At 52.9% G+C, this 109801-nt stretch carries 98 protein-coding genes and 2 riboswitches; of the genes, 40 read left to right on the top strand and 58 right to left on the bottom strand.

Annotated elements, in window-relative coordinates; translation table 11 throughout:
* The coding region (locus tag J7I43_RS24560; protein WP_209148686.1) for a Calx-beta domain-containing protein at positions 1-4324 on the bottom strand (4324 nt) is incomplete at its 3' end.
* A gap of 461 nt (positions 4325-4785) precedes the next feature.
* Here J7I43_RS24560 and ahcY point away from each other — a divergent pair.
* From ahcY to J7I43_RS24540, 4 genes are all read left to right on the top strand, one after another.
* Entirely contained in the window at positions 4786-6114 is a 1329-nt protein-coding gene (gene ahcY, locus J7I43_RS24555) for an adenosylhomocysteinase (protein WP_209148685.1), read from the top strand.
* A 208-nt stretch (positions 6115-6322) separates the two neighbouring features.
* The gene (locus J7I43_RS24550) at positions 6323-6952 is read left to right on the top strand and encodes a SatD family protein (protein ID WP_209148684.1); all 630 of its coding nucleotides are present in this window, start codon (positions 6323-6325) and stop codon (positions 6950-6952) included.
* 11 nt (positions 6953-6963) lie between these two features.
* Complete coding sequence (locus tag J7I43_RS24545) at positions 6964-7689, top strand: DUF3307 domain-containing protein (protein WP_209148683.1); 726 nt, start codon at positions 6964-6966, stop codon at positions 7687-7689.
* A 15-nt stretch (positions 7690-7704) separates the two neighbouring features.
* Positions 7705-8436 carry a pyridoxine 5'-phosphate synthase gene (locus J7I43_RS24540; RefSeq protein WP_209148682.1) on the top strand — a complete coding sequence of 244 codons (732 nt, stop codon included), beginning with the start codon at positions 7705-7707 and terminating at the stop codon, positions 8434-8436.
* A gap of 62 nt (positions 8437-8498) precedes the next feature.
* Here the strand turns inward: J7I43_RS24540 and J7I43_RS24535 are convergent, their stop codons facing one another.
* The 7 genes from J7I43_RS24535 to J7I43_RS24505 all read right to left on the bottom strand — a co-directional run bounded on the left by J7I43_RS24535 (position 8499) and on the right by J7I43_RS24505 (position 17961).
* Positions 8499-10214, bottom strand: a complete 1716-nt coding sequence (locus J7I43_RS24535) for a hypothetical protein (protein WP_209148681.1) — start codon at positions 10212-10214, stop codon at positions 8499-8501.
* Positions 10215-10226: 12 nt separating this feature from the next.
* Positions 10227-10997, bottom strand: coding sequence for an ABC transporter ATP-binding protein (locus J7I43_RS24530; RefSeq protein WP_209148680.1), 771 nt, complete (start codon positions 10995-10997; stop codon positions 10227-10229).
* Between the two features lie 13 nt (positions 10998-11010).
* A complete protein-coding gene (porQ, locus tag J7I43_RS24525; RefSeq protein ID WP_209148679.1) occupies positions 11011-12102 on the bottom strand; it encodes a type IX secretion system protein PorQ in 1092 nt (363 codons plus the stop codon).
* A 257-nt stretch (positions 12103-12359) separates the two neighbouring features.
* On the bottom strand, positions 12360-14762 hold the full coding sequence (gene lon / locus J7I43_RS24520; RefSeq protein ID WP_209148678.1) for an endopeptidase La: 2403 nt from the start codon (positions 14760-14762) through the stop codon (positions 12360-12362).
* A gap of 157 nt (positions 14763-14919) precedes the next feature.
* Positions 14920-15528, bottom strand: coding sequence for a porin family protein (locus J7I43_RS24515; RefSeq protein WP_209148677.1), 609 nt, complete (start codon positions 15526-15528; stop codon positions 14920-14922).
* Positions 15529-15723: 195 nt separating this feature from the next.
* A complete protein-coding gene (locus tag J7I43_RS24510) occupies positions 15724-16680 on the bottom strand; it encodes a hypothetical protein (RefSeq protein ID WP_209148675.1) in 957 nt (318 codons plus the stop codon).
* A gap of 21 nt (positions 16681-16701) precedes the next feature.
* Positions 16702-17961, bottom strand: a complete 1260-nt coding sequence (locus J7I43_RS24505; protein ID WP_209148674.1) for a metallophosphoesterase — start codon at positions 17959-17961, stop codon at positions 16702-16704.
* Between the two features lie 263 nt (positions 17962-18224).
* Between J7I43_RS24505 and J7I43_RS24500 the strand changes: the two genes are divergently transcribed.
* From J7I43_RS24500 to J7I43_RS24460, 9 genes are all read left to right on the top strand, one after another.
* On the top strand, positions 18225-18905 hold the full coding sequence (locus J7I43_RS24500; RefSeq protein ID WP_209148672.1) for a metal-dependent hydrolase: 681 nt from the start codon (positions 18225-18227) through the stop codon (positions 18903-18905).
* Positions 18906-18949: 44 nt separating this feature from the next.
* Positions 18950-19771 carry a ParA family protein gene (locus J7I43_RS24495; protein WP_209148670.1) on the top strand — a complete coding sequence of 274 codons (822 nt, stop codon included), beginning with the start codon at positions 18950-18952 and terminating at the stop codon, positions 19769-19771.
* Positions 19755-20672, top strand: a complete 918-nt coding sequence (locus tag J7I43_RS24490; protein WP_209148669.1) for a ParB/RepB/Spo0J family partition protein — start codon at positions 19755-19757, stop codon at positions 20670-20672. Before J7I43_RS24495 ends, J7I43_RS24490 begins: the two co-directional genes overlap by 17 nt.
* On the top strand, positions 20662-21351 hold the full coding sequence (locus J7I43_RS24485; RefSeq protein WP_209148668.1) for a DUF5683 domain-containing protein: 690 nt from the start codon (positions 20662-20664) through the stop codon (positions 21349-21351). Before J7I43_RS24490 ends, J7I43_RS24485 begins: the two co-directional genes overlap by 11 nt.
* Positions 21352-21369: 18 nt before the next feature.
* Positions 21370-22086 carry a 4-hydroxy-tetrahydrodipicolinate reductase gene (gene dapB, locus J7I43_RS24480; protein WP_209148665.1) on the top strand — a complete coding sequence of 239 codons (717 nt, stop codon included), beginning with the start codon at positions 21370-21372 and terminating at the stop codon, positions 22084-22086.
* 75 nt (positions 22087-22161) lie between these two features.
* Positions 22162-22578, top strand: a complete 417-nt coding sequence (locus tag J7I43_RS24475) for an RrF2 family transcriptional regulator (RefSeq protein ID WP_209148663.1) — start codon at positions 22162-22164, stop codon at positions 22576-22578.
* A 486-nt stretch (positions 22579-23064) separates the two neighbouring features.
* Positions 23065-23754, top strand: coding sequence for a phosphoadenylyl-sulfate reductase (locus J7I43_RS24470; protein WP_209148661.1), 690 nt, complete (start codon positions 23065-23067; stop codon positions 23752-23754).
* A 20-nt stretch (positions 23755-23774) separates the two neighbouring features.
* Positions 23775-24680 carry a sulfate adenylyltransferase subunit CysD gene (gene cysD, locus J7I43_RS24465; protein ID WP_209148659.1) on the top strand — a complete coding sequence of 302 codons (906 nt, stop codon included), beginning with the start codon at positions 23775-23777 and terminating at the stop codon, positions 24678-24680.
* A 23-nt stretch (positions 24681-24703) separates the two neighbouring features.
* Entirely contained in the window at positions 24704-25948 is a 1245-nt protein-coding gene (locus J7I43_RS24460) for a sulfate adenylyltransferase subunit 1 (RefSeq protein WP_209148658.1), read from the top strand.
* Positions 25949-26026: 78 nt separating this feature from the next.
* Here the strand turns inward: J7I43_RS24460 and J7I43_RS24455 are convergent, their stop codons facing one another.
* Together J7I43_RS24455 and J7I43_RS24450 are read right to left on the bottom strand one after the other, a co-directional pair.
* Positions 26027-27634 carry a hypothetical protein gene (locus J7I43_RS24455; protein ID WP_209148656.1) on the bottom strand — a complete coding sequence of 536 codons (1608 nt, stop codon included), beginning with the start codon at positions 27632-27634 and terminating at the stop codon, positions 26027-26029.
* 105 nt (positions 27635-27739) lie between these two features.
* The gene (locus J7I43_RS24450; protein WP_209148654.1) at positions 27740-28696 is read right to left on the bottom strand and encodes an NAD-dependent epimerase/dehydratase family protein; all 957 of its coding nucleotides are present in this window, start codon (positions 28694-28696) and stop codon (positions 27740-27742) included.
* Between the two features lie 250 nt (positions 28697-28946).
* On the opposite strand from J7I43_RS24450, the gene kdsA reads away from it, so the two are divergent.
* Positions 28947-29771 carry a 3-deoxy-8-phosphooctulonate synthase gene (gene kdsA / locus J7I43_RS24445; protein ID WP_209148653.1) on the top strand — a complete coding sequence of 275 codons (825 nt, stop codon included), beginning with the start codon at positions 28947-28949 and terminating at the stop codon, positions 29769-29771.
* A gap of 106 nt (positions 29772-29877) precedes the next feature.
* Positions 29878-30279, top strand: a complete 402-nt coding sequence (locus tag J7I43_RS24440; RefSeq protein WP_209148651.1) for a hypothetical protein — start codon at positions 29878-29880, stop codon at positions 30277-30279.
* Positions 30280-30339: 60 nt separating this feature from the next.
* Here J7I43_RS24440 and J7I43_RS24435 read toward each other — a convergent pair whose 3' ends face one another.
* A complete protein-coding gene (locus J7I43_RS24435) occupies positions 30340-31146 on the bottom strand; it encodes a DUF4382 domain-containing protein (protein ID WP_209148649.1) in 807 nt (268 codons plus the stop codon).
* A gap of 105 nt (positions 31147-31251) precedes the next feature.
* The gene (locus J7I43_RS24430) at positions 31252-31473 is read right to left on the bottom strand and encodes a PspC domain-containing protein (RefSeq protein WP_209148647.1); all 222 of its coding nucleotides are present in this window, start codon (positions 31471-31473) and stop codon (positions 31252-31254) included.
* A gap of 188 nt (positions 31474-31661) precedes the next feature.
* Between J7I43_RS24430 and J7I43_RS24425 the strand changes: the two genes are divergently transcribed.
* The gene (locus tag J7I43_RS24425; RefSeq protein WP_209148645.1) at positions 31662-33938 is read left to right on the top strand and encodes an aconitate hydratase; all 2277 of its coding nucleotides are present in this window, start codon (positions 31662-31664) and stop codon (positions 33936-33938) included.
* A 79-nt stretch (positions 33939-34017) separates the two neighbouring features.
* On the opposite strand, the gene J7I43_RS24420 is transcribed toward J7I43_RS24425, so the two are convergent.
* The gene (locus J7I43_RS24420; RefSeq protein ID WP_209148643.1) at positions 34018-35232 is read right to left on the bottom strand and encodes a thioredoxin family protein; all 1215 of its coding nucleotides are present in this window, start codon (positions 35230-35232) and stop codon (positions 34018-34020) included.
* Positions 35233-35486: 254 nt separating this feature from the next.
* Between J7I43_RS24420 and J7I43_RS24415 the strand changes: the two genes are divergently transcribed.
* Entirely contained in the window at positions 35487-36116 is a 630-nt protein-coding gene (locus J7I43_RS24415; RefSeq protein ID WP_209148642.1) for an HD domain-containing protein, read from the top strand.
* A gap of 2 nt (positions 36117-36118) precedes the next feature.
* Here J7I43_RS24415 and J7I43_RS24410 read toward each other — a convergent pair whose 3' ends face one another.
* From J7I43_RS24410 to J7I43_RS24375, 8 genes are all read right to left on the bottom strand, one after another.
* Positions 36119-37174: a DUF4421 domain-containing protein gene (locus J7I43_RS24410; RefSeq protein WP_209148640.1), complete on the bottom strand. Its 1056-nt coding sequence runs from the start codon at positions 37172-37174 to the stop codon at positions 36119-36121.
* A 30-nt stretch (positions 37175-37204) separates the two neighbouring features.
* The gene (locus tag J7I43_RS24405) at positions 37205-37693 is read right to left on the bottom strand and encodes a metallophosphoesterase family protein (RefSeq protein ID WP_209148638.1); all 489 of its coding nucleotides are present in this window, start codon (positions 37691-37693) and stop codon (positions 37205-37207) included.
* A gap of 17 nt (positions 37694-37710) precedes the next feature.
* Complete coding sequence (gene hutG / locus J7I43_RS24400; protein ID WP_209148637.1) at positions 37711-38703, bottom strand: formimidoylglutamase; 993 nt, start codon at positions 38701-38703, stop codon at positions 37711-37713.
* A 35-nt stretch (positions 38704-38738) separates the two neighbouring features.
* Positions 38739-39941 carry an imidazolonepropionase gene (gene hutI / locus J7I43_RS24395; protein WP_209148635.1) on the bottom strand — a complete coding sequence of 401 codons (1203 nt, stop codon included), beginning with the start codon at positions 39939-39941 and terminating at the stop codon, positions 38739-38741.
* A gap of 25 nt (positions 39942-39966) precedes the next feature.
* Positions 39967-41640: a urocanate hydratase gene (gene hutU, locus J7I43_RS24390; RefSeq protein ID WP_209148633.1), complete on the bottom strand. Its 1674-nt coding sequence runs from the start codon at positions 41638-41640 to the stop codon at positions 39967-39969.
* A complete protein-coding gene (gene hutH / locus J7I43_RS24385; protein ID WP_209148631.1) occupies positions 41615-43183 on the bottom strand; it encodes a histidine ammonia-lyase in 1569 nt (522 codons plus the stop codon). The genes hutU and hutH overlap by 26 nt, the downstream gene beginning before the upstream one ends.
* Positions 43180-43683 (bottom strand): MarR family winged helix-turn-helix transcriptional regulator, encoded by a 504-nt coding sequence (locus J7I43_RS24380; RefSeq protein WP_209148629.1) that lies wholly within the window; start codon positions 43681-43683, stop codon positions 43180-43182. The genes hutH and J7I43_RS24380 overlap by 4 nt, the downstream gene beginning before the upstream one ends.
* Before the next feature lie 73 nt (positions 43684-43756).
* Positions 43757-44146, bottom strand: coding sequence for an SET domain-containing protein (locus tag J7I43_RS24375; RefSeq protein WP_209148627.1), 390 nt, complete (start codon positions 44144-44146; stop codon positions 43757-43759).
* An 86-nt stretch (positions 44147-44232) separates the two neighbouring features.
* Here J7I43_RS24375 and J7I43_RS24370 point away from each other — a divergent pair, with 86 nt between their 5' ends.
* Together J7I43_RS24370 and mgtE are read left to right on the top strand one after the other, a co-directional pair.
* Positions 44233-45108 (top strand): bestrophin family protein, encoded by an 876-nt coding sequence (locus J7I43_RS24370; RefSeq protein ID WP_209148624.1) that lies wholly within the window; start codon positions 44233-44235, stop codon positions 45106-45108.
* 28 nt (positions 45109-45136) lie between these two features.
* Positions 45137-46513 carry a magnesium transporter gene (gene mgtE / locus J7I43_RS24365; protein ID WP_209148622.1) on the top strand — a complete coding sequence of 459 codons (1377 nt, stop codon included), beginning with the start codon at positions 45137-45139 and terminating at the stop codon, positions 46511-46513.
* On the opposite strand, the gene J7I43_RS24360 is transcribed toward mgtE, so the two are convergent.
* A complete protein-coding gene (locus tag J7I43_RS24360; RefSeq protein WP_209148620.1) occupies positions 46510-47082 on the bottom strand; it encodes a histidine phosphatase family protein in 573 nt (190 codons plus the stop codon). The two genes, mgtE and J7I43_RS24360, sit on opposite strands and share 4 nt — an antisense overlap.
* A 33-nt stretch (positions 47083-47115) precedes the next feature.
* Here J7I43_RS24360 and J7I43_RS24355 point away from each other — a divergent pair, with 33 nt between their 5' ends.
* The 5 genes from J7I43_RS24355 (at position 47116) to J7I43_RS24335 (ending at position 57906) form a co-directional block, all read left to right on the top strand.
* A complete protein-coding gene (locus J7I43_RS24355; RefSeq protein WP_209148619.1) occupies positions 47116-49467 on the top strand; it encodes a S9 family peptidase in 2352 nt (783 codons plus the stop codon).
* A 102-nt stretch (positions 49468-49569) separates the two neighbouring features.
* Entirely contained in the window at positions 49570-53190 is a 3621-nt protein-coding gene (locus J7I43_RS24350) for a TraB/GumN family protein (RefSeq protein WP_209148617.1), read from the top strand.
* 102 nt (positions 53191-53292) lie between these two features.
* Positions 53293-55131, top strand: a complete 1839-nt coding sequence (glmS, locus tag J7I43_RS24345; RefSeq protein WP_209148615.1) for a glutamine--fructose-6-phosphate transaminase (isomerizing) — start codon at positions 53293-53295, stop codon at positions 55129-55131.
* A gap of 7 nt (positions 55132-55138) precedes the next feature.
* Complete coding sequence (locus tag J7I43_RS24340; RefSeq protein ID WP_209148613.1) at positions 55139-57346, top strand: DUF4954 family protein; 2208 nt, start codon at positions 55139-55141, stop codon at positions 57344-57346.
* Complete coding sequence (locus tag J7I43_RS24335; RefSeq protein WP_209148611.1) at positions 57346-57906, top strand: DNA-3-methyladenine glycosylase I; 561 nt, start codon at positions 57346-57348, stop codon at positions 57904-57906. Before J7I43_RS24340 ends, J7I43_RS24335 begins: the two co-directional genes overlap by 1 nt.
* 57 nt (positions 57907-57963) lie before the next feature.
* On the opposite strand, the gene J7I43_RS24330 is transcribed toward J7I43_RS24335, so the two are convergent.
* The 10 genes from J7I43_RS24330 to J7I43_RS24285 all read right to left on the bottom strand — a co-directional run bounded on the left by J7I43_RS24330 (position 57964) and on the right by J7I43_RS24285 (position 66055).
* On the bottom strand, positions 57964-58386 hold the full coding sequence (locus J7I43_RS24330; protein ID WP_209148609.1) for a septal ring lytic transglycosylase RlpA family protein: 423 nt from the start codon (positions 58384-58386) through the stop codon (positions 57964-57966).
* A gap of 111 nt (positions 58387-58497) precedes the next feature.
* Positions 58498-59541 (bottom strand): cytochrome-c peroxidase, encoded by a 1044-nt coding sequence (locus tag J7I43_RS24325; RefSeq protein ID WP_209148608.1) that lies wholly within the window; start codon positions 59539-59541, stop codon positions 58498-58500.
* A complete protein-coding gene (locus tag J7I43_RS24320) occupies positions 59538-60281 on the bottom strand; it encodes an MbnP family protein (protein ID WP_209148606.1) in 744 nt (247 codons plus the stop codon). The genes J7I43_RS24325 and J7I43_RS24320 overlap by 4 nt, the downstream gene beginning before the upstream one ends.
* 83 nt (positions 60282-60364) lie before the next feature.
* Positions 60365-61612 (bottom strand): L-fucose:H+ symporter permease, encoded by a 1248-nt coding sequence (gene fucP / locus J7I43_RS24315; protein WP_209148604.1) that lies wholly within the window; start codon positions 61610-61612, stop codon positions 60365-60367.
* A gap of 48 nt (positions 61613-61660) precedes the next feature.
* Complete coding sequence (locus J7I43_RS24310) at positions 61661-62446, bottom strand: L-fucose dehydrogenase (protein ID WP_209148602.1); 786 nt, start codon at positions 62444-62446, stop codon at positions 61661-61663.
* 14 nt (positions 62447-62460) lie between these two features.
* Positions 62461-63291 (bottom strand): amidohydrolase family protein, encoded by an 831-nt coding sequence (locus J7I43_RS24305; protein ID WP_209148601.1) that lies wholly within the window; start codon positions 63289-63291, stop codon positions 62461-62463.
* 21 nt (positions 63292-63312) lie between these two features.
* Positions 63313-63648: an L-rhamnose mutarotase gene (locus J7I43_RS24300; protein ID WP_209148600.1), complete on the bottom strand. Its 336-nt coding sequence runs from the start codon at positions 63646-63648 to the stop codon at positions 63313-63315.
* Positions 63649-63655: 7 nt separating this feature from the next.
* Complete coding sequence (locus J7I43_RS24295) at positions 63656-64510, bottom strand: fumarylacetoacetate hydrolase family protein (protein ID WP_209148599.1); 855 nt, start codon at positions 64508-64510, stop codon at positions 63656-63658.
* Between the two features lie 4 nt (positions 64511-64514).
* Positions 64515-65273, bottom strand: coding sequence for a hypothetical protein (locus tag J7I43_RS24290; RefSeq protein WP_209148598.1), 759 nt, complete (start codon positions 65271-65273; stop codon positions 64515-64517).
* Positions 65273-66055, bottom strand: coding sequence for an SDR family NAD(P)-dependent oxidoreductase (locus tag J7I43_RS24285; protein ID WP_209148597.1), 783 nt, complete (start codon positions 66053-66055; stop codon positions 65273-65275). Before J7I43_RS24285 ends, J7I43_RS24290 begins: the two co-directional genes overlap by 1 nt.
* 115 nt (positions 66056-66170) lie before the next feature.
* On the opposite strand from J7I43_RS24285, the gene J7I43_RS24280 reads away from it, so the two are divergent.
* Complete coding sequence (locus J7I43_RS24280) at positions 66171-66845, top strand: M15 family metallopeptidase (RefSeq protein WP_209148596.1); 675 nt, start codon at positions 66171-66173, stop codon at positions 66843-66845.
* 36 nt (positions 66846-66881) lie between these two features.
* Positions 66882-67715 carry a 3-keto-disaccharide hydrolase gene (locus J7I43_RS24275; RefSeq protein ID WP_209148595.1) on the top strand — a complete coding sequence of 278 codons (834 nt, stop codon included), beginning with the start codon at positions 66882-66884 and terminating at the stop codon, positions 67713-67715.
* A 64-nt stretch (positions 67716-67779) separates the two neighbouring features.
* Here the strand turns inward: J7I43_RS24275 and J7I43_RS24270 are convergent, their stop codons facing one another.
* Together J7I43_RS24270 and J7I43_RS24265 are read right to left on the bottom strand one after the other, a co-directional pair.
* The gene (locus J7I43_RS24270; RefSeq protein ID WP_209148594.1) at positions 67780-68247 is read right to left on the bottom strand and encodes a hypothetical protein; all 468 of its coding nucleotides are present in this window, start codon (positions 68245-68247) and stop codon (positions 67780-67782) included.
* 12 nt (positions 68248-68259) lie between these two features.
* A complete protein-coding gene (locus J7I43_RS24265; RefSeq protein ID WP_209148593.1) occupies positions 68260-68937 on the bottom strand; it encodes a cupin domain-containing protein in 678 nt (225 codons plus the stop codon).
* Between the two features lie 263 nt (positions 68938-69200).
* Between J7I43_RS24265 and J7I43_RS24260 the strand changes: the two genes are divergently transcribed.
* The 4 genes from J7I43_RS24260 (at position 69201) to J7I43_RS24245 (ending at position 73271) form a co-directional block, all read left to right on the top strand.
* Positions 69201-70484, top strand: coding sequence for an OmpA family protein (locus J7I43_RS24260; protein ID WP_209148592.1), 1284 nt, complete (start codon positions 69201-69203; stop codon positions 70482-70484).
* A gap of 136 nt (positions 70485-70620) precedes the next feature.
* Entirely contained in the window at positions 70621-71358 is a 738-nt protein-coding gene (locus J7I43_RS24255; protein WP_209148591.1) for a hypothetical protein, read from the top strand.
* 106 nt (positions 71359-71464) lie between these two features.
* Complete coding sequence (locus tag J7I43_RS24250; RefSeq protein ID WP_209148590.1) at positions 71465-72502, top strand: sensor histidine kinase; 1038 nt, start codon at positions 71465-71467, stop codon at positions 72500-72502.
* Between the two features lie 4 nt (positions 72503-72506).
* A complete protein-coding gene (locus tag J7I43_RS24245) occupies positions 72507-73271 on the top strand; it encodes a LytR/AlgR family response regulator transcription factor (RefSeq protein WP_209148589.1) in 765 nt (254 codons plus the stop codon).
* 11 nt (positions 73272-73282) lie between these two features.
* Here the strand turns inward: J7I43_RS24245 and J7I43_RS24240 are convergent, their stop codons facing one another.
* From J7I43_RS24240 to J7I43_RS24195, 10 genes are all read right to left on the bottom strand, one after another.
* Positions 73283-74224 (bottom strand): 2-dehydro-3-deoxygalactonokinase, encoded by a 942-nt coding sequence (locus tag J7I43_RS24240; RefSeq protein ID WP_209148588.1) that lies wholly within the window; start codon positions 74222-74224, stop codon positions 73283-73285.
* A gap of 4 nt (positions 74225-74228) precedes the next feature.
* Positions 74229-75548, bottom strand: coding sequence for an MFS transporter (locus tag J7I43_RS24235; protein ID WP_209148587.1), 1320 nt, complete (start codon positions 75546-75548; stop codon positions 74229-74231).
* 11 nt (positions 75549-75559) lie between these two features.
* Positions 75560-76708, bottom strand: a complete 1149-nt coding sequence (gene dgoD, locus J7I43_RS24230; RefSeq protein ID WP_209148586.1) for a galactonate dehydratase — start codon at positions 76706-76708, stop codon at positions 75560-75562.
* A 12-nt stretch (positions 76709-76720) separates the two neighbouring features.
* Complete coding sequence (locus tag J7I43_RS24225; protein WP_209148585.1) at positions 76721-77344, bottom strand: bifunctional 4-hydroxy-2-oxoglutarate aldolase/2-dehydro-3-deoxy-phosphogluconate aldolase; 624 nt, start codon at positions 77342-77344, stop codon at positions 76721-76723.
* 6 nt (positions 77345-77350) lie between these two features.
* Positions 77351-78343: an SMP-30/gluconolactonase/LRE family protein gene (locus tag J7I43_RS24220; RefSeq protein WP_209148584.1), complete on the bottom strand. Its 993-nt coding sequence runs from the start codon at positions 78341-78343 to the stop codon at positions 77351-77353.
* Between the two features lie 127 nt (positions 78344-78470).
* Positions 78471-80177 (bottom strand): HAD hydrolase family protein, encoded by a 1707-nt coding sequence (locus tag J7I43_RS24215; RefSeq protein WP_209148583.1) that lies wholly within the window; start codon positions 80175-80177, stop codon positions 78471-78473.
* A gap of 116 nt (positions 80178-80293) precedes the next feature.
* The gene (locus tag J7I43_RS24210) at positions 80294-80620 is read right to left on the bottom strand and encodes a barstar family protein (RefSeq protein WP_209148582.1); all 327 of its coding nucleotides are present in this window, start codon (positions 80618-80620) and stop codon (positions 80294-80296) included.
* 56 nt (positions 80621-80676) lie between these two features.
* Positions 80677-82107 carry a hypothetical protein gene (locus J7I43_RS24205; RefSeq protein ID WP_209148581.1) on the bottom strand — a complete coding sequence of 477 codons (1431 nt, stop codon included), beginning with the start codon at positions 82105-82107 and terminating at the stop codon, positions 80677-80679.
* Positions 82108-82302: 195 nt separating this feature from the next.
* Entirely contained in the window at positions 82303-82743 is a 441-nt protein-coding gene (locus J7I43_RS24200; RefSeq protein WP_209148580.1) for a DUF3592 domain-containing protein, read from the bottom strand.
* Between the two features lie 18 nt (positions 82744-82761).
* The gene (locus tag J7I43_RS24195; RefSeq protein ID WP_209148579.1) at positions 82762-83163 is read right to left on the bottom strand and encodes an energy transducer TonB; all 402 of its coding nucleotides are present in this window, start codon (positions 83161-83163) and stop codon (positions 82762-82764) included.
* Positions 83164-83274: 111 nt separating this feature from the next.
* Here J7I43_RS24195 and J7I43_RS24190 point away from each other — a divergent pair, with 111 nt between their 5' ends.
* On the top strand, positions 83275-83970 hold the full coding sequence (locus J7I43_RS24190; RefSeq protein WP_209148578.1) for a hypothetical protein: 696 nt from the start codon (positions 83275-83277) through the stop codon (positions 83968-83970).
* A 57-nt stretch (positions 83971-84027) separates the two neighbouring features.
* On the opposite strand, the gene J7I43_RS24185 is transcribed toward J7I43_RS24190, so the two are convergent.
* Genes J7I43_RS24185 through leuC form a run of 4 tightly spaced genes read right to left on the bottom strand, consistent with a single transcriptional unit; the run spans position 84028 to position 88647 of the window.
* Positions 84028-85533, bottom strand: a complete 1506-nt coding sequence (locus J7I43_RS24185; protein ID WP_209148577.1) for a 2-isopropylmalate synthase — start codon at positions 85531-85533, stop codon at positions 84028-84030.
* 18 nt (positions 85534-85551) lie between these two features.
* A complete protein-coding gene (gene leuB / locus J7I43_RS24180; RefSeq protein WP_209148576.1) occupies positions 85552-86631 on the bottom strand; it encodes a 3-isopropylmalate dehydrogenase in 1080 nt (359 codons plus the stop codon).
* A 9-nt stretch (positions 86632-86640) separates the two neighbouring features.
* Positions 86641-87240, bottom strand: a complete 600-nt coding sequence (gene leuD / locus J7I43_RS24175; RefSeq protein WP_209148575.1) for a 3-isopropylmalate dehydratase small subunit — start codon at positions 87238-87240, stop codon at positions 86641-86643.
* A 9-nt stretch (positions 87241-87249) separates the two neighbouring features.
* A complete protein-coding gene (gene leuC / locus J7I43_RS24170) occupies positions 87250-88647 on the bottom strand; it encodes a 3-isopropylmalate dehydratase large subunit (RefSeq protein ID WP_209148574.1) in 1398 nt (465 codons plus the stop codon).
* A gap of 159 nt (positions 88648-88806) precedes the next feature.
* Here leuC and J7I43_RS24165 point away from each other — a divergent pair, with 159 nt between their 5' ends.
* From J7I43_RS24165 to J7I43_RS24155, 3 genes are all read left to right on the top strand, one after another.
* Positions 88807-90360 (top strand): hypothetical protein, encoded by a 1554-nt coding sequence (locus J7I43_RS24165; protein WP_209148573.1) that lies wholly within the window; start codon positions 88807-88809, stop codon positions 90358-90360.
* Between the two features lie 334 nt (positions 90361-90694).
* Positions 90695-90895: riboswitch (cobalamin riboswitch) on the top strand.
* A gap of 146 nt (positions 90896-91041) precedes the next feature.
* A complete protein-coding gene (locus J7I43_RS24160) occupies positions 91042-92013 on the top strand; it encodes a ribonucleoside-diphosphate reductase small subunit (protein ID WP_209148572.1) in 972 nt (323 codons plus the stop codon).
* Between the two features lie 55 nt (positions 92014-92068).
* On the top strand, positions 92069-94444 hold the full coding sequence (locus J7I43_RS24155; protein ID WP_209148571.1) for a ribonucleoside-diphosphate reductase subunit alpha: 2376 nt from the start codon (positions 92069-92071) through the stop codon (positions 94442-94444).
* Between the two features lie 55 nt (positions 94445-94499).
* Here the strand turns inward: J7I43_RS24155 and J7I43_RS24150 are convergent, their stop codons facing one another.
* Both J7I43_RS24150 and J7I43_RS24145 read right to left on the bottom strand, forming a co-directional pair.
* Positions 94500-95027: an ORF6N domain-containing protein gene (locus tag J7I43_RS24150; protein ID WP_209148570.1), complete on the bottom strand. Its 528-nt coding sequence runs from the start codon at positions 95025-95027 to the stop codon at positions 94500-94502.
* Positions 95028-95091: 64 nt separating this feature from the next.
* Positions 95092-95502, bottom strand: coding sequence for a hypothetical protein (locus J7I43_RS24145; protein ID WP_209148569.1), 411 nt, complete (start codon positions 95500-95502; stop codon positions 95092-95094).
* Positions 95503-95566: 64 nt separating this feature from the next.
* Here J7I43_RS24145 and rluF point away from each other — a divergent pair, with 64 nt between their 5' ends.
* Positions 95567-96310, top strand: a complete 744-nt coding sequence (gene rluF / locus J7I43_RS24140; protein WP_236023471.1) for a 23S rRNA pseudouridine(2604) synthase RluF — start codon at positions 95567-95569, stop codon at positions 96308-96310.
* A 2-nt stretch (positions 96311-96312) separates the two neighbouring features.
* On the opposite strand, the gene J7I43_RS24135 is transcribed toward rluF, so the two are convergent.
* The 3 genes from J7I43_RS24135 to J7I43_RS24125 all read right to left on the bottom strand — a co-directional run bounded on the left by J7I43_RS24135 (position 96313) and on the right by J7I43_RS24125 (position 98342).
* Positions 96313-97107 carry a hypothetical protein gene (locus J7I43_RS24135; RefSeq protein ID WP_209148568.1) on the bottom strand — a complete coding sequence of 265 codons (795 nt, stop codon included), beginning with the start codon at positions 97105-97107 and terminating at the stop codon, positions 96313-96315.
* A gap of 183 nt (positions 97108-97290) precedes the next feature.
* Positions 97291-97752: a TlpA family protein disulfide reductase gene (locus J7I43_RS24130; protein WP_209148567.1), complete on the bottom strand. Its 462-nt coding sequence runs from the start codon at positions 97750-97752 to the stop codon at positions 97291-97293.
* Positions 97749-98342, bottom strand: a complete 594-nt coding sequence (locus J7I43_RS24125) for a TrmH family RNA methyltransferase (protein WP_209148566.1) — start codon at positions 98340-98342, stop codon at positions 97749-97751. The genes J7I43_RS24130 and J7I43_RS24125 overlap by 4 nt, the downstream gene beginning before the upstream one ends.
* Positions 98343-98430: 88 nt before the next feature.
* Between J7I43_RS24125 and J7I43_RS24120 the strand changes: the two genes are divergently transcribed.
* Both J7I43_RS24120 and J7I43_RS24115 read left to right on the top strand, forming a co-directional pair.
* Entirely contained in the window at positions 98431-101145 is a 2715-nt protein-coding gene (locus J7I43_RS24120) for an AsmA-like C-terminal region-containing protein (protein ID WP_209148565.1), read from the top strand.
* A 115-nt stretch (positions 101146-101260) separates the two neighbouring features.
* Positions 101261-101599, top strand: a complete 339-nt coding sequence (locus tag J7I43_RS24115) for an SdpI family protein (RefSeq protein ID WP_209148564.1) — start codon at positions 101261-101263, stop codon at positions 101597-101599.
* Here the strand turns inward: J7I43_RS24115 and J7I43_RS24110 are convergent.
* From J7I43_RS24110 to J7I43_RS24100, 3 genes are all read right to left on the bottom strand, one after another.
* A complete protein-coding gene (locus J7I43_RS24110; RefSeq protein ID WP_209148563.1) occupies positions 101583-102515 on the bottom strand; it encodes a phosphodiester glycosidase family protein in 933 nt (310 codons plus the stop codon). The two genes, J7I43_RS24115 and J7I43_RS24110, sit on opposite strands and share 17 nt — an antisense overlap.
* 211 nt (positions 102516-102726) lie before the next feature.
* Positions 102727-103623 carry a lipoyl synthase gene (lipA, locus tag J7I43_RS24105; protein ID WP_209148562.1) on the bottom strand — a complete coding sequence of 299 codons (897 nt, stop codon included), beginning with the start codon at positions 103621-103623 and terminating at the stop codon, positions 102727-102729.
* Positions 103624-103650: 27 nt separating this feature from the next.
* Positions 103651-104451 carry a hypothetical protein gene (locus tag J7I43_RS24100; protein ID WP_209148561.1) on the bottom strand — a complete coding sequence of 267 codons (801 nt, stop codon included), beginning with the start codon at positions 104449-104451 and terminating at the stop codon, positions 103651-103653.
* Between the two features lie 195 nt (positions 104452-104646).
* Here J7I43_RS24100 and J7I43_RS24095 point away from each other — a divergent pair, with 195 nt between their 5' ends.
* Positions 104647-105054 carry an OsmC family protein gene (locus J7I43_RS24095; protein WP_209148560.1) on the top strand — a complete coding sequence of 136 codons (408 nt, stop codon included), beginning with the start codon at positions 104647-104649 and terminating at the stop codon, positions 105052-105054.
* A 23-nt stretch (positions 105055-105077) separates the two neighbouring features.
* On the opposite strand, the gene J7I43_RS24090 is transcribed toward J7I43_RS24095, so the two are convergent.
* Positions 105078-105344, bottom strand: coding sequence for a hypothetical protein (locus J7I43_RS24090; RefSeq protein ID WP_209148559.1), 267 nt, complete (start codon positions 105342-105344; stop codon positions 105078-105080).
* A gap of 29 nt (positions 105345-105373) precedes the next feature.
* A complete protein-coding gene (locus J7I43_RS24085; RefSeq protein WP_209148558.1) occupies positions 105374-106729 on the bottom strand; it encodes a DUF2851 family protein in 1356 nt (451 codons plus the stop codon).
* A 118-nt stretch (positions 106730-106847) separates the two neighbouring features.
* Positions 106848-106957, top strand: a riboswitch (SAM riboswitch).
* A gap of 323 nt (positions 106958-107280) precedes the next feature.
* Here J7I43_RS24085 and J7I43_RS24080 point away from each other — a divergent pair.
* Both J7I43_RS24080 and J7I43_RS24075 read left to right on the top strand, forming a co-directional pair.
* Positions 107281-108459: a trans-sulfuration enzyme family protein gene (locus tag J7I43_RS24080; protein ID WP_209148557.1), complete on the top strand. Its 1179-nt coding sequence runs from the start codon at positions 107281-107283 to the stop codon at positions 108457-108459.
* Positions 108460-108461: 2 nt separating this feature from the next.
* Positions 108462-109652: a homoserine dehydrogenase gene (locus J7I43_RS24075; protein ID WP_209148556.1), complete on the top strand. Its 1191-nt coding sequence runs from the start codon at positions 108462-108464 to the stop codon at positions 109650-109652.
* Positions 109653-109801 lie beyond the last annotated feature (149 nt).

Raw genomic sequence — 109801 nt, 5'->3', positions numbered from 1 at the left:
ACTTCAGCAGTTCAGATACTTCGATCAGGTTATCCATATTAGCCGTAACATCAAATTCTATTTCATTCGTTCCGGCTAAAATAGTTACGCTACCGGGGAATGTTACGTCAGCAACGTCAAGCGTAGCGGCAGAACCTGCGGCTTTGGTGAGTGTAACGGTGATGTCCTGGGTAGAAGTGATACCCGTTGGCAGGATCGCTTTGATCTTCACCACACCGCCTTCTGCTACTGTAGCAGTGGCCGGCGTAAGCATAATCGTTTTATTGGCGTTGGTATTGGTCGCATCCGTAATAGTGATATCAGTTCCCTGCACAGTAAACCCTCCCGTACTGCCGCGCAATTCCAGCATCTCGTTCCCTTCAAGAATATCATCGGCCACTGCACTGATATTTACCTTCGCGGAAGATTGTCCCGCTGCAATATGGATCGTGCCCAATACGCCATGATCTCCTGAACCCGCTGTAGAACCGCTGCCGCTGCTCAATACCACGTCAATATCACTGGCAGATGTAAACCCTTGCAACGACGCCGTGATCTCAGTCGCAGCACCTTCAGCCACCGTCGCAGGATTGGCGGAAAGCTGTATCATCAAACCGGCCGGGTCCGTGTCTTCCACATCCAGCGACACATCGCCGGTAAACGTAAACCCGGTGGCCTGGAACTGCATGTTTAAATGCTCAAGACCTTCCACCACGCCGTCGGACTTCGCATCAAATTCGATCTCTTCAAAAGTAGTTCCCGCGCTGATCGTCGCGCTCAGGGGATAGTTGCCGTTAAAGTCGCCGCTGGCGGTAGTTGTGCCGGCCACCGGCGCCAATGTAATTACAATATCTTCTGTTGTCGTAACGCCGGAAGGCAGCGCTATCCTGTATTTCACCATGTTCCCTTCCGTTACCGTCGAAGGACCGGTTACCACCAGCAAGGTATTGGCCGGAGTTTTCGAACCGTCGGTAATATTCACCCCGACTGTGGCCGTTACCGGATCGTCGAACACGGTGGCGCTGGCAGACAGCTCCAGTTTCTCCGTCGGTTCAAATATATTGTCCGAAGCGGCCTGGAGCATAAAGTCCGTCTCCCCTGCCCCTACCGGGATCTTCACTGGCAACGCATAACTGTAATCGCCGCCCTGGATACCGGCATCGCTGCCGGCGCCCTGCGCCAGGGTAATGGTAATCTCTTCTGAAGTAGTGATGCCGTCGGGCAGTTTCACCACCACTCTCACACCGCTTCCTTCATTCACGCTCGTCGCGTCGGGCACTACGCTGATCTGCCTGTTGAGCGGATTGGCGCTTGTTGCGTCGTTAATGGTAAATGTCAGTCCGTCGAAAGTATAGCCGGTGGCGGTCCCTGTCAGGTTGAGAGTTTCCGCTCTTTCCAGCACACCGTCTTCCGGCGCGGAAATAGTGAAGGTTGCGGAACTGGCTCCCGCTGCAATAACCGCCGGTGAAGTCGTGATGGTATAATCGGCGTCTGATGCGGAGGAACCGCTTCCGGTCTGTACGGTAATACTAATATCTGCCGGTGCAGTGCCTGATTCGAGTGTAGCCGTTACTGTTATCCCTGCACCGCCTTCATCCAGCGTGGTGGGGGTTGCGGTGAAAATGATCTTGTTGCTGACGGCGTCCAGGAGGTTTACCGTTCGGCTGGGCGTCGATAATGTTCCGAGAATATTCGTGTTGGCTAATACTTGTATGCTTTCTGTTTCTGTAATAACATCCGTAAGCGCATCAAGCGTAAAGTCCACGCCATTGTCGCCTGGCTGGATCGTAACTGTAGCCGGCATATTGTAGTCGGCCGTCGTTACGCTGCCAGTAGTAGATGGGCCTGCGCTAAGTGTGATCACAATGGGCTCCTGGCTGCGAACACTCGTGTTACCGAACCTTATCCTCAGTGGCAGCGAATTCCCTTCCGTAAGGTTTGTGGCGGTGGAGGGATCGAATATGACCTTTTTGTTGCCCGATGTCATCGAGGCCCTATCTTTGATCACGAAACTTCCGTCCGCAAACGTGAATCCACTTAGATTGCCAGTCACCACCGCTGTTTCGTCCGCTTCCAATATCCACTGATCAGCGGGTACCTGCAAAGTGAAGTTCGCCGAGCTGTAACCCGCAGGGATCGTCACCTGCAACGGCATCGTTACAAAATCACCGGCATCCGCCGTTGACGTGCCATCCAGCACCAGGTTCACGATGATGTCGCTGGCTGAAGAATAAGACGGGTCAAAACTGATAGTGCCGTTGACCACCTGCACCGTGAGGGGACTTTCCGTGACGGAAGTTGTACCCCCAAAACTGATGGTCAACGTTCTCCCCGCAGGACTATCCTCTATCTCCAGGTAAGAAGACACCATGGTGTACGCGCCATAACTGTCCGTGGCCGTTCCGTCGAAATACCAGAACTCTGTTTCTTCCAGCGTATAGTCTTCAACGAGATTAATATTATAAGTCACCTGCGAGCCATCTGCCGGAATGGTCAGAACAGACGGGAACGGCGTAGCACCGCTGATATCGGAGAAGTCCGCTGTACTGGCGGGATTGGTATAGTCGATATTTATCGCAAGCGGCGCCTCGGTGGTAACACCGGAAGGCAGGCTGGCTGTGATGGTGACAGGTGTGCCTTCAGCAGCTTTCGGAGAGCTGAAGGTGATGATCTTGTTGTCTGGATTAAGATGCGTGGTATCAGTGATAATGATCTCCGTGGTATCGCCCACCGCTTCGCCGCCGATCGTAGCGGTTGCGCCGATCTGCAGACTTTCGTCTCCTTCCAGGATGAGATCGCCGGTAGCAGTTAGTTCGAATTCCGTTTCGTGCTCGTTGGCGAGGATGGTTACCTGCGGCAGCAAGCCGGAGTAATCGCTGGTTTTCGTCGTAGAAGCCACGAGCCTGTTGATATCCACCGTAAGATCGGTCGGAAGCGCCGCACCCGTCATCTTCACTTTTATTTTTGTTTTCTCGCCTTCTTTCAGGGAAGTTTTTTCCGGTTCAATAAATATCCTGTTCTGATCGTCGTCCACGATCGTGTATTCCAGCGAAGAAACCGCTCCCAATTGAAGATGCGGCGCGCAGGTCGGCGCCACCAGCGTAACGGTGAAAGTTTTGTCTACGGTGGACGGCGTGGTATTACCGATGATCTCGATCGGCAGCTCCAGCTGATCGTTTACGTAAGTTCCGGGAGGAATGATGATCTTGTTTTGCAGCACCCGGTAATCGGTGCCTTCCACCGCGGGATGCGTGCCGCTCGGCGTCACCTGGATCTCCAATACCTGCGGCAGGTTAAAAGTAGCATTGGCAAGGTTGAGCTGCAAACCGCTGATAGTATGCGCCGCATCGCCTTCCAATCCCGCGGGGCTGGTAACAGGCGTAAGAGTTACCTGCGCTACTTCCATCGGCATACTGGATGTTGCGTCTTCCAGGTTCGGGTCCATCATATAAAGACTTTGCATTTCAGCCGCATCGAACCCTACTGCCATCTGGCGGGTGGCATGTGCCAGGTTTCCGGGAAAAACGCCATTCACGTCCACCGCCGTATGTACAGTAATACCACTGTTGTCTGGCACGGCTTTGATCATATCGGTGAGAGTATAGCCGTTGGAAAGTTTATCGTTCCTGTATGCTACAGGACCGGCATAATAAGATATGAAGCCCTCGGGTACCGTTTTAAACACATGGGTACCGCTCAGCCCGTCGCAATCGCTGCCGCTTTTCGTGATACCCACCATGCGGGGGATATAACCCGTTCCGCTGGTCCCCCACCAGGGATTTAAGGTGGCGTCCACTTCCAGGTCTTTGAACCCTTTGCCGCAGGTAGCGCCGTCCATCCAGCTGGCCTCGGAAAGATAGAAGTTTATCCAGTACGGCCCGCCGGTAGAGCCGCTGGGTATTCCCTCGTTGCTGCTCAGGTAATAATTGATGAGATAGTAGGATGTTCCCGCCGTATAGACGTATTCTGTTGAAAGGTTATAATCTGCGTTGTTGCCGTTTTTGAATTTGGTCTGCGTAACCACTCTCCAGGGATTGCCTGCGCTGCCGTCGCCCACTACGTCGGAGATATTGCAGGCCTGCAGGTATTTGGGCTCTTTATTTTCGATGGTGCCGCCGAGCTTGCGTTCAAGAATAACATAGGTCCGTAATCCTCCCCTGTCGTACCGGTCCAGCAACGGGTCCAGGCTGAACTGGTCTACGCCGTTGCGGCGCACCATCACGCTGGTATCGGTAATCGTGATGCGGAGGCCGTCGGTAGGCGTTTCGCCGCCAGTGGGGTTGATCACCCTGGAAGGGGCCTGGGCGTTGACCATGTTGCTTAACATCATGAGAATCAGCAACATCGCGGTCGCTTTAAAGCGGAGCTTTTTTATACCCGCAAACAGGGCGCTGTCTTTCTTAGGATAGGATAGGACTAACATAGTAACATTAAAATTTCTTTACATACACACTAGGTATCGGGAAACTGACGTTATACTCCGGAATTTCCCGGTGAGGGAGCCTCGCTTGTCGATAAAAATGCACGGGCGTTGAATGCCTTTTCTCCTTTCTAAAGCCCACCAGGGGCGTGTTTACTTAACCGATGACTCCGAAAAATAATATGTAACAAATTTGGTAATATACCTTACCAATTAGCAAATGTATATTATTTATAATATTAAAGCAAAAAATAATTGTACTTATTTCTCTATATGTAAAAAATAGGGAGATGTGCGGGAAGGGTTCAGAATGAGCGGGGTAAGTTCGCCAATTAGCATTATGTAGAAAGTTAAAATAAAGGTAGATTTGCAAAAATTTATTCGGAATGTCAACATTTGCTAAATCCAAAATTGATTTGAACCTCAAGTACAAAGTTAAAGACATGTCTTTGGCCGAGTGGGGTCGCAAGGAAATACAGCTGGCGGAAGCCGAAATGCCCGGTCTGATGGCGCTGCGTGAAGAATATGGTAAAACCCAGCCGCTGAAAGGCGCGCGTATTGCCGGTTGCCTGCACATGACCATCCAGACTGCCGTACTCATTGAAACACTGGTAGCCCTCGGCGCCGAAGTACAATGGAGCTCCTGCAACATCTTCTCCACGCAGGATCATGCCGCCGCAGCCATCGCCGCAGCAGGCATCCCGGTTTACGCATGGAAAGGCCTCAACGAAGAAGAATTTAACTGGTGCATCGAGCAGACCCTTTTCTTCGGCAGCTACGACCGACCCCTGAACATGATCCTCGACGACGGCGGCGACCTCACCAACATGGTGTTCGACGTTTACCCCGAGCTGATCCAGCACATCAAAGGCCTGAGCGAAGAAACCACCACCGGTGTTCACCGCCTGTACGAAAGAATGAAGAACGGCACCTTACCGATGCCCGCCATCAATATCAACGATTCCGTTACCAAATCCAAGTTCGACAATAAATATGGCTGCCGCGAATCCTGCGTGGACGCCATCCGCCGCGCTACCGACGTAATGATCGCCGGTAAAGTAGCTGTTGTGGCCGGTTTTGGCGACGTAGGCAAAGGCTCCGCCGAATCCCTCGCAGGCGCCGGCGCACGCGTGATCGTTACCGAGATCGACCCCATCTGCGCCCTCCAGGCCGCTATGGAAGGTTATGAAGTAAAGAAAATGGCCGATGCGGTGAAAGAAGCCGACATCATCGTAACCACCACCGGCTGCCGCGACATTATCACCGGCGACCACTTCAAAACCATGAAAGATAAAGCCATCGTGTGCAACATCGGCCACTTCGATATCGAGATCGACGTTGCCTGGCTGAACACCAACTACGGTCATTCCAAAGTGGAGATCAAACCGCAGGTAGACAAATACACCATCGACGGCAAAGACATCATCCTGCTGGCCGAAGGCCGTCTCGTGAACCTGGGTTGCGCCACCGGCCACCCCTCTTTCGTAATGAGCAACTCCTTCACCAACCAAACGCTTGCCCAGCTCGAACTGTGGACCAACTCCGCCGCTTACGAGAACAAAGTGTACGTTCTGCCCAAACACCTGGACGAAAAAGTAGCCCGCCTGCACCTGAAAAAGATCGGTGTGGAACTGGACACTCTTACTTCCGCCCAGTCTTCTTACCTCGGCATTCCCGTGGAAGGCCCCTTCAAACCGGAATACTACCGTTACTGATCCTGACGGTGAATGATACAAAGCAGCGCCCGCAAAGGCGCTGCTTTTTTTTGCGCCGATAATAAGTCTCCAAGCTTATATTGACTTGTTATAAGGCCAGGGGCTTATTTTACATATCATATTATAAGCCTATAGGCTTATATTCGATGATTATAAGTCTTATAGCTTATAATTATGAATTATAAGGTTATAACCTTATATTTGTAACATGAAAACGAATGCCGTTGTCATTACCGGGGATGTGATCCAGTCCTCCCTGCTCGACCCCAAAGAGCGCGGGCGCCTTCAAAAGGCGCTGGAGCAGGCATTTGCCGTCGTCAAAAAGAAAGAAAAAAGTTTTGACGTGGAGCAATACCGGGGAGACAGCTTCCAGGCCGTGATCACGAAAAACCCCGGCGAAGCCCTGCATTTCAGCCTGATGCTGATGGCCATGTTGTGGAAAGAGGATTTTAAAGCAAGACTCGCCATCGGTACCGGCGAAATTTCTTTTAATGCGAAAAAAATAGTTACTTCAGACGGGCCGGCGTTTCAAAACTCCGGTCCATACCTGGACGAACTGAAAAAAAAGAACGGGCTTATCTCCGTGGTCGGCCCCCACCCTGCCGTCAACCAGGAGTGGGAAGTGCACTGCCAGTCGCTCTCCTTCATCATCGAACGGTGGAGCGCCCCGCAGGCGGAAGCCGTGCTGGAACAGCTGAACGGCCTCACGCAGGTGCAGGCCGCGGAAAAACTCAACATCCGCCAGCCCGCCGTTCACCAGCGGCTGCAGGGCGCCGGATGGCAGGTGATACAGCTCGTATTGCGGCGTTTTGAACAACAGGCCCCGTCCATGTTCTAAACCATATCTTTATGCTACTGCTCATCAAATGGCTGTGCGCCCACCTCCTGGGTGATTTTGCGCTGCAAACCACCCGCATCGTTCAACACAAACGCCGCCTCAAGGCCGGCTCCGGTTATCTTTACCTGCATTGCTTCATCCACGGCGCGCTGATCTATGTTTTTACCGCGGAATGGGAACAATGGCTCGCACCTGTAGCCGTTACCGTTAGCCACTTTTTTATCGATCTCTGGAAACTGCACCGGAAAGACAATGCGAAAAATTTCCTCATCGACCAGGGCCTTCACCTGCTGGTGCTTTTACTGCTCTGGCTGCAGGTAACCCATAGCTGGAACGGCGTACTGCCGTACCTCAAAGACATCTGGCAAAATACCCCCTTCTGGGCCGTGGTTATGGGTTACGCCGCCGTGATCTGGCCCGCCGCCTTCCTGCTCGGCTTCGCCACCAAACGCTGGCGCGACCAGATCTCCGATTCCCGCATTCATAACGGCAAAGGCTCCCTCAGCGAGGCCGGCAGATGGATCGGCATATTCGAACGCGTGCTGGTGCTCACTTTCATCATCACCAATCATTACGAAGGCATCGGTTTTCTCATCGCCGCCAAATCCATCCTGCGGTTCAACGACCTGAAAGAGAGCGACAACCGCCGCGAAACCGAATACGTGCTGATCGGCACGCTCATGAGCTTTTCAACTTCCATTTTTATCGGCTCCGTTGTGGCGTTCCTGCTGCAATAGTTGTAATTTTGCGGCATGACCAAGCTGAGTGTTAACATTAACAAGTTTGCCACGCTGCGCAACGCACGCGGCGGCAATCTGCCGGACATTATACAGGTGGCAAAGGACTGCGAACGTTTCGGGGCAGACGGCATTACGGTACATCCCCGGCCAGACGAACGGCACATCCGTTACCAGGACGTGCGGGACCTCAAACCCGTCGTTACCACCGAATTTAACATCGAAGGATACCCTTCCCAAGACTTTATGGACCTGGTGCTGGAAACAAAACCCCATCAGGCCACGCTGGTGCCCGATCCGCCGGGCGTGCTCACTTCCAACAACGGGTGGGACACGGTGCATTACCAGTCTTTCCTCAAAGACGTGATCTCCACCCTCAAAAAAGCCGGCATCCGCGTGTCTATTTTCCTGAACCCGGAAGTGGATAAAGTGGAAGGCGCAAAAACAGCGGGAGCCGACCGCATCGAGCTGTATACCGGCCCTTACGCGGAAGAATACGCGAACGCCCGCACGCAGCCGCAGAACTTCCGCCTGTTCAACGACTATAAAAACACCGCCAAAGCGGCGTCTGCCATCGGCCTGGAGCTAAACGCCGGGCACGACCTGAACCTGGACAATCTCCGTTTTTTCAAGCTGCACATCCCGCAGTTAAAAGAAGTGTCCATCGGCCACGCGCTGGTGTGCGATGCAATCTATTTCGGGCTGGAAAATACCATCCAGCTGTATAAAAGACAGTTGCAGGATTAAACCTCATCATATCAAAAGGGCCGCTTACTACAGCGGCCCTTTTTCTTTTTATGGAAATCTTCTCAGGATTCGTCCAGTTTTTCCCAGGCCGTTTCGTGGTAACGGGTATACAGCAGGTACAGCGCGGCCATCGATATAAGGCCGAAAAGCACTACCATCGACAGGTATATCCAGCCGCTGCCGGTGCCGATGTATCGCAGCCCGAAATGCGCAAAACCGATCGCGCCGGGAATCGCCATGATCAGCAGGCCTCTCAGGAAAGTGCCCGCGCCCTGCTTTACGCTCAGCTGTGAAGAAAAAGGCAGTTTGCGCAGATACACTACCGCAAAAAACAGGTTGATCAGCACCACGTTCACAAAACCCAGCAACAGGTCGGGCAATATCCGCAAGCCCCACACGCTCAGCGAAAACAATACGATCACAATGTAAAACGGCAGGAAAAACTTGAACAGCGTGGCTTTGAAAGCGCCGGTCAATATCTCGCCGGGCGTTTTTACCGGAGCGGCATAATATACCCAGGCCGCCCTGAACTTGTCCGAATACACAATATTGCTGATGGCCGTGATGAACGCGAAACTGCTGATGTAGATCAGCAGGATGAACATGTTCGTTTCCGGAAGTTTGGCCCATGTTTCCGCCGGTGTGCCCTGTTTGCCGTTGAAAAGAAAATACGCGAAATACACGACCACGTAGGCCAGCGAAGGATACACCTTCAGCTTGAACTCCCGGCTGCGGCCGGTGATCATCCACACCAGTTCGAACGACAGCTGTTCCAGCCGGTTTTTGGAAGAAAGACGCGCCAGCGTTTTATAGAACGGTTTTTTGTTCCCGGTGTTTACCGGTGTTACGCGTTTCTTCACCGTGTCGGGCTCGCTGCCGCTGAGCATGCCCAGTTTCCGGTTGAAGCTCGGCGCGAATACTTTCACCACCAGCCAGAGACTGGCAAAAGGCACTAAAATGCTCAATACGATATACGCAATGCTGAACCCGCGGAAATCCAGGCCGGACACGCTGAGCCAGGCCCGGGCGAACCAATACGTGGGCACGAAGTTCACCCAGGCATAATCCGCCAGATTAACCTGCGCCAGCTGCGACTTCTGTACCAGTCTCGGGGCGAGGTAATACGTAGCGAACACGATGATGGAAAAAGCGATCTGGAGATAGTTCAGCAGTTCTTTGAAACGCTCAGGGGTAGTGAGTTTCAGCGCAACAAGATACACAGTGTTGATGAGGAAGATGCAGAAAACGCTTACCAGCATCACCAGCACGCCGAACCACAGCCCCGGCCCGATGCCGTAACGGAAACAGATATACGCAAACGCCGGCAATGCCAGCGGCCCCACGATCTTTGAAATATGCACCATGATGTGCAGTAACCTGCTCACCACTACGGTTTTATCGTTCACCGGCCTGGGCAGTATCACGAAATTGTCTTTCACGTCGATCAGCACGCTCGTAAAATCGGAGATCAGCGTGATGCTCATCATGACCGTAAAAACGCTGAACCACAAAAAGAACTGCAGCACAAGGCTGGTACCGACCGCAAAAATGAACAGGTAAAAAAAGCCCATCAGCAACGATACCAGCACAATGGCCCAGGAACCGTTTTTGCGCGGTTTGTTCTGCGCCTGTTGCCGCATGCCGGTGTAAGCATTGGGTCGGCGGTCGTCCATCTTCAGCTTTACGTCCAGTATCGCGCGTAGTTGCGCGGTGTTTACGCCCATCTTTTCCCAGATCGGGTTAAACAGCGCAATGATATGAAGGAAAAATTTGTTCATCGTTCGTTCCGTTTATTGTCCCAGGGCGTTGATAAATTCATCTACGCCCGCGCCGGACTGCTGTTTGCCGGTAAGCCGCGCGAAGATCTGCTCGAGCGTTTCGTCGCCATGCGCTTTCAGCGAGCTGAAAGTGCCGTCCGCCACAATGCTTCCTTCGTCTATCAGCACGATCCGGTCGCTCACTTTTTCCACCACGTCCATCATATGCGAGCAATAAAAGATCGTTTTATTTTCACGCTTCAGCGCCGTGATGATCTCTTTCACAATGATCACCGCGTTGGCGTCGAGGCCGGAAAGCGGTTCGTCCAGCACCACGATCTGCGGGTTGTGCAGCAGGCCCGACGTGATGAGCACTTTTTGCCGCATGCCTTTGGAAAACGTGTCCATCCGCTGGTCTTTGTTTTCCAGCAGGCCAAACACCTGCAGCATGCGCATTGCGCGCTCTTCGATCAGCTCATCGTCCAGGCCGTAAAGTTTACCGATGAAAGAAAGATATTCCATCGGCGTCAGCACTTCGTATATTTCCGCGTTCTCCGGCACGTAACCGATCATGCTTTTAACGGACAGGATGTCTTCGCGAAGGTCTTTGCCCATAATGCTCACTTCCCCTTCAAAATCGCCGAGCAGGCCGATGAGGATCTTTACGGTGGTGGATTTCCCCGCGCCGTTGGGACCGATATAACCGATGATCTGCCCCGGGTGTATGTCGAGGTTGATGCCTTTCAGCACCTGTTTTTCACCATAATTTTTCCGGAGTTCCCTGATTGAAATAATAGGCTGCATATCTTTTCTGTGTTTATAAAGCATAGGCTTCATCGGGTTTCCAGCCGATGCGCTCTCCGAATTTACCAAATCCCGTCCATTGATTGAGCGGAATGCTGAGGCCAACATGATTAAATGCGATGGAACGCTGGTACCAGCTGCGCGCGTAACGCAGCTGTATCTTCTTCGCCACTACGCCAAGACCAAAAGAAAAACCGCTCAATCCGCCCTGGTCCGGCAGCGACAATTCCCGCCGCCGCAAATGATTGTAACCCGCGGTTACTTCCACGTATTTGCCGATCTCGAACTGTGCGGCCAGCACAAAATGCCGGAAGATGTTGTCCATCGTGCCGCCGTTTCGCCGGATGGTATCGCCGTTTTCGATGATGATATTTTCTTCCGCCGCCGGATCGGCATACCGCACATCGAACTGGTAAATGTGATGAAGCGTGGCGGACAGCTGCAGCGGCACATGTTTCAGCCTTTTGCTCACGCCCGCCTGCAGATCGAACGGCAGGCCTTCGCGCGCGCCCGCGGTATAGCGGGTGAACTGCATGCCCATGTTCTTCGCCAGCAGCCCAGCCTGCCATCCGCTGGCCGTGTCCCTGAATGTTATGCCAACATCGGTGCCTAAACCGGTGGCCCTGAAATCGAGATAGCGCGAACGGATGTATTTGAAACTGATGCCGTACATCCACTTTTCAAGGTATTGGCGCGAAGCGCTTACCTGCCAGTAAAAATCGACGGGCCTGAAATCGCCCAGGATATTCCCCGCCGCATCCGTATGCGTTACATTGCCGTAACCCGTGTATTGAATACTGGTGGCGAAGGTGGTGGCGATGGAAGGCACGTGGTAAGCAAAAGCGAAATTGGAATATTTTACACCGCCCACATACCCGGAATAACCTACCTGCAATTGCGTGTGCATGCCCGGCCTGAGCAGCGCGGGATTCATCAGCCCCAGGCTCAGGTCGCCGCCCTGCTGGCTCACCGTAATGCCGCCCAGCGCGGTGATCTGCGGCGAAGGCGGGAGATCGAGGAACGCAAACGTTTTTCTTCCCCCCAATACCTGGGCGCGGGCATAAGAGGATAATAACAGTAATATAAAAACGTAACGGTATCTCAAGTTGCGATTTTGCGAACGGGAAGTTACGACAATTGCATGCTATTTTACCCGAAAAGCGTAGTCGAACCTTAGTCGAAGGATAGCCGGAAGATAGTCGAACGTTAGTCGAAGATGAAGACGAGGGAAAATAGTATCAAAAAAGAATAAAGCCGCCTTTGCGGGCGGCTTTATTAAAACCCTTAAACAATCAACATGCGCTCACTTTGTGTAAAAGTGAACCGGTTGCATGGCCCGTCAGGATTGACGGGCCGTGCTTCCTATCTTTTTAATAACGCAGTTTCGAGCACTTGGTTCATTTCTTTCACATAATGGAACTTCAGCCCCTTGATATAGTCGGGATTGATGTCCTGGATGTCTTTTTCGTTCTGCCAGCACAGGATCACTTCTTTGATGCCCGCGCGTTTGGCGGCCAGTATTTTTTCCTTGATGCCGCCTACCGGCAGCACCTGCCCGCGCAGGGTAATCTCCCCGGTCATGGCCAGGTAAGGTTTCACGCGGCGGCCGGTGTACGACGAAGCGAGCGCGGTGAGCATGGTAACGCCCGCGCTGGGACCGTCTTTCGGCACTGCGCCTTCCGGAACGTGCACGTGGATGGTCTTTTCACGGAACATTTTCGGGTCGATCTTGTAAGAAGGAGCGTTGGCCTGCAGATAACTGAGGGCCGTCACGGCTGATTCTTTCATCACGTTGCCGAGGTTGCCGGTAAGTTTCAGCTCCCCTTTGCCTTCGCTCAGGCTCGATTCGATGAACAGGATGTCCCCGCCCACGTACGTCCAGGCCAGGCCTACGGCCACGCCGCTCGGGTTGCCGGTTTTGTATATTTCGTTGCTATATTTCTGTTTGCCCAGCGCTTTCGCCACTCTTTCCTCGGAGACCGTGTCTTTCAGTTTCACGCCCATCGCCACGTCTTTGGCGAGAGAGCGCATAATGGCGGCAAATTGCCTGTCCAGCTCGCGCACCCCGCTTTCGCGCGTGTAATCGGCGATCACCTTTTCGATCACTTTGTTGGCGAAGGTGAATTTATAATCGCCGAGGCCGTGCGCGTCTTTTTGTTTCGGCAGCAGGTGCCTTTTGGCGATCTCCACTTTTTCTTCGATGGAATAACCGCTCAGGTCGATGATCTCCAGCCTGTCGCGCAGCGCGATGGGTATCGCGTTGATGTTGTTGGCGGTGGCGATGAAGAGCACTTTGCTCAGGTCGTATTCCAGTTCGAGATAGTTATCGTAGAAAGTGCTGTTCTGCTCGGGATCGAGCACTTCCAGCAATGCGCTGGCCGGGTCTCCGCGGAAGTCGTTGCCGATCTTGTCGATCTCGTCGAGGATCATCACCGGGTTGCCGGATTTTATCTTGCGGATGGTCTGCAAAATGCGGCCGGCCATGGCGCCGATGTATGTTTTACGGTGACCGCGGATCTCGCTCTCGTCGTGCAGCCCGCCGAGGCTGAGCCTGGCGTATTTGCGGCCGATGGCGTTGGCGATGGAGCGGCCCAGCGAGGTTTTACCGATGCCCGGAGGGCCTACGAAACAGAGGATGGGCGATTTCATGTCGCCTTTCAGTTTCAGCACCGCCAGGTATTCCAGAATGCGCTCCTTGATCCTGTCCATGCCGTAATGATCCGCGTCCAGCACTTTTTTTGCTTTCTTCAGGTCGTAGCTGTCCTTGGTAAATTCGTTCCACGGGAGGTCGAGCATAAGATCGAGGTGATTGTACACCACGGAATAATCCGGCGTGCTGGGATGCATGCGCTCCAGTTTCTCGATGCCTTTGGTGAACAGCTCTTTCGCTGCTTCGGGCCATTTTTTCAGTTCGGCTTTGCGCTGCATCTCCTTCACTTCACGGTCGTTGCTGTCTCCGCCCAGTTCTTCCTTGATGCTTTTCATCTGCTGCTGCAGGAAATATTCCCGCTGCTGCTTGTCGAGGTCCGCCTTCGTTTTGTTGTTGATCTTGTTTTTCAGCTCCGCCAGCTGCAGTTCCACCTGCAGCAGTTTCATGAGCAGTTCCGCGCGCACGCGCAGGTTGTTGATCTCGAGCAGCTGTTGTTTGTCTTTCACATCGCTGTTCAGGTTGCTGCTCACAAAGTGGATCAGGAACGGTGCGTTTTCGATGTTCTTGAGTATGATGCTCGCTTCGGAAGGAATGTTGGGTGAAAGCTGGATGATCTGCGCCGCAAGGTCTTTGATGGAAGAAACGTACGCGTCGAACTCGGAATCGTTTTCCTCCACTTCGTCGCTCAGCAACTCGTAAGACGCCTTGAAATAAGGATCTTCCGTAAGGATGCTTTTTATTTTGAACCGTTTGCGGCCCTGGATGATGATGGTGGTGCCGCCGTCCGGCATTTTGATCATTTTCACGATCTTGGCGACAGTGCCTACATCGGAAAGATCGGTAATGCCGGGCTCTTCGATGTTACTGTCTTTTTGCGCTACCACGCCAATCATTTTGTCAGTCTTATACGCGTCGTTCACCGCCTTGATGCTTTTGTCCCTGCCTACGGTAATCGGCAGTACCACGCCGGGAAACAGCACGGTATTGCGCAGCGGCAGCAACGCCAGTTCTTCGGGGATCTTGTCTTCCTCCTGCCCTTCGCCGTCTTCGTTCAAAGGAATAATGGGCATAAACTCCATTTCCTCTTCTGTATTGCCTAAAAAGAAATTATTCATCTGTCAGTTTTAAGTACCGGGACATAATGTCAGTCAATCTCCTCAAAATGCCCCCAATTAAAGAGTATCACTATATAGTCAAATTGGGTGCCATGCTGAAAGATAACAAAAAAGACCGCCCTTTCGGAGCGGTCCTGACCAGTTGTAGGTTCACTTTTTATAATGTGATACCTACACCCAGCTGGATAGATTGGTTCCTCCATTTTTCGGGGGAAGTGGTGTTTTCAAAAGTAACGTCGTTCACGTCGGAAATACCGATCACGTAGCGGGCGCTTATGTTTACGATGGGCAATTGCAGCCAGAGGCCGCCCACCGCGGAAAATTCGCCGGATTTAAAGGCAGATTTCCCTTCTTCGAACACGCTCGTCTTTTTGCTCGTCATAATGCCGAACTGCGGGCCTACCTGTAATTTAAAACGGGGAGAGCCCAGGTCGATATTGGCCAGAACGGGAATGCTGAGGTAATTGAGTTTGGGTTTGTCTTCCTTCAGCTGGTCGATGTTGTATACATCCTCGAACTCGGAAGTCACTTCAGTTTTGGTGGAAGAAAAGATCAATTCGGGCTGGATACCGAAACCTTTCATGAGATTGATCTGTGCGAAACCGCCTAAATGGTAGCCCAGTTTGAAGGCGTCGTCGTAGCCGGTGCCGTCTATTTTACCGAGGTTGGCGCCTCCCTTGATACCGAAACGTAATAACTTTTGGGCGTTGGCAGTGGATACGGTTACACAGGTGATGACTGCTAATGCGAAAAACAGTTTTTTCATACATTGATTGTTTAAGGTTAAGTCCTACTTGTCCTATTTTTTCTTTGATTATGAGTGCTTTCCGTCCATAAGACGCGGGAAACATCCCCGACCCCTACGGATAATACAAAAGTCATGCTAAATAGTTCCCTGATTAACGCGCGTATGCGCCGGATAGTTTGAAGAAAGCGGAGAATAGTGCATAAAGTTATCTGGTCAGAGGGTCAGGCTGACGCTGGCGGTGAAGTAACCGGTAATGGAAGTGTCTTCTCCCTGCAATAATTTGAACACGGTATAGGAAGGCGCGATGGCTACTTTCCCGATGATGTAGGAAGCTCTCACGCCAAAGTCCACCGCGCGCGGCCGGAACGCGCTGCCGTCGCTGAGCGCGGTTTCAACGGGCACATCTTGGTCGGGCCTGCGGCGCCTGCCCCTCCCCTGTTTTTTCGCGATGTTGGAGCGGCTTACGTAACGGAAACTTTTGAGGTTGCTGAAATATTTCGCGGTGCCTGAAGTAAGCGATGCCACGGGCATGAGCAGCACCGCGTCGTTTTTTTTCAGCACGTCGAGAAATATAAAGGGATGGCGTACGTCCACAATGATATTGAAGTCGTTGCCTTTTACGGAAAGCGAGTTCCGGTCGTCCGCCTCAATATATCTCCCCCATCCGAAATCGAAGCTGACGCCCGGTTCCAGCCACCACTTCCGCCAGAAAAAATAAGCGAACAGTTCGTTGGTGATGGGTGTGGGTGGCACGTCGGTGGAATCGCGGTAAAAATATTTCGTGTAAGAGGCGCCGGCCAGGAAGTTGCGGTCTTTCGTATAGTCGTACCCGCCGGAAAGGTCCAATTCGAACCAGGGCCTTTGCGTGGCGCCCAGCATGTAATAGGCGTACGTCGATGCGTAAAGCCCGCTTTTATGATTATAGGAAACGTTGGGCGAAAGAAAGGATTTCATGTTCACCGGCCTGAACGCATCGGTGGTTTTGCCGCCGTACGCCGGATTGTTCCCAAACCCCAGCCCGATCACCCATTCGTTTTTCTGCTGGCGGTTCAGCAGCGAATCGAGCTGCCTTTCCAGGTCGGCGAGATTTTGCAGGTCGGCCGCGCTTTGCCCCACCGCCTGTACAGCAGTGATGAATATAGTCAGGATAACCAGCAGTGGGCTTTTCATTACCTGCAATATAAACAAAGTTTAGGCCAGTTCAATCACGGTGATTTCGGGTAAAATGCCTACCCTGCCGGGGTAACCGAGGAAGCCGAAACCACGGTTGACATACAGCCGTTGTTTGCCGTCCTGGTAAAGACCGGCCCATTGTTTATAAATGTATTGCGCCGGGCTCCATTTGAAGAAAGGTATTTCCAGCCCGAACTGCATGCCGTGGGTATGGCCGGCCAGCATCAGGTCGATGTCGCGGTAATTGGGCCGCACCTGCCCGTCCCAGTGGGTAGGGTCGTGCGACAGCAATATCTTAAAGGGGATCTCTTCGCTGCCGGCGTACGCGGCGGCCAGGTCGCCCTTGCGGGGGAAACGCGGGTTCATGCTCCAGTTTTCCACGCCCAGCAGCGCGATCTTGTCGCCGTTCTTTTCCAGCACGGTATGTTCGTTCATGAGCAATTTCCAGCCCATCTGGCCGTGTATGTTCTTGAGGCGCTCGAGGTTGGCCACTTTCATGGGGCTGTGGCGGTTCTCGTCGTAATCGGGCCAGGGGTAATAATCGCCGTAGTCGTGGTTGCCCAGTGTGGAATAAACGCCCAGCGGGGCCTGCAGCTGGTTGAACACAGCGAGGTATTCGTCCATTTCATCCGCCTTGTCGTTCACCAGGTCGCCGGTGAAGAGGATCAGGTCGGGATTTTGCGCTTTGATCAGCTCGATGCCGCGTACCACGGCGGCTTTATCGGTAAAACTGCCGGAGTGCACGTCGGAGATCTGCACGATCTTCAGCCCTTTGAAAGCGGCGGGCAGGTTGTTGAAGGTGAGGCGTATTTTACGGACGTGATAATTGTATTTGTTGCTGAGCCCGTAGAGCAGCGTGCCGAGCATGGTGCCGCCGAGCAGGAAGCCGGTTTTGAGGAGGAACTGGGAGCGGGTGATGCCCTGTACTTCCCGGTTGCCTTCTGCAATTGCCGCCGCGGGGGCGGAAGTGAATTTTTCGTATACCCACATAACGGCGCGGCGGCCGTCGTCGGCCAGCAGAAACACCACGATGAGCGCTTTGGCGAAAAACAGGCCGAAGGCGAAGGTGAGGTAATAGGAACGGGCTTCCATGAATTTTTCCCAGGGAATGCGGGAGTAAAATATCACGGAGAATATCACGATGGCCGAAGCCAGCCAGTACAAACCGAAGATCAGCACTCTCCATTTGGGGGAGAGGTTGACGAGAAGGGTGCGAAGGGCCATAAACACGTAAGTATCAATGGCAACCATGGCGAGTATCAGTATTAATGACGACAAAATATTAGGTCCCGCTCTCATAAATAGCTATCAGTCAATTGTTTTAAAAAATCCGAACCGCAAATTTACCATAAAGGGGCCGGTTCGGGGTATTCCGGTATGGTTGTAGACGATCATGTGACTGAAAAATTGCAAAACCGGGCGAAAAAAGGCTACTTTTCCCCACTATGGCGGTGTGAATAAATAAATCCGGGGCATGGCCGGTATTTAGGAGATTGGTTGTATTTTTGTCCGATTAGGTTATTATAATTTATAATTGCAATATGAAGTTCACCTACTACGGCCATTCGAGCTTTGCCGTGGAAATCAAGGGCAAAAAGATCGTGTTCGACCCATTTATCACGCATAACGAGCTGGCTAAGTCCATCGATATCAACGCGATAGAGGCGGATTACATTTTTGTGTCCCACGGGCACAGCGATCACGTGGCAGACCTGATGGCGCTGGCGAAACGGACCGGCGCTACGGTGGTGGGGGCTTTTGAGCTGACCGAATGGGTGGGCAAACAGGGGCACGACAAGGTGCACCCGATGAACACGGGCGGCAAGTGGGCCTTTGATTTCGGCGCGGTGAAATGCACCGTGGCGCATCACAGCAGCGGTTTGCCGGACGGAAGTTATGGCGGCAACCCGTTGGGTTTCATATTTATGACCGAGGAAGGAAATTTTTATTATAGCGGCGACACCGCGCTCACGTTCGACATGGAGCTGATCCCCCGCTGGGCGAAGCTGGACTATGCCATCCTGCCGATAGGCGACAACTTTACGATGGGCGTGGAAGACGCGGTGATAGCGGCCGAGTTCGTGGAATGCGGCAAGATCATCGGTGTGCATTACGACACCTTTGGTTATATCAAAATAGACAAAGCGGACGCGGTGCGCCAGTTTGAAGCGGCGGGGCTTACCCTGTTGCTGCCGGCGATCGGAGAAACGATAGACGTGTAATTATTCCTATTATCCTATTCAACCTTAGAATTTAAGACAGAACAATGGCTAGAATCATCGCAATCGCCAATCAGAAAGGGGGCGTGGGAAAAACCACCAGCGCCATCAACCTCGCCAGCAGCCTGGCCGTACTGGAGTATAAAACGCTGCTGGTAGACGCGGACCCGCAGGCCAACAGCACCACGGGGCTGGGCTTCGACCTGCGCAATATCCAGCAGAGCCTGTACGACTGCATGGTAAACGACGTGCAGGCGCGCGACGTGGTACTGGAATCAGACACCCCGAACCTGAAAGTGCTGCCCTCGCATATCGACCTGGTAGGCGCCGAACTGGAGCTGATCAACCACCCCAACAGGGAAAGGGTGATGAAGCAGGTGATAGACCCGATCAAGGATGAATACGACTTCATCATCGTAGACTGCTCCCCTTCCCTCGGCCTCATCACTGTGAACGCCCTGGTGGCCTCTCATTCCGTGATCATCCCCGTGCAATGCGAATTTTTCGCCCTTGAAGGCCTCGGCAAATTGCTTAACACCATCAAGATCGTACAGAGCAGGCTGAATACGGACCTGGAGATCGAAGGCATTTTGATGACGATGTACGACGGCCGCCTGCGCCTGAGCAATCAAGTGGTAGACGAGGTGAAACAACACTTCGAGGAAAGCGTGTTCAACACCATCATCCACCGCAATACCAAGCTGGGCGAAGCGCCGAGCTTCGGCAAATCCGTGATCATGTACGACGCCATGAGCACCGGCGCGATCAACTACCTGAACCTGGCAAAGGAAATATTGCAAAAGCATAACTTTACCAAGATCAAAACAGAAGATAAAATCCTTGCAATAAACGATGACCAATCCGAGTAAGAAAGAGGCGTTGGGGAAAGGCATCCGCTCGCTGTTACAGAACATAGACACAGACCTGAAGCAAACCACCAGCGCTTTGGGCGAACAGGTCGTAGCCCAGGCTACCGGCATCGAGCGGATACCGCTGGACCAGATTGAGATCAATCCCAAACAGCCCCGGCGCGATTTCGACGAGCAGGCTTTACAGGAGCTGAGCCAGTCTATCAAGATTCACGACATCATCCAGCCGGTGACCGTTTCACGGATCGGCAAAAAATACCAGCTTATCGCGGGCGAACGCCGCTTCAGGGCCAGCAAAATGGCGGGCCTGAAAGACATTCCGGCATACGTTCGCCAGGCAAACGACCAGGAGCTGCTCGAACTGGCGCTGCTGGAAAACCTCCAGCGCGAAAACCTGAACGCCATTGAGATCGGCCTCAGCTATAAACGCCTGATGGAAGAGATCGACCTCACCCAGGAACAGGTGGCCGAACGCATGGGCAAAGAACGCAGCACCGTTACCAACTACATCCGCCTGCTGAAACTCCCGCCAGACATCCAGGTGGCGGTACGCAACAACAAACTCAGCATGGGCCACGCTCGTACCCTTATCGGCGTCGAAAACGTGGAAAAACAACTTTTCATTTTCGGAGAGATCATGAAAAACGGGCTTTCCGTGCGCCAGACCGAAGAACTGGTGCGGAAAGTGAACCATATAGACAAAGGCAACTCGAAAAAACCGGTAAAAAGCAGCCTGCCGCCCGCTTACCAGAAGATCCAGGACAACTTGGCCTCTCATTTCGCCACCAAAGTTCACCTGGACAGGAGCAAACAAGGCAAAGGCAGCATCAATATCGAGTTTTATTCAGACGAGGAACTGGACGCAATCCTTGAAAAATTATCATTATACGGTGAGAAATAGATCAGGGTACCTGGTATACTTTCTTTTGTGCCTGTTTCTTTTACCCGCCATCGACAGCCATGCGCAGAAGGATACGACAGTGAACCCCCAGCTGAGGGATTCCCTGCTGCGCCGCAACGCCGTGGCTGAAAAAGACACTACGCAGGCCACCGCCCGGGCAATTTCCCCGGCAGACACCCTTCTCGCCAATTACAAGTCCCTGCACAGCCCGCGCAAAGCCGCTTTTTATTCCGCTGTGCTCCCCGGCCTCGGCCAGATCTACAACCGCGAATACTGGAAAGTACCGCTCGTATACGCCGCACTCGGCATCAGCACCGGCTTTTTTATCGGCAACATGGACCTGTACCGCGAATACCGCGACGCCTATCGCGTACGCGTCGCCAACCAGAACAACCCGGACTTCCAGGATAAATACCCGCGGTATACAGACAGCGACCTCCGCCTGCTCCGCGACGGCTATCGCCAGTACGTCGATTATTCCGTGCTGGTATTCGTAGCGGCTTACGCGCTCAATATCGTGGATGCCACGGTGTTTGCGCATTTGCGGCAGTTCGACATCAGCGACGACCTCAGCATGCGCGTGAGCCCCCGCATGATCAACAACCGCACGCTCGGCATCGGGGTCAGCATTTCTCTCAGCCCCCGCAAAAACAAACCGCAGGGTATTGCAATCAGATAAACACCTTATTACACAGATATGAAAATAGCATTGATCGGATACGGTAAAATGGGCAAAGCCATCGAAGCCATCGCCCAGGGCCGCGGGCACGAAGTGATTCACCGCATAGACATCAACAGCCCCGAACTGCTGGAAAAAGACCAGCTGTCCAAAGCAGACGTTGCCATCGAGTTCACCACGCCCGAAACCGCTTACCACAACATCCTCAAATGTTTCGACGCAGGTGTGCCCGTTATATGCGGCACCACCGGCTGGCTCGAAAAACTCCCGGAAGTGAAAGCGCAATGCCTCGAAAAACACCAGGCTTTCCTCTACGCCAGTAACTTCAGCATCGGCGTGAACATATTTTTTGAGCTGAACCGCCGCCTGGCCGAACTGATGGCGCCCCAGCCGCAGTACAACGTGCACATGGAAGAGATCCATCACACGCAGAAAAAAGACGCGCCCAGCGGTACCGCCATCACCCTGGCGGAGCAGATCGTAGACGCGCTGCCGGGCAAAAAATCCTGGGTGAACGAACATACCTCCAATCCCGAAGAACTGTTCATCGAAAGCCGCCGGGTAGACCCCGCGCCGGGCACGCACATCGTGAACTATCATTCCCCGATCGACGATATCACCATCATCCATACCGCACACTCCCGCGAAGGTTTTGCCGCCGGCGCCGTAACGGCCGCGGAGTGGCTGAAAGGGAAAAAAGGCATCTTTACGATGAAGGACGTGCTGAGCCTGTAACAGCCGCGAAAACGGCAGCTTTTTGTTATATTTGTGTTTTGGGAGTGCAATAAACAATAAGGAGCATCAACGAATATGTTGTCTAAAAAAACACAATATGCGTTCCACGCATTAATTTACCTGGCGGAAAATGTAGACAAAGGCCCCATATTGATCTCGGAGATCGCGGCGGAGAAAAGCATTTCCATTAAATTTTTGGAAAACATCCTCCTGGAGCTGAAGAACGCCGGTATCCTGGGAAGCAAAAAAGGCAAAGGCGGGGGGTATTACCTCATGCGCACACCCAAAGAAATACCTTTGGCGCGCATCATCCGTTTGCTGGACGGGCCCATCGCCCTCCTGCCCTGCGTGAGCCTCAACTATTACGAACGCTGCGAGAACTGCAAAGACGAAGCGATCTGCGGCCTTCACGAGGTAATGAGCCGGGTAAGGGACGCCACCCTTAAACTATTGGAAAACAAGTCCCTCAAAGATATTCTGACCAGGGATTAACATCGTTATATGGGTTTATAAGCAGGGAAAGGCCGTGGGTCTTTCCCTTTTTTTTGTTAATGAAACGCCGCATCCCCGCCGCCGGATGTTAATGAAGCACAGTGAAAAAATACTTATAACTAGGTATTGTACAGCGTTCGCCTCTCCGATAACTTTGTGTATAACAACGTACTAGGTACTGATTACACCTGGAAAACAAGTTACCAGGTATACCTGTTGCAATGGAAATAGCGGCATTGCCCCTACCCTTGTTAACGCGTATACTTTCCCATCGCATTTCAGAGAGTTTGATGATAAAAACGTTCCCCAGGAAAGTTGCAAGAGCCTTGGATTCCAAGGCTCTTCCTTTATTTAGCTGATTTTCAATCAAGTACGTTTTTTCAGCTTTTTCGCCCACACAAAGATTTTTTCCCACACTTGTCATTTTAGTCTATCTTTTTTATAGGATTTATGTATTTTTGCTGTCAGGCAACGAGAGGAAGCATTATGAAAGATTTAGCAGGGCTGGTGGCCCAACAAAAGGATATTGCAGCAGGAATACGCGTATTGACAGAAGAATTTCCCGGCGCAGTCGCTTTTTCCACTTCATTTGGTCAGGAAGACCAGGTACTGGCAGACATCATCTGGCGGAACCAGCTGCCCGTTCGCGTATTTACGCTGGACACAGGCCGTCTCTTCCAGGAAACCTACGACCTGATGGACCTCACCCTCGCCCGCTACAAACAGCATTTCGAAGTGTACTTCCCGGAAACATCGGCCGTAGAAGCCCTGGTAAAGGAAAAAGGCGCCAACAGTTTTTATGAATCCGTCGATAACCGCAAGGAATGCTGTTACATCCGTAAAGTAGTGCCCCTCAACCGCGCACTGCATGGCACGAAAGTCTGGATAACCGGGCTGCGCGCCGAACAGAGCGAAAACCGCCAGGATATGCCAGCGCTGGAGTGGGATGAAAGCAGGCAGTTGTGGAAATACAACCCGCTCATCCAATGGACGTACGAAGACATGATCGCATACCTGAAAGAAAATAACGTGCCTTATAATAAACTGCACGACAAAGGTTTTATCAGCATCGGCTGCGCACCCTGCACCCGTGCCATAGAACCGGGAGAACACCCACGCGCCGGCCGCTGGTGGTGGGAAACTTCGAAAAAAGAATGCGGTTTACACAGCAGTTGATCAAGTTTAATAGCAAGATAATGAGTAGTATTCAATGGCAATTCCCGCGGGCCCTGGAAGATGAAGCGATCTACATCCTCCGCGAAACCGCTGCGCAGTTTGAAAAGCCCGCCATCCTTTTTTCCGGCGGCAAAGACTCTATCACCCTCGTACGCCTGGCCCAGAAAGCCTTTCACCCGGGTAAGATCCCTTTTCCGTTATTGCATGTAGACACCGGCCATAACTTCCCCGAAACCATCCAGTTCCGCGACTGGCTCGTGGAAACCCTCGGCCTCGAGCTGATCGTGCGTAATGTGCAGGACAGCATCGACCAGGGAAAAGTGAAAGAAGAAACCGGCAAATACGCTTCCCGCAACGCCCTTCAAACCGTTACCCTTCTCGATGCCATCGAAGAGCTGAAATTCGACGCCTGCATCGGCGGAGCCCGCCGCGATGAAGAAAAAGCCCGCGCCAAGGAAAGGATCTTTTCCGTGCGCGACGAGTTCGGCAGCTGGAACGCCAAAATTCAGCGCCCCGAACTGTTCGACCATCTCAACGGCCGGATCCATATCGGTGAGAACGTGCGCGTATTCCCCATTTCCAACTGGACGGAGCTGGACGTATGGAATTACATCCGCGAAGAAAAACTCGCCATCCCTTCCATCTATTTCTCCCACGAACGCGAGATCATCGAGCGCGACGGGATGTACTGGCCTTATTCCGAATTCCTCAATACCACCGAGGAAGAAGTGCCTTTCCGTTCGAAAGTGCGCTTCCGCACGGTGGGCGATATGACCTGTACCGCGGCCGTGTTGTCTGAAGCAGACAAGCTGGAAGACATCATCACCGAGATACTCGCCGCCAAGATCTCCGAAAGAGGCGCCAGGATCGACGACAAACGTTCCGAAGCCGCGATGGAAAAACGCAAACAGGCCGGTTATTTTTAATCACGAACAACGAATTTTTCAACATGGACGTTTTACGTATAACCACCTCCGGTAGTGTGGACGATGGCAAAAGCACCCTTATCGGGCGCCTCCTGTTCGATACCAAATCCATCACGCAGGACAAAATGGAAGCCCTCACGGCTGCCAGCAAACGCAAAGGGCTCGATTTCACCGATCTCTCCCTGCTGACGGACGGCCTCATCGCCGAACGCGAACAGGGCATCACTATCGACGTGGCGCACATTTATTTCTCCACGCCCAACCGCAAATACATTATCGCCGATACGCCCGGCCACTTTGAATATACCCGCAACATGGTTACCGGCGCTTCCACCGCCCAGGTGTCGCTCATCCTCATCGATGCGCGCAAAGGCATCGTGGAGCAAACCTACCGTCACTTCTTCATCGCGTGCATGCTGCGTATCCCCCACCTGGTGGTGTGCATCAACAAAATGGACCTGGTGGATTACGACGAGGCGCGCTACAACCAGATCACGGAAGATTTCCAGCAGCTGCTGAAAGGTTCTTTTTATGAAGGAAAAGACGTGCAGATCGTTCCCATGTCCAGCCTCTACGGCGAAAACGTGGTGAACAGCACCGACAAGATCTCCTGGTACAAAGGCCAGCCCCTGCTGGATTACCTGGAAAAGATCACCTTCGATGCAGACGATCACGAACACCCTTCCCGCTTCCCCGTGCAATACGTGATACGCCCGAAAAACGAGCAGTACCACGACTTCCGCGGCTTTGCAGGCAAGGTGTCCAGCGGCAGCTTCCATGTTGGCGAAGAAATCGTATCGCTGCACAACGGGCAGCGCAGCAAGATCAAATCCATCGAAAAATTCGAGCAGCAGCTGCCATCCGCACATGCGGGAGACAGCGTGGTGATCACCCTCGAAGACGAGATCGATATCAGCCGCGGCAACCTGCTGGCCACACCGGGCAACGTCCCCGAAGGCCGCAAGGAAATTACCGCGCAGATTTGCTGGATGGACCAGCAGAAACTGATGCCCGGTAAAACCTACCTGCTCCAGCACGGCGCCAACCGCATCAAAGCCAAAGTGCAGCAGATACTGGGCGTTACCGAGGTAACCACCAACCGCACCGAAACCAAAACGGAAATGGGCCTCAACGATATCGGGCGCATCTCCCTCAAAACCGCCCAGCCCGTGTTCGCCGATGTTTACGCAATAAACCCGGCAAACGGCACGTTCATTTTGGTGGACGAGTTCAGCAACTCCACCGTGGCAATAGGTTTCGTGGAATAACAAAGGACCATCTGTCAACTAAAATAAAAAGCCGGCGCAGCATTGCCCCGGCTTTACTTTTTTTATTCCAGTGAACCATTAATTCCCTTTCGCCATGCGGGTTTCCCGCTCCCGGGGCGGCGCCACGTCCAGCCACACCAGCTTCACGCCCTTCCTGTTTTCCTGCGTGCGTTTCAGCGTTACCAGCCTGCGTTTTTCCGCATCGTAATCGGCTATCGAAAACATCGCCACCTGCCGCTCTTCCAGCGTAAAAACCAAATCGCGCTCCGGGATCGTTTCTTCCCCGCGCAGTTCGTAAAAATACCCGTAACAGTTGCTCACGTCCCTGATGGCGGCCTGTTTACCGCGCTCCAGCTGTTTATGTTTTTCGTCGAGATCGTTGATGAGAATGTATCCGGGGATGTAGGTGAAAAATTTGTACCGGTCTTCCCAGTTCAGCTTCTCCTGCACATTCTCGCGGTTCTTCACATAAAACGGTCTCATGATCACGCCCTGGTTGATCTGCCGTTTGGGCACCATCCAGCTGTTCATCTCTTTGCCTTCCGCATTGAAGTCCACCACGGCCACGTTCGCCAGCACGGTACTGATCACGGTGGGAATGTTGTTCATCATCCGCACGTGATTGTCCAGCTCCTCGAACACGATGGCATACGAGCCGTCTTCCTTGATGAAAATATTCTGCGGCACGCCCGCATATTCTTCCTTCGGCCCGAACACTTCGATGCTTTTGCGGTTCACTTTATCGAGGTAGATCTCGCGCGGGTAAGACACGTTCATGCTGTGCAGCTTCACGGTGGCGAGATAAGTGCTGGTCTTCTGCGATTTTTTATCGTCTTCCTTCACTGCCTGCATCAGCAAAAGCTGGTCGGTATAAGGGTTGTATTTGATGAAGCCGCCTACCGTGTTTACGCCTTCCGGGAATTTCAGGTCGTGGAAGGTGAAGAAGATCCTGCCTTTGTCGAGCGTAGCGAGTTTTAGCACGGTACTGTCTTTCAGCTCCGGCGTTTTGTATTCTTCCATGCCGAGTATGCATAATTGCTCTTCGCCGATCACCGCCATATCCCAGTACCGGAACGGCTGGTCCTGATTGAAATTCTTAAAACGCGCGCGGCTGATCTCGCGGTGGCCCGCACCGTAATGCACGATCTGGTAACCGCCGTCGGTTTCCTCATCGGTGTTGAAATACATCCACACGGCATAACTCTCCGACCATGGGTCTTTGATCACTAAAAAATCGGAAGCCGTGCTCACTTTCCTTTTGCGCAGGTTGATCTTGTCCGGCTCGGAGATCACACTGTCTTCCTGCAGCTGCCCGGTAACCCCGCTGATGGTGAGGCGCCGCATCCGCGGATGTTTCAGCTCGCGGTCGCTGATAAACAGGGCCGCGTCGCCGCCCGCTTCGAATGCCGCGTCGAGATGACCGCCTTTGAAAGAAGCCCAATTAACAACCGGCGGCAAAGTATCCACCCTGCGGTGCGCCGAATCGAACAATTGTATCGCCAGGCCGTCGCGGCTGGTGTAATGGAGGAACAGCGTGTTGCCGTTCTTCAGCTGAAGGATGCGGGCAGAACCGTCCTCCGGCTCGCGGAACGCCTGGCTTTCGGCTATGGTAGTGAACTGTGCGTGCGCAGGAATTGCGAACCACGCCAGCAGGCACAGGATAGCGGTTTTTCTCATCGGTTTCATAGGATAGGTGCATGTAAATATACGCAATATTTACTATATATCTTTCCGGCGATAAAAAAGCCTTCCCGTTGAGCGGGAAGGCTAATTATGAGAGAAAAGGGACACCTACATCCCTTTCTGCAGTTTCAGATTCTTTAACATATCCGCCGTCATTTTCTGAAGGTCGAATTCGGGTTTCCAGCCCCAGTGTTTCGCAGCCAGTTCGTCGTCGATGCTTTGCGGCCATCCATCTGCGATCTGCTGGCGGTAGTCCGGCTCGTAGCTGATGGTGAACGTGGGAATATGTTCTTTGATGGCGGCGGAGATCTCTTTCGGGGAGAAACTCATGGCGGAAAGATTGTATGCGGAGCGTACCCCGATGCGCGCGCTTTCCGCTTCCATCAGCTCGATGGTGGCGCGGATGGCGTCGGGCATGTACATCATGGGCAGGTAAGTGTCTTCTTTCAGGAAACATTTGTAGGAACCTTCTTCGAGCGCGTCGTGGTAGATCTCCACGGCGTAATCGGTGGTGCCGCCGCCCGGGGCCGATTTGTAGCTGATAAGGCCGGGGTATCGCAGGCTGCGCACGTCGATGCCGTAGCGGGTGTTGTAATATTCGCACCAGCGCTCTCCGGCGAATTTGCTGATGCCGTAAATGGTGGTGGGCTCTATCACGGTGTGCTGCGGCGTTTCCCGCTTGGGGCTGTCTGGCCCGAACACGGCGATGGAGCTGGGCCAGTAGATTTTGTCGAGGCCTTCTTCCTTTGCGATGTCCAGCACATTGAGCAGGCTGGCCATGTTGATATGCCATGCCAGCAGCGGGTTCTTTTCGCCGGTAGCGCTCAGGATGGCGGCCAGGAGATAGATCTGGGTGATGTTGTGACGGATCACCAGCACGTGCAGCATTTCTTTGTTCATCACGTCGAGGGAAACGTACGGGCCGGTGCCTTTCAGCAGCTCATGTTCTTCGCGGAGGTCAGACGCCACCACGTTGCCGTCGCCATACATTTTCCGCAGGGCGAGGGTCAGTTCCACGCCTATTTGTCCGCATGCGCCAATTACCAGTATCTTATCTTTCTTCATATGGAGGTTATATAGATTTGTGCCCAAATTTAATTTCAACCCGCAATATTACCCGAATTGCCATTCCAAACAATGACAATACAATAACAATTTGCGGCCGCGGGTGTTCTGATTCGTAACCTGCTCATCAGCCTTAACCGGAAATAAGCTAATTTTGCGCCATGCCGCCCAAAAAGGGCGCATTCAACAAACAAAAAACTCATTCTCAATAGGCGGCGCCGTGAGGCGTTGCCATGAAAAGGCAAACCATATGACGAAGACATTAAAAGCACTGTTCAAGGAACAATACAATCCCGAAAACTTTTTCCTGATCGCGGGCCCCTGTGTGATCGAAGACGAGGATCTGGTGATGGGCGTGGCGGAGAAAGTTTCCGCCATCTGCAAAAGGCTGGGCATTCCTTATGTGTTCAAAGCATCGTACCGCAAGGCGAACCGCACCAGCATCAATTCTTTCACCGGCATCGGCGACGTGGAAGGGCTAGACCTGCTGCAAAAAGTCGGGCAAACCTTTAACCTTCCCGTTACCTCCGACATTCATTCCGCCGCAGAAGCCGCCATGGCGGCCGCTTTTGTGGACGTGCTGCAGATCCCTGCGTTTCTTTGCCGGCAAACGGACATCCTGCAGGCGGCGGCGGATACCGGCAAATTCGTGAACGTTAAAAAAGGACAGTTCCTCAGCGGCGAATCCATGAAATTTGCCGTCGAAAAAATACAGCAGGCTGGCAACCAGCACGTATTGCTTACGGAAAGAGGCACCACTTTCGGGTACCAGGACCTGGTGGTGGATTACCGCAATATTCCCATCATGAAAGGTCATGGCGTGCCCGTGGTGATGGATTGCACGCACTCGCTGCAGCAGCCCAACCAGCCCGGCGGCATTACCGGTGGTAACCCGAAAATGATCGGCACCATCGCCAAAGCAGCGATCGCGACCGGGGCGGACGGCCTGTTCATCGAAACCCACCCGGACCCTTCCTGCGCAAAGTCCGACGGCGCCAACATGCTCCGCCTCGACCTGCTGGAACCCTTGCTGGAAGAGCTGGTGCGCCTCCGGGAAGTGGTGGTGAAACACTAAAAAAAACTTTGTTCATAACAAGGCAGAGCCGTGAATGGTTCTGCCTTTTTTGCTTTTAAATGTTGCGGATTTCCATTAAATTCATGCTACACAAAAACATAGCACCATGATTAATTTGCACCAATTAAAAGCAGGTGATATCGTATTGGCAAAGTTTGAAGAACAATTGTCCGAAGGCAAGGTGCTGGAGCTCGATCTTCCGGCAAACCAGGCATGTGTACTCAACCAGGCGGACCAGGAAAACTGGTATGGCCCGGAAGACCTCTTCCCGATTCCGCTGACGGACGAGCAGCTGGTAAAGCTGAAATTCAAAAAATCGGACGAGGCGCCGGTCAACAGCGGCGGCCAGGCATGGGTGCGCGGGCCTTTCACCGTGGTGATGCCCGACGGGGCGGACCCTCACACCATCCTCCACTACCGCGACGAAACCCGCAACATCGCCGGCAGCCTGATGGTGCACGAACTGCAGAATCACTACCAGGGCATGACGCTCTTTCATCTCGAATAAAGGCATAAAAAAAGCCCCGAGCATTTCGGGGCTTTTTTACCTACCGGGTGTTTATCTCTCTCACTTCTGTAAACGGACCGTATCGATGGTAGTTACCTGGCCAAGGTTAACGGTCACCCCATCCTTCACATATTTTTTAAACAAAGTATCTACCGGAATGTAGTGCAGCGAATAAGTGCCCGCATCGATCCCGCGGATAGAATAACCGCCCGCGGAAGTATAGGTGCTGGCGATGGTATCTGTACCCTGGATCGCCAATACGGCGGTTTGCACGGAATCAGGCAATACAAATCCTTTGATGTTGCCGCCTACGGCGGTCAAAACGGTGCGGATCACCGGTTTCAGGATATATTTCCCGCTATTGCCGGCCTCTACGATAGATTTGGCAACGTCAAAATCGAGCGTAAGCTTGTTGATGATACCACCTACAACAGCCTGATGAATATTCAGCTTCAAGCCGGACTGCTGCGCGCTGGGAGTGGTTAACATCAGCTTTTCGCCCCTGTTGGTAATAATGTAGTTGTTGTCTCCCAAAACCAGCCGTAACTGGCCCAGTTTACCGGAGGGGATCTGGGCGTCGGCCAGCACGGTGTCTTTGTCGTTCACCAGGTCGAGCAGGTTGTACATTCCCGCCTGTACGCCGGGCAGTGGTGCCCAGTTCTGGTCGTCGGCTTCGGTCATATTGAAGCGGATCTCTTTTACGTCGATCCAGACTTCCTTATAATCTCCCGGATCATCGGTTAAAGCGATCTGAAGGCGGGCGGTTTCGGAGCCTTTGCTCCCGTTGGTGTCGCAGGATGAAAATGCGACGAGGCTGCCGAGCACCAGCGTGCCGAGGGCCAGGTTTTTCAATCTTGATGTTGTCATATACTTGATTATGGTTATCACAATTGCGTTACGCGCACAGTTGTTGGACAACCATTATCAGGGAAAGTTTAAAGGGGGTGTTAAAAAATTTCCGGAAAATTCAGCTTAGAGATAACGCAGCGGGTTACGGCGTGCGTTCATGATATAATGTTTGATATTCATCCAGAAAGCCAGGATCATATATACGATCAGCGGGGAGCCCATTGTCAGAAAAGTGGCATAAATAAAGAATATCCGGATCCTTGAGGTAGCGATCCCCAGCTTATTGCCGAGGGCCGCACAAACACCAAAGGCCTTCCATTCCACAAAATCTTTGAGCTTGTTCATATTGGTCAATGAATTTGTCCATCCGGGGCATAAATGCCCTGCTTCATATATCAAATTTATTCCAATTCTGGCTAAATAACAAAACAAATCTCTCTTTTGTGGCTCATGCTTAACTTTAAAAACTTTACGAAAATGATTAACTTCGCCGTGCAATTTTTAACGTAATAGTTCTTAAATTATTTATTTCCATGGTGTTTGATATTGACATGATTAAAAAATTGTATGCGGCACTGCCGGGTAAAGTGGAAGCTACCCGCAAACTTTTAGGTCGCCCGCTTACACTGGCTGAAAAGATCTTATATGCTCACCTGTACGCTCCTACCACCACTTCGTTCGAAAGAGGCAAATCTTATGTGGAATTTGCCCCGGACCGTGTAGCCATGCAGGATGCAACCGCGCAGATGGCCCTGCTGCAATTCATGACCTGCGGTCGTTCTTCCGTTGCCGTGCCCTCCACCGTTCACTGCGATCACCTGATCCAGGCGAAAACGGGCGCCGTGCAGGACCTGGCCACCGCTATCGACACCAACAAGGAAGTTTACGATTTTCTCGCTTCAATCTCCGATAAATACGGCATCGGTTTCTGGAAGCCCGGCGCCGGCATCATTCACCAGGTAGTGCTGGAAAACTACGCGTTCCCCGGCGGCCTGATGATCGGTACCGATTCCCACACCCCCAATGCGGGCGGCCTCGGCATGCTCGCCATCGGCGTAGGCGGTGCGGATGCGGTAGACGTAATGGCCGGCCTGGCATGGGAACTGAAAATGCCCAAGCTGATCGGCGTAAAACTCACCGGCAAGCTCAGCGGCTGGGCTTCCGCTAAAGACGTGATCCTCCGCGTTGCCGGCGTGCTCACCGTAAAAGGCGGCACCGGCTGCATCGTGGAATACTTCGGCGAAGGGGCAGACAGCCTCAGCGCTACCGGTAAAGGCACGATCTGCAACATGGGCGCAGAGATCGGCGCTACCTGCTCCGTTTTTGCGTACGATACCAAAATGAGCGATTACCTGAAGATCACCAGCCGCGCGGAAGTGGCTGCACTGGCAGACGGCGTGCGCGAACATCTCCGCCCTGACGAAGCCGTGTACAACGATCCCGCCAAGTTCTACGACCAGGTGATCGAGATCAACCTCGACGAACTGGAGCCTTATGTGAACGGTCCTTTCACGCCGGACCTGGCATGGCCCATCTCCAAATTCGCGCAGGCGGTGAAGGAAAACAACTGGCCCGAAAAGCTGGAAGTAGCCCTGATCGGCTCCTGCACCAACTCTTCCTACGAAGACATCAGCCGTTCTGCCTCCCTGGCAAAACAGGCCATCGATAAAAACCTGAAAGTTCAGTCTGAATTCACCATCACCCCCGGCTCCGAACTGGTGCGTTACACCATCGAAAGAGACGGCCTGCTGAATACTTTCGACCAGATCGGCGGCGTTGTGCTGGCCAACGCCTGCGGCCCCTGCATCGGCCAATGGGCGCGCCACATCGACGATCCGACCCGCAAAAACTCCATCATCACGTCTTTCAACCGCAACTTCGCCAAACGTAACGACGGCCTCGCCTCTACCCACGCGTTCGTTGCTTCTCCCGAAATCGTGACCGCACTGGCTATCGCGGGCAGCCTGTCTTTCAACCCCCTCACCGACACCCTGAAAAACAAGGACGGTCAGGACGTGAAACTCGACGAGCCCACCGGCTTCGAGCTTCCTCCCAAAGGTTTCGACGTGAAAGACGCCGGTTACCAGGCCCCTGCTGAAGACGGCAGCGGCGTACAGGTGATCGTTTCCCCCACTTCAGACCGCCTCCAGCTGCTGGAAGCGTTCAAAGCATGGGAAGGCACCGATCTGAAAGGCCTCAAACTGCTTATCAAAGCAAAAGGCAAGTGCACCACCGACCACATCTCCATGGCAGGCCCCTGGCTGAAATACCGCGGCCACCTGGACAATATCTCCAACAACATGCTCATTGGCGCGGTAAACGCGTTCAACGACAAAACGGATACCGTTAAAAACGAACTGACCGGCGAATACGGCGCGGTTCCCGCCACACAGCGCGCTTACAAAGCCGCAGGCATCGGTTCAGTGGTAGTGGGCGACGAAAACTACGGCGAAGGTTCCAGCCGCGAGCATGCAGCCATGGAGCCCCGTCACCTCGGCGTTCGCGCGATACTGGTGAAATCTTTCGCACGTATCCACGAAACCAACCTGAAAAAACAGGGCATGCTGGCGCTTACGTTCAACGATAAGGAAGATTACGAAAAGATCCAGGAAGACGACAACATCGACATCCTCGGCCTTACCGAATTTACTCCCGGCAAACCGCTCACCGTGGTGCTGAACCACAAAGACGGCACGCAGGACGCTATCACCGTAAACCACACCTACAACGAACAACAGATTGAGTGGTTCAAGGCAGGTGGCGCGCTGAACGTGATCCGCGCACAGTTCGCAGCCGCGAAAAACAACTAAGCTACCAGCTGATCATAAAATGAAGAAGGCGTCCCGACGGGGACGCCTTCTTCATTTTATCTCTTTCCGGAAATCTTGCTTATTTCCAGGTCTTTTCGCCTTTTTTCATTTTCTCCAGCGTAGCCATCAGCTCCGCGTTGTTTTTAGACAGTTTTACGGCCTTTTCCTGTACGGCAATGGCTTCGTCTTTTTTGCCGAGTTTATAGAGGATATTGGCGTAAGTGTCCATGAACATAGGTTCGTCGCCATTTGCCAGGGAACGTTTGCTCCATTCCAGCGCCTCGGTCAAGCAGTTCATATCAGGGCAATTCTCGAATACCGTCCAGGCAAACTGGTTCAGCATTTGCGGGTTTACGTCCGCGCCGTATTTTTTCATATAGGCCACTACATTAACCTGGAAGGTAGCCCAGTCTTTGGTCATCATGCTGTAACGCACTTTGCCCATGGTTACCAGTTCATCGGCATATTCCGGGTATTTTTCTTTCAGGCTTTTTTCAATAGCGGCCCAATCGGCTGTTGCGCCCGGGCGCATGATCTTTGAATAGATCTCTTCACCGGCGGCGATCGCTTTTACTTTAGCGGCAGCTTTGCCTTTTCCAAGCGCTGCGTCCACTTTTTTACCTTCTTTCAGGAAGATGGGAAAGCCGGGATCTTTACTGGAGTTGGTGAATTTATCCAGGAATTTGATATTCTCCGGGGTGGTGAGGTCTTTTTGTGTGGCCAGGTATTCGCCGGCTATTTTGGTGGCATTCGCTTTATCATACACGTCCATGGCGTTCATAGCCATTACACGCAAGTCTTCCGGCTTGCTTTTGCCTTCTTTGTACTTGGCCAGCTGTGCGTAATACTGTGTAGCGGGATTAAAAGCTTTCTCCGATTTCGCGATAAATTCAGCGGCTTCGCCGCCGCCTACCACGCGGTGAACGATCTTGCCGTCCGGTGAAAAATAAAGGAAGGTCGGGTAGGCGTTGATGCTGTACTCTTTCGCGATCTTGTCCGCATCGGCGTACCAGTTCTTCACATGTTCGTTATCACCGGCGGTTTTGTCCATTTGTACCTTTACGCTGATGAACTTTCCGTTGAAGAACTTGCCCATTTCCTCCTGCGGGAACACCTGCTCTGTCATGTATTTACAGGGGCCGCACCAGGTGGTAAAACAGTCTACAAAAACGTATTTATTTTCGGCTTTGGCTTTCGCCATCACCTGCTCCCAGCTGAGCTCTTTTTCGAAATGCACGCCCTGCGCAAAGGAAAATGCAGGCAGCATCAGCAGCATGAATAGTAATTTTTTCATCGGTTTGTGTTTTTGACTTTTAATGATCGTGTAATGGTTGAAATGCTAAGATAAAGTAATAACCAATGCCGGGGCTTACCGTCTATCCAAACTCCGGGGCGGTTGCTGTTATTTGCGGTATTTGTCCAGTTTCACTGCGATAGCCCTGCGGTTGCACACAAGGAAAATCAATTTATAACAAATTTTTAACCCTGCTCTGGCCCATTATTTGCAAATTTTAATAGGGAATAATTCACCATTTTCATTGTTTAACCATGCGCACCGATGAGATCAAAACATACTGGATGCTGCTTTCCGACCGTAACACAGCAGATGCCGACACCTCCCTGCAGGCCATCGACAGGATCATCCGCCAATACAGCGCCAGCGGACGGCATTACCACAACTTGGAGCACCTCAGCGACCTCATCTGTTTCCAACAGCGATACGCGCCGATGATCATGGACAACGACAGCATGGCCTACGCCATTTATTTTCATGATTTTATCTATAAAGTCACCCGGAAAGACAATGAGCAGAAAAGCGCGGAGGAAGCCGCCGCTTATCTTGCCAAAATCGGTTACCCGGACGATAAGATACAGAAGGTCTACCGTTTTATCATGGCCACGGCCGGCCATCAAAATCCCATCGCCGATCCCGACCTTGATTTCCTCCTCGACTTCGACCTGCACATCCTTGGCGCGCAGCCCGAGCGGTACGACGCCTACACGAAACAGGTACGGAAAGAATACGACATCTACCCCGGCTTCATGTACCGCCGCGGCCGGAAAAGGGTGCTGCAGCATTTCCTCGCGCAGCAGGACATTTACCATACCGCTGCGTTCCGCGAGAAATATGAATTAAAAGCAAGGGAAAATCTCGAAAGGGAGCTGGAATCGCTGTAGGGTCACCGGCCGAAGATCGCCGGCAGCAACGTCTTTTTCAACGTAAAACGTTTAACCAGGCTTACGCGGATGTTGCCCGTACCGAAGGTCTGGTTGGTTTTGGAAACGGGCGTGGAGCCGCGCGTGCCCATATCCGTATAATGCAGCCCGAAATAATATTCACTGGAATTGTATCCCGCGGCGAAACGTACGTTATTGTTCAGTTGCCAGCCAAATCCCTCGTCCCGGGGGCGGCCGTCGCTGAAGCGGAACACGGTGCGGTTGGCGCCTGCGCTCAGGGTAAGCGAAGCGGTCACGAAAAAGTGTTTGGCGATCACGAGCGTATAGGCGTACCCGGCGTTTACGGCGGCGCTCAGCTGAGAAGTACGGGTGAAGGGAAGACCGTTGTAAAACCCGTCCTGCAGGGCTTCCGCGGGTACCAGCGACGAATCGCCGCGCATTTCCCATACCAATACTTCGCCCCCCGCGATGAAAGAACCGGCGCTTTTTTTCTGGTATTCGTTCTGCATAAAAGCGGCCCGGTAAGAAAAACGTTCGTCGTTGAAAATATACTGTACGGTAAGACCGAGATCGCGGTTGATGATATCCGGCCGGAAAGAAACCGCTTTTTGCGCAATGCTGTTGCTGATCCTCCGCCCGGTTTCGGCGCGGTAAAATCCTTCGTAATACTGGCCGTAAAAGTCCGCGACGAATTTGCGCAGGTAAAGGTGGGCCTGGAGGTCAAGGAATTTGGTATCGCCGTATTTATGATCGTCGTCGTTAATGAAAGGAAGATTAAAGGCGAAATTCACGCCGAGCCATTTGTAATTGAAGCCGAAACCCACGTTGTTATTGGCGTTGGGGCGGTATTGCACCACTTCGTTGATATTGTTGTCCCGCATGTTCCAATAGGTGTATTTGCGGGAGCCGAGCAGCCGCACGGTGAGGTCGTTCGTATGATCTTCCACGTAATTGCTGTCGTTTTCCGTGGCAAGCCATTTAAACGCGCGCCCGTCCTGGGCGTCCGCACCGCCTGCGCAGCACAACATCATGATGGATGCAATAACGGGTAACTTCATAAACAGTCTGTAGGTAACCTAAATATACGATCAGTCCGGCAATTCGATCACTTCAAGGTTTTTGATATCACCATCGAGCAGGTCGAAGCGTACGAGCGTTTTTACTTTGTGCCAGCCCTGCTTTCCACAGGCCCCGGGATTTATATGTAACAATTGTAGTGCCGGATCGGGGATTACTTTCAGAATGTGGGAATGCCCTGCTATGAAGAGTTTCGGGCGTTTCTGCGCGATGTGCGGTTTGATCCCGGGCGTATACCTGGGAGGATATCCCCCAATGTGTGTCATCCATACCTTAACGCCCTGGCAGATAAAAAGCGCGTGCTCGGGGTACCTGGCGCGCAGTTCATGCCCGTCTATATTGCCATACACGGCCCTGAAGGGTTTAAACGCCTCCAGCTGGTCCGCCAGTTCGATGCTGCCGATATCGCCTGCATGCCATATCTGGTCTACATTCTCAAAATAATGGAACACTTTCGGATGCAGGTATCCGTGTGTGTCAGACATCAAACCGATCTTCATCCTGCGAATGTAGAAAACTATCTTGTAAAATAATTCATCACGATCTCGAACACCAGCGAGGCCGCCAGCTTTGCGGTGCGCTGGTCCTGGTCGAGGGAAGGGTTCAGCTCGGCAATGTCCGTCCCCGCCAGTTTGCCGCTGCGCAGCACGGTCCTGAAGCAGTCCAGGAACAGCGCGTCGGGTACAAGACCGTTGTAGGCCGTGGCGCTTACGCCGGGGGCATGCGGGGCCGCAAATACGTCGAGGCAGGTGGTGAGGTAAATATGATCGGTACGCTGGATAAATGCCTGGATGGCGCCGATGAGCTGGTCGTGGTACTTCTGCTGGAAAAGCGAAGCGGGCAGGTGATCTGCGCCGAATTGTTCCGCCGTTTCGAACAATTTCGGCGTATTGCTGTGCTGTTGGATGCCGAGGGCGAGGTAATGAAAGGGCATTTTCGCGGCCTGGCGGTCCTGCGCTATCTGCCAGAAGCCGGTGCCTGAGCTGGCGCCGTGCTCATCCGGCTCGCGTAAGTCAAAATGCGCGTCGAAATTGATGATGCCGGTTTGCGCCTGTTCCCCGAAAAATTGCCGGATGCCTTTTTCGTGACCGTAGGTAATTTCGTGGCCGCCGCCGAAAAGCACGGGCATGTAACCCGCTTCCAGTATATGGTTCACCGTTGCGGCGAGCGCGTCCTGGGCCATTTCAAGCTGGTGGCCTTCACAGGCGATAGTGCCCGCATCGGCCAGTACATGCCCGCTGAAATGAACGGGAAAATTCGAACAGGCTTTCCTCAACGCAACCGGCCCTTCCACAGCGCCCGTTCTTCCTTTGTTGCGGCGCACGCCTTCATCGGAAGCGAAGCCGAGAAAGGCGATGCCTTTCTGCCCGGAAGCCAGCGCAGGCAAAGGCCGGCGTTCGAGGTTTACAGGCTGTATTACCTGGTGCCAGCGCAGCAAGCCCGGCTCCTGCCCGTCTACCCTGCCCTGCCAGCCGTCTGTGGCGGGCGGTTGATAACATACCAGTGTCATGTTGTTCGATTTAGCCGTTTTCTATGTACACAATGTTATACCTGCTCCCCGTCTTTCCACACCATCGCCGGTTTCATCCGCCCCTGGTAATAAAGGATGTCGCGGTAATCGCGGCAGGGATATGCCTGCAGGTCGGCGCCCGCACGGGTAATGCCCAACGCTTTGTCCGCCCTGAAGGTAAGCCCCGCCAGCACTTCGGCGGTAGATAATTTTTCCGCCGCGCTCATCACCGCCGCCTGCATCAGCAGGTCGCCCATGGGCGCGGAACCGGGGTTCCAGTCGCTGGCAATGGCCAGGCAGGCGCCCGCATCGAGCAGCTTGCGCGCCGGGGCGTAATGCATGCCCAGCCCAAGCGATGCGCCCGGCAAAACAACCGCGACAGTATCAGATGATGCCAGTTTTCGTATATCCTGATCCGTGGAAGCTTCGAGGTGGTCGGCAGACAGTGCGCCTGCGTCTACCGCAACGCCCGAGCCGCCGCTGCTGAATTGATCCGCATGTACGGTAACGCCGAAACCCATTGCTGCGGTCTTTTCCAGGAAAAACCTGGCATCGGCAGGAGAGAAAGCAGTTTCTTCAATAAAAACATCCACCCTTTCACACAAATGTTCTTCCCGCACCGCCGGCAACAATTCACTGAGAATCCAATGCAGGTAAGCCTTTTCGTCGCCACTAAAATCGCGCGGGCAGATGTGCGCCGCCAGGCAGGTGGGCACCAGCGCGGCTTTCGTGTACAATCCCGCCTGGCGGATGGCGCGCAGCATGGTCAGTTCCGATTCGAGGTTCAGGCCGTAACCGCTTTTTACTTCGATGGTAGTAACACCGTCTTTCAAATGCCTGTTAGCCCGCGCCACGGTATTTTCCGTCAGCTCAGTGATGGCCGCTTCGCGGGTTTTGGCCACGGAATCCCAGATGCCGCCGCCCGCGCGGGCGATGTCCAAATAAGATTTCCCCGCGATGCGCATGGCGTAATCGCGGCTGCGGTTGCCGGCGAAACAGATATGCGTATGGCAGTCCGTAAACGCGGGCAGCAGCACCAGCGGCTCGTCCATGAACTCCACTTCCGCTGTGGGATATTGTTTGCGCAGCGCTTCAAAACTGCCGTAGGTCAACAGTTTCCCGTTTTCCACCACCACGCCCGCGTCCGCCGCAACATGCAGCATTTCATCCTGCAGCGTGCCTTTCAGCGGAAGTTCCGACAGTGGCAACGCCTGTACGAATGGGCCCATGAGTTTCATAAGCTTGTTTGTTTCATTGTGAAATTTACAATCCCATCCCGAATTGCTCCCGCACTTCGATCGCTTTTTCGTAACCGGCATCGGCATGACGGAAGATGCCCATCGCGGGATCGTTGTAAAGCACCCGTTGCAGGCAGGCCGCGGCGCGGTCTGTGCCGTCTGCCAGCACCACCATGCCCGCGTGTTGGGAATACCCCATGCCAACGCCGCCACCGTGATGGAAAGACACCCAGGTGGCGCCGCCCGCCGTGTTGCTCATGAGGTTCAGCAAGGTCCAGTCAGACACTGCATCGGAGCCGTCTTTCATCGCTTCCGTTTCCCTGTTCGGCGAAGCCACCGAACCACAGTCGAGGTGATCGCGGCCGATCACGATGGGCGCTTTAACCTTGCCGCTGCGCACCAGTTCGTTGAAGATCAGCCCCGCCTTTTCCCTTTCGCCCATGCCCAGCCAGCAGATGCGCGCGGGCAGGCCCTGGAAGGCCACGCGTTCCTGCGCTTTCAGCAGCCAGTTGTGCAGCGGTTTGTTGTCGGGGAATGCTTCCATCAGCGCCCGGTCTGTTGTATAAATATCTTCCGGGTCGCCCGAAAGCGCCACCCACCTGAAAGGCCCTTTGCCTTCGCAGAACAGCGGGCGGATATACGCGGGCGTGAAGCCCGGGAAATCGAATGCGTTCATTTCTCCTCCTTCGCGCGCGAACTCCCGCAGGTTGTTGCCGTAATCGAAAGTAACGGCGCCACGCTTTTGCATGTCCAGCATAAACCCTACATGCCGCGCCATGCTTTTGAGTGAATGCGTTTTGTATTTCGCGGGATCGTTTTTGCGTAAGAGCGCCGCTTCTTCCAGGCTGAAACCGTTCGGCACATAACCGTTCACCGGGTCGTGCGCGGAAGTCTGATCGGTGAGGATGTGGGGGATGATATTGTCGCGCAGTAATTTTTCGAGCATATCGCCCGCGTCGCTCACGAGGCCTATAGAGATCGCTTCGCCTTTGGCCTGCGCTTCTTTCGCCCATTGCACGGCTTCTTCGTAAGAATGCGTCATGCGGTCGAGGTAACGCGTGTCGATACGTTTCTGCAGGCGCGCGGGGTCAACGTCCGCCCCCAGGAACACCGCGCCCGCCATGGTGGCCGCCAGCGGCTGCGCGCCGCCCATGCCGCCGATGCCCGCGGTTACCAGCAGTTTGCCCGCCAGGTTGCCGTTGAAATGCTGCCGGCCGCATTCCACAAAGGTTTCGTAAGTGCCCTGCAAAATGCCCTGCGTGCCGATGTAGATCCAGCTGCCGGCGGTCATTTGCCCGTACATCATCAGCCCTTTCGCGCGCAGTTCGTTGAAATGCTCCCAGGTGGCCCATTTCGGCACGAGGTTGCTGTTGGCCAGCAGCACGCGCGGCGCCTGTGGATGCGTGCGCACCACGCCTACCGGTTTGCCGGATTGTACGAGCAGGGAATGTTCTTCATCAAGCGTGAGCAGGCTGTTGATGATCTGCCGCAATGCTTCGCGGTTGCGCGCCGCCTGGCCGATGCCGCCGTATACCACCAGCTCGTCCGGGTTTTCGGCTACTTCATGATCGAGATTGTTGAGCAGCATGCGCAGCGGCGCTTCGGTCTGCCAGCTGCGCGCGTGCAGCTGCGTGCCGCGCGGGGCCCTGTAATGCGGGTGCGCCGCATACGTATCAAGAAAGCCGGAATTGTTCTTCATAAATACCGTTTAGATCGATTTGGTGAATGGCGGCGGCTTCGTTGGCCGCGCGCACGAATGACTGGTCTGCGATAATCTGATGCAACGCCTGGATGTCGATGGCGAAGATGCGGTCTTTTTTGGCGAAGCTCACGCGGCCGCGCACGAACTGGTGACAAGCCTCCAGCACCGGAGCGGATTGCAGCGGCCTTCTGAAATCTATCGCCTGCGCGGCATACAGCAGTTCGATGGCGAGAATGTATTCGAGGTTGCCGATCACCTGCAGCAGCTTGCGCCCGCTGATGGAGCCCATGGACACATGGTCTTCCTGCCCGAGCGAAGTAGGCACGCTGTCTGCGCTGGCGGGGAAACACAAGGTTTTGTTTTCCGTTACCAGCGCGGCGGTGGTGTATTGCGGGATCATAAAACCGGAGTTGAGGCCGGCGTCTTCGATGAGCAGTTTCGGCAGGCCGAAGCGCCCTTCGATCATCATGTAACAACGGCGGTCGGAAATATTTCCCAGCTCGGCGGCCGCGACGGTGGCGTAATCCAGCGGAAGGGCGAGCGGCTGGCCATGGAAATTGCCGCCGCTGATGGTGTCTTCTTCTGAGAAAATGATCGGGTTATCGGTCACCGCGTTCAGCTCGATGGAAGTGAGGTCCAGCAAATGTTTCCACGCGGTGCGCGAAGCGCCGTGCACTTGCGGGATGCAACGCAGGGAATACGGGTCCTGCACGCGGCCGCAGTCCGCATGCGAAGCCATGATCTCGGAACCTTTCAGCAATGCGTCGAGGCGTTGGGCTACCAGCTGGTTGCCCGCGTAAGGCCTGATGGCGTGCAACCGCGGGTCGAAAGGTTTGGCGGTGCCCATGAGCCCTTCGAGCGACAGCGCGCCGATGATATCCGCGGCTTCCAATGCGTTGTGCAATCTTGCCAGGGCGGTAACCGCGAAGGAAAGAATGAACTGCGTGCCGTTGATCAGCGCCAGCCCTTCTTTGGGGCCGAGCACCACCGGCTGTTTATTTTCCTGCCGCAGCACTTCGGCCATGGGCGTAACGCGGCCCCTGTAATACACTTCTCCCAAACCGATCAGCGGCAGGAAGAGGTGCGACAGCGGGGCGAGATCGCCCGAGGCGCCTACGCTTCCTTTCTCCGGCACCAGCGGCGTAATGCGCTCTTCGATATGCCAGAGGATACGTTCCAGCGTGGCGGGATTGACGCCGGAAAAACCCTGCGCCAGCGCCTGCACTTTGGTGATCAGCATCAGCCGGGCCACGTCTTCGGGAATAGGCGCGCCCACCCCAACGCTGTGGCTTTGAAGAATGTTGTATTGCAGCGCCCGCGTATCTTCTTCCGATATTTTGGTGTCGCACAAAGGCCCGAAGCCTGTGTTGACGCCATACACGGTCCTGTGCTCCTGTACGATGGCCTGCACATTGGCATGACTGGCGCGGATCTTTTCCATCACGGCGGGGGAAATTTCCCCGCGGATGCGCCCTGCCGCTATATCCAGGGCGACGGTAACGGTAAGGCGGTGCTCGCCGTAATTGAATACCTGGCTCATGAATCGATTGTTTTGGTGTGGGGCATGGCGCGGAGGATGCGGCCGGACAGCGGATCGTTTTCCACCGCCCGTTCCAGCGCGCCGATTGCTTCGAGTATTTTACTGCTTGGTTTGTTTTCCGTAACGAGCGTTTCCATGGCCGCTTCGATGCCTTTCCAGACCGGCAGCACTTCCTGCAGCAGGTCGCCGCCTTTTTTGGTGAACATCACCCATTGGCGGCGGCCGTCTTCTTCGCAACGCGTGGTTTTTACCAGCCCTTTCTTTTTGAGATTGGTGATCAGCTGGCTGACGGCGGAATGGGACACTTCCAGCTCGGTGGCGATGTCCATCAACGTAAGCTGCCGTTTATCGGAAAGCAGGTAAAACAGCGGGAACCAGCTGGCGTCGAAGGCAATGCCGGCCTGTGCGTACACTTTGTTGACCTCGGCGAGGAAGTATTCGCTGAGCCGCCGGAGACGGCTGCCGAAGATCAGGTAACCCAGTTTGGGATAGAAGCTCATGTAAAATTATATAAGTGCTTATATATTTTACAATATTAAGAAATCCGGCAGATACCACCGGATTTTTCAGGAATTATTTTTTCTTGACATCGAACCAGACTTCGGACTTGTCTTCCACGTCCCCATTGTAGTTGATGGAGAGTTCTTCGCCCTTCCGGATATCCCTGCGGGTTTTGATGGCCATGGTTTCGGCATCGAAATCCATTTCATACTCGCAGTTGGGCTCGTACGCGTGATTGTAGATGGAACAAAAGCCGAGCGCGATGCAGGAGCGGGTTTCCCTCACGCCCCAGAGAAAGATGTAGTTGTGCAGTTTGGTTTTGTCCACGATCCCGGTGTCGGAATTTGACAGGACCAGCACGGGTGATACTTCGATGAGCGTGCCAGCGGGAATGGGCTCTTTGGTAAATACACCGCGACCTTTTTCTTTGGTCTTCTGAATATACAAGTACGGCTTGATCATAATCTCACGTGATGAATAGAGGACGTAAAATAACACTAATACCGCCAGTTATCAAAATAACGATGAATGATATTATTTTTGCGGGTATGATCAACTATAACCCGCGCGAATGGTTCACCTTTATTTTTCGCATCCATAAGGCAGATACTGTTAAAAAACTGGCCCCAATGTTCTGCGCCATAGCGGTTTATTCCGCCGGCATCGCCTGGCTGGAGCTGGAAGTGTTCAAACTTTCGGAGAAGGACCATATCCGGAACATCACAGCCATGCACGGGTTGCTGGGCTTCGTGATATCGCTGCTGCTCGTGTTCCGCACCAATACGGCTTACGACCGCTGGTGGGAAGGCCGCCGGCAATGGGGGCTGCTGGTGAACAACTGCCGTAACCTCGCCATGAAGCTGGAAGCCATGCTTCCTGCCGGTCACCCCGCAGCCGCCTTTTTCCGCACCATGATACCGAACTATGCATTTGCTATGAAAGACCATCTTCGCGGCGAGCATCATCCATCCAAACTGGAAAACATGAGCGCCGAAGACCTGGAGAAAATGGGCAGCGGCATTCATGTGCCCAACTATCTCGCCACGCTGATGTTTAAAAAAGCCAACGAGCTGTACCGCCAACAGGTCATCTCCGGCGAACAACTGATCGTGCTCAACACGCAGCTGGATTCATTTACAGACATCGTGGGCGCCTGCGAGCGGATCAAAAACACACCTATCCCCTTCTCCTACAGCGTATTCCTCAAAAAATTCATTTTCTTTTACGTGATGACGCTGCCGATGGGTTATGTATTCGGCCTGGGTTACCTCGTAGTGCCCATGGTGGTGTTCATCTTTTACGTGCTGGCCAGCCTCGAGCTGATCGCCGAAGAGATCGAAGACCCTTTCGGGAAAGACGCGAACGACCTCCCCACCGAGACCATCAGCACCAATATCCGCAAGCACGTACAGGAGATACTGTAATTGTATATTTTCGTCCAAGAGAGAGTTTATGGAAAACACCGCATTACTGGAAAGATTTGAACAGTTGCTCAAAGAGCAGGACTACCGGGAGCTAAAAACGTTGCTGGACGACCAGCTCATTACAGATATTGCGGAACTGATCTATGAACTGCCGGACGATGCGGTCGAGATCATCGACCATCTTACGCTCGGCCGCGCTGCCGCGGCTTTCAGGATACTCGAGTTTCCCACCCAGGAAGACATCATCCGCGCCCTGCCCGCGCCCAAAATAGCGGAACTGCTCAACGAGCTGCCGCCGGACGACCGTACCGCTTTCCTCGAAGAACTGCCCAGCCAGGCCGTTCAGGAGCTGATCAAACTGCTGCACCCCGATGAAAGGAAAGTGACCCTTTCCCTGCTCGGGTACAAGGAAAACAGCGTAGGCCGCATCATGACGCCGGACTACATCGCCGCGAAAGCGCACTGGACCGTGGCGCAGGTGCTCAACCACATCCGCATGTACGGCCGCGATTCCGAAACCATCGACGTGATCTACATTATTGACGACGAAGGCAAACTGCTGGACGATTTCCGTATCCGCGAGTTCCTGCTCGTATCGCAGGACACGATGGTGAAAACCCTGATGGACGACCGTTTTGTAGCATTGCAGGTCAACGACGACCAGGAAGAAGCCATCCAGGTGTTCAGGCTCGAAAACCGTGTGGCCCTGCCCGTAACCGACGACAATGGCGTGATGCTCGGTATCGTGACCATCGACGACATCCTTTGGATCGCCAATGAAGAACATACGGAAGACATCCAGAAAATAGGCGGTACCGAAGCGCTAGACGAACCGTACCTGGACATGCCGCTGCTGCGCCTTATCAAAAAACGAGTGGGCTGGCTCGTGATCCTGTTCATCGGCGAAATGCTCACCGCCTCCGTGATGACCTATTTCGAGGACGAGATCGCCAAAGCCGTGGTGCTCGCGCTTTTCATCCCGCTCATTATTTCCAGCGGCGGCAACAGCGGCTCGCAGGCTTCCACCCTCATTATCCAGGCGATGGCGCTGGGCGAGCTGACCATCGCGGACTGGTGGCGGGTGATGCGCAGGGAACTACTCTCGGGCATCATGCTGGGCAGCGTGCTCGGGCTGATCGGGTTTATCCGCATTCTTGTCTGGAATTCATTTTTTCATACCTATGGCGACCATACCATCCTGATCGGGCTTACGCTCGGGGTGTCGCTGATCGGCGTGGTGCTGTGGGGCACGCTTTCGGGCTCCATGCTGCCGCTGCTGCTGAAACGCGCTGGCGCCGACCCGGCCAGTTCCTCCGCGCCCTTCGTGGCCACGCTGGTAGACGTTACGGGTTTGCTGATCTATTTCACCGTGGCGTACATTTTCCTGAAAGGCATTCTTCTTTAATATCTTTTTTCCATCAGCACCGACTTTTGCACACCTTTATGTACAATAAAAAGATTGCCGTAATCCTTGTCGGGGATCGAATCGGTTTTGGGTTTGACGTTCAGGCTTCTAAGCAGCGGGATGAGCGTGTTGCTGTGGCCGATCACGAGGATGCGTTTGCCCCAGTCTCCCCGGCGGCTGATCTCGTACAGCAGCGATTCGCCGGTTGAATCCGGCTGATAGAACGCAATGTCCACTTTCCCGAGCACCCGCAGCGAATCGCCCGTTTCCACGGTGCGTTTAAAAGGAGTGGTGTAAATGCGGCTGATGGACGAATCTTTCAGCAGGCGGTAGAGTTTCCCCGCGCGCAGCCTCCCCTCTTTCGTAAGCGTGGAATCGCGGCCCGGGTTTTTCTCGGCATGCCGCACCAAAAAGAAAGTGCCCGTCAGGAACGTGCTGTCTTCCGCCACCGGCACCGCTTTCCGCTCGGCGCCCCGCTGCTGCCCGCAGGCGGCCATCATGCCCGCCAGCATCATGCCGGCTATCATTTTACGCATCATCGTGCAGGGTTGTTTGTTATCTTGTGACATCAAATTAGAAAAAATTATTCATTATCAACCTGTATGAGGAAACTAATATTGCTGCCGGCCGCTATTCTCCTGTTTTCCGCCGCCTGTGCCCAGCAGCTGACCATTGAAAAGATCATGCGCGACCCGAAATGGATCGGCACTTCACCGGACAACCTGTTTTGGGGAGCGGACGGCAAAACCGTTTATTTTTCCTGGAACCCTGAAAAGGCGCCCGCTGATTCGCTGTACAGCATTACCCTCACCGCGCAAACGCCCCGCAAAACGTTGCCCGCGGAACGCCAGCACATCCAGGTGATGGCGAACGCCGATTATAACACCGCGCGCACGCAGATGGTATACACCTGGCAGGGAGACGTGTTTCTCCGCGACCTGGCCAGCGGCAAAGAAACCCGCATCACCCACACGTCAGACCTGGAAAGCGGCGCCGGGTTCGGCTTTCACGACAGCCGCATTCTCTTCCGCCGCAACCGCAATATTTACAGCTGGGAAATACAGACCGGCGTCACCGAACAGCTCACCGATTTCGTGAACGGTTCCAAACCCGCCCCACGCACGGAACATCTGGGCGCGCAGGACAAATACCTGAAAGACCAGCAGCAGGAACTGTTCGAGGTGCTCAAAGAAAAAAAAGCAAAAACCGACGCCGCCACGGCGTTTAATAATAGTCTTCCCAAAACGGAACAGCTGCGCAGTCTTTACCTGGACGACCGCTCGCTCAGCGACGCCCGCGTAAGCCCGGACGGGCGCTTCGTCGTATACCGCGTATTCCGTGAGGCCGGTCCCAGCCGGGGCGCCATGGTGCCTAACTTCGTGACGGAAAGCGGTTTCACGGGCGAACTGCGCACCAATGCCAAAGTAGGCACGCCGCAGCCATCGTTCGAATCGTATGTGTTCGACCGGTTAAAAGACACCGTACTCGCGGTCAAAACGTCTGCCATTCCCGGTATTAACGACAAACCCGATTATGTGAAAGATTACCCGGGGAGGGACACCGTGAAAAAAACGCGCGGCGTGATCATCAACGGCCCGTACTGGTCGGAAAAAGGCACGAACGCCATCGTGCAGATCCGTTCGCAGGACAATAAAGACCGCTGGATCATGCTGCTGGACGCGGCCACCGGCGCGCTCAAACCGCTCGACCGCCAGCGCGACGAAGCCTGGGTGGGCGGGCCCGGCATCAACTGGGGCAGCCTGGGATGGATAGACGAAAACACCTGCTGGTTCCAGAGCGAAGCCACGGGTTATTCGCACCTTTATACTTTTAACGTAAACACCCGCCAGAAAAAAGCGCTCACACAGGGGAATTACGAAGTACAGGAAGCCGGGCTGTCGCGGGACAAACAATATTTCTACATTACCACCAACGAAGTGCATCCCGGTGAAAAACAGTTTTACCGTTTGCCGGTTGTCGGCGGCAAGGCAGAGCGTATCACGGCCATGACCGGCGCGCATACCGTAAGCCTTTCCCCCGACGAAAAATGGATCGCCTACCGTTATTCCGCATCCAACAAACCCTGGGAAATGTATCTCCAGGAAAACAAACCCGGCGCAAAACCCGTACAGATCACGAACCTGGCGATGACGGACGAGTTTAAAGCGTATCCCTGGCGCGAGGCGAACGTGGTTACCTTCAAAGCCCGCGACAACCAAATGGTGCACGCGCGGCTTTACACGCCCGGGGCTGCCCAACGCAATGGGGCCGCAGTGATATTCGTGCATGGCGCGGGTTACCTGCAAAACGCGCATAAATGGTGGAGCCAGTATTACCGTGAATACATGTTCCACAACCTGCTTGCCGACCTCGGATACACCGTGCTGGACATCGATTACCGCGGCAGCGCGGGTTACGGCAGGGATTGGCGCACGGGCATTTATCGCCACATGGGCGGCAAAGACCTTACCGACCAGGTAGACGGCGCGCGTTTCCTCGCGCAGCAGCATGGCGTGGACCCCAAGCGCATCGGCATTTACGGCGGCAGCTACGGCGGTTTCATCACGCTCATGGCCCTGTTCACCACGCCAGACGATTTCGCGGCGGGCGCTGCCTTGCGGTCCGTTACAGACTGGGCGCATTACAATCACGGGTATACCTCCAACATCCTCAACGAACCGTATACAGACAGCATCGCGTTCCGCCGCTCCTCCCCGATCTATTTTGCGGAAGGGCTGAAAGGTCATTTGCTGATGTGCCACGGGATGGTAGACACCAACGTGCATTTCCAGGACATTGTGCGGCTGTCGCAGCGGCTTATCGAGCTGGGTAAAAACAACTGGGAACTGGCGGTGTACCCGGTGGAAGATCATGGTTTTACGGAGCCCGCCAGCTGGACAGACGAATACAAACGCATTCTCAAGCTTTTCGACGGCGTGCTGCTGAAACATTAGTTATTTCCCGGTTCCTCCAAAATACCCGCGTTGCAGTGCTTTCCGGCACTGCAACGCTTTTTTCAGTATATTTGAAAGCATCAATATCCCAGGGGTCCTATCATGAAATACTTGCAAAGAAGCGTACTGGTGTGCCTGCTCGTGGCCGCGTGCGGCAAGGGGTTTGCGCAGAACAGCCGGAAATACCAGGGCCTCCTGTGGGAGATCTCGGGCAATCGCCTGGCAAAACCCTCTTATCTTTTTGGAACCATGCACGTGAGCAACAAGCTCGCCTTTAATCTCAGCGATTCCTTTTACCACTGCATCCGCAACGTGGATGTGGTTTCCCTCGAAACAGATCCGCAGCGGCTGCAGGAAGATTTTTCCAAAAGCAAAATGCTCCTGCTCAGCAGCAGCTACATGAACACGCTCAGCCGCCGCTCGCTCATGCCGCGGGACGCCTTTACCATCGGGCCTTACGGCGATCTCGTGCGCAACGGCCTCACCTATCGCCCCGAAATGATCAATCACCTGCTGTACCGCTCATTCAGCTCGCAGGAAGATTTCGAGGAAGACACTTTCCTGGACATGTATATTTACCAGGTAGGCAGCAAGCTCGGCAAAAAGGCCACCGGCGTGGAGAATTTCGAGGAATCGGAAAGGCTGATGCTGGAAGCGTACCGCGATGCGGCAAAAGAATCGAGGAACAAAAAGAACAATCATTCCTTCCACGATTCCAATCCCGCCGAAACGCGCAACCTGCTGAACGACGCATACCGCCGCGGCGACCTCGACCTGCTGGATTCCCTTTCCAGCAAACAGAACAATTCCCCCGCCTTCCTGGAAAAGTTCCTGTACCAGCGGAACGAGAACATGTTCAAAGCCATCGATTCCATTATCCGCAAACAAAGCCTGTTTGCCGGCGTGGGCGCCGCGCACCTGCCGGGAGACCGCGGGCTGATCTACATGCTCCGCAAAGCGGGTTACACCGTAAGGCCCGTAACGATCACCAACCGCGACAGCGAACAAAAAGAACAACTGGAAAAAATGAAAGCGCCCGTCGTGTTCAAGCCGTATGTTTCAGACGACGGATGGATCAAAGCGGAACTGCCCGGCAAACTTTACAACTTCAGCAATCTCACCATGCTGCAGCAATTGCAATATGCAGACCTGGCGAACGGCGCGTATTATCTCGTGAGCCGCATCAGGACCAACGCGCTCAGCCTCGGGCAAAACGAGCAGGACGTGATGAAAAAAGTAGACAGCCTGCTGTATGAAAACATCCCCGGCAAGATCATCTCGCGCCAGCAGATCAAAAACAGCGGCTATCCCGGTTTCGACATCCGCAACCGCACCCGCCGCGGCGACCTGCAGCGTTACAATATCTTCGTGACGCCGTTCGAAATATTCATCTTCAAGATCAGCGGCAACGGCGATTATGCCGCAGGAGAAGAAGGAGACCGGTTCTTCGCTTCCATCCATCTCAAACAACTGCCCGCGCCGCAGTGGTCTGTTTACAACCCCGCCGAAGGCAGCTTTTCCGTAAAACTCCCCCATGCGCCCGTTCATTCCAACAATGTGGCCCTGCGCTCCATGAGCAAGCGGCAGGAATACGAAGCGCTCGACAAAAAAAACGGCAACAGCTTCCTGATCATCCGTAAAACCATCCCCGACTACAGCCTGCTGGAGGAGGACACCGTGGAACTGAGCTTCGCCGAAGAAAGTTTCCAGCAGTCGCAGTTCATCAAACAGCAAAAAAGCCGCAGGATCTTCAACTGGCTGGGCCGCCCCTGCCTGGAGATCGTGAACCAGAATACAGACAACAGTTTCACCCAAACCCGCTTCCTGCTGCAGGGCGCGAATTATTATGTTTTGTCGGCCCGTTACCAGCACGACAAAAAATCCGCGCAGGACTTTTTCGACACATTTACCCTGCGCAACCCACAATACGCCACCTTCCGCACGCATAAGGACACATCGTTGTATTTTTCCGTGCAAACCCCCGTGAAGGCAGACGAGCGCGACGCCACCGAAGACATGATGGAACAAATGGGCGGCGATGAAGACGAATATTACCGTTCCATGTACAACCTGAAAGAGCAGCAGTTCCAGTCGGACAGCACCGGCGAGACCGTTCATGTTACATTCCAGAAACTGCACCGTTATTTCAGCGTGAAAGACAGCGCCGGGTACTGGAACGACAAGGCAAACCAGTACTCTAACGACGGCGACCTGGTTGTGTATTCGAAAAAATATGAAAAGCTGCCGGGTTGGGAAAGCTGTCTTTTCGAGATGCGCGACACCAACAGCACTAAAAACTTCCTGTACAAAATTTACCTGCGCAAAGGCGCGGTATATACGCTTTCGGCCATTACGGACAACATTGCGGGGCCTTCCGAGTTCGTCACCAAGTTCTTCGACAGTTTTACGCCGGAAGACACGATGGCGGGCACTTCCATTTACCGGAACAAAACGCCGCTGCTGCTGGAGGATTTTTACAGCAAAGACAGCGTTTTCCGCAAACAGGCCCGCCAGTCCATCGTAAACGTCAACTACCGCGACGAAGACGTTCCCGCGCTGATCAGGATGATCAAAGGCTGGCATGCCGGGGAGAAAAATTATTCGGAAGTGAAGATCGACCTGATCGAACAGCTGGGCACCATTCAGCACCCGGACATCCTGCCGTTCCTGCGCCAGGCGTACCAGGCGGCCAACGATACTTCGGCGCTGCAATACGCCGTGCTCTCCGCGTTGCTGCACCAGCAAACCCGCGAAGCGCAGGACGTGTTCCGTGAACTGGTGCTGAAGGAAATTCCCGTATTCGGCGATGTCAGCCAGCTGACCGGCCTCTTCGAGCCGCTGTACGATTCGCTGCAGCTCAGCGCCGCGCTTTTCCCCGACCTGCTGCAATTCACCGCCCTCACCGATTACAAAAACAATGTGTACACGCTTCTGGCCGAACTGGCAGACAGCGGCTACATTCGCCCGGAAGTATACAAAGACCAGATCAACCAGATCGCGTTCGACGCGCGCGTGAACCTGCAAAAACAATTATCGAACGAACAGCGGATGAACGAAAAAGACGACGACGAGGAAGAAACATGGTCCGTTATCAACGCCAACATGGAAAATTACCCGCTGCACAACTTTGCAATATTGCTGCTGCCCTACAAACACACCAACAAGAATGCGGAACGTTTCTTTTCGCGTTATGAAACGCTGAAAAACACAGGCCAGCAGGTATTGCGCGCGCAGTTGTACCTCCGCAACAAACTGCCGGTAACGGACAGCCTGCTGAACAGCATCGCGGGCAAGGAAAAATACCGGGTCAAGCTGTGGGAGGCGCTGGAAGAGATAGACACGCAAAACCGTTTCCCGGCGAAATACGGTTCTCAGGAATCGATTGCGAGAAGTGTTTTATACAACGAAGAAACGTACGATAAAAAAATAGATACGCTGGTGCTGCTGGGCAAACAGCAAACGATGCACCGTTTCCGCAAGGGCAACGTATATGTTTACAAATACCGCGCGAAAAACAGCGATCGCTGGCGGCTGGCCGTTAGCGGCATGCAGCCCGAAAACGGCAAACAATGCAGTGCGGACGATGCGCTCACACAGCTGACAGACCTGCCTTTCGAGGCAGACAAGCCGTTGCCGGGGCAGTTTGCCAAAGTAGTGCGGCATGTAAAATACCGGAACCGTTATGGCTGGGAAAGTTCTAACCAGGCGTTTAATATTGATTAACACAGGAGGCCGCCCCGAGCGGCCTCTTTTTTTATTTTGCCGCAGAAGTCTTACTTTGGGCCACTATTGTGAATTTTTAACCTTCAAAACCTTATTGTATCCATGTGTGGAATCGTAGCGTACATAGGCCAGCGTGAAGCGTATCCCGTTGTGTTAAAAGGCCTCAAACGCCTGGAATACCGCGGTTACGACAGTGCCGGCGTGGCATTGCTGAATGGCGGGAATCTCAAAGTTTATAAGAAAAAAGGGAAAGTCGCCGAGCTGGAGGATTATGTGCTGGGCAAAGACCTCAAAAGCCATATCGCCATCGGTCATACCCGCTGGGCCACGCACGGCGAGCCCAGCGACCGGAACGCCCATCCTCACCTGAGCGGCGACGGCAAACTGGCGATGGTGCACAACGGCATCATCGAAAACTACGCGCAGCTGAAACAGGAACTTTTGAATAAAGGACACCAGTTCAGCAGCGATACCGATACCGAAGTGCTCATCCATTTCATCGAAGAGATCAAAAAAAGCAACGACTGTTCTACGGAAGAAGCCGTTCGTATCGCGCTGAAAAGAGTGGTGGGCGCTTACGTGATCGTGATCGTGGACGAAGAAAAACCGGACACGCTGATCGCCGCCCGCAAAGGCAGCCCGCTCGTGATCGGCGTGGGCAAAGGCGAGCATTTCCTGGCGTCGGATGCATCGCCTATCGTGGAATACACGAAAGAAGTGGTGTATGTGAACGATTACGAGATCGCTATCCTGCGCGGCGATGAGCTGATCCTGAAAAATATTTCCAACGAAATACAAACCCCTTACATTCAAAAGCTGGACATCGAACTGGCGGCCATCGAAAAAGGCGGATACGATCACTTTATGCTCAAGGAAGTGTTCGAGCAGCCGCAAACGATTTTCGACAGCTTGCGCGGAAGGCTGGACGCAAAGGCCGGCAAACTCACGCTGGGCGGCCTCCGCGAGCACCTCGACCTACTGAAGGAAGCGCGCCGCATCATTATCGTGGCCTGCGGAACCAGCTGGCATGCAGGACTGGTAGCGGAATACATGATCGAAGAATTGTGCCGCATACCGGTGGAAGTGGAATACGCTTCCGAGTTCAGGTACCGCAACCCGGTGGTGGGCAAAGGCGATGTGATCATCGCGGTGTCTCAGTCCGGCGAAACGGCGGACACGCTGGTGGCCATGGAAAGCGCCAAGGAAAAAGGCGCGATCATTCTCGGCGTGTGCAACGTGGTAGGTTCCTCCATCGCCCGTTTGTCTAACGGCGGCGTATACACGCACGCAGGCCCGGAGATCGGCGTGGCGAGCACGAAAGCGTTCACCGCGCAGCTGACCGTGCTGGCGCTCATCGGCCTCAAGATCGCAGAAGCCAAAGGCACCATCACTACCCAACGTTTCCAGCACCTGCTCGACGAGCTGAACGACGTGCCCGAAAAAGTGGCCGCCGCGCTCGACCTGAACGAACAGGTAAAAGCCGTGGCGGAAAAATATAAAGACGCCCGCGACTTCCTCTACCTGGGCCGCGGCTATAACTTCCCGATCGCGCTGGAAGGCGCGCTGAAGCTCAAAGAGATCAGTTACATCCACGCGGAAGGTTATCCCGCCGCGGAAATGAAACACGGCCCCATTGCGCTGGTAGACGAAAATCTGCCCGTGGTGTTCGTAGCCACGAAAGACAGCTATTATGAAAAGATCGTATCGAACATACAGGAGATCAAGGCGCGCAAAGGCAAGGTGATAGCCATCACCACGGAAGGCGACCAGGTAATTCCCGGCATGGCAGACGATGTGATCGTAGTGCCCGAAGCAGACGAACTGGTGGCCCCGATCATTTCCGTGATACCGCTGCAATTGCTGGCCTATCACATCGGCGTGTCCAAAGGTTACGACGTGGACAAACCGCGTAACCTCGCCAAGTCCGTAACCGTAGAATAGTATCCGTATGAACCATATAGAAAAAAAACCGCTCAGCTCGCTGGGCTATCAGTTCGTAGACGAGCGTTACCTGCCCGCGGGGCGGAACGAATACTACCTGCGCGACCAGCAGCGCGGCAAAGAAACCGTTCACCGCAAACTGAAAGCCGGTGAGATCGAAACGCTGGTGCGCAACGACAATACTTCAGACGACTGGACCAATATTTTTGTAGACAACGACTTCGATCCGAATCTCGTGCAGCACTGCCATTTTTTCGGCATGGTGCGCATCGGCAAGCTGGAACCTTATTTCCTCGAATTCCACAACCTGCGCCTGCCGGTTGGCCTGTATAACAGCACCATCGCGTCCTGCGACTTCGGCGACAACGTAGTGGTGCACAACGTGAATTTCCTTTCCCATTACATCATCGGCAACGAAGTGATCATCGCCAACGTCAACGAAATGGCGGTGACCGACCATGCTAAATTCGGGAACGGCATTGTGAAAGAAGGCGAGCCGGAAAACGTGCGCATCTGGCTGGAGCTTTGCAACGAAAACGGCGGCCGCAGCGTAATGCCGTTCGACGGCATGCTGCCCGGCGACGCCTGGCTCTGGACGCGCAACCGCACCGATCATGCGCTGATGGAGCAGTTCAAGAACTTCACCGAAAAACAATTCGATAAAAGACGCGGGTATTACGGCATGGTAGGCGACCGCACGGTGATCAAAAACTGTAAGATCATCAAAGACGTGACCATCGGTACGGACGCGTATCTCAAAGGCGCGAACAAACTCAAGAACCTCACCATCAACAGCGAAGCCGGCGCCCCTTCACAGATCGGCGAAGGCTGCGAAATGGTGAACGGGATCATCGGTTTGGGCTGCCGTGTATTCTATGGCGTAAAGGCCGTGCGTTTCGTGATGGCGTCTCATTCGCAACTCAAGTACGGCGCGCGCCTGATCAACTCCTATCTCGGCAACAACGCCACCATTTCCTGCTGCGAAGTGCTGAACACGCTGATATTCCCGGCACACGAACAGCACCACAACAACTCGTTCCTCTGCGCAGCGCTCATCATGGGGCAAAGCAACATGGCGGCGGGGGCCACCATCGGCAGTAATCACAACTCCCGCGGGGCAGACGGTGAGATCATCGCGGGGCGCGGCTTCTGGCCGGGCCTTAGTGTTACCCTCAAACACAATTCCAAATTCGCCAGCTTCACGCTCATCGCCAAAGGCAACTACATGAGCGAGCTGCGCATCCCTTTCCCGTTCAGCCTGGTGGTGAACGACGAGCACGACGACTGCCTGCGCATCATGCCCGGGTACTGGTTCCTGCACAACATGTACGCCCTCGCGCGCAACTCCTGGAAATATATAGACCGCGATAAACGTACCGACAAAACGCAGCGCATCGAATTCGATTACCTCGCGCCCGATTCCATGGAAGAGCTGCTGGAAGCGATAGAACTGATGGAAACCGCCGTCGGCAAAGCTTACCTGCAACAGAAAGACGGCGACAAAGGCGGTAAAAGATCCGTTCAGCAAACCGGTAAAAAATTGCTGCTGGAAGAAAACGCCAAAGTGGCCCGCATGGAAATCCTCGGCGAACAGGTAGAAAATTCCAGCCGCAAGGTGCAGCTGCTGAAAGTACATAAAGCCTATCCCCTCTTCCGCGAGCTGATCGTATTGTACGCGGTGAAAAACCTGCTGGAACAGGCGGCTGCACGAAACATCCATTCTTTCCCCGCGTTGCAGGCTTACCTTAAACAATGCAAACGCGGCCCATGGAGCAACGTGGGCGGGCAGCTTATCAAAAACGAAGACCTTGAAGACCTGAAGCAGCGCATCCGCAAAGGAAAGATCGGCAGCTGGCCGCAGCTGCACGACGCATACCGCGCGCTCGGCGAAAAATACGATGAAGATAAACTGCAGCACGCCCTGGCCTGCCTGCTGCATCTGCACCAGCTCAGCGCCAAAGACCTTTCGGCCGGGCAGTTCAAAAAATTCCTCGACCAGTCCGTATACACTTTCGGCAGCATCACCGAAGGCATCTATCATTCCCGCGAAAAAGATTACCTCAATCCCTTCCGCCAGATGACCTACGAAAACACCGAAGAAATGGAAGCGGTCGTTGGCCGGCTGGAAGACAACAGTTTTATCCAGCAAACGATCGCGCAGCTGAAAGCGTACAAAAAGCAGGTGAAAGACCTCATCAAAAAGTGGGAACTGTAATGGAAAAACAACGATGCGGCTGGAGCACCAAAGACCAGTTGTACATGGATTACCATGACAAAGAATGGGGCACGCCCTGCCACGACGATACACAATTGTTCGAAATGCTTTGCCTGGAAGGCGCGCAGGCCGGCCTCAGCTGGTATACCGTGCTCGTCAAAAGGGAAAACTACCGCAAAGCGTTCGACAACTGGGACGCGCAAAAGATCGTGAAGTACACCGATAAAAAAGTAGAAAAATTATTGCAGGACCCCGGCATCATCCGCAACCAACTGAAGGTGCGGGCCTGTATCGCCAATGCCAAATCCTTCCTGGCCGTGCAAAAGGAGTTCGGGAGCTTCGACCGGTACATCTGGGGCTTCGTAGATCACAAACCCGTATTGAACCGTTTTAAAAGCACTTCGCAGGTGCCCGCCAAAACGGAGATATCCGACGCCATGAGCAAAGACCTGCTGAAAAGAGGCTTTAAATTCGTCGGCTCCACGATCTGTTACGCTTACATGCAGGCTACCGGCATGGTGAACGACCATGTGCAGGGCTGCTGGAAATATCACCCGTAAAAAAAAATTGCCGGTCGGTTGACCGGCAATTTTTTTATAAGCATAATAAACGGCTGTTTAATTCAACGCCATTTCCCAGAAAGGAAGGCTGTTCACAAATTCTTTGCTAACCACTTCCACCCGTACTTTGGTAATTCCCCAGTGGATAAAACCGAGCTGTTTGGCCGCGGCCTGCGTAAGGTCCACGATCCTGCGGTTAGCCGCGTGCAGGCGGTCCGTCACTTTCACGATCACCCAACGGTTGTTCCGGATATTGGTCACCTTGATCATGGTGCCGAGCGGGAGCGTGTTATGCGCCGCCGTCATGGCAGTGTTATCAAAAATCTCGCCGCTGGCGGTTTTCCTGCCATGGAACTTCTGGGCGTAATAGCTCGCGATTCCCGTGGCGGGCGATTTGGGCGATGTGGTCACTTTCCGCTGCGCCATTGCGGGAACGGCGCCTATGGCAAGGACCAACAACGCTGCCGCTGCATACTTCACAATTTTATTTAATACATTTTTTAACATGACATGGGGAATTGGCAAAATTCCTGCCAAAAACGGTTAAAGATATGTTCCCAAAATGTTAAATTATTCTTATCTAATTAATTATCAATCAGTTATCAAGATTTCGCTTAAAGACTTGCTGTTGATAAACCCGGGATCGGTGAGCGTATTCAGGAAAAGGTACAGTTCCCGCTGCTCTTTGCTGCTCAATGGTATGCGGTTTTTCACTAACGGGTCTATGGTCGGGGTTTGCACTACGCTGTCGGAATAATGCAAAAATACGTCGAACAGGTCATAAAACCTGCCATCGTGCATATAAGGCGGGCTTTTGATCACATTCCGCAGCGAAGGCACCTTAAATTTGAGGTAATCGTCTGTGCTGTTCGTGATGCGCATACGGCCCGCGTCGTGCAGGTAGGGGTTGTAGGGAAGACCGTTGTTGCGGAACGAACCGTCGGTAAACAGGGGCTCTTTGTGGCAGGCTGCGCATTTGGCCTGGAAAGTGGCGTAGCCGCCCGCTTCCTCGGCGGTGAATTGCACACCGGGAGCGTGGCGCATCACGCTGTCGTATTTCGAATTGAAGGAGTTCATGGTGGCCATGAATTGCGCGAGGGCTTTGAACAGTTTTTGCGAATTGATCTCCCCTTCCCCGAATGCGTCGCTGAAAAGGCCGCGGTATTTCCGGTCTGCGTTCAGCCGGCCGATCAGCCTGGCCAGGTCTTCCCCCATTTCGTTCGGGTCGGTGATGGGCGTGAGCGGTTGTATTTCGAGGTGGTTCACCCCGCCATCCCACATAAAATCTTTCTGCCAGATGAGGTTGAACAGGCCGGGCACTGAGCGGAAGCCGTTGCGGTTGTCTATACCATGACTGATCGGGTGATCGAAGTGCGCGAAGGCGGCGAACTGCTGGTGGCAGAAGCCGCAGGAAACGGTGCTGTCGCGGGAAAGGCGCGGATCGTAAAATAAACGCCTGCCCAGCGCAATGCCTTCTTTAGTGAGCGGGTTGCCGCTCATGTCGTAAACCGGCGCGGGGAAATTAGACGGAAGCTGAAGGGTATAAGGCGTCGGCCCGGGCTTCACGTCCCCGTTTCGCCGGCAGCTCCAGATGAGGAGGAACAGGCAGCATGCGTATATGAAGTATTTCGTCAAAGGTCGGTTACGTCTGTAATTCTGAACATGGTGCGGTAATTCATCGAGATCTTCCAGGCCAGTTCGCCGGGCACGTGCACCGTTGCGTTGTCACTGAACCTGATCAGGTTGATGCCGGTGAACCAGTTGTACAGGTCTGCGGTAAGCGTGAGCTGCGGGTGGCGCTGCAGCCCAACGTTCAGGCTGATCGGGCTTACCAGGTCTACGTTTTGCACGGCGTTGAAGTTGCCTTTGAACCCGCCGATGTGAAAAGTAAGGGTTTTGTCTGCCGCCGCGGACGCGGGGCTGGCGCCTTCCATCTTTGCCATGATGTAGCCGCTGTTCCAGCTCCAGAACATGCCGTTCACAGGGTCTAAGGCGCCGGTTTGCGCGCCGCTGACGTTCCGCGTGCTGTCTACTCCTATTTTGAACGAAATGCCCCTGTATTCGCCCACAGGCGCCTGGAAAGAGATGTTTTTGGAAGCGGCGGTGCTTTCATCTACCAGAAAGTAAGTGTCGGGAATGCGCAGGGTGCTGTTGTCCATCTTTACGAGGGAAATGTTGCTGATGTAGTATTTGAAAGTGGTGACGGTGAAGGTTTCCCCGTTTGCATTGGTATAATTGGCGGTATTCAGTGTAAGGGGCACGCCGTTGACGACGTTTTTGAAGTTGATCTGGATGTTGCCCTTCTGCTCCTGCTTGTCCTTTTTACAGGCGATGCAAAATAAAAAGAGCAGGGGGAGCAGGTAATATGGCTTCATGGTCCGGAGTTGTGCTACTAATTTACGCAAAAAACGCCGCAAAACCGGGCGGCTTTGCGGCGTTTTAAGAAGATTTAATGCGGTTATCTCGTCCGGTAGCCTCTTGCGCCGTAGAACAGCACGATCACGAAACAGATCAGCGGAACGATGAAGGAAAATGCGGTGGAATGGTCTTTCGCCAGCGTGCCCATAACATACGGCACAAATGCGCCGCCGGCAATGGACATGATAATGAACGACGAGCCGGTTTTGGTGTGCGGCCCGAGGTCTTTCACGCCCAGCGCGAAAATGGTCGGGAACATAATCGACATAAAAAAGAAGATCGCCACCAAGGCGGTTACGGCAACAATGCCATGCCCCATGATCACGACCGCGCACAATACGATGTTGATAAGCGCGTAAGCGGTAAGCAGTGCGTTGGGCGCCACTTTCCGCATAATGGCGGTGCCCGCGAAACGGCCCGCGGTAAACAATGCCAGCGATACGCTCAGCAGGTAAGACGCGTCTTTGTCGTTCCCGCCTTCCATATGTTCGGTCACATAATTGATAAACAAAGCCCCGATGCCCACCTGCGCCGCAACGTAAAAGAACTGCGCGATGATGCCCCATACAAAATGACGGTGTTGAAAAAGCGGTTTCGCAGCGCCTGCAGCCGCATTTTTATTGTCATCAGCGGCGGTGATCTCCGGCAGCGTGGTGCGGTAAAACAGGAAAGCGATCAGCAGCACTACTATGGCCATCACGATATACACCAGCTGTACGGAACCCAGGTCTGAAGAAGCCGCGGCCCCTTCTCCCCCATGGAAAAACAATTGCGCGCCGATCACGGGGCCGAGGAAAGACCCCAGGCCGTTGAAACACTGGCTCAGGTTCAAACGCTGTTCGGAAGTGGCTTTGTCGCCCAGCACCGTTACGTAAGGGTTAGCCGCCGTTTCAAGGAAAGCGAGGCCCGAAGCGAGGATAAAAAGCGCCAGCAGGAAAAAATCGAAGTTGGCGTAGTGCGCGGAAGGGTAAAACAACGCAGCGCCCGCGGCGTATAAAAGCAAACCGAAGATGATGCCCGATTTATACCCGAAGCGTTTCATCAAAAGGCCGGCCGGCAACGCCATCAAAAAATACGCGCCGAAATAAGCGCCCTGCAGCAGCGTAGACCGCGCCTTGTCGATAGACAAAGCATTCTGGAAATGTTTGTTCAACACGTCCAGCAGGCCGTAAGCCAGGCCCCACATAAAAAAGAGGCTGGTCACCAGTATGAAGGGAAACAGGTATTTCTGCCCGTTTTTCGGGCCGGTGGTGGTATAACTGGTTGTGGAAGCTGCGCCGCCTGCCATGTTATTGCGTTTTAGGTGATGAATGTGGAATTTATCGTGGTTGATATTTTATTCGTTGATGGAACGGTCGAGATGCGTATAACCGCCGTCTACATACACGATCTGCCCCGTAGTGTGGGAAGAAAGGCCGCTGAGCAGGAACACCGTCATCGCCGCGATCTCTTCGGAAGTGGTCATCCTGTGCTCCAAAGGTATTTTCGATACGATGGATTTCAGTTTCTCTTCCGGGTTGGGCAATGATTTGATCCAGGTTTCATACAGCGGCGTCCACACTTCGGCAGGAATAACCGTGTTCACACGCACGGAATACGGCAGCAGCTCCACGGCCCATTCGCGGGTAAGCGCGTTGATGGCGCCTTTGGAAGCGGCGTAGCCGGATGTGTTGCCCTGCCCTGTGGCGGCCACTTTGGAACCGATGTTCACGATGTTGCCTTTGGTCGCTTTCAGGTAAGGCAGCGCGAAATGCGCGAGGTTGTAATAATGACTGAGGTTGTTTTGCAGGGAAGCCATGAATCGCTCCGGGCTCCCGCTTTCCAGTCCCACGCCGTCGTTAGCGCCGGCGTTGTTGATCAGGCCGTCTATTTTGCCAAACTCCTTCACGGTAATGTCGATCACCTTTTTGCAATCTTCCATAACGCCCAGCTCGGCCTGTATGCCGAACGCTTTTCCGCCCAGCTGGCGGATGGCAGCCACGGTTTTGTCGTTGTCTTCCGCTTTGCGGCCCGCTATCACGGCAACCGCACCTTCGGCGGCAACGAGTTTTGCAATGGCTTCGCCGATGCCTTTGGCGCCGCCGGTAACGATCACTACTTTATCCTGTAACCCGAGATTCATTGTTGCTATACTTTTTATTTGAGTTTATAAAATTCCGCGGCATTGCCTCCCATGATCTGCGTTTGTTCAGACGCAGAAAGTTTGCCAACGAATTGCCGCACGATGCCGATCACTTCTTCGTATTCCGCCGCCAGCAGGCATACCGGCCAGTCTGATCCGAACATGAGCCTGTCCGGCCCGAATGCTTCCAGCGCCACTTCGAGGAACGGCACAAAATCTTCGTATTCCCAGTTTTGCAGGTCCGCTTCGGTGACCATTCCGCTAAGCTTGCAATACACGTTCTTATACCGCGCGATGTTGCGGATGTGCTGTTCCCAACTTTTTAACTCGCCCGTTTCGAAATCGGGTTTGGCAAGATGGTCGATCACCAGCGGCTGTTCATGGAACTTTTTCACGAACTCGCCCACGGCGGGCAATTGGTGCGGGTACACGAGAATGTCGTATGTAAAATCGTATTCCGCAAGGGCTTTGATGCCATTGCCGAAATCGTCGCGCAGCAGGAAATTTTTATCCGGCTCGCCTTGTACGATATGACGGAAACCTTTCAGCAGCGGGAACTTCGAGTAATGTTCCAGCCTGCTTTTAATATCGGCGCCGCGGAGGTCTGCCCAGCCCACTACGCCTTTGATAAAATCATTTTCATTGGCGAGCTGCAGCAGGAAATCCGTTTCCGTTTCGCTCTGATCCGCCTGCACGGCCACGCAGCCGTCTACCCCGTTCTTTTCCAGCACGGGTTTGAGGTCTTCGGGTAAAAAATCCTTCCGGATCGTTTGCATTTCCTCGGTGATCCATGCGTCGCGCACGGGATCGAACTGCCAGAAATGCTGATGAGCGTCTATGATCATAACGTTGAAATAGTCTTGAAGCTATAAAGAAAAAAACTGGTCCATCAACACCCACTTTTCACCGGGTTTGGCGGAGGGAATGGCCTGCTGGAACGTCCACATAAAGGCTTCCCATTTTTGTACGATGGCGCTGCCCTCGTCTATCGCGTTTTTGCGCTCGAACGAAAACGTGTCGTCCACTTCGAGGATCATCACCATGCGCGTGCCGGCCCTGAACATATCACAGGCGGTAATGCCCGCTTCGCGGATGCTGGCGAGTATGTCCGGCCACACGGCCTTGTGGATCTCGAGGTATTCCGCGATCAGTTCCGGATCGTCTTTCAGGTCCAGCGCGAGAACATATCTTTTCGGTTTCATAACGATTTTATTTTGTCCAGGCCACTGCTTCCTGCCGCGAAGTGCCCAATCCGTCGATACCCAGCTCGATCACGTCGCCCGCTTTCAGGTAGATCTGCGGGTTAAAGCCGAGGCCCACGCCCGCGGGCGTGCCGGTGGAGATCACGTCGCCCGGCAGCAGGCTCATGAACTGGCTCAGGTACGATATCACGAATGGAACGTTGAAAATGAAATTGGAGGTATTCCCGTCCTGCATTTTTTTACCGTTCACGGTCAGCCACAGGCGCAGGTTATGCACGTCTTTGATCTCGTCTTTCGTTACCATCCAGGGGCCGAGCGGCGCAAAGGTGTCCGAGCTTTTGCCTTTCACCCACTGGCCATTTCTCTCCAATTGAAAGGCGCGTTCGCTGTAATCGTTGTGCAGCGCGTAACCCGCCACGTAATCCATCGCTTCATGCTGATCGACATAGCTGGCTTTTTTGCCGATCACTACCGCCAGTTCTACTTCCCAGTCGGTTTTTTCACTGCCGCGCGGGATCACCAGGTTATCGTTCGGCCCTACGAGGGAAGAAGTGGATTTGAAGAACACGATCGGTTCCGTGGGAATGGCAGCGTTCGTTTCACGCGCATGGTCCGCATAGTTCAGACCGATGCAGATGATCTTGGAAGGGCGCTGGATGCAGGAGCCTAACCTTGTGCCTTCGGGCACTTTCGGGCATTTGTCCGCGTTCGCGGCCCACCATTTTTCAAGACGCGCGATGCCCTCCGTCTCAAAAAAACGCTCCCCGAAATCTTCACCGAAAGCAGACACGTCAAACATCCCGGCTTCCGTTGCAATACCGGGTTTTTCTTCTCCCAACAATCCGAACCTGATTAATTTCATAACTCTATTTTATGTTTAAAGCTGTTTGTACTTGTTTATAACCTATGCGGCCGTTCACTACCTTTACTTCATAATAATCCTCTTTTTCGCCGTCCGGCATTAAAAGGCCCACCACGCAATGATCTTCGGCCACCGACTGGATGTAGGGCTTCGCGCCTTTCGGCACGGGCAGTTCCAGCACGCGGCGGATGCCGCCGTATTCGATGTATACGTTTTTGCTGCCGGGCTTTTCGGCGTCCTGCAGTTTTACGATGAAGTGCGCGATGATCTGGCCGGATTTTAATTCCTGGTCGTATTGCTGCAGCATTTCCTGCTGGCGGATGGCGTCTCCCAATCCTTTCACTTTCTCCATGAACTGGTAGATACGGCGCGGGGGCGAAGGCACCCAGTTGATCTTCAGCGAAGCCTTGTCCTGCGAGCCGTGGTAATACCTCGTGTCGCGGTTAGGTTTGATGAAGCCGACCCATACGCTGTTGGGCTCGTCCCAGAAAACTTTATAGATCGCCGAATCGGGATATCCTTTGATCAGCGGCAGGTCGTTGAACGTTCTTTCGTATTTGAGCGTATCGAATGTAAAATTAAAACGCACGGCAGACGTGTCTTTGTCGCGGTCGAGAATGGTGACGGTGAAAGTGCCGCCGGGCGTTGCCGGAACAACGGGATTGTCGTCGCTTTTGTATTCGTCCGTTTTTTTCCCCGTGGAACCGCTGTTGCAGGCTGCAATGGCCAGCGCGAGCGTGAAGGGCAGTACTAGGCGTCGCATTAATTGTTCAGTTTGATGAAGCCGCCGTCTATCGGGTAGTCGCAGCCGGTGATAAATCCTGCTTCATCCGAGCAGAGGTACAGGGCAAGGTATCCCACTTCATCGGGTTTCGCCATGCGGCCGATGGGCTGGGTTTTGGATAATTTTTCGAACATCTCGGCTTCTTTGCCGGGATAGTTTTTGGCAATAAAACCGTCTACGAACGGCGTATGCACGCGCGCGGGCGATACGCAGTTCACGCGGATCTTGTCGGCCAGGTAATCTTTCGCGGTGGAGAGCGTCATGGTCAGCACCGCGCCTTTGCTCATGGAATAGGCGAACCTGTCCGGAATGCCTACGCTGGAAGCAATGGAAGCGATGTTGAGGATCACGCCGCCGCCCTGTTTTTTCATTTGTTCTATTACGGCATACATGCAATTGTACGTTCCTTTTACGTTTACGGCAAACACCCTGTCGAAATCCTGTTCGGCGGTATTTTCCAGTTTGCCGATGTGAGCGATGCCCGCGCAGTTCACGAGAATGTCCAGCCGGCCGGTGATAGCGGCCACATTTTTCATAACGGCGGAAACGGCCGCCTGGTCTGCCACGTTCACCGCATGCACCTGCGCTTTGCCGCCTGCCGCGGCAATGTCGTTCACGGTACCCTGGCCTGCTTCTTCATTCAGTTCGAGCACATGCACGGCGGCCCCGCTGGCGGCGAAACACCTTGCAATGGCCTGCCCGATACCGCTGCCGGCGCCGGTCACAACTGCCACTTTTCCATCTAGTCGGAAAAAACTCATCTTTTAGTTATTTTAAGGGTTCTAAAATACCTCAATATTATGCCTTATTGCAATTCTTTTTTACCCTGATCATGTACTTTCTTCACTAATTTTATAGCAATCTAAATCGATCTCAGTGAAAAATATATTTATCCTGTGCTTTTTTCTTCTTCCTTTCTCCATTTTCGGCCAGCAGATCCCGCTGAACAAATACGGGCTGCCCGTGGTGAACAACCTGGAGCTGTATCAAGAACTCGTAAAAGCCGATCCGCAACAGGCGCTGCTGCGGGTGACAGATTTCGCCATGGACGTGCGTTACGCCACGGCGGACAATTTCACAAAAACGGTGCTCTACCCGTTCCCCGCCGTGTTCCTGCGCCGCCCGGCCTACGAGGCGTTGCTGAATTTACAGGAATACCTGGCGCCATTGGGCCTCGGCATCAAAATTTACGACGGTTACCGCCCTTACCGCGTCACCGAAAAAATGTGGGAGATCGTGCCAGACGACCGTTATGCCGCCGACCCTAAAAAAGGCTCGGGCCACAACCGCGGCGTGGCGGTGGACCTCACCCTCATTTACCTGAAAACCGGCAAGGAAATGCCCATGCCCACGCCGTACGACGACTTCACCGAAAAAGCCCACCACGACTATGAAGAACTGAGCGACGAAGTGAAGGAAAACCGCGCGCTGCTGCGCACCCTTATGGAAGCGCACGGTTTTGTGGCGCTGGAAACGGAATGGTGGCATTATTATCTCAAAGAACCTCAAAAATACCCGCTTATGGATATAGGGTTTGAGGAGCTTAAATAAATTTTATAGCTTAACAGCTCAATTACTCACACGTCTATGCGAAAGATCCATTTAATGATGACGTTGGGGCTCGCCCTTGTTTGCGGTGCATGCTCTGCGCAGAAAAAAGGCTGGGTAAGCCTTTTCAACGGGAAAGACCTGAAAGACTGGGACATCAAGATCACCGGTCACCAGCTGAACGACAACAACGGCAATACTTTCAGGGTACAGAACGGCAACCTGGCCGTGTCTTATGAGAATTACGACGAGTTCAAGGAACAATACGGCCACATTTTCCACAAGAAGAAATTTTCCGCTTACCTGCTGGTGATGGAATACCGTTTTACCGGCGACCAGGTGAAAGGCGGCCCGGGCTGGGCTACCCGCAACAGCGGCGCGATGATCCATTCACAGGCGGCGAAAACGATGGGCGTGAACCAGGATTTCCCGATCTCCATTGAAGTGCAGCTGCTGGGCGGGCTGGGCAAAGGCAACCGCACCACGGCCAATCTTTGCACGCCGGGCACCAACGTGGTGATGAACAACAAACTCATCACCGCGCATTGCGTGAATTCCACCAGCAAAACCTATAACGGCGACCAGTGGGTGCATGCGGAAGTGTTGGTGCTGGGCGATTCCATCGTAAAACACATCGTGGAAAAAGATACGGTGCTGACGTACGAGAAACCGCAGATCGGCGGCGGCAACGTAAGCGGCAACGATCCCGCGCTGATGCAGAACGGCAAGCTGCTGAGCGAAGGCTACATCGCGCTGCAAAGCGAAAGCCACCCGGTGGAATACAGGAAGGTAGAGCTGTTCGACCTCGCGCCTTACATGAAAGACAAAAAGAAACTGGCGCAGAAAATAAAGGAACTGCAGAACAGGAAATAAAAAAATACAACCAGATACAATACCCACCACGCCTCTGATTCAAGCGCACTTTGGTGGGTATATTTTAAGCCTGTACCCTGCTTAAACCCAGAAATAATATTATTGATAAAACAACGAGAACTGATAACCTTACGAGGCTTAAGGTTTCCCATAACCCGGCCCTCTTTGTTAATGAAACATTCGCCTCTCCCGACATAGCACTGCCTGTGATCGCAATCAATTCCGGTACGAAAAATGCAAATGTGATCAGCAATATCACCACATAACCAACGGATGTGACCAGCAGATACGGTCTGCCGCCTGTTTTCCAAAAAAGAATGATCGCAGCGCCCAACAATAACAAAGTTACCGGGTGTATAGCCATCCAGAATGGCGTTGGATTTAATCCATATTTCCCCTGGAACATGCTGAGGGAAAGCGGCGGAGCCGCGCTCCACCTGGGAACCACAGCAATGTGTTCATAAATGGCCGCACCGATCACAACGGCAAAAGAAAGACTGGCAAATGCGTATACGATATTCTTGAAATTCATGATAAAGGTGTTTTATTTTTTTATTAATAGCGGATCATATTTTCTATAGTAGCTTCTATATCCCAAAAGTCTTGCTAAGGGCGCAATAACAAAACCCATCGTTTTTTGCAAAAAAACCGGTGGGCCATCCGCCAGGTAAGAATCGAAGCCGTTCGCCTGGAACAAAGGCATTTGCAGAATGGCTTTGGAAGACCGTTCAAACCCGGGTTGACTGTCCATTACCGCATACACCTGAACAAGACAGAACGCAAATTTTTCCGGGAATGCGATGGCGCCTTTTATTCGTATGGTATCCGCAGTTTCATTATACGGTTTATGAGGCGTGCCCTTCGGGATACGCAACGTCTCCCCGGGTTGCAGCTTTTTTATTTCGCCGTTGACCCATACCGTTAACTCTCCGTTTTCAATCTGAAATATTTCATCGAAACCGGTATGGATATGAACAGGCGGGCCCGCAGCGAATGGCGCTATCTGCAAAGTGCAGTGTACATACCCGTTTTCCTGCTTAACTACGGTTTGACGGAATCCTTCTGTTTTACTATATAATTCCTGCCCCGGTTTGAAGCATTTGGAAACGGCGGGTTTTTTTTCAGGAAAAATAATCCTGTGAAGCAAATTGCCTGCCACCAGGTAAGCAGCAATAAAGATGAGCGTCCACATAGCTATCTTTTTGAAAATTTTTTTGTCCATCTAAATGTTTATTCATTGTATTCGGGTGCAAGTTATACTGACCCGCAGCGGAAGGCAATTACATGCGTGATGAAACGGAGAAATATGCGTACGAAGCCGGGATTGGCTTAAACATGATGCTGTCGCAAAACGTGGCTGTGGTTTCAATTTTTTTTCCGTAACATCAGGCCGCCGCTTCATGCAACATTCTCTCCGTTTGATAACAACCAACCTTTCCTTCGCTTTTTTCCGCCTCCATTTTTGCATCAGAAAAAAAATCCGACATGAACAAAAAATTCCTCACACTATTGCTCGTTGTTTGTCCGGCAATAGCTTATGCCCAGGCAGATGCCTGGCTGAATAAAATAAACAATAAGATAAAAACAAAGGCGACTGCCCGCGCCGATAAAAAAATTGACCAGGCCATTGACAAGGGCCTGGATATAGCGGAAGGAAAAAACATGCCGGCAGAAAAAACCGGGCCGGCACAAAAAAAGCAGGAAGACATAACCGCTGCCGGTGCGAAAACGTATGTAAAATATGATTTTGTGCCGGGTGAGCATATCATCTACAGTAATAACTTTGCCACCGACAATATGGGCGAACTGCCCACCGGCTGGAACAGCAACGGCTCCGGGGCCGTGGTTACACTGGATGCGCTGCGCGGCAATGGTGTTCAGTTATATCAAAACACTATCTACCTCACGGATAATAAAGTACCGTTTACGGAAAACTTCACCCTCGAATTCGACCTTGTACTTCGCCTCACCAATCCCAAAGCGGCTTTCCCTGAATTTGTATGGGGAATATTTTCATCCGGAAGTTTAGAAACCACCGATAACGAGCTGTTAAAAAATTATGCGGGCACTTTCGCCACAGAAATGCATATTCAGCCCTCCGGCAACCACCAGTCACAGATCAACCTGCAAACATTTCACAACAGCAAAAACTATTTCAGAACGGACATTTCCAGGCCGGGAGAATTACTTCAGCGGTATAACCAAGTGATACATGTATCTATGCAGGTACAGAAAGAAAGACTGCGCATCTGGTTCGACGAAGAAAAACTGTACGATCTGCCCAAAGCCGTAACACCTGGCATGAACATCAACCAGCTCTATTTTATAGTGAAAAGATATGGCGGCCCTGACCAGGAAGTAGGTTATATTATCAGTAACATAAAAATTGCGAAAGGATTGCCAGACACCAGGCATAAACTGGTTGACGAAGGCAAATTTTCCACAACGGGAATATTGTTCGATGTAAACTCATACACGATACTGCCTGAAAGCAATGGCGTGCTGAGCGAGATCGCCGGCGTTCTTGTAAAGAACCCCGATTTAAAAATAAGGATCGTCGGGCATACGGACAGCGATGGCGATGACGCGGCTAACCTGGAGCTGTCAAAGAAAAGGGCGGCGGAGGTAAAACAAACCCTGGTCAGCAATTTTAATATCGATGCCGCGAGGATCGGGAGCGACGGAGCCGGTGAATCGCAACCCGCCGGCAATAACAATACCAAAGAAGGCAAAGCGAATAACCGGCGTGTTGAATTTATAAAACGCTGATAACAATTCAATACGCATTAAATATTAAACTTTAAAAAAAATACCGGTCATGAAACGACTTTTTAAAATTTTGATCGCCATCTTAACAGGAGGCACGTTGTCACTTTGTTTGGTTTCTTTCACCGTCCATAAAAAAATGGCCGATGACTTTCTGAAACAGTTAGGCATCAGCAGGACCGATGCCAATAATAAGATCACAGGCAGCTTACTCGACGGATACCTGGATGGTTCGGACGTAAAAAACATTAAAAACATTGCCCTGGGAAACAGAACTGCCATCACAAAAGATCTGCTGGCTTATACGAAACAGTACCTTGGCAGCGCTGCCTTTATCAAAGAATACAATGCCCTCCGGGAGCGGGAAAAACCTGCAATACCCGTGTTGCTAACACCAGAGGAAATGCAGCAGGGGATTATTGACAATGCAAAAAAGAGCATAGCCGATATGGAGGACAAGCTGCAAAAAGCCGATGCCTCCACAAAACCGATGTACGAAAAAATACTGGCGACAGTCCGCAAACAGTTGCAGCAGGCGGAAGATCCGGCTAACAGATCGGCGGCCGGTTACAGGAACGCATATCCGGATATGGTAAAGAACAACAACATATTGCACCAGCAGAGAATTGCGGAATGGGAGAAAAAGTATCCCGCCAATCACCAGCTTTTTGTAAAGCAACGCCTGCTTCAATTCCTTGATGAAACAAAGGATATAGATTTCAGCGCCGGTCTTTATGAAAAGAATGGTATAAAATATTTCACCAACCCCGGCTATGAACGGAAAAACGACCGCTGGAAGATGGCTTTCCGTGCCGGCGAATCCGTGGTGGTTCCGGCAAGAAGTTTTGTACAGAAATGGATGCAATCGCTGCCTTGATCAAAAACGGGCTTTCATGCAGTCATTTTTCCGTTTCATTACACTATCGACCGGTTTGACGCAGGAAAACATCGGTAAAATCTGTATTTTCAGATAATTTTGCTCAATGCAGCCTAATTCCCGTAAAAAGACCGATCTTTTGCTGATGGTAGCTTTGATGCCGCCGACACTTATCGCGCTCAATTATTTTATGCTTGGCGAAGTGTATTTTTCCAGCTTTAAAAATTTTGGCATAGCAAGCGCTGTTTCATTATCTGTTCTCCTGGGTGTATGGATAGCTCAGGGTATGCTGGCAAAAAAAATGCTGCAACTATTCCCTTCGCATCGAGATACGGTGAAAAGAGTGGTAATATTTTACAGCCTCAACCTGACGATCGTGGCGCTGACAGTAACGCTTATTTGCTGGATATTCGATCTGTTCAATATCCTGGGGTTCCGGTTTACCATGGATGCGTGGACAAGAAGCCTGATCGCGGGCGGCATCTGCACCATCGTAAATCAGGCCGTGTATGAAACAGAGATCTCCTTTGGCCGGATAAGGGCATCGCAACTGGAAGCGGAACAATTAAAGAAAGCGCAATTGCAGACGCAGTTCGATTCTTTGAAAGAGCAGGTGAACCCGCATTTTTTGTTCAATAGTTTAAATTCATTGTCCTCGCTGATCACTACCGATCCATATAAGGCGGAAGAGTTTGTTGTGGAGATGAGCAGGGTATACCGTTACCTGCTGCGCAGCAATGAAGAACAGCTCACTACCCTGCAAAAAGAACTGGAATTTATCGAGTCGTACAATCTTTTATTAAAAACTCGCTTTGCAAGCGGCTTTCAGCCGGTGATCGCGGTGGAGGAAAAAATGAAAGAGTACCTGCTGCCGCCCATGACGTTGCAGTTGCTGATAGAAAACGCAGTAAAACATAATATCGTGGACCCCGACGCGCCACTGATAGTCCGGCTTTATACGGAGAACGGAAAACTGATCGTCACCAATAATCTGCAAAAGAAAAACAAAGCGGTTGTTTCAAACAAAATAGGGCTGAGCAATATCATACAAAAATATAAGTTGCTTAATTGTACGGACGTAGAGATAAAAGAAACAGCCAATGAATTCAGCGTGACATTACCACTGATTAAGAATACGAATTAGTATTATGGAAATATTGATCATCGAAGACGAGCAATTAGGCGCTGAGAAGCTGATGCGCCTGCTTACATCCATCGATTCATCCATTCGGATAGTCGGTAATACCCGCAGTATTAAATCGTCGGTGGAATGGCTGCTGCAAAACAAACATCCCGATATTATCCTGATGGATATTGAGTTGACGGATGGGCAGAGTTTCGAAATATTCAACCATGTAACCCTGAAAAGCATGGTTATATTCACGACATCATACGACGAATATGCTTTACAGGCATTTAAAGTGAACAGCGTTGACTACCTCTTAAAACCGATCCAAAGAGAAGAGTTAAAAAATGCGCTGGACAAGTACCATCAGTGGCGGGAAAAGTTCACATCCTCTTCGCTGAGCATCGAGCACCTGATCAATGAATTAAAACAACAACAATCTAAAACCTGGCGTTCGCGCTTTTTGGTGAAGCAGGGACAAAAGCTGGTATCGGTTGAAACCGGCGATATAGCTTATTTTTATGCTGATGGCCGGCTTAGTTATTTTATTACCCGCGACAAGCAGAAGCATATATTGGATTATACCATCGAAGAACTGCAGCAAATGCTGGACCCTCAACAGTTTTACCGCGCCAACCGGGCTTTTCTGATACATATAAAGTCCATCTCGCAAATACATAATTATTTCAATGGCAAATTAAAGATTGAGCTTCAGCCCGCAATTGATAAAGAGGTACTGATAAGCCGGGAAAAAGCAATGGAATTCAAGGAATGGATGGGAAAGTGATCAAAGGCTGCTCATGCCGAAAACAAATGCCTCCGCGCAGATAAAATAAGCTGTTGCCCTTCGATCAAAGCATCATCCGCGTCCGGCATGGAGGTGATTGGTATGCCGAGCGTTTCACAGGCCAGCGCATACAGCTGCGTATGAAACGACCCGCCCATCAGCATTAGAGGCAACTCCGGACTTAGTGTTTTTAACTCCTCCCCGATCAGCAGGCCGCTGAGATAATGATAATTTTGTTGCGGTGAAAATCCTTTTAACAACTGGTTCGTCCGTACCTTAAAACTGTGCTCCAGCAAAGAAATACCACGGCTTTTTTGTACCGCGGAAATAAAACTGTCACGGTCGAATGCGCCGTCATCCGCTACGGACGAAGCAAGAATGCTGTTGTTCGAAAGCAGTGAAAAAAATTCACCGGTCATGAACGTTTGAAAGGAAATTACCTGCCCGCTCCGGATACGGATGTGTTTAGTGTGCGTGCCCGGCAGGACGATAAAATGCTCCTCCGCATTGATGGAAGCCGTGGCGCCAACGATCTTGGTTTCTTCCCCGCGCATTACATCGTCTGTTGTGCTGGCGCCGGAAATGATCAGCAGCGGGTTATAGTTGTGATGAATGTGTTGTACGACGAGATCGGCGCCGTCTGTGCGGAAAGGGAGCTTTTTGTAAGGCAGCTCCATTAGCCCGATAGAGGAGGACGCCATGCCGGAAAGCACGACTGGTATACCTTCCAGGGGGATATTGACCTGGCGTTGCATTTCGGCGATCTGCTGATGGAGGAAATTCGTATAATAGGAATTTCTATCAACCTTACCGTCTTGTTGCTGCCATGATTTGAATATCGTGGAAATACCGTGGTTGTTTTGTACGGTCGCTGTTACGGACAGGTCTTGCATTTGCACCAGCCGTAGCCTGAAATTACTGGTTCCCCAGTCGCAGCTTAAAAAAATATCCATGCAATTAATTGTTATGAACCGGCGCGGCCGTTTTTGAAATAACGCGTTCCACATTTCCCACGAGGAAAAGATAAGAACAGGCGCCCAGCCCGCCGAGCACCGCCACGAAAATGAGCGCCGGCGCGAAGTTTCCGCCGCTGGCGAGGAAGCCGATCGCGATCGGCACAATAATACCCGCCAGCTGGCCGATGAAATTAAACACGCCGCCGGTCACGTCTATCAAATGTTTAGGCGCCAGCGTAGACACGAATATCCAGGTGATGGAAGCGAAACCCACGCCAAAAAACGACAGCGACATAAATAAAATGATCAGCCCGGGCGTATGCACATAGTTGGCGCCGATAATGCTTGCCGAAAGCAGCAGGCCGCCGATGATCGGGCGTTTGCGCGCTTTCGCGGCGGGCACGCCTTTGCGCACCAGGTAATCGGATAAAAAGCCGGAACACAGCACGCCGGTGAACGCGGCCAGGTATGGCACGGAAGCCCAGTAGCCGGATTGGATGAAATCCAGCCCGCGGTAATCTACCAGGTATTTGGGGAACCATGTCAGGAAAAACCACAACGCGCCGTTCACCGCGAACTGACCGAGGTAAATGCCCCATAATTTCCGGTGCGATAAAACTTCTTTCAGGTCTTCCCAGCGGAATTTATTTTTGCTGCCGTTTGTGGATGGGTCGTCCAGCAGTCCGCCGCCTTCTTCGATATGCTGCAGTTCCGTTTTGTTTACTTTTTTATGCTGAAGCGGGTCGCGGTAAAAAATATACCACACGAAACCCCACAGCACGCCGATCAATCCCGTGATCACGAACAGGCCTTTCCATCCCGCTTCCAGCTGGATCTTTGCCAACACCGGCATCAAAAAAGCAAGGCCGAGAAATTGTCCCGAAGTGTACACCGCGATCGCGGAAGCCCTTTCCTGCGTGGGGAACCAGCTGCTCACCACGCGGTTGTTGATCGGGAACGCGGGCGCTTCGAGCGCGCCGGTGGCCATCCTCAGCCCGAAGAGCGAAACGAAGCCTTTTGCAAAACCCTGGAACACCGTAGCCAGCGACCAGCTGACCAGGCTGATGGCATACAATAGCCGCGGGGAAAATCTTTTCACCAAAATACCGCCCGGCACCTGGAAAAGCAGGTACGTCCAGCTGAAGGCCGAAAAGATCAGCCCCATCTGCACCGGCGTAAACTGAAATTCTTTGCTGATGCCGGTTGCGGCTACCGCCAGGTTGCTGCGGTCCATGTAATTGATCACTACATTCACGAACAAAAGAAAAAGAACGTTGTAACGAACGCGGGTGGGTTTTGTAGCCGGTTGATCGATGTGCATGTGCTGTTATTTTACCATTCTGCAATACTTCCGTCTGTGTGGCGCCATACGGGATTTCTCCAGTTATGGCCTTCCGCGGCCATTTTACGTACATGCGCCTCGTTGATCTCAATGCCAAGCCCCGGTTTGTCGGGAATGTTCACATATCCCGCTTTGTATTCGAAAACGGTTTTATCGGTGAGATAATCCAGCAGGTCGCTCCCCTGGTTGTAATGAATGCCCAGGCTTTGTTCCTGGATGAATGCGTTGTGACAGGTAGCGTCTACCTGCAGGCAGGCGGCCAGCGCAATGGGGCCCAGCGGGCAATGCGGCGCGGCGGCCACGTCGAAGGCTTCGGCCATGGACAATATTTTTTTACATTCCGTGATGCCGCCCGCGTGCGAAACATCGGGTTGAATAATATCCGCAATACCGTCTGCGAGCAAAGTTTTGAACTGCCATTTCGAGAACATCCTTTCTCCCGTTGCGATCGGGATGGCTACGTGGTTGGCGATCTCGCGGAGCGCTTCGTTGTTTTCCGGCAGCACCGGCTCTTCGATGAACATGGGGCGGAAAGGCTCCAGCTCTTTCGCCAGCAGCTTCGCCATGGGTTTATGCACCCTGCCGTGAAAATCGATGCCGATACCGAATGCCGGGCCGGTAGCTTCACGCACCGCGGCGATGCGCGCCACGGCCTGGTCGATCTTATCGTAACTGTCGATGTATTGCAATTCTTCCGTCGCGTTCATTTTTACGGCGAGAAAACCCTGCTCTTTCATCTGCCTTGCGGCTGCGCCTACGTCTGCCGGCCTGTCGCCGCCGATCCAGGAATATACTTTCATTTTATCGCGGGCTTTGCCGCCGAGCAGCTGGTGAACGGGGGCGTTGTAATATTTCCCTTTGATGTCCCACAACGCCTGGTCGATACCGGCGATGGCGCTCATGAGAATGGGACCGCCGCGATAAAACCCCGCACGGTACATCGTGTTCCAGTGATCTTCGATGGGCATGGGGTCTTTTCCTACCAGGTATTCCATCAGCTCTTCCACGGCCGCTTTCACGGTGGCGGCCTTTCCTTCGATCACCGGTTCTCCCCAGCCCGTAATTCCTTCGTCTGTTTCGATCTTCAAAAAAAGCCAGCGTGGCGGCACCTGGAAAAGCTCATAACTTTTGATCTTCATTTGTAGCTGTTTTTATGCGTGAACGGCCTGTACGAACCTGCGGGCATGCGCTTTTAAAACGTCCGCGTCCGCGGCGGTCATTTTTTGTTTCACATTCACCAATGCGCTGCCAACGCCGCAACCCACGGCGCCGGCTTTGAGATAAGCGCCGATATTGTCCAGCGTAACGCCGCCGGTTGGCAATAACGGGATCTGCGGCAGCGGCCCCGCGATGTCTTTGATGTAAGCGGGCGAAGTAGCGGGAAACACTTTGATGATATCCGCGCCCATTTCGAAAGCGTTGTAAATTTCGGTAGCGGTATAAGCGCCGGGAATACTGATCACTCCCAGCTTTTTCGCCGCCGCGATAACCGGTTCTTTTACAATGGGAGAAAGAATGAATCTTGCGCCTGCGCTCGCCGCATCGGCCGCCGTTGCCGCGTCCAGCACGGTGCCCGCGCCGATGATCATTTCATCGCCGAGTTGATCGGCCACCTGTTCTATCGCCTGCAGCGGGCTTTCGGAGTTCATGGTGATCTCCAGCAGGCGGATGCCGCTGTGATACAGCAGCGTGGCGATCTGCACTACTTCCGAGGGCGGAGCGCCACGGAGAATGGCGATGATCTTATGTGTGGTGATTTGTTCGTATACAGACATGCAATTTTATTTTAAGGTTACTTTCAGCACGCAGTTATCCGCCGTGACGAACAACGTATGCTGATCCGCGGTAAACGCGCAATTGGAGGTGATGAGACTGGTTTTGATCCTGCCCAGCGCTTCTCCCTCTTTATTGATGATCCAGACGCCGCCGGGGCCGGGAGCGAATACGATCCCGTTTTTATTGATCTTGATCCCGTCGGGACTGCGGTTTTCTTTTGCGAAAATATCAGTGCCGTTAAAAAAAATGCGACCGTTCGCAAGATTTCCTTTTGCATCGATATCGTACCGGTACCAATGCGGGCGCCCGGGATCTGAATTAGCGATGAGCAGGCTTTTTTCTCCCGGGAAAAAAGCGATGCCGTTGGGGCGGGTAAGACTGTCCAGCAGCAGGGAAACCTTCCCGTTCTTCGCGATGCGGTACACACCATGATAAGGCAATTCCCTGGCAGGGTCTTGCGGGCCCTTTTCCAGTCCGTAAGGCGGATCGGTGAAATACATATCGCCGTTGGAAGCAATGGCCAGGTCGTTGGGACTGTTGAACTTTTTGCCGTCATATTTACCGGCGGCCGTGGCGAACATCGGTTTGGGATCAGCCAGCGGCGTATTCATCACGGCTATGCGGCGGTCGCCGTGCTGGCAGAGCACGAGTTGCCCTTCCGCATTCAGGGCCAGCCCGTTCGAACCGAGCTCTTCCCCGCGCGGGGCGGCCTGCGTGTAGCCTGAAGGCTCCAGGTATGTGGAAACGCCGGTTTTCGCCGTCCATTTGTAGATGCGGTTCTTCATCACGTCCGAAAACAGCAGCATTTTTTCCTTTTCAACCCACACCGGCCCTTCCACCCATTCGAAACCATCGGCAATCACGGTTATCTCCGCATCCGTGGCGATCACCGCGTCCAGGTCAGGATGCATCTTTTCCACCACGGCTGCCGGTTGTTGGGCCAGGGCGGCGCCCGCAGATAATATCATGATGAAGATACAGGAGAAAAACGTGGTCATTTCCGAAGGTTGATGATGATAAGGGTACGATAGACACTAGTAAATATAAACAGAAAAGCCGGGGGCTGCAATAGGGGTTGTCAACCTGTTGGGTTATAATTTTTCGTACACTGGCCATCATTTTCAACTATGCCGGTCCTGTATAGTGCAATTGTATCAATTTGATGATTTCCGCCCTGGAGCGGATGGGATCGTGTTCAGCGGTCTCTATTTTTTCAATCTTTTCGGCCAGCGCATCGTCGTTCACATTATTCCGCACCCAGTTGGAATAATCTTTTCTTTCCAGGTGGTATATCCAGGTATCGTCGTCCACGCCTTGTGAGAGTTCGGTAAAGGTTTGAAGATTGCTGGCTTTCAGCTGCAGTTTATTTTCAGGACCGGTAAAAATAAAGCTGTCTGGCCCCATATCGCCGGAGGAGTATTTTCTTTTGTGCCGCTGCAGCACCTGTTGCGGCACGGCGGTCCTGACGAGGAACGGTGTTTCACCCGGAAGCCGGCGCCATACCATCGCTTCCCCTTTTTGCAAAACGGTATCGGGGATCGGGGGCATTTTTTCGCCGATACTATCGGCGAAATTACGAAGCGTGCCGGCGGGGTCTTCGCCTACGGCAATAACGGTGGTTGTTTGTTCCAGCAGCGGCCGGTGCAGCAGTTCCGGCCGGGTGGTGATCGCCATAAAATTGCGGAGGGCGGTTAACGTGGCGAAAGTATTCGGGTCTGCGGCTTCCGGCGCCAGGTGATGGGCTTCGTCCAGCAGCAGCCAGTGCGGCCTGCTTTTGCGTTGCTGCAATTCCTGTACCGCTACCAGCAACCTTTGCAGGAACACGGGCTTTTCGTCCATCGACAAGGCCAGGGTACAGGCAACAACGCTTTGCCGCGGCTGTTCGAGCAATTGCATGAGCGCTTCGATAGCGGGAGGCTGATGTGCATCGCCGATGGTCACGGCCCCCTGCAACTCCACGTAATCCCCTTCCGGGTCTACCATACAGAACTGATACCCGTGTTGTAGCAATACTTCCATAAATGCGGCGGTAAGTGTGGTCTTTCCGCCACCGCTGGCCCCTGCTATTACGATGCTGCTGCCATATGGGCTCAACTCGAAGGGAGTATTGTCGAAACGGTCCCCCAGATTAAGATAATGCCGTTGCAGCGCCGGCTCAAGGTCCAGCAGGTCGTTTTCCCGAATGTGCGCGATCAGTTCGGCCACGCCGTCCCCGTGGTCTGACGGCGTAACCCAGTCGCTGATCTCCCGCAGCGCCGGCAGGGCATTGGCCACGCTTACCGCGCACTCGGCCGATTGCAGCATGGCGGTATCGTTTTCCGCATCCCCAACGGCCACAACATTGTGCAAAGAGTAGCCGAGCACGTCCAGGGCGGCTTCCAGCCCTTTCGATTTATTGATGCCGGGCGGCAGGATCATTACAGCGCCTTTGTTGAAGATGATCTGCCGCTCGATCCCGGATTCTTTGATCACTTCAAGTACGGTAGCCTGATGCGGTTCCCATGTAGCCACAATGACGCGGCCGGCAGACAGCGGCTGGACGCCGCGTTTTGCCAGTTCTTCCACAAATGCGGGCGGGGGCGGGTCGCCCAGCGGTGTTTCCAGTAAAGTGGCGGGATCGTAAAGCAAAGCGCCGTTTTCGGCCACGATCAGGTCGAACAGTATGTGCTGGGGAAACAGGGCTTTCAGTTCGTCCAGCTCCCGCCCGGTTACCAGTAACAGTTTGCGGCCGCTTGCCTTCAGCAATTTCAGCGATTCCACCACATCGTCGGGCACCATGCCATGCTGCGCAATGGTGCCGTCGTAGTCGGCGGCTAATACACGGTATCTCATGCCGGGTGTAGTACATGAATTATACCATCATGGGCGGGGGCAGTGTTAAATTATCACAGCGTCCAGTTGCAAAGGCGTCATATCGCGGCGGGAGGCCGGGTTGTAAGCTCCGGGGATTATTGAACGATGATGGTTAATGTGGATTTCGGGCGGGTAATTTCTGTAACGGGCATATCTTCCCATTCACGGGAAACGTCCTGCAGGATGTCGATCACTTTGTTGCGGGTTTCCTCATTTTCTTCCGCGAGAAAATATTCGAAATCGGTGATGGTGAGCAGGTAATTTTCTTCCGCTCCGTGCAGTTCCTGAAGAGAATCGTACAATGCATCGAGATTGCGCCCGAAATAATCGGGAAACTGAAACGCCCGGGAAATTTCATCATAAAACCCGTCTATTTCGATGCAGTTCTTTCCTTCGATGGTGGCGTTGTAAGTCGCTTTCATAGCGGCAAGATACAAAAGGCGGGGGAAAAGGGCAAATTCTCCCCCGCTTCGTTCTCTTACAGCGCAATTACTTTAAACGGCACGCTGACGTTAAAACGAACATTAAATTTATCGGCCATTTCCAGGTCGCGGTCAAACACGTTCCTGTATCCCAGCATCAACCCGAAATTCAATTTGCTGCCGTCTTTGTCCTGGTTCGGCACGGACACTACAGGCCCGAAGAAAAAATCGACGCGGTTGGGCACCGAATAATATTTGGAATTGGACCAGCTGCCGGTGGCGTTCAGGCCGAATGTTTTGGTTTTGCCAAACAGCACGGTATATTGAAAATTGATATCGAAAAAAGTATACGTGGCGAAGGCAAGCCTTGTGCTGTCGAATGCCTTTTTAGTGGAAGAGCTGTAGATACCGGTAGCAGGATAGTTCGAAGTGATGGTCGAATCGGCGGTGAACGTCGTGTTATATTTTTTGTTTTCCGGAAGCTCAAAATTGGCCTGTTTTTTTACGACCAGGTCCAAAGCGGCGTTCTGGTGGAATTTTTCCGTCTGCCGGTACCAGCTTACGCCCAGGCTTCCTCCTATGTTGTCGTAGGCGATATCTTCAAAGCGCTCGCTGTAGTTAACGGGAGAAGGATTGTATTGCACGAACCCTTTCCTGTTATAAAAGCTGCCGATGTTGAATAAAAAGATCTGGTAGCCTGTCCATTTTGCATTTTTTACTTCATAATCCACAATGGAATCTTTCAGCGTTTCGTAGATGTAATTTTTTCTTGGTTTTTTGCCGCGTACCGGGTCGTACAGTTCGTACAGCATGTCCCGGGTATTTACCAGCGCTTTGAGACTGTCGCTGTATTTCGTTATGCTGTCCTGGTTAAAGTTATCCGCTTTGGAGTATTTTAATATCTGCTGGTTCACCAACCGTATGGTATCGTCGATATTGGCGGAGGTTTTGTCGTCGAGGAACTGCAGCCGGTATTCCTGGATAAAAGGTTTGAGCTCCGCGCTTTTTTTCATGAGGAAGGCGGACCTTTCCGCATAAAATTTATAACATTCTCCTTCCGATTCGTAAAACAAAGTGCGTTTTATAGGAATGCTCAGCCCCAGCTTCACGCCCCAGTCGGAGGCCACTCCTCCTTTGCCGGAGTAAAGATCGGAGATGTTGTCTGTGATAGCGCCGTTAAATCCCGCGTTCAGCAGCAGGTATTTACCTAACAGGAAAGAGCTTTGAATTTCGGCGGAAAGTTTGTCGTCGCTGATCTTGAGGTTCGCGCCGGTACCCTGGGAAAGCTGGCCGGTCACATTTTGGGCGAGCGTGGTGAGAAACCCGGCCGTTATTTTGTTGAAAGATTCGGGAAGGACTTTATCCTGTTTTTCACAGTTCACGTCCGTCATCAGTTTGGCAGTACTTTCTTCAAGACTGCGGTTCTTTTGGGCGAATAAAATGTTGGAAGCCGCCAGCAGCAGCAAAAGGGTGTAAAAATGTTTCATGTTAGTTTTCAAAAGGTAAAAGGTGAGTAATTAAAATCAAGGGATATCTTACATGTTCAGGGATTGCTTTGAGGTTCAATGGCGGCAAAATAATATTTTGCTTTGAGCCCGCCAAATTTCAGACTTGTTTGCGAAGCAGGCAAGGAATAATGATGGTTTATCCGGTATATCTCCGCCGCCAGGTGCGAACTATGCCTAACCTCGGAAGTATATCCAAACTCCCCAAATAACCACGATAAGACCTATAACCAATATCATTACCGGCATTACACCGCTCAGATAGTTATCATCGGTATAAAAAACCCGCGGCCTGTCCGGGTCATATACCACTTCAAGTTCGTCTCCCTGTTTATAGATGGAAAGTCCTTTGGTGTTAGAAAAAGGAAGCCTTTTTTCAATAAGGTCACCCATCTCCGTTCTGAACCGTACCACCGGCGCTGTGTTATTTTCTTCTTCCCGTACATCTTCAAACCCTACAACGCTCGCTTTTACGCGTATGCCTTTCTTCATTACCCGCCTTCTTCCTGAAAACTGGCGGTAGCCGGTTATTAAAAGCCAGAGGCCGTTGAGCAGCAAAAAGGCGCCCATTACTTCATTCCGGCCGAACCATTCCCTCAACTGGTCTAAAAAGTCCATAGTGTATAAGAATAATATTTACTCCTGCGGCAAAATGCAGGCGATCCTGAAAGGCATTCTCACCGGCACTTTCATGCCTTTGCAAAGTCCCGGTTTCCAGCGCGGCATGATGCTTATGACGCGGATCACTTCTTTATCCAGCTTTGTATATTTTTCGGGCGGGGTATCCGGGATAATGATATTCGACAAACGCCCGTCTGCCTGCACAATAAACTGAAGGTGATAGGAACCCCGTATATATTCATCGTCAGCAGGATACTTCAGGTTATTGATGATGTGTTTGCTGAGCGCTTCCGCGCCGCCGGGGAATTTCGGCCATTGGTCCACGTTAGTGTATACCCGTTGTTTCGCGAAGGTATCGTAGGTAGCGGGACAATCCGGCTTGGCGGATAACATCATCAAAAAAAGAAGGACGATCATACCTAAAAGATACTAAAAACCTGCTCATTCACTATATTCACAATCAATATGTTTAACTTTTTTCGCAAACCTCCTATCGTTTGCCCGATCCCAGAAGAAAGCCGGATTTGGATGGAAGAGGCATTTACCTGGCTGCTGGAACAATTTGACCGGGAAAAGATCATCGCCCGCAAAATACTGCGGCCGGTGTCAGACGATTTCCCGGTGACGTTCAACCAAACCGAAGACGATGCCAATGCATTGCTGCCCCTGATCGCTGCTCAAATGGAAATCGACCCCAATTTAATCTTGCTGGATTTTTATGATCAGTCGCTGATGGAGTTCGGAAGTGCTGCCGGCAAAATATTCTCCCAACAAACACCGGGCGAGCGTTATTCCGCCGGGCTTTACCACAACCGGCAATCACAGGGAAAATTCCGCGTCAGCATAGAAACGGCTCAATTGAAAAACACCGAAAACCTGGTTGCCACGCTCGCTCATGAGTTCGCTCACATCAAATTGATCGGCGAAAAAAGGATTACTGAAAACGATGAATATCTCACCGATCTTGTACCCGTCATTTACGGGCTAGGCATTTTTAACGCCAATGCATCTTTTCGTTTTTACACATCGAACGATAGCTGGGGGTACCAGCAGCAGGGTTACCTGAAACAGCAGGAATGGGGCTATGCGCTGGCGCTGTACGCCCATATCAGGAACGAAGGTGAAAAACAGGCATGGAGCGATTTTTTGGTTCCGAATATCCGGTCGGACTTTAAAAAAAGTGCAGCATTCCTGGCCCAGCAACCTCCTTTCATGCCGGAATAAAAAAAAGGCCGCTCCAACTCCCCGGAACGGCCTATACAGACAAAAAACGCTTCTCATTTAGTAGATCTTGTTCAGCGCATCCACGTATGCATGCACGCTGGCATTCACGATGTCGGTGGAATAACCGAAACCGTAATACGATTTGCCGCTGTGCTGTACGCGCATGTTCACTTTGCTCACGTCTTCGCTGCCGCCGCGCATCGCCTGGATGCTGAATTCGTCCAGCGTAATATCGTCCTGGATGATGGCGTGAATAGCGTTGATGGTGGCGTTCACCGGGCCGTTGCCCGCCGCGCTGGCTTCTTTTTCCTCGCCGTTGATGCGCAGTTTCACTGTGGCCATCGGGCGCAGCGGATCGCCGCAAACCACCTGCAGCAGCGTTACTTTAATGCCTTTATCGTCGTAATGATTGGCGTCTCCGTCGCCCATCAGCACCAGCAGGTCGTGATCGGCGATCTCTTTTTTGGTGTCGGCCATTTCGAGGAAACGGGCGTACACTTCGTCGAGATTGATCTTGTCGATCTTGTAACCGAGGCGCTCCAGGTGATGTTTCAGGGCGTGACGGCCGCTGCGGGCGGTGAGGATGATGGAATTGGACTGCAGGCCGATATCTTCCGGATTGAGGATTTCGTAGTTCTCGCGGTGTTTCAGCACACCGTCCTGGTGAATGCCGGAGCTGTGCGCGAATGCGTTGCGGCCCACGATCGCCTTGTTCGGCTGCACGGGCATACGCATCATGTTGGATACCAGGTTGCTGATCTCGTAGATCTTTTTGCTGTTGATGCCCGTAGTATAACCCAGCGCATGATGCGTTTTGAGGATCATGGCCACTTCTTCGAGGGACGTGTTGCCCGCCCTTTCGCCGATGCCGTTGATGGTGCATTCCACCTGGCGGGCCCCGTTCATTACGCCGGCGATGGTGTTGGCGGTAGCCAGGCCAAGGTCGTTGTGGCAATGCACGGAAATAATGGCTTTATCGATGTTGGACACATGGTCCATCAAATATTTGATCTTCGCGCCGTATTGTTCGGGCAGGCAATAGCCGTTGGTGTCGGGAATGTTCACCACCGTGGCGCCCGCGGCAATCACGGCTTCCACCATCTGGGCCAGGTAGGCGTCGTCTGCACGACCGGCGTCTTCGGCGTAAAACTCGATATCGTCCACGAACTTGCGGGCATATTTTACGGCTTCCACGGCGCGTTCCAGGATGGCTTCGCGGGTGGAGTTAAATTTGTATTTGATGTGCATGTCCGACGAACCGATGCCGGTGTGGATGCGCTTGCGCTTGGCGTATTTCAGCGCGGAGGCCGCTGCGTCGATGTCTGCCGTATTCGCGCGGGTAAGGGCGCAGATCACGGGCTCGGATACGGCTTTGGAAATCTCCACCACGCTTTGGAAATCGCCTGGGCTGGAGATCGGGAAACCCGCTTCGATCACATCCACGCCGAGGGCTTCCAGCTCTTTGGCAACGATGATCTTTTCGACGGTGGTCAACTGGCAGCCGGGCACTTGTTCCCCGTCGCGGAGGGTGGTATCAAAAACGTAAACACGATTGTTATCCATGATGATCAGAATTGTAGGTTAGTTAAGGTTTTTCAGCACTTGTGCGCCCATGGCATCGGTGCCGAGCACAAATTCGTTGGGTGTATGTTTGTTCGCAATGTCCATGGTACGGTATCCCTGCTTCAACGTGGCGTCTACCGCGCGGATCACGCGCTGCGATTCTTCTTTCAGGCCGAAGGAAATGTCCAGCAGCAGCGCGGCGCTCAGGATAGATGCCAGCGGGTTGGCGATGCCTTTGCCGGCGATGTCGTGCGCGGAGCCGTGGATGGGCTCGTAGAAACCTACTGAATCCCCCACGGAAGCGGATGCCAGCATGCCCATGGAGCCCGCGATCTGGCTGGCTTCATCGGTCAGGATGTCGCCAAACAGGTTGCCGGTCACTACTACGTCGAAACGTTTCGGATCTTTGATCAGCTGCATCGCCGCATTGTCGATGAACATATGTTCGGTTTCCACGTCGGGATATTCTTTCGCTACGGCCTGCACGGTTTCGCGCCACAGGCGCGATGCTTCCAGCACGTTGGCTTTATCTACGGAGCAGAGTTTTTTCTTTCTCGTGCGCGCCGCTTCGTAAGCTTTGCGCGCGATGCGCTCCACTTCGTATTGGTGATAGATCATTAGGTCGGAAGCGGTGGTGCGGTCTTCGCTCCGTTTCTTTTCCCCGAAATACACGTCGCCGGTAAGCTCGCGGAAAAAGAGGATATCGGCGCCCTGGAGAATTTCCGGTTTGATGCTGGATGCCTGCAGCAGGTCGTCGAACAGTTTGATGGGGCGCAGGTTGGCGTACAGGCCCAGTTCTTTGCGGATCTTGAGCAGGCCCTGTTCGGGGCGCACTTTCAGCGTCGGGTCGTTGTCGTATTTGGCATGACCGATCGCGCCGAAAAGAATGGCGTCGCTTTGACGCGCTTTTTCCAGCGTGCCGTCCGGCAGCGGGTCGCCGGTGGCTTCGATGGCTACATGGCCCATGATGCCTTCGTCGAAAGTAAACGTGTGTTTGTAATTGGCAGCGATCGTCTCCAGTACTTTTTTCCCCCAGGCTGTTACTTCCTGCCCGATCCCGTCTCCGGGTATAACCAGTATTTTTTTGCTAACTCCCATTAGAATGTATTAGAAATTAAAAGGTCTTGACGTTTCGTATGTGTTGATCTCCTTGCTGAGGCTGAGCAGGTAGTCGATGTCGTCGTACCCGTTCAGCAGGCATGTTTTTTTATACGGGTTGATGTCGAATTTTTCCTGTTCGCCGGTGGCGCCGATGCGGATGAACTGCTCTTCCAGGTTCACTTCCAGCTGCGCGGCGGGATCTTTTTCCACGGCGCGGAAGATCTGCTGCAGGAATGCCTCGCTTACCTGCACGGGCAGGATAAAGTTGTTGAGCGCGTTGTTTTTGAAGATGTCCGCAAAAAAGCTGCTCACTACAACCTTGAATCCGTAATCGGCCAGCGACCAGGCGGCGTGCTCGCGGGAAGAGCCGCAGCCGAAGTTTTTACCGGCCACCAGGATGCGGCCTTTGTAAAGCGGGTTGTTCAGCACAAAGTCTTTCCGGGGAGCGTTCTGCTCGTCATAACGCCAGTCGCGGAACAGGTTCTCACCGAAACCTTCGCGCGTGGTGGCTTTCAGGAAACGTGCGGGGATGATCTGGTCTGTGTCTATGTTCTCTATCGGCAGCGGTACTACTGTAGACGACAGGTTCGCAAATTTTTTTTCCATTTTCTTTAATTATATCAGTTCTCTAACGTCGGTCACATTACCGGTGATGGCCGCGGCGGCCGCGGTGAGCGGGCTGGCCAGGAAGGTGCGGGCGTTGGGGCCCTGCCTGCCTTCGAAGTTACGGTTGCTGGTGGCGATGCAATATTTGCCCGCGGGGATCTTGTCCTCGTTCATGCCCAGGCAGGCCGAACAGCCCGGCTGGCGCAGCTGGAAACCCGCCGCTTCAAACACTTTGTCGATCCCTTCGGCAATGGCCTGCGCCTCTACCTGTTTCGAACCCGGCACGATCCAAACCGTCACGTCGTCCGCTTTCTTTTTCCCTTTTACGAACTCGGCCACCATCCGCAGGTCTTCGATGCGGGAATTGGTGCAGCTGCCGATGAACACGTAATCCACCTTTTTGCCCAGCAGGCGGCTGCCCGGCTGAAGGTCCATGTACTGGAGGGATTTGGAGAAAGACGGCCGCTCGGTGGCCTCGATGTCTGCCAGTTCGGGGATGCTGCACGTTACGCCCATGCCCATGCCGGGATTGGTGCCGTAGGTGATCTGCGGCTCGATGTCCGCCGCGTCGAACTCCAATACCTTGTCGAACTGTGCGTCCGCATCGGTATGCAGCGTTTGCCAGTAAGCCAGGGCTTTGTCCCAGTCTTCGCCTTTGGGGGCGAACTCGCGGCCTTTGATATAGTCGAAGGTGACCTGGTCCGGCGCGATCAGCCCGCCCCTGGCCCCCATTTCGATGCTCATGTTGCAAACGGTCATACGCGCTTCCATGCTCAGGTTGCGGATGGCCTCCCCTGCATATTCCACGAAATAACCGGTGGCGCCGGAAGCGGAGATCTGCGAAATGATATATAAAATGATGTCTTTAGACACCACTCCTTTCTTTAATTGCCCCTTCACCTCGATCTTCATCCTTTTGGGCTTGTATTGCAGGATGCACTGGGTAGCCAGCACCTGCTCCACTTCAGAGGTGCCAATGCCGAATGCCACTGCCCCGAAAGCGCCGTGGGTGGAAGTGTGACTGTCGCCGCACACGATGGTCATGCCCGGCAGGGTAATGCCCAGCTCCGGCCCGATCACATGCACGATGCCCTGGTAAGGATGGCCGAGGCCATACATTTCGACGCCGAACTCGGTGGTGTTTTTGGTGAGCATTTCCACCTGTTTGCGGCTCAGGGCTTCTTTAATGGGAAGGTGCTGGTCGATGGTGGGCACGTTATGGTCTGGCGTGGCGCGGGTTTTCCCGGGCCTGAACACAGGAATGTTCCGTTTGCGGAGCCCGTCAAAAGCCTGCGGGCTGGTCACTTCATGAATAAAATGGGTGTTGATATACACCGCGTCCGGGAAACCCGGTTTGGCGGCTACGATATGGCTGTCCCAGATTTTATCAAATAATGTTTTCCCCATAATTTCTCCTTAAATTTGCTTTCCTACCTGTTTATACCTTCAAATCTAATTGACACAATTAAACCACAGATCGTTAAATTTGTCATTATTACGATTCGCAAAGGCGCTGTAAGACCATTAACCTATTAAGGATCAATAATTTACAATTCCGTAACAACGATGTCCAACACGCAGAACGATGCTTTATTCATATTAATAAAAACGCTCACAAAAGCCGAAAAAAGGAACTTCCAGCTGGCATTTAACCGCGACAATACAAAGGAAGACGTGCTTTTCATCCAGTTGTTCAACGCGCTCGACAAAATGAAGGAATACGACGAGGAGCAGGTGCTGAAGCGCGTGCCCGACATCAAAAAACAACAGTTAAGCAATGTAAAGGCCCACCTGTACAAACATTTGCTGACCACCTTACGGCTGTTATATAAAACCAAGGACCCGCTGATCGACCTGCGCGAACAGCTGGACTATGCCCGTGTGCTGTACAATAAAGGCCTGTACAACCAAAGCCTGAAGATCCTGGCGAAAGCGAAAGTGAGCGCGCGGGAGCAGGAGGAAGTGATGCTGTATTTCGAGACCGTGGAATTCGAAAAACTGATCGAAGGCCGGCACATTACCCGCAGCCTGGACAACCGGGCCGAAGAGCTGAGCGACGAAAGCCGCATCATCAACGAGCAGCTGAACAACGTGAGCAAACTGAGCACCCTGTCTTTACGCATGTATGGCATGTACCTCAAGCTGGGCCATGCGCGCGACGAAAAGGATTCCATCATGCTGAAAAGCTTTTTCGAGGCCAATCTTCCGGCGGTGCAGCAGGGCAGCCTGAGCTTTTACGAGCGTATTTATTTATACCAGGCTTATTGCTGGTATTATTACATTTTACAGGATTTCGTGATGTATTACCGGTATACCCAGAAGTGGGTAGACCTGTTCACCGAATACCCCAGTCTCCGCGATACGGACGTAGACCTCTACATCAAAGCGATGCACAATCTGCTTACGGCGCACTTCCATACGATGAACCACGAGAAGTTCAGCGAAGTGCTGGCGGTGATGGAGCAGTTCATCATTGAAAAAGAGGAAAGCATGAACGAAAACACGCGCACGTCCGCCTTTGTGTACCTGTACACTGGCAAGATCAACCGGCACTTCCTGGACGGCAGTTTTTCCGAGGGGCTGAAATTGGTGGGCGAGGTGGAATGCAAGATATCGGAGCACCAGCTGACCGTAGACCAGCACCGCGTACTGGTATTCTATTACAAGATCGCCTGCCTGTATTTCGGCAGCGGAGACAACAACAACGCGATCGTTTATCTCAACAAGATCATTCATCTTCGCATCGGCAACCTGCGGGCAGACATCCAGTGTTTCGCGCGCATCCTGCATCTGATCGCGCATTACGAGCTGGAGAATTACAGCCTGGTGGAATATCTCATCAAATCGGTTTATCACTTCATCGCCAAAAATAAAGACCTTAGCCAGGTGATGGAAGAGATATTGAAATTCCTCCGAAAAAACATGTACGCCAATCCCAAAGCGCTGCGTACGGCGTTCAAAGACCTGAAAGAGCGGCTGGAAGTGATCGCGAAAAACCCTTACGAGCGCAGGAGTTATTTGTATCTCGACATTGTGAGCTGGCTGGAAAGCAAGATCGACGGCATCCCGGTGCAGGATGTGATCAGGAAAAAATTCATCAACAAAGTGCCGCGGATTTAGTTAATGCGCATTAACAAAAAAGCAACGCAGACATAACATAAGAAAGTCGCAGAACGCCGGGAAATAAATATTTCCGGCGTTTTTTCGTATTGGAAAAGGAAGTTCCAAAACCTTGTTATTCAGGGCAATTTTCGCCACACATTTTGCCTGTGTTAATACGTGCCAGACTTTAAACACATTCTGCATTTTTATCATACCAAATACCTGCGTTTAGGTGTGAATAGCGTGAATTGTACGCCCCTTCTGCACTCCGGAAATGTTCACATTCTTTATCCACATATGGGGGAAACTAATCACTTTGATGGGATAGTTTGATCAATATATTTGCAACAGTTCTTGACGTCGTTGTACTGGCTTCAATCGTTTCTAAAACGTGTGAATTAATAGGGAATCGTGTGGAACTCACGAGCAGACGCGCTACTGTGATCCCCTATATGCCGGATGCTGCATATGCCACTGTTCCGACCAACATCGGGATGGGAAGGCCCACCCGGCAAGGGAAAGCCAGGAGACCTGCCAGTTCAACGTATTTGTCAAAACCTTCGCGAAATAAGGTTATGGCGAGCCCGACCCCAGGATGTAACAATTCCTCTCCCGGATAATGCTCCGCCGTCTCCCTTACGTACCGGAAAAAAACACAACCACTTAACTATAGGGTAGTTAACCGTATAAAAAATTCTTATGAGTAACGAGAATGAAATCTTATTGAAAGACAACAAGGACCGGTTCGTGCTGCTGCCGATCAATTATCCTGCCATCTGGGAACAATACAAACGCCATGAAGCCAGCTTCTGGACGGCCGAAGAGATCGACCTGAGCGGCGACCTCGCGGACTGGGCCAAGCTGAACGACGGCGAACGCCACTTCATTTCCCATGTGCTGGCATTTTTCGCGGCTTCCGACGGTATTGTGAACGAGAACCTGGCGGTGAACTTCATGAGCGAAGTACAGATCCCCGAAGCGCGTTGTTTTTACGGCTTCCAGATCATGATGGAGAATATTCACTCTGAAACATATGCCCTGCTGATCGATACGTATGTGAAAGACCCGGTGGAGAAAGACCGTCTTTTCCACGCCATCGATACCGTGCCGGCGGTGAAAAAGAAAGCCGAATGGGCCCTCCGCTGGATCGAAGGCGGCACTTTCGCGCAGCGCCTCGTAGCGTTCGCGGCGGTGGAAGGCATTTTCTTCAGCGGCAGCTTCTGCTCCATTTTCTGGCTGAAGAAACGCGGCCTCATGCCAGGCCTCACCTTCTCCAACGAGCTGATCAGCCGCGACGAAGGCCTGCATTGCGAGTTCGCCTGCCTGCTGTACAGCATGCTCAACGGCAAACTGAGCGAAAAAGAAGTGCATGAGATCATCGGCGACGCCGTGTCCATCGAAAAAGAATTTATCACCGACGCATTGCCCGCCGCATTGATCGGCATGAATGCCGACCTGATGAAACAATACATCGAGTTCGTGGCGGACCGCTGGCTGCAGGCCCTCGGCTGCAGCAAAATGTTCAACAGCGCCAACCCCTTCGATTTCATGGAAATGATCTCCCTGCAGGGCAAGACCAACTTCTTTGAAAAACGCGTGGGCGACTACCAGAAATCCGGTGTAATGGGCAATAAAGAAACACAGACATTCAGCCTGGACGAAGACTTCTAAGACGAAAACATTTCACTCAACATATATTTATTCACCCAGTTAAATTCATCACACTATGTTCGTTATAAAAAGAGACGGAAGAAAGGAATCTGTCAAATTCGACAAGATTACGGCAAGGGTAGAGAAACTGTGTTACGGATTGGCGCCGGAATATGTAGATTCAATAGACGTAGCGAAGAAAGTGATCCAGGGCTTGTACGACGGCGTTACCACTACCGAGCTGGACAACCTGGCTGCGGAAACCGCCGCTTCCCTGACAACCAAACACCCGGACTATGCGCAGCTCGCTTCCCGCATCGCGGTGAGCAACCTGCATAAAAATACCGTGAAGTCGTTTTCCAAAACGATGAAAAAACTGTACGAATACATCGATCCCAAAACCGGCAAACCCGCCGGCCTGCTGAGCGACGAAGTTTGGGACGTGATCCGTCAGAACGCGGACATCCTCGATTCCACCATTATTTACGACCGCGACTTCGCATTCGATTATTTCGGCTTTAAAACGCTGGAACGCTCGTACCTGCTGAAAATCGACGGCAAGATCGCCGAGCGCCCGCAGCATATGTTCATGCGCGTGGCCGTTGGCATCCACAAAGACGATATCGATTCCGCGATCAAAACATACAACCTCATGAGCGAGCGCTGGTTCACCCACGCCACGCCCACCCTCTTCAACGCCGGTACGCCCAAACCACAGATGAGCAGCTGCTTTTTGCTGACCATGCAGGGCGACAGCATCGACGGCATCTACGACACGCTGAAACAGACCGCCAAGATCTCGCAGAGCGCGGGCGGCATCGGTCTCAGCATCCACAACATCCGCGCCACCGGTTCTTACATCAGCGGCACCAACGGTACGTCTAACGGCATCATCCCGATGCTGCGCGTATTCAACGACACCGCGCGTTATGTAGACCAGGGCGGCGGCAAACGCAAAGGCGCTTTCGCCATTTACCTCGAGCCCTGGCACGCGGACGTGTTCGAGTTCCTGGACCTGCGCAAGAACCATGGTAAAGAAGAAATGCGCGCCCGCGACCTCTTCTACGCCCTCTGGATGCCCGACCTGTTCATGAAACGCGTGGAAAGCAACGGCGACTGGAGCCTGTTCTGCCCTCACGAAGCGCCCGGCCTGGCCGATTGCTGGGGTGAAGAATTCGAAAAACTGTACGAACAATACGAATCCGAAAACCGCCAGCGCAAAACCGTAAAAGCGCAGGACCTTTGGTTCGCCATCCTCGACGCACAGATCGAAACCGGTACGCCGTACCTGCTGTATAAAGATTCCGCCAACCGCAAATCCAACCAGCAGAACCTCGGCACCATCAAAAGTTCCAACCTCTGCACCGAGATCATCGAATATACTTCCCCCGAAGAGGTAGCGGTATGCAACCTCGCTTCGCTCGCGCTGCCCCGCTTCGTGATCGACGGCCAGTTCGACCACCAGAAACTTTTCGACGTAACTTACCAGGCTACCCTTAACCTGAACAAGATCATCGACGAAAATTACTACCCGGTCGAAGAAGCACGCCGCTCCAACCTGCGCCACCGCCCCATCGGCCTCGGCGTTCAGGGCCTCGCGGACGCGTTTTTCCTGCTCCGTTATCCTTTCGAAAGCGAACAGGCGCAGAAACTGAACAAAGAGATCTTCGAAACCATCTATTTCGCTTCGCTTACCGCCTCCAAAGACCTGGCGAAAAAAGACGGCGCATACGACAGCTACGAAGGCTCACCCGCCAGCAAAGGCATTCTGCAGTACGATATGTGGAACGTAACGCCTTCCGCCCGCTGGGACTGGACCGGTCTGAAAGCCGAGATCAAAACCCATGGCATCCGCAACTCGCTGCTGCTGGCGCCGATGCCCACCGCGTCTACCTCGCAGATCCTCGGCAACAACGAATGTTTCGAACCGTACACATCCAACATCTACACCCGCCGCGTATTAAGCGGTGAATTTGTAGTGGTGAACAAACACCTGCTGAAAGACCTCGTGGAGCTCGGCCTGTGGGACAACGACATGAAGAACAAGATCATCTCGCACAACGGTTCCGTGCAGCAGATCGAAGAGATCCCCGGCAATATCAAGGAATTGTACAAAACCGTTTGGGAGATCAAACAGCGTACGATCATCGATATGGCGGCAGACCGCGGCGCGTTCATCTGCCAGAGCCAGAGCCTGAACCTGTTCGTAGACACGCCTTCAGCATCCAAACTCACGTCTATGCACTTCTACGCCTGGAAAAAAGGCCTGAAGACCGGCATGTATTACCTGCGCACGCAAGCGGCGGCGCAAGCCGTTCAGTTCACCGTGGAAAAACAAGGCGGCCAGAACATGGTGCCTGTGATAGCCCCGGCGGAAAACTCCGAAGAGCTCGGCGTTCCCGTGGGCGCGGTTTGCACCATGGAAGAAGGTTGCGTGACCTGCAGCGCCTGATTATTTAAGACTGATTATAGATTAAAAAAGGCCCGGGAGATTTTCCGGGTCTTTTTTATTGACGATGGTTCCTGAAGCCGATTTCCGTACGTGGTTCCTGCGGCGGGCTCATCAATTGTCTCAGGCAATCGAATATCATTTGGATATCCTCACCCTGCGAGCTTACCTTTCCTTCCAGTTTTTCAAGCTGTAGTAATATGTCCTTGTGAATCAGCAATGCCTCACGCATGTGCGTAAAAATCCTCAAAATCTGAATATTAACCGCAATGGCCCGTTCGCTGTTTAAAACACTGGCGAGCATCACTGCCCCGTGCTCAGAAAAAGCATATGGCATAGTACGTGAAAATTTCACCATTTGCAGGTGGTCGCAAATTGCGACCACCTCCGATTTTTCGGCTTCAGTCAACTGAAACATAAAGTCGTCCGGAAAACGTTGAGGATTACGCTTCACTTGTTCATTAAGCCGTTTTGTCGTAACCCCGTACAACTCAGCTAAATCCCTATCAATCATCACCCTTTTTCCTCTGATCAATAAAATTTTACTCTTGATTATCTCATCCGACATACCAATAGTTTCTTGCATGTTTTTGCTTATTTTAGGTTAACAATTACATACAAGACACATTTCCTGCAAAAAGGGGTAAATCCTAATCCAAAAACTCCAGGTCAAAATAATACGCATTCGCATCCCGCCTGTCCACATACAGTGATATTTCCCGCTGCGCATATAGCAGGAAGGCCAGCGCCGTTCTTTCCCGGTAAATAACGGGGCTGAAATATCGCTTTTCAGTACCGTCCGCCAGCTTGCGCCGGTACAGGATGTAACTGCCCTCTCCCGTGACCGTATTGGCCCTTCCTCTCCCCGCCAGCCCGTCCAGCATTTCCGCCCGGCTGGGCATGTCGAATGGCAATTCCACCGTGATCTCGAAGGGTTTCACCTCACAATCGTCCAGCCCGAACACGATGCGCTCGCCCGTTTTTTTGAGATGCCGTTTGACCTCAGGCTGAGGCAGCACCTGCCGGCGCGCGAAAAGTTTTCCGAATAACTTGTTCAACATGCAACGAATATAAAAAAAAGCGGGCCCTGCGGCAACCCGAAACTTCTTAAATTTGCAGTCCGATATGGACATCAGCATCAACAAATACATCGCCGAAACCGGTTTTTGCAGCCGCAGGGAAGCGGATAAATACATTGAACAGGGCCGTGTGACCATCAATGACAATATCGCCTCCAAAGGCAACCGCGTTACGGAAGGCGATGTAGTGGAGATCGACGGGGAGCCGCTGAAAAAAAAGAAAGCGCCGGTATATCTCGCGCTCAATAAACCCAAAGGCATCACCTGCACCACCGACCTCAAAGACAAAACCAATATCATCGACTACGTAGGGTACAAATCCCGCATCTTCCCGATCGGCCGGCTGGACAAACTGTCCGAAGGGCTCATCTTTCTCACCAACGACGGCGATATCGTCAATAAGATCCTGCGCGCGGGCAACCAGCACGAAAAAGAATATATCGTGACGGTAGACAAACCCATCACCGCCGAGTTCGTCAAAACCATGCGCAACGGCGTGCGCATCCTGGGCGTATACACCAAAAAATGTTTCGTGCAGCAGGAAGGCCCCACCCGCTTCAGGATCATCCTGACGCAGGGCCTCAACCGCCAGATACGCCGCATGTGCGAGGCATTGGGTTACCGGGTCACTTCGCTGAAACGCACCCGCATCATGGGCATCACGCTGAAAGACATTCCGCCGGGAAAATGGCGGTACTTCACCAAAGACGAGATCGAACTGATCAGCGAAATGGTAGCGCGCAGCAGCAAAACCGCCGACAGGTCAGACCTCGGCGGCATGGACGAATAACGCTACCAAAGCGGTTCCATCTGCACTTCCACCTCTTCCTGCCCGTCTTCCAGCGAACGCGTGCGCGATCTTTCCGCATGGCGCTGCGCCCGCACGATCACTTCCATTTCAAAATCCACTTTCGTTGCATTAAAGGTATGTTTACGCACGCCTTCGTGGTCGAAATCGCCGCGGATGTCCGTAAAACTGTTGATCACGGTGCCCACCGGTTTGTCTTCCACGTTTCCGAGATATTTCCCCACAATGCCCGCCACCTGCGTGATGATGTCCAGCGCAACGCCTACCGGGCTTGTGCTGGACGCCAGGTTGGTCACCGTGCCCATCAGCGTCTGGTATTCCTGGTCGTTTTTCAGGTCCGCCATAATCTTGCCCGTTTCGCGCAGCGCCTTTTTGCTTTTGATCACGGAACAAAGCGTGTGCACCTGCTTGGGCGGCTTGTGGTCCGTTTCGTTCTGCTGCCAGTAAAAAATAGTTTTGTTGATGGGAAGATGTTCGTTGTCGCCGATCCTCGGGAAGCCCTGCAGGTCGATGCCGCCCACCAGCTGGTTGTTGATGTCGCTTACTACGATGGTGAGGCAATACAATTTGGCAAAGCCGGGAAATACCAGGAAAGGCTCCGTGTTATTGTCTTTCACAAAAGGTGGCAGCAGCCGCAATTCAACGCCGGTAAGCTGGTCGGAAGTAGGAATGTCGCGTGCAATGTTTTTCAGCGCATCGGCGAATTTGCCGCCTTTCGGAAGGTCGGCCGGGGCGGAGAATACCACGCTGGTTTCGGGGTTCAGAAATTCGATAGCCATATGTTATGTTTTTATCAGGGTTTACGCTTCGTTGTTATGGGAAAATCTAATGTTGCTGCGGAAATCGCATCGGGGCTTTGATTTGGGGTGAAGCCGGATGCGGCTGTTGTTCGGGGATTAATACGATTAAATTAGAGATTAATTGCGAGAATACCAAAAACCGCTGGTTACCAGCTGTTTCGGTTATCTCGCGCGGCTCAGCTCCCATTGCAGCTGCTCTTCTTCCAGCACGCCTTCGATAAATTTGCGGTAGGCTTTGGCCGGATTGAGGATCACCGTGGCGGGAATGCTTCCCTCCCACCGCGGGTCGATAATGCGGGCGTAAACGTTGGCGTTGGGCTCTTCCATCCAGTACACTTCCCCGCTCAGCTTCCGCTGGCGTACGAACTTGCGGATATCGCCGGGGTAGGCTTCGTCGAGGTCGAGGCTGACGTACACGAAACGCACGGAAGGGTTCAGCCGCGCCTGTTTTTCAAAAGCCGGCAGCTCTTTGATGCAGGGCACGCACCAGGTGGCCCAGAGGTTCACCACCGTTACCGAATCGCTTGATTTCATGAGGGTTTCCAGCTGCGCGGGATTGATCTTACGCACCTGCTGCGCGCTGGCGGAAATGGTGCATAACAAAAGGACCAACAGGGTTTTCATAAGTCTTCTTCTTTAATGTTCCAATCCGCGAGCAGCGCTGCGCGCTGGGTTTCAGGGAGGGAAGGGTGTTCGTAATGGCCCGCGTTCTTTTTCTGCCGCATGGCCTCGTAAATGCTGACGGCGCAAGCTACGGAAATATTCAGCGAGCGGATAATGCCCATCATGGGAATGATAAAATTGCCGTCGGCCAGCGCGCGCAGCTCCTCGCTTACGCCCGTTTGCTCGTTGCCGAACACAAGCGCCACCGACCCCCTGAAATCGATATCGTACAGGCTCACCGAACCGGTGGCCAGGTGTGTGGTCAGTATCCGGTCATACTTTTTTCGCAATTCCGCCACCAGTTCATTTACATCGGAATATTGATGCACGCTCAACCATTGCGCGGCGCTGGACGAACTTTTAGCGCCCCATTTTTTCTGCCGGGGCACTTTGGTGGTGAGCACATATACGTCCTGGATGCCCACGGCATCGCAGGTACGCAGCACGGCAGACACATTGTGCGGGTCTTCCACATTTTCAAGCACCACCGTCAGGTTGGCCTGGCGGTTATGTAATACGCGTAATATCCTTTCTCTGCGCTCCGGCGTCATGCTGTTAAATTTATATGTAAAATTAACAGAAATTCGTTTCAGTAAGACGATTTACTATCTTTAGCCGTTCTTAAACAAAACGGATCCTATGAAGATAAAAAAGGTGCTGAAAGGCATAGGGATCGGGCTGCTGGTACTGATAGCCCTGCTGATCGCGATCCCTTATTTTTTTAAAGGCCAGATCATGGCCAAAATTAAAACGGAGCTCAACAAAAGCCTGAACGCAAAAGTGGAATTTAAAGACGTGGATATCAGTCTTTTCCGCCGGTTCCCGCGGCTGGCAGTGGCTTTGGAAGAACTGGCCGTCACCGGTGTGGACCATTTCGACGGCGACACGCTGCTGGCCGTAAAACGGCTCGATATCGCCATGAACCTCATGAGCGTGATCAAAGGCGACCGCATCGACGTGCATAACGTTGTGCTGCAACAGCCACGCATATACGCCGTTGTAGACGAAGAAGGCCGCGCCAACTGGGACATTACCAAACCGGACACCGATACCGCCGCAGCAGCGCCCGCAGATAGCGCGTCCGGCGAATTTTCGCTCAGCCTCCAGCAATACAGCATCGAAAACGGCACCGTCAAATACGACGACCTCGAAGGCCACATGCATCTCAGCATCAACGGCCTGAACCATAAAGGGAAAGGAGATTTCACGCAGGACGAGTTCGTGCTGCAAACCTCCACCACCACCGAAGCGCTCAGCTTCGCGTACGGTTTTATCCCTTACCTGCTCGATTCGCGCGTGGAAATTCTCAGCGATATAAAAATCGACAATAAAACCAGCACCTATTCCTTCAAAACGGACAATATTTCCGTGAACAACCTGAAATTGACCACCGAAGGTTTCGTGCAGCTGCTCAACGACAGCTCCTACAAAATGGATGTGCAGTTCAAATCGCCGTCCACCGATTTTAAAGACATTCTTTCCCTCATCCCCAGCGTATACTCGAAAGACTTCGCCAGCATCAAAACCAGCGGCAACGCGAGTTTCTCCGGCTTCGTGAAAGGCGTTTACGCGGGCGAGCAAATGCCCGCGTACGGGTTGCACCTGGGCGTGAAGAACGGCTTCTTCCAATACCCTGACCTTCCCAAACCGGTGAAGAACATACAACTGGCGGTAAACGTAAGCAATGCGGACGGCGTGCCCGACCATACCATCGTAGACGTACAGCAGGCGCATCTTGAAATGGACGACAGCCCCGTAGACATGCGCCTCATGATCAAAACGCCCGTATCCGACCTCTACATCGATGCCGCGGCAAAAGGCAAGGTCGATCTCGGCAAAGTGGGCCAGTTCGTAAAATTCGAAAAAGGCACGCAGCTGGCCGGTTTGCTGAATGCGGACCTGCAGGCGCGCGGTTACATGAGCGCCATCGAAAAGCAGCAGTACGAATCGTTCAATGCGGCGGGCAATCTTTCGGTGAACAACCTGCTCTACAAAAGCAACGATTATCCCGACGGCATAAAAGTGTCTTCGCTGCAAATGCAGTTCAACCCGAAAAACGTGACCGTTTCCGATTTCAACGGCCAGTACCTCGGCACCAACTTTTCCGCCAACGGCGAAGTGAACAACCTGCTGGCCTACGTGCTGCGCAACGAAGCGCTCAATGGCAGGCTGGCGCTGAAAGCCGACCAGCTGGACCTCAACAAATGGATGGCCACGGAAAGCACAGAAAGCACTACTCCTTCCAAACCCGTTGATACTGCGGCCGCCGTGCCCTTTGCCGTACCGAACAATCTCGATTTCAACATCCTCGCGCAGGTAGACAAAGTACATTACGACAAAGTGGACCTCAACAATCTTTCCGGCGCGCTGCTGATCAAAGATGAAACGGTGACGATGAAAGACATCAAAGCCAACACGCTGCAGGGCAGCATGGAAATCGACGGCACCTATTCCACCAAAAACGATAAAAATCACCCGGATATCAGCCTGTCTTACGACGTAAAAGAGCTGGACGTACAACAGACCTTCAATGCCTTCAACACCGTACAGAAACTGATGCCCATCGCGCAGTTCCTGAGCGGCAAGCTCAGTTCGCAGCTTACCGTAAAAGGCAAGCTGGGCAAAGATATGAGCCCGCAGCTGAACACGCTTTCCGGAGACGGCAACCTGCTGCTGATACAGGGTTTCCTGAAAAAATTCGCGCCGCTGGACCAGCTGGCCACACAGCTGAACGTCAGCTCGCTGCAGGACATTTCCGTACGCGACATCAAAAACTATTTTGCGTTCCAGAACGGGCGGATGACGGTCAATCCTTTCCGCGTGAGACTGCCGAATATGAACATGCTGGTAGGCGGCAGCCATGGTTTTGACCAAAGCATGGACTACACCATGCAACTGGCGCTGCCGCGCGCGCTGATCGGGCAAAAAGGCACCGCACTGGTGAACAATCTGGTGAGCCAGGCCAACAGCAAAGGCATTCCCGTACAGTTGGGAGATACGGTGTATCTCAACGTGCTGCTGGGCGGCAACATCATGAAACCTTCCGTAAAAACAGACCTGAAAGAGGCGGCGGGCAAAGCGGCGGATAACCTGAAAGACCAGGCCACCGCGATGATCAAAAATAAAGTGGACACGGTGAAACAGGCCGTCAAAGATTCACTTTCGCAGGTGAAGAACCAGGCCGTGAACGCGGTGAAAGACGAGCTGAAAAACAAACTGCTGGGCGGCAAGGACAGTACCGGCCAGGGTGGCCTTAAAGACGCAGGCAAAGCGGCGGAAAAAACGCTGAACAACACCCTCAAGGGATTGCTGAACAAACGCAAAAACACCGCAGCGGATTCAACAAAACGATAAGTTCGCTTGTAATATAAAGCGTGGTACCACACAGTACCACGCTTTTTTTATGGACAGCATTATACACAGCCCCTTTTGTAATGCCAGTTTGTTAGCCGGACTGCTTTTCCTTTTTATGGGATTCATGATCCGGAAATACCCGCCGCGCAGCATGAAAACCTGGTACGGTTACCGCACCTTTTCTTCCACCATCAACGAAGACACCTGGCACGAAGCCAACCAGTACTCTGCATATATTTCGCGCTGCATGGCTTACATCCTGGTTCCGTTCGGACTGCTGATGGCGTTTATTTTCGATACGCAAACAGACGTGTTCCTGTACCTCACCGTCACGCCGGTAATTATCTGCGCGTTGCTGCTTACCGGTCTTACCGAATGGCACCTGCTGCAGGAGTTCGACGAAGACGGGCACAAACGCGCCAAACCGGGCAAAAAAACTACTCCTTTCTCCTGATCACCAGCACGGCGGGCACTGGGCGCTGACCGGTTTTATCGGAAGGTTTGATGGTGTTAAGATGGTTCACGTACAACGCGGAAGACCCGCCGCCGTCGAGGTTCAGCGCTTCCACGCAGCGGAGGTCGGTAAAGATCTTCGCCAGCTGTTCGAGGGTGGCGCCTTCGGCTACGCCTTTGTTCCTCCCTTCCACTACCAGCAGCACCACTTTACCGTCTGCCCGGTAACCTACGGCAGACCTCGGGTGAAAATCCTTCACCCCGCCCATGCGTTCTTCGTTCATCGTTACATGGATCTGCCCGTCCTGCACCAGTACCGGGCCGCCACCCACGGCTTCTTTCACTTTCCAGCGGCGCGCACCGCGCGGGTATTTTTTGGTGGGCTGATAATATACGGTGTCTGTACCGTTGATGTCTGGCGTGACGGGCGCGGCGTAAGCGTACGGCGTATTTTTTTCACCGACGTTGTACACCCAGGCCACATCGGGGCGGTTCCTGCGGCTGAGGCCAAAAGCGCCGCGGGTGGTGTACATCGTGCGGTTGGCGCCGGCGATGGATTTCGGGTTCACGTCTATCACTTCCCCGTTGTGCATCACCAGGTTCAGGCTGCGGTTGGTTGTGAAGGAGAAAAAAGTGGTGTTGATCACCGCGAGCACGGAAGGGCCTTCCAGGCTGTCGTACTGCGCGGGCGTGAGGCGTTTGCCGTTGCCGGTGCGCACTACGGTTTCGATCTGCCGGTCAGACGGGTCGAATTCGAGGTAAAAAGCGCGGAAGGGTTTGCCGTCCAGCGAATCTTTGGTTTCAAAAACCTTCATGCCTGAAGGCAGGCCTTCGTTATGCATGGCGGAGGGTTGCCAGCGGAGTTGGGAATAGGCCGCGGCGGGAAGCATGGCTAATACGATCAATAAGCGTTTCATGGTCAGAAAAATAGGCAATCGGGGGGAGAGTTTAATTGATTATTGCGGAAAGAAATAAAAAGTTAACGAAAGCGGGGAACGAAAAACTGAAAGCGGCATGGAACCGATGGCTGGCGGAAGTCTTTCAGGTGGGTTATGCGCGGAAGCTGACTTGCAGCATAAAAAAGCCCGGAACGATGACTCCGGGCTATATTCAGTAAGTTCTTGCGGCTTATTTCCTGCCGCTGAAGATGTGTTTTTCGGCGTGGTAAGACGATCTCACCAGCGGCCCTGCTTCCACATAATCGAGGCCCATGCCGTAACCGATCTCGCGCAGTTCCGCGAACTCGTCCGGGTGTACAAAACGGACAACGGGGAGATGTTTGGGAGTAGGCTGCAGGTACTGGCCGAGCGTTACAACGTCGCAGCCATTGTCGTAGAGGTCCTGCATAGCCTGTACCACTTCTTCCTTGGTTTCGCCGAGGCCCAGCATGATGCCGCTTTTGGTGCGCATGCCGCCTTCTTTTAACCGGCGGATCACTTCCAGACTGCGGTGGTATTTCGCCTGGATGCGCACCTGTTTGGTCATGCGCTCCACGGTCTCCACGTTGTGGCTTACCACTTCCGGCGCGGCTTCGATCACCCTTTCCAGGTTTTCCCAGATACCCCTGAAATCGGGGATAAGGGTTTCCATGGTGGTTTCAGGGTTGAGAGCGCGCACGGCCTTGATGGTATTGGCCCAGATGATGGAGCCGCCGTCTTTCAGTTCATCCCTGTCTACAGACGTAATTACCGCATGTTTTACTTTCATGAGGTAAATGGCTTCCGCTACGCGCTGGGGCTCGTCCCAGTCTACGGCTTCGGGCCGGCCGGTGGCTACGGCGCAAAAGCCGCAGCTGCGGGTGCATATATTTCCAAGGATCATGAAAGTGGCCGTTCCGGCTCCCCAGCATTCGCCCATATTGGGACAATTGCCGCTTTCACAGATGGTATGAAGTTTATGGGTGTCTACCAGGTTCCTTACCTGCCTGTAATTCTCTCCGATCGGCAATTTCACTCTGAGCCAGTCGGGCTTTTTCACTCTCTGCGCAACCGGTTCTCCGGCCGCGATTACGGGTAATTCTTGCATCGCAAATCCTTTCTTTAAGGTACAAAGTTACTTATTCCAGCGTTTTCCCAGCTGTATTCCTACGTAAGCATTGAAAAAGAACGACTTACCTTCCTGATCGACCATAATTTGCACCTTTTTGGTATAATATTCGGCGTTGATGCCCACTTCGAGCGCGGAAACAACGTCGTTAAAACGCGCCCAGTCGAACCGGAAGCCCGTTCTTGCATGGAGGCCCGGCGTAATGCTCATTTCGCTCCAGCCACGGCCGAAGCCGCCGGCGCCGTAGATAAGGTCGCGGTTCAGGAAATCGTCGCGGATATCGTCTGAGTATTTCACGATCTTACGGGTATTGGGATCGCCGGAATCGTTGGTCAGCTCCAGGTAATAGGGCTTGATAAGCCCGGCGGACAGGCCGCCATAATACAGGAAGTTCACTTCCACGCCGTTTTTGTTGCCTTTGCCGCCGATCAGCCGTTTCTGGCCGATGCCGAGCTTGGCCGCGTAAAAGTTGTTCATTTTACCGTACACAAAAGGCGTGCTGCTGATATAGAAACCGCCGCCAGCGGGGATCATCCTGGAGGAACGGTCCTGCTTGGCGTCTCTTTTCTCTGAAAATTCAAACTGAAAAAAATTGACCCTGCTGGCCGTTTTGCGAAAACCCATTTCGAGAAAGCCGGTCCAGCCGTCGGTGTTGAGGCGTGCGCCACCGGAAAATTCCCTGTTGAAAAGGTTATCACCTTCCTCTATTTCCCTGAACAGCGAGATTTTCCGCAGTCTTTTCTGTTCCCGTTCTTCTTTCTTGGAAGGCTTGTCGGAATTCTGGGCATAGAGCGTCATAGAAGCCATCAAGAGCAGTAAGAGTACATTGATTTTTTTCACCGTGTTGCGCAATTATATTTATTAAACGCCTGATTATGATTTATGTTTTATTCCTATACAAACATACAGAAATAAGTTGGTAGTTGGCTGCCTTCCCCGCCCGCGGCCGGGCGGGCCCGATTTATTAAAAATACGCTTATTTTACATCTAAAATCAATCATCATGGAAACTGCATCGATCATTTATAACGGCGAGCTCAGAACAACGGCCACGCACGTCCGGTCAGGGACGGTCATCAATACGGACGCACCGGTAGACAACAACGGCAAAGGCGAGCGGTTTTCACCCAGCGACCTGGTGGCAACCGCCCTCGGCTCCTGCATGCTCACCATCATGGGCATCAAAGCCCGCGACAAAGGCTGGAATATCGAAAACACGAAAGTAAGCGTCGAAAAGATCATGGGCACCGAACCCCGCCGTATAACAGGCATCAATATCCGCTTCGATTTTCCCGCCGGCCACGGCCTGCAGGACAAAGACCGCAAGATCCTGGAAAACGCGGCATACACCTGCCCCGTAGCGGAAAGTATTCATCCCGATATCCAACAAAACATCACCTTCAATTGGTAACCAAAAATCAGCATGTTTTAAATTTAAAAAAAAGAAACTGGGCGGTGGATGGCAGTGGCTATGGGCACAGCTTTTTTTAAATTTAAAACATGCTGATTTTCCCCGGGGAAAAACCCAGGATGATCAGGCACAGGAATAATAATTGCCGCTTTTTGTTTCCCCACTGTGTTTGAAGGGTGTTTGTTTTCCAAAAAACCCGGCCACATGCCAACGTTCTTTTTTTTGTTACACCAAAGGAAGACTGATCTCAAATTTTCTAAAAAAGCTGTGCCCATTGCCCTGAAACTCACAGCCCAGTTCTTTTTTAGAAAATTTGAGATCAGTCTTCCGCCCCCCCGCTTAGGAGGTTTCTGCCCACTTTACATTCCAGGCATCTTTTCCGGTCGCAGTAATATTGTTTGAGCTGCAAAAGGCTTTGCGAATCTTTTGCGGTGTTGGCCGGTATCTTTTCATCCGCCCAGCCGCGGATGATGTGGTTGTTTTCCGCGGGAAGGGCTGCCAGCAGGTCTGATGCGCGTTGCTGGTATCCGGGCAGGCGCATGTGTTTGCCGTAGAGGTAGAGCAGCGGGGCTACGGTGTTGATCATCAGGTGATGCAGGATATGTTTGCCGGGGCCGGCGGTGCGTACGGAGGGAATGTCGAACCGGTAATGGAATTGCCAGTACGGATCAGGCTCCGCGTGTAAAAGTTTTTCGAGGGCATGCTGGCTTTCGGTATCCAGCAGGCGGGAAAAAAAATGCGGCGTGGCATGCAGTACGGCCGCGAAATGCGCGATACGCAGGCTGGGGAACGATGCGGGACGCATCCGCAGCCATTGCCAGCGATAGGGCGGCATGGGCTGAAGGTTGTATTTATGTTGCAGGAAGCGGTATTCGGTCTGGAGCGTTTTGGGGTAGTCGTCCTGAAAAGCGGTTTCCAGCATACCGGCCTGGCCGAACAGCAGGGCTTCCAGGCGGTGTCGGTAGAGGCGGGTGCGGGCCAGCAGCATAAAGGGAATGGATTGCACCAGTTCCATAAAAGCCGCGGTATTCACCGGCATGCCGTAGCTCTGTGCCATGGCGCGGGTGCACACTTCTTCCCAGTTGAAGCGGGTTTGTTCGAGCCAGTTGCGGTAAAGCTCCGTTTTCCTGGCAAACCTTTCCTCGATCAGCCGGGGTTTCCAGCTTTCCCAGATTTCTTCCGGCACACGGTGCAGCAGTGGGGCGCAGGGCACGAAAGCAGCCTGCTCCATCAGGTGATGGTAACGGCGCAGCAGCATTTTCGGGATGCGGTGTTGCAGCTCCAGAACGGGGATCGGCGGCGGGCCGGGCATTTCGGGCGGCGTTCGCCGCGAAGTTTTGCGGGACGGGCCTTTCCCCGGTGCGGGCCGCGCGGGGAGGTCGTGCTCGAACACCACATGGAGGATCACATTGTGATATTTCGGGTTGTGCTGATGGCCGTGGCGGCGCCAGTCGGACGTGCGGTAATGCAATTCCACGTTCCCGGCCCATTCCAAACCGGCGATGCGCAGGCGGGCGGCGGTGAAATCGGGGCCGCCGTCGCGGTTGAGCTGGCCGGGACTTAGGATAACGACGGGCTCGCCGGTAACGGTGGCGAGATTGAACGGGTCGAAAAGCCCGGACAGCCAGATATACTGGAGCAGGGCCTCAGAGCAGAGGGGGTTAACAGACAACATAAAAAAGTATTACTTTCGGTTAATAAATTACTATAAATTTTAGTAAAAATCGAAATTCGCGGATGTATTTGGAAAATTGCCGTTTCTGACCTTACCTTTGCGCACAGTTCTTAAACATCACTTATCCAGAAAGGCAGAGGGTACTGGCCCTGCGAAGCCTTAGCAACCATCCCGGAGCATTCCGGGAAAAGGTGCTAATTCCGGCCCCGGAAAGGGGAAAGATAAGTTGGCAGCGGTTTACATTTTGCACATCTAAGATATTTGCGAAGGCCCTTCCAGCTCCGGAAGGGCTTTTTTTATTTCCTTCCATCTGACATAAGCTGAGATTTTTGAATCACATTTGTTACAGTGAACCGCAGCGGCGTGCCGTTTCGTAAAAACAAGGACCACCAGAAGACCGGCTTTTGTGCGGGCGTGAAAATGAAGTAAAAAATAATTGTGATGACACCGACCAAAGGGAGGTGCCATCCGGCAATTGAAGTCAAACTATTAACGGATGACACCGAGCGAAGCGAGATGCCATCCGGCAATTGAAATCAAATTATTAACGGATGAAACCATCTACACAACTGATCCACAGCATCCCGGTGGACGAGCTCACCGGGGCGATCTCCGTGCCTATCTACCAAACGTCCACGTTTGTACAGGAAAGCCCGGGCATCAACAAAGGGTTTGAATTTTCGCGGGCCAACAACCCCACGCGGAAAGTGCTGGAAGACCTGATCTGCAACCTGGAGGACGGGTATGCCGGTTTCGCCTTCGCCAGCGGCATGAGCGCCATCGACGCCGTGCTCAAACTGCTCAAAACCGGCGATGAGATCATGGCGGTGGAAGATACATACGGCGGCATCTTTTCCATTTTCAACAGCATGTTCGAAAGGTTCGGCATCAAAGTGAACTTCGTGGACATGAGCGATACCGACAAAGTGCTGGAAAAGATCACTCCCAAAACAAAGATCATCTGGCTGGAATCGCCCACCAATCCAACGTTGAAAATATCCGACATCAAATCTATCAGCAAGATCGCAAAACAGCACAATATCCTGCTGGTGGTAGACAATACCTTCAGCACTCCCCTGTTGCAAAAACCGATCCCGCTCGGGGCAGACGTTGTGATCCACAGCGCCTCCAAATACCTGGCGGGCCATACGGACGTGATCGCCGGCCTCGTGGTGGTAAATTCAAAAACTCTGGCGGACCAGCTGAAGTTCAACCAGAACATTTCCGGCAGCATCCTCAGTCCCTTCGAAGCCTGGCTCACCATCCGCGGCATCGAAACGCTGAGCCTGCGGCTCGAAAAACAATGCGCCAACGCGCTCGCCATCGCTTCCTGGCTGGCGGAACATCCCGCGGTAGACAAAGTGTTCTACCCCGGCCTCGCCACCCATAAAAATCATCACATCGCCCGCAAACAACAAAAAGGATATGGCGGCATGGTGAGTTTTTCGCTGAAGGAAGACCAGATCAAAAATGCCATCCGCATCGTGAACACCACCAAATTGTTCAAACTCGCGGAAAGTTTCGGCGGCGTAAAAAGCATGCTGAACCATCCTGTTACGATGACGCACCGGAATATCCCCGAAGAGTTCCGCAAAAAAGCCGGCCTGCAGGAATCCTGCATCCGCCTTTCCGTTGGCATCGAAGATTCGGAAGACCTGATCAACGACCTGAAACAAGCATTGGATAAATTAAATCAGCCCATCGGCAAACAAATTACCGTACTGCAATAACTATGGAAAAGAAGAACATCAACCTCGGCATATTCGGCTTTGGCTGCGTAGGCCAGGGACTTTACGAAGTACTGAACCGAACCAAAGGTATCAACGCAAGGATCAAAAAAATCTGCATCAAAGACCCGAATAAGCCCCGTCCGATAGACATGAGCTATTTCACGACGGACCCGAACGATATTCTCAACGATCCTACCATCGACGTAGTAGTGGAACTGATCAACGACACCGACGCCGCTTTCCATATCGTGAGCACCGCGCTCAGGAACGGCAAAGCCGTGGTTAGCGCCAGCAAACGCATGATCGCCGAAAACCTGCCCGCACTGTACCAGCTGCAGGTGGAGAACAAAGTGCCTTTCCTGTACGAAGCGTCCAGCTGCGCCAGCATTCCCATCATCCGCAACCTCGAGGAATACTACGACAACGACCTGCTCAACGCCGTGGAAGGCATTTGCAACGGCAGCACCAACTACATCCTCACCAAAATATTCGAAGAGAACCTGAGCTTCGATACCGCGCTGAAACAGGCGCAGGAGCTTGGTTTCGCAGAAACCGACCCCACGCTCGACGTGGAAGGCTACGACCCGAAATTCAAGATCGTGATCCTGCTGCTGCACGCTTTCGGCACATTCGTGAAACCGGAAGAAGTGTTCAACTTCGGCATCAATCACCTCAACGATTTCGATATCCAGTTCGCCCGCCAGCGCAACTGCACCATCAAACTGATCGGCAACTGCCGCCGCCAGAACGGCTCCGTGAACGCATACGTGCTGCCGCATCTCATCCGCGAGCACAACCTGCTGTACGACGTATACAATGAATACAACGGCGTGCTGCTCGAAAGCGCGTTCACCGACAAACAATTCTTCGTAGGCAAGGGCGCCGGCGGCACCGCCACCGGAAGCGCCGTACTGAGCGACATTTCAGCGCTGCTGTACAATTACCGCTACGAATACAAAAAGATCAAACAATCCAACCAGCCGTCTTTCACCAACGACGTACAACTGAAAGTGTACGTGCGCTACAAAACGCCCGACCAGGTAGACCTCACCGAGTTCTACAACATCGTGGAGAAATACGAATCGCCCGATTGCCGTTACGTGGTAGGGACCATCAACCTCGAAAAGCTGAAAGATGCGGAATGGTTGAAGAATAAAGAAGTGAACCTGCTCGTACTGGAGCATGAAGATTAAAAATAAAAAGGTGGTCAGATAATGTAGTGCCCCCAAAAAGTTGGACACTTTTAGGGGGCATTTTTTATGGATAGACGAACAAAGTTCAGTTTTGAGGAGAAGTTGGTGGTAGTACGCCGTGTACTGAAAGGGATGGAATCAGCTAAGGC

The organism is Chitinophaga chungangae (assembly GCF_017742215.1).
Taxonomy (GTDB): Bacteria; Bacteroidota; Bacteroidia; order Chitinophagales; family Chitinophagaceae; genus Chitinophaga; species Chitinophaga chungangae.
Note: the sequence above shows the minus strand (reverse complement) of the source record. Positions and strands in the feature narration are given on the sequence as shown.

Coding starts and splice junctions, on each gene's coding strand:
- ahcY (WP_209148685.1), top strand. CDS start 4,786: ATGTCAACATTTGCTAAATCCAAAATTGATTTGAACCTCAAGTACAAA.
- J7I43_RS24550 (WP_209148684.1), top strand. CDS start 6,323: ATGAAAACGAATGCCGTTGTCATTACCGGGGATGTGATCCAGTCCTCC.
- J7I43_RS24545 (WP_209148683.1), top strand. CDS start 6,964: ATGCTACTGCTCATCAAATGGCTGTGCGCCCACCTCCTGGGTGATTTT.
- J7I43_RS24540 (WP_209148682.1), top strand. CDS start 7,705: ATGACCAAGCTGAGTGTTAACATTAACAAGTTTGCCACGCTGCGCAAC.
- J7I43_RS24535 (WP_209148681.1), bottom strand. CDS start 10,214: ATGAACAAATTTTTCCTTCATATCATTGCGCTGTTTAACCCGATCTGG.
- J7I43_RS24530 (WP_209148680.1), bottom strand. CDS start 10,997: ATGCAGCCTATTATTTCAATCAGGGAACTCCGGAAAAATTATGGTGAA.
- lon (WP_209148678.1), bottom strand. CDS start 14,762: ATGAATAATTTCTTTTTAGGCAATACAGAAGAGGAAATGGAGTTTATG.
- J7I43_RS24515 (WP_209148677.1), bottom strand. CDS start 15,528: ATGAAAAAACTGTTTTTCGCATTAGCAGTCATCACCTGTGTAACCGTA.
- J7I43_RS24510 (WP_209148675.1), bottom strand. CDS start 16,680: ATGAAAAGCCCACTGCTGGTTATCCTGACTATATTCATCACTGCTGTA.
- J7I43_RS24500 (WP_209148672.1), top strand. CDS start 18,225: ATGAAGTTCACCTACTACGGCCATTCGAGCTTTGCCGTGGAAATCAAG.
- J7I43_RS24495 (WP_209148670.1), top strand. CDS start 18,950: ATGGCTAGAATCATCGCAATCGCCAATCAGAAAGGGGGCGTGGGAAAA.
- J7I43_RS24490 (WP_209148669.1), top strand. CDS start 19,755: ATGACCAATCCGAGTAAGAAAGAGGCGTTGGGGAAAGGCATCCGCTCG.
- dapB (WP_209148665.1), top strand. CDS start 21,370: ATGAAAATAGCATTGATCGGATACGGTAAAATGGGCAAAGCCATCGAA.
- J7I43_RS24475 (WP_209148663.1), top strand. CDS start 22,162: ATGTTGTCTAAAAAAACACAATATGCGTTCCACGCATTAATTTACCTG.
- J7I43_RS24470 (WP_209148661.1), top strand. CDS start 23,065: ATGAAAGATTTAGCAGGGCTGGTGGCCCAACAAAAGGATATTGCAGCA.
- cysD (WP_209148659.1), top strand. CDS start 23,775: ATGAGTAGTATTCAATGGCAATTCCCGCGGGCCCTGGAAGATGAAGCG.
- J7I43_RS24460 (WP_209148658.1), top strand. CDS start 24,704: ATGGACGTTTTACGTATAACCACCTCCGGTAGTGTGGACGATGGCAAA.
- J7I43_RS24455 (WP_209148656.1), bottom strand. CDS start 27,634: ATGAAACCGATGAGAAAAACCGCTATCCTGTGCCTGCTGGCGTGGTTC.
- J7I43_RS24450 (WP_209148654.1), bottom strand. CDS start 28,696: ATGAAGAAAGATAAGATACTGGTAATTGGCGCATGCGGACAAATAGGC.
- kdsA (WP_209148653.1), top strand. CDS start 28,947: ATGACGAAGACATTAAAAGCACTGTTCAAGGAACAATACAATCCCGAA.
- J7I43_RS24440 (WP_209148651.1), top strand. CDS start 29,878: ATGATTAATTTGCACCAATTAAAAGCAGGTGATATCGTATTGGCAAAG.
- J7I43_RS24435 (WP_209148649.1), bottom strand. CDS start 31,146: ATGACAACATCAAGATTGAAAAACCTGGCCCTCGGCACGCTGGTGCTC.
- J7I43_RS24430 (WP_209148647.1), bottom strand. CDS start 31,473: ATGAACAAGCTCAAAGATTTTGTGGAATGGAAGGCCTTTGGTGTTTGT.
- J7I43_RS24425 (WP_209148645.1), top strand. CDS start 31,662: ATGGTGTTTGATATTGACATGATTAAAAAATTGTATGCGGCACTGCCG.
- J7I43_RS24420 (WP_209148643.1), bottom strand. CDS start 35,232: ATGAAAAAATTACTATTCATGCTGCTGATGCTGCCTGCATTTTCCTTT.
- J7I43_RS24415 (WP_209148642.1), top strand. CDS start 35,487: ATGCGCACCGATGAGATCAAAACATACTGGATGCTGCTTTCCGACCGT.
- J7I43_RS24410 (WP_209148640.1), bottom strand. CDS start 37,174: ATGAAGTTACCCGTTATTGCATCCATCATGATGTTGTGCTGCGCAGGC.
- J7I43_RS24405 (WP_209148638.1), bottom strand. CDS start 37,693: ATGAAGATCGGTTTGATGTCTGACACACACGGATACCTGCATCCGAAA.
- hutG (WP_209148637.1), bottom strand. CDS start 38,703: ATGACACTGGTATGTTATCAACCGCCCGCCACAGACGGCTGGCAGGGC.
- hutI (WP_209148635.1), bottom strand. CDS start 39,941: ATGAAACTCATGGGCCCATTCGTACAGGCGTTGCCACTGTCGGAACTT.
- hutU (WP_209148633.1), bottom strand. CDS start 41,640: ATGAAGAACAATTCCGGCTTTCTTGATACGTATGCGGCGCACCCGCAT.
- hutH (WP_209148631.1), bottom strand. CDS start 43,183: ATGAGCCAGGTATTCAATTACGGCGAGCACCGCCTTACCGTTACCGTC.
- J7I43_RS24380 (WP_209148629.1), bottom strand. CDS start 43,683: ATGAGCTTCTATCCCAAACTGGGTTACCTGATCTTCGGCAGCCGTCTC.
- J7I43_RS24375 (WP_209148627.1), bottom strand. CDS start 44,146: ATGATCAAGCCGTACTTGTATATTCAGAAGACCAAAGAAAAAGGTCGC.
- J7I43_RS24370 (WP_209148624.1), top strand. CDS start 44,233: ATGATCAACTATAACCCGCGCGAATGGTTCACCTTTATTTTTCGCATC.
- mgtE (WP_209148622.1), top strand. CDS start 45,137: ATGGAAAACACCGCATTACTGGAAAGATTTGAACAGTTGCTCAAAGAG.
- J7I43_RS24360 (WP_209148620.1), bottom strand. CDS start 47,082: ATGTCACAAGATAACAAACAACCCTGCACGATGATGCGTAAAATGATA.
- J7I43_RS24355 (WP_209148619.1), top strand. CDS start 47,116: ATGAGGAAACTAATATTGCTGCCGGCCGCTATTCTCCTGTTTTCCGCC.
- J7I43_RS24350 (WP_209148617.1), top strand. CDS start 49,570: ATGAAATACTTGCAAAGAAGCGTACTGGTGTGCCTGCTCGTGGCCGCG.
- glmS (WP_209148615.1), top strand. CDS start 53,293: ATGTGTGGAATCGTAGCGTACATAGGCCAGCGTGAAGCGTATCCCGTT.
- J7I43_RS24340 (WP_209148613.1), top strand. CDS start 55,139: ATGAACCATATAGAAAAAAAACCGCTCAGCTCGCTGGGCTATCAGTTC.
- J7I43_RS24335 (WP_209148611.1), top strand. CDS start 57,346: ATGGAAAAACAACGATGCGGCTGGAGCACCAAAGACCAGTTGTACATG.
- J7I43_RS24320 (WP_209148606.1), bottom strand. CDS start 60,281: ATGAAGCCATATTACCTGCTCCCCCTGCTCTTTTTATTTTGCATCGCC.
- fucP (WP_209148604.1), bottom strand. CDS start 61,612: ATGGCAGGCGGCGCAGCTTCCACAACCAGTTATACCACCACCGGCCCG.
- J7I43_RS24310 (WP_209148602.1), bottom strand. CDS start 62,446: ATGAATCTCGGGTTACAGGATAAAGTAGTGATCGTTACCGGCGGCGCC.
- J7I43_RS24305 (WP_209148601.1), bottom strand. CDS start 63,291: ATGATCATAGACGCTCATCAGCATTTCTGGCAGTTCGATCCCGTGCGC.
- J7I43_RS24300 (WP_209148600.1), bottom strand. CDS start 63,648: ATGAAACCGAAAAGATATGTTCTCGCGCTGGACCTGAAAGACGATCCG.
- J7I43_RS24295 (WP_209148599.1), bottom strand. CDS start 64,510: ATGAAATTAATCAGGTTCGGATTGTTGGGAGAAGAAAAACCCGGTATT.
- J7I43_RS24290 (WP_209148598.1), bottom strand. CDS start 65,273: ATGCGACGCCTAGTACTGCCCTTCACGCTCGCGCTGGCCATTGCAGCC.
- J7I43_RS24285 (WP_209148597.1), bottom strand. CDS start 66,055: ATGAGTTTTTTCCGACTAGATGGAAAAGTGGCAGTTGTGACCGGCGCC.
- J7I43_RS24275 (WP_209148595.1), top strand. CDS start 66,882: ATGCGAAAGATCCATTTAATGATGACGTTGGGGCTCGCCCTTGTTTGC.
- J7I43_RS24270 (WP_209148594.1), bottom strand. CDS start 68,247: ATGAATTTCAAGAATATCGTATACGCATTTGCCAGTCTTTCTTTTGCC.
- J7I43_RS24265 (WP_209148593.1), bottom strand. CDS start 68,937: ATGGACAAAAAAATTTTCAAAAAGATAGCTATGTGGACGCTCATCTTT.
- J7I43_RS24260 (WP_209148592.1), top strand. CDS start 69,201: ATGAACAAAAAATTCCTCACACTATTGCTCGTTGTTTGTCCGGCAATA.
- J7I43_RS24255 (WP_209148591.1), top strand. CDS start 70,621: ATGGCCGATGACTTTCTGAAACAGTTAGGCATCAGCAGGACCGATGCC.
- J7I43_RS24250 (WP_209148590.1), top strand. CDS start 71,465: ATGCAGCCTAATTCCCGTAAAAAGACCGATCTTTTGCTGATGGTAGCT.
- J7I43_RS24245 (WP_209148589.1), top strand. CDS start 72,507: ATGGAAATATTGATCATCGAAGACGAGCAATTAGGCGCTGAGAAGCTG.
- J7I43_RS24240 (WP_209148588.1), bottom strand. CDS start 74,224: ATGGATATTTTTTTAAGCTGCGACTGGGGAACCAGTAATTTCAGGCTA.
- J7I43_RS24235 (WP_209148587.1), bottom strand. CDS start 75,548: ATGCACATCGATCAACCGGCTACAAAACCCACCCGCGTTCGTTACAAC.
- dgoD (WP_209148586.1), bottom strand. CDS start 76,708: ATGAAGATCAAAAGTTATGAGCTTTTCCAGGTGCCGCCACGCTGGCTT.
- J7I43_RS24225 (WP_209148585.1), bottom strand. CDS start 77,344: ATGTCTGTATACGAACAAATCACCACACATAAGATCATCGCCATTCTC.
- J7I43_RS24220 (WP_209148584.1), bottom strand. CDS start 78,343: ATGACCACGTTTTTCTCCTGTATCTTCATCATGATATTATCTGCGGGC.
- J7I43_RS24215 (WP_209148583.1), bottom strand. CDS start 80,177: ATGAGATACCGTGTATTAGCCGCCGACTACGACGGCACCATTGCGCAG.
- J7I43_RS24210 (WP_209148582.1), bottom strand. CDS start 80,620: ATGAAAGCGACTTACAACGCCACCATCGAAGGAAAGAACTGCATCGAA.
- J7I43_RS24205 (WP_209148581.1), bottom strand. CDS start 82,107: ATGAAACATTTTTACACCCTTTTGCTGCTGCTGGCGGCTTCCAACATT.
- J7I43_RS24200 (WP_209148580.1), bottom strand. CDS start 82,743: ATGGACTTTTTAGACCAGTTGAGGGAATGGTTCGGCCGGAATGAAGTA.
- J7I43_RS24195 (WP_209148579.1), bottom strand. CDS start 83,163: ATGATCGTCCTTCTTTTTTTGATGATGTTATCCGCCAAGCCGGATTGT.
- J7I43_RS24190 (WP_209148578.1), top strand. CDS start 83,275: ATGGAAGAGGCATTTACCTGGCTGCTGGAACAATTTGACCGGGAAAAG.
- J7I43_RS24185 (WP_209148577.1), bottom strand. CDS start 85,533: ATGGATAACAATCGTGTTTACGTTTTTGATACCACCCTCCGCGACGGG.
- leuB (WP_209148576.1), bottom strand. CDS start 86,631: ATGGGAGTTAGCAAAAAAATACTGGTTATACCCGGAGACGGGATCGGG.
- leuD (WP_209148575.1), bottom strand. CDS start 87,240: ATGGAAAAAAAATTTGCGAACCTGTCGTCTACAGTAGTACCGCTGCCG.
- leuC (WP_209148574.1), bottom strand. CDS start 88,647: ATGGGGAAAACATTATTTGATAAAATCTGGGACAGCCATATCGTAGCC.
- J7I43_RS24165 (WP_209148573.1), top strand. CDS start 88,807: ATGTCCAACACGCAGAACGATGCTTTATTCATATTAATAAAAACGCTC.
- J7I43_RS24160 (WP_209148572.1), top strand. CDS start 91,042: ATGAGTAACGAGAATGAAATCTTATTGAAAGACAACAAGGACCGGTTC.
- J7I43_RS24155 (WP_209148571.1), top strand. CDS start 92,069: ATGTTCGTTATAAAAAGAGACGGAAGAAAGGAATCTGTCAAATTCGAC.
- J7I43_RS24150 (WP_209148570.1), bottom strand. CDS start 95,027: ATGCAAGAAACTATTGGTATGTCGGATGAGATAATCAAGAGTAAAATT.
- J7I43_RS24145 (WP_209148569.1), bottom strand. CDS start 95,502: ATGTTGAACAAGTTATTCGGAAAACTTTTCGCGCGCCGGCAGGTGCTG.
- rluF (WP_236023471.1), top strand. CDS start 95,567: ATGGACATCAGCATCAACAAATACATCGCCGAAACCGGTTTTTGCAGC.
- J7I43_RS24135 (WP_209148568.1), bottom strand. CDS start 97,107: ATGGCTATCGAATTTCTGAACCCCGAAACCAGCGTGGTATTCTCCGCC.
- J7I43_RS24130 (WP_209148567.1), bottom strand. CDS start 97,752: ATGAAAACCCTGTTGGTCCTTTTGTTATGCACCATTTCCGCCAGCGCG.
- J7I43_RS24125 (WP_209148566.1), bottom strand. CDS start 98,342: ATGACGCCGGAGCGCAGAGAAAGGATATTACGCGTATTACATAACCGC.
- J7I43_RS24120 (WP_209148565.1), top strand. CDS start 98,431: ATGAAGATAAAAAAGGTGCTGAAAGGCATAGGGATCGGGCTGCTGGTA.
- J7I43_RS24115 (WP_209148564.1), top strand. CDS start 101,261: ATGGGATTCATGATCCGGAAATACCCGCCGCGCAGCATGAAAACCTGG.
- J7I43_RS24110 (WP_209148563.1), bottom strand. CDS start 102,515: ATGAAACGCTTATTGATCGTATTAGCCATGCTTCCCGCCGCGGCCTAT.
- lipA (WP_209148562.1), bottom strand. CDS start 103,623: ATGCAAGAATTACCCGTAATCGCGGCCGGAGAACCGGTTGCGCAGAGA.
- J7I43_RS24100 (WP_209148561.1), bottom strand. CDS start 104,451: ATGGCTTCTATGACGCTCTATGCCCAGAATTCCGACAAGCCTTCCAAG.
- J7I43_RS24095 (WP_209148560.1), top strand. CDS start 104,647: ATGGAAACTGCATCGATCATTTATAACGGCGAGCTCAGAACAACGGCC.
- J7I43_RS24085 (WP_209148558.1), bottom strand. CDS start 106,729: ATGTTGTCTGTTAACCCCCTCTGCTCTGAGGCCCTGCTCCAGTATATC.
- J7I43_RS24080 (WP_209148557.1), top strand. CDS start 107,281: ATGAAACCATCTACACAACTGATCCACAGCATCCCGGTGGACGAGCTC.
- J7I43_RS24075 (WP_209148556.1), top strand. CDS start 108,462: ATGGAAAAGAAGAACATCAACCTCGGCATATTCGGCTTTGGCTGCGTA.